Origin of the sequence: Streptomyces sp. H27-H5 (genome assembly GCF_026627505.1) — a bacterium.
GTDB lineage: Bacteria > Actinomycetota > Actinomycetes > Streptomycetales > Streptomycetaceae > Streptomyces.
In genome coordinates this window covers 1-114,570 of record NZ_JAPNLK010000013.1, presented here as the reverse complement: position 1 = coordinate 114,570, position 114,570 = coordinate 1, and the positions used below count along the sequence as shown (strand labels likewise).

At 72.1% G+C, this 114,570-nt stretch carries 107 protein-coding genes, 7 tRNA genes and 4 pseudogenes (1 of these 118 only partly in view); 86 read left to right on the top strand and 32 right to left on the bottom strand.

Going from position 1 to position 114,570, the window contains the following annotated elements:
* The 3 genes from OTB19_RS09000 to OTB19_RS08990 form a co-directional block, all read left to right on the top strand.
* Positions 1–475 carry the final stretch of a glycerophosphodiester phosphodiesterase gene (locus tag OTB19_RS09000; RefSeq protein ID WP_267797511.1) on the top strand. Its footprint begins 692 nt before the window's first position, so 475 of the gene's 1,167 nt are visible here — the last part of the coding sequence; its start codon lies off the left edge, out of view; the stop codon is at positions 473–475.
* Between the two features lie 123 nt (positions 476–598).
* On the top strand, positions 599–1,102 hold the full coding sequence (locus OTB19_RS08995; protein WP_267797510.1) for a sigma-70 family RNA polymerase sigma factor: 504 nt from the start codon (positions 599–601) through the stop codon (positions 1,100–1,102).
* 37 nt (positions 1,103–1,139) lie between these two features.
* Positions 1,140–1,646 (top strand): GNAT family N-acetyltransferase, encoded by a 507-nt coding sequence (locus tag OTB19_RS08990; protein ID WP_053681942.1) that lies wholly within the window; start codon positions 1,140–1,142, stop codon positions 1,644–1,646.
* A gap of 72 nt (positions 1,647–1,718) precedes the next feature.
* Here the strand turns inward: OTB19_RS08990 and OTB19_RS08985 are convergent, their stop codons facing one another.
* Positions 1,719–2,150, bottom strand: coding sequence for a hypothetical protein (locus OTB19_RS08985; protein ID WP_267797509.1), 432 nt, complete (start codon positions 2,148–2,150; stop codon positions 1,719–1,721).
* 1 nt (position 2,151) lies between these two features.
* Positions 2,152–2,520: a hypothetical protein gene (locus OTB19_RS08980; protein ID WP_267797508.1), complete on the bottom strand. Its 369-nt coding sequence runs from the start codon at positions 2,518–2,520 to the stop codon at positions 2,152–2,154.
* Between the two features lie 68 nt (positions 2,521–2,588).
* On the opposite strand from OTB19_RS08980, the pseudogene OTB19_RS08975 reads away from it, so the two are divergent.
* The 9 genes and pseudogenes from OTB19_RS08975 (at position 2,589) to OTB19_RS08935 (ending at position 14,284) form a co-directional block, all read left to right on the top strand.
* A pseudogene (locus OTB19_RS08975) lies at positions 2,589–3,054 on the top strand (HAD-IA family hydrolase).
* A 377-nt stretch (positions 3,055–3,431) separates the two neighbouring features.
* A complete protein-coding gene (locus OTB19_RS08970; protein ID WP_267797507.1) occupies positions 3,432–4,499 on the top strand; it encodes a methionine ABC transporter ATP-binding protein in 1,068 nt (355 codons plus the stop codon).
* Complete coding sequence (locus tag OTB19_RS08965; protein WP_267797506.1) at positions 4,496–5,164, top strand: methionine ABC transporter permease; 669 nt, start codon at positions 4,496–4,498, stop codon at positions 5,162–5,164. The genes OTB19_RS08970 and OTB19_RS08965 overlap by 4 nt, the downstream gene beginning before the upstream one ends.
* Before the next feature lie 117 nt (positions 5,165–5,281).
* A complete protein-coding gene (locus OTB19_RS08960) occupies positions 5,282–6,145 on the top strand; it encodes a MetQ/NlpA family ABC transporter substrate-binding protein (RefSeq protein WP_267797505.1) in 864 nt (287 codons plus the stop codon).
* Between the two features lie 207 nt (positions 6,146–6,352).
* On the top strand, positions 6,353–7,033 hold the full coding sequence (locus tag OTB19_RS08955; protein WP_267797504.1) for a GNAT family N-acetyltransferase: 681 nt from the start codon (positions 6,353–6,355) through the stop codon (positions 7,031–7,033).
* A gap of 61 nt (positions 7,034–7,094) precedes the next feature.
* On the top strand, positions 7,095–8,315 hold the full coding sequence (cbiE, locus tag OTB19_RS08950; RefSeq protein ID WP_267797503.1) for a precorrin-6y C5,15-methyltransferase (decarboxylating) subunit CbiE: 1,221 nt from the start codon (positions 7,095–7,097) through the stop codon (positions 8,313–8,315).
* A 236-nt stretch (positions 8,316–8,551) separates the two neighbouring features.
* Positions 8,552–11,914 (top strand): nicotinate-nucleotide--dimethylbenzimidazole phosphoribosyltransferase, encoded by a 3,363-nt coding sequence (cobT, locus tag OTB19_RS08945; RefSeq protein ID WP_267797502.1) that lies wholly within the window; start codon positions 8,552–8,554, stop codon positions 11,912–11,914.
* 278 nt (positions 11,915–12,192) lie between these two features.
* Positions 12,193–13,410 (top strand): uroporphyrinogen-III C-methyltransferase, encoded by a 1,218-nt coding sequence (gene cobA / locus OTB19_RS08940; protein ID WP_267797501.1) that lies wholly within the window; start codon positions 12,193–12,195, stop codon positions 13,408–13,410.
* A 43-nt stretch (positions 13,411–13,453) separates the two neighbouring features.
* Positions 13,454–14,284 (top strand): TrmH family RNA methyltransferase, encoded by an 831-nt coding sequence (locus OTB19_RS08935; protein WP_267797500.1) that lies wholly within the window; start codon positions 13,454–13,456, stop codon positions 14,282–14,284.
* 39 nt (positions 14,285–14,323) lie between these two features.
* Here the strand turns inward: OTB19_RS08935 and OTB19_RS08930 are convergent, their stop codons facing one another.
* Positions 14,324–15,478 carry a serine/threonine-protein kinase gene (locus OTB19_RS08930; protein ID WP_267797499.1) on the bottom strand — a complete coding sequence of 385 codons (1,155 nt, stop codon included), beginning with the start codon at positions 15,476–15,478 and terminating at the stop codon, positions 14,324–14,326.
* A 553-nt stretch (positions 15,479–16,031) separates the two neighbouring features.
* Here OTB19_RS08930 and OTB19_RS08925 point away from each other — a divergent pair.
* From OTB19_RS08925 to OTB19_RS08910, 4 genes are all read left to right on the top strand, one after another.
* On the top strand, positions 16,032–16,217 hold the full coding sequence (locus OTB19_RS08925) for a hypothetical protein (protein ID WP_053684373.1): 186 nt from the start codon (positions 16,032–16,034) through the stop codon (positions 16,215–16,217).
* A 336-nt stretch (positions 16,218–16,553) separates the two neighbouring features.
* Complete coding sequence (locus OTB19_RS08920; RefSeq protein WP_267797498.1) at positions 16,554–16,850, top strand: hypothetical protein; 297 nt, start codon at positions 16,554–16,556, stop codon at positions 16,848–16,850.
* The gene (locus OTB19_RS08915) at positions 16,838–17,764 is read left to right on the top strand and encodes a phosphotransferase (protein ID WP_267797497.1); all 927 of its coding nucleotides are present in this window, start codon (positions 16,838–16,840) and stop codon (positions 17,762–17,764) included. Before OTB19_RS08920 ends, OTB19_RS08915 begins: the two co-directional genes overlap by 13 nt.
* Before the next feature lie 66 nt (positions 17,765–17,830).
* On the top strand, positions 17,831–18,154 hold the full coding sequence (locus OTB19_RS08910; protein WP_267797496.1) for a zf-TFIIB domain-containing protein: 324 nt from the start codon (positions 17,831–17,833) through the stop codon (positions 18,152–18,154).
* 121 nt (positions 18,155–18,275) lie between these two features.
* Here OTB19_RS08910 and OTB19_RS08905 read toward each other — a convergent pair.
* The 5 genes from OTB19_RS08905 to OTB19_RS08885 form a co-directional block, all read right to left on the bottom strand.
* A tRNA-Val gene (locus tag OTB19_RS08905) sits at positions 18,276–18,350 on the bottom strand.
* A gap of 50 nt (positions 18,351–18,400) precedes the next feature.
* Positions 18,401–18,472 (bottom strand) — tRNA-Val (locus tag OTB19_RS08900).
* Positions 18,473–18,491: 19 nt separating this feature from the next.
* A tRNA-Val gene (locus OTB19_RS08895) sits at positions 18,492–18,563 on the bottom strand.
* A 1-nt stretch (position 18,564) separates the two neighbouring features.
* Positions 18,565–18,638, bottom strand: a tRNA-Cys gene (locus tag OTB19_RS08890).
* Positions 18,639–18,681: 43 nt separating this feature from the next.
* Positions 18,682–18,754 (bottom strand) — tRNA-Gly (locus OTB19_RS08885).
* 180 nt (positions 18,755–18,934) lie between these two features.
* On the opposite strand from OTB19_RS08885, the gene OTB19_RS08880 reads away from it, so the two are divergent.
* From OTB19_RS08880 to OTB19_RS08870, 3 genes are read left to right on the top strand one after another with little or no spacing between them, the layout of a single operon-like run.
* Positions 18,935–20,002 (top strand): chorismate-binding protein, encoded by a 1,068-nt coding sequence (locus OTB19_RS08880; protein ID WP_267797495.1) that lies wholly within the window; start codon positions 18,935–18,937, stop codon positions 20,000–20,002.
* Positions 19,999–20,817, top strand: coding sequence for an aminotransferase class IV (locus OTB19_RS08875; RefSeq protein ID WP_267797494.1), 819 nt, complete (start codon positions 19,999–20,001; stop codon positions 20,815–20,817). The genes OTB19_RS08880 and OTB19_RS08875 overlap by 4 nt, the downstream gene beginning before the upstream one ends.
* A gap of 55 nt (positions 20,818–20,872) precedes the next feature.
* Positions 20,873–21,697 carry a GNAT family N-acetyltransferase gene (locus OTB19_RS08870; protein ID WP_267797493.1) on the top strand — a complete coding sequence of 275 codons (825 nt, stop codon included), beginning with the start codon at positions 20,873–20,875 and terminating at the stop codon, positions 21,695–21,697.
* A gap of 12 nt (positions 21,698–21,709) precedes the next feature.
* Here the strand turns inward: OTB19_RS08870 and OTB19_RS08865 are convergent, their stop codons facing one another.
* Complete coding sequence (locus tag OTB19_RS08865) at positions 21,710–22,231, bottom strand: DsbA family protein (protein ID WP_267797492.1); 522 nt, start codon at positions 22,229–22,231, stop codon at positions 21,710–21,712.
* A 197-nt stretch (positions 22,232–22,428) separates the two neighbouring features.
* Between OTB19_RS08865 and OTB19_RS08860 the strand changes: the two genes are divergently transcribed.
* Positions 22,429–22,878 carry a hypothetical protein gene (locus OTB19_RS08860; RefSeq protein ID WP_267797491.1) on the top strand — a complete coding sequence of 150 codons (450 nt, stop codon included), beginning with the start codon at positions 22,429–22,431 and terminating at the stop codon, positions 22,876–22,878.
* A 256-nt stretch (positions 22,879–23,134) separates the two neighbouring features.
* On the opposite strand, the gene OTB19_RS08855 is transcribed toward OTB19_RS08860, so the two are convergent.
* Both OTB19_RS08855 and OTB19_RS08850 read right to left on the bottom strand, forming a co-directional pair.
* Positions 23,135–23,755: a CGNR zinc finger domain-containing protein gene (locus tag OTB19_RS08855; protein WP_267797490.1), complete on the bottom strand. Its 621-nt coding sequence runs from the start codon at positions 23,753–23,755 to the stop codon at positions 23,135–23,137.
* A 199-nt stretch (positions 23,756–23,954) separates the two neighbouring features.
* Positions 23,955–24,368, bottom strand: a complete 414-nt coding sequence (locus OTB19_RS08850) for an SsgA family sporulation/cell division regulator (protein WP_030011909.1) — start codon at positions 24,366–24,368, stop codon at positions 23,955–23,957.
* A 177-nt stretch (positions 24,369–24,545) separates the two neighbouring features.
* Between OTB19_RS08850 and OTB19_RS08845 the strand changes: the two genes are divergently transcribed.
* Positions 24,546–24,983, top strand: coding sequence for a TIGR02611 family protein (locus OTB19_RS08845; protein ID WP_267797489.1), 438 nt, complete (start codon positions 24,546–24,548; stop codon positions 24,981–24,983).
* 56 nt (positions 24,984–25,039) lie between these two features.
* A tRNA-Val gene (locus OTB19_RS08840) sits at positions 25,040–25,111 on the top strand.
* A gap of 59 nt (positions 25,112–25,170) precedes the next feature.
* Here the strand turns inward: OTB19_RS08840 and OTB19_RS08835 are convergent.
* A complete protein-coding gene (locus OTB19_RS08835) occupies positions 25,171–27,504 on the bottom strand; it encodes an SCO7613 C-terminal domain-containing membrane protein (protein ID WP_267797488.1) in 2,334 nt (777 codons plus the stop codon).
* Positions 27,505–27,678: 174 nt separating this feature from the next.
* Here OTB19_RS08835 and OTB19_RS08830 point away from each other — a divergent pair.
* Positions 27,679–27,750, top strand: a tRNA-Val gene (locus tag OTB19_RS08830).
* 52 nt (positions 27,751–27,802) lie between these two features.
* Here the strand turns inward: OTB19_RS08830 and OTB19_RS08825 are convergent.
* Positions 27,803–28,528, bottom strand: coding sequence for a 3'-5' exonuclease (locus tag OTB19_RS08825; protein ID WP_053684397.1), 726 nt, complete (start codon positions 28,526–28,528; stop codon positions 27,803–27,805).
* 207 nt (positions 28,529–28,735) lie between these two features.
* Here OTB19_RS08825 and OTB19_RS08820 point away from each other — a divergent pair, with 207 nt between their 5' ends.
* Complete coding sequence (locus tag OTB19_RS08820; RefSeq protein WP_267797487.1) at positions 28,736–29,326, top strand: DUF4365 domain-containing protein; 591 nt, start codon at positions 28,736–28,738, stop codon at positions 29,324–29,326.
* Positions 29,326–30,543, top strand: coding sequence for a hypothetical protein (locus tag OTB19_RS08815; protein ID WP_267797486.1), 1,218 nt, complete (start codon positions 29,326–29,328; stop codon positions 30,541–30,543). Before OTB19_RS08820 ends, OTB19_RS08815 begins: the two co-directional genes overlap by 1 nt.
* Positions 30,544–30,552: 9 nt before the next feature.
* Here the strand turns inward: OTB19_RS08815 and OTB19_RS08810 are convergent, their stop codons facing one another.
* The 4 genes from OTB19_RS08810 to OTB19_RS08795 all read right to left on the bottom strand — a co-directional run bounded on the left by OTB19_RS08810 (position 30,553) and on the right by OTB19_RS08795 (position 33,728).
* Entirely contained in the window at positions 30,553–31,965 is a 1,413-nt protein-coding gene (locus OTB19_RS08810) for a carotenoid oxygenase family protein (protein WP_267797485.1), read from the bottom strand.
* Between the two features lie 85 nt (positions 31,966–32,050).
* Positions 32,051–32,509, bottom strand: coding sequence for an SRPBCC family protein (locus OTB19_RS08805; protein ID WP_267797484.1), 459 nt, complete (start codon positions 32,507–32,509; stop codon positions 32,051–32,053).
* A 138-nt stretch (positions 32,510–32,647) separates the two neighbouring features.
* Positions 32,648–33,214, bottom strand: coding sequence for a TetR/AcrR family transcriptional regulator (locus OTB19_RS08800; RefSeq protein ID WP_267797483.1), 567 nt, complete (start codon positions 33,212–33,214; stop codon positions 32,648–32,650).
* A 31-nt stretch (positions 33,215–33,245) separates the two neighbouring features.
* On the bottom strand, positions 33,246–33,728 hold the full coding sequence (locus OTB19_RS08795; RefSeq protein ID WP_267797482.1) for a GNAT family N-acetyltransferase: 483 nt from the start codon (positions 33,726–33,728) through the stop codon (positions 33,246–33,248).
* A 169-nt stretch (positions 33,729–33,897) separates the two neighbouring features.
* Here OTB19_RS08795 and thrS point away from each other — a divergent pair, with 169 nt between their 5' ends.
* Positions 33,898–35,874, top strand: a complete 1,977-nt coding sequence (gene thrS, locus OTB19_RS08790; protein ID WP_267797481.1) for a threonine--tRNA ligase — start codon at positions 33,898–33,900, stop codon at positions 35,872–35,874.
* A gap of 13 nt (positions 35,875–35,887) precedes the next feature.
* Here the strand turns inward: thrS and OTB19_RS08785 are convergent, their stop codons facing one another.
* Complete coding sequence (locus OTB19_RS08785; protein ID WP_267797480.1) at positions 35,888–36,577, bottom strand: potassium channel family protein; 690 nt, start codon at positions 36,575–36,577, stop codon at positions 35,888–35,890.
* A 67-nt stretch (positions 36,578–36,644) separates the two neighbouring features.
* Between OTB19_RS08785 and OTB19_RS08780 the strand changes: the two genes are divergently transcribed.
* Entirely contained in the window at positions 36,645–37,205 is a 561-nt protein-coding gene (locus OTB19_RS08780) for an HIT family protein (RefSeq protein WP_053676661.1), read from the top strand.
* Positions 37,206–37,294: 89 nt separating this feature from the next.
* Here OTB19_RS08780 and OTB19_RS08775 read toward each other — a convergent pair whose 3' ends face one another.
* Positions 37,295–38,959, bottom strand: coding sequence for a hypothetical protein (locus OTB19_RS08775; RefSeq protein ID WP_267797479.1), 1,665 nt, complete (start codon positions 38,957–38,959; stop codon positions 37,295–37,297).
* Between the two features lie 158 nt (positions 38,960–39,117).
* Positions 39,118–41,313 carry an elongation factor G-like protein EF-G2 gene (locus OTB19_RS08770; RefSeq protein ID WP_267797478.1) on the bottom strand — a complete coding sequence of 732 codons (2,196 nt, stop codon included), beginning with the start codon at positions 41,311–41,313 and terminating at the stop codon, positions 39,118–39,120.
* Between the two features lie 264 nt (positions 41,314–41,577).
* Between OTB19_RS08770 and pgsA the strand changes: the two genes are divergently transcribed.
* From pgsA to OTB19_RS08695, 15 genes are all read left to right on the top strand, one after another.
* Positions 41,578–42,243, top strand: a complete 666-nt coding sequence (pgsA, locus tag OTB19_RS08765; protein WP_267797477.1) for a phosphatidylinositol phosphate synthase — start codon at positions 41,578–41,580, stop codon at positions 42,241–42,243.
* Complete coding sequence (locus OTB19_RS08760; protein WP_267797476.1) at positions 42,243–43,148, top strand: phosphatidylinositol mannoside acyltransferase; 906 nt, start codon at positions 42,243–42,245, stop codon at positions 43,146–43,148. The genes pgsA and OTB19_RS08760 overlap by 1 nt, the downstream gene beginning before the upstream one ends.
* Positions 43,145–44,305 (top strand): glycosyltransferase family 4 protein, encoded by a 1,161-nt coding sequence (locus tag OTB19_RS08755; RefSeq protein ID WP_267797475.1) that lies wholly within the window; start codon positions 43,145–43,147, stop codon positions 44,303–44,305. The genes OTB19_RS08760 and OTB19_RS08755 overlap by 4 nt, the downstream gene beginning before the upstream one ends.
* A gap of 88 nt (positions 44,306–44,393) precedes the next feature.
* Positions 44,394–44,933 carry a hypothetical protein gene (locus tag OTB19_RS08750; RefSeq protein ID WP_267797474.1) on the top strand — a complete coding sequence of 180 codons (540 nt, stop codon included), beginning with the start codon at positions 44,394–44,396 and terminating at the stop codon, positions 44,931–44,933.
* A 138-nt stretch (positions 44,934–45,071) separates the two neighbouring features.
* Positions 45,072–45,989 carry a pyridoxal 5'-phosphate synthase lyase subunit PdxS gene (gene pdxS, locus OTB19_RS08745; protein WP_053676654.1) on the top strand — a complete coding sequence of 306 codons (918 nt, stop codon included), beginning with the start codon at positions 45,072–45,074 and terminating at the stop codon, positions 45,987–45,989.
* A gap of 5 nt (positions 45,990–45,994) precedes the next feature.
* Complete coding sequence (gene pdxT / locus OTB19_RS08740; protein WP_053676653.1) at positions 45,995–46,588, top strand: pyridoxal 5'-phosphate synthase glutaminase subunit PdxT; 594 nt, start codon at positions 45,995–45,997, stop codon at positions 46,586–46,588.
* A 57-nt stretch (positions 46,589–46,645) separates the two neighbouring features.
* Positions 46,646–47,398, top strand: a complete 753-nt coding sequence (locus tag OTB19_RS08735) for a YebC/PmpR family DNA-binding transcriptional regulator (RefSeq protein WP_267797473.1) — start codon at positions 46,646–46,648, stop codon at positions 47,396–47,398.
* 228 nt (positions 47,399–47,626) lie between these two features.
* Positions 47,627–48,193 carry a crossover junction endodeoxyribonuclease RuvC gene (ruvC, locus tag OTB19_RS08730; protein WP_267797472.1) on the top strand — a complete coding sequence of 189 codons (567 nt, stop codon included), beginning with the start codon at positions 47,627–47,629 and terminating at the stop codon, positions 48,191–48,193.
* Entirely contained in the window at positions 48,190–48,822 is a 633-nt protein-coding gene (gene ruvA, locus OTB19_RS08725; protein WP_267797471.1) for a Holliday junction branch migration protein RuvA, read from the top strand. Before ruvC ends, ruvA begins: the two co-directional genes overlap by 4 nt.
* A gap of 285 nt (positions 48,823–49,107) precedes the next feature.
* Complete coding sequence (gene ruvB / locus OTB19_RS08720; RefSeq protein WP_267797470.1) at positions 49,108–50,181, top strand: Holliday junction branch migration DNA helicase RuvB; 1,074 nt, start codon at positions 49,108–49,110, stop codon at positions 50,179–50,181.
* Positions 50,182–50,345: 164 nt separating this feature from the next.
* The gene (yajC, locus tag OTB19_RS08715) at positions 50,346–50,828 is read left to right on the top strand and encodes a preprotein translocase subunit YajC (protein ID WP_267797469.1); all 483 of its coding nucleotides are present in this window, start codon (positions 50,346–50,348) and stop codon (positions 50,826–50,828) included.
* Between the two features lie 153 nt (positions 50,829–50,981).
* Positions 50,982–52,829 (top strand): protein translocase subunit SecD, encoded by a 1,848-nt coding sequence (gene secD / locus OTB19_RS08710; RefSeq protein WP_267797468.1) that lies wholly within the window; start codon positions 50,982–50,984, stop codon positions 52,827–52,829.
* Positions 52,830–52,832: 3 nt separating this feature from the next.
* Positions 52,833–53,888 carry a protein translocase subunit SecF gene (gene secF / locus OTB19_RS08705; RefSeq protein ID WP_267797467.1) on the top strand — a complete coding sequence of 352 codons (1,056 nt, stop codon included), beginning with the start codon at positions 52,833–52,835 and terminating at the stop codon, positions 53,886–53,888.
* Positions 53,885–54,436 carry an adenine phosphoribosyltransferase gene (locus OTB19_RS08700; protein WP_267797466.1) on the top strand — a complete coding sequence of 184 codons (552 nt, stop codon included), beginning with the start codon at positions 53,885–53,887 and terminating at the stop codon, positions 54,434–54,436. Before secF ends, OTB19_RS08700 begins: the two co-directional genes overlap by 4 nt.
* A 197-nt stretch (positions 54,437–54,633) precedes the next feature.
* Positions 54,634–57,057, top strand: coding sequence for a RelA/SpoT family protein (locus tag OTB19_RS08695; RefSeq protein WP_267797465.1), 2,424 nt, complete (start codon positions 54,634–54,636; stop codon positions 57,055–57,057).
* 81 nt (positions 57,058–57,138) lie between these two features.
* On the opposite strand, the gene OTB19_RS08690 is transcribed toward OTB19_RS08695, so the two are convergent.
* A complete protein-coding gene (locus OTB19_RS08690) occupies positions 57,139–58,368 on the bottom strand; it encodes a DUF349 domain-containing protein (protein WP_267797464.1) in 1,230 nt (409 codons plus the stop codon).
* Positions 58,369–58,569: 201 nt separating this feature from the next.
* Entirely contained in the window at positions 58,570–59,346 is a 777-nt protein-coding gene (locus OTB19_RS08685) for a peptidylprolyl isomerase (protein ID WP_267797463.1), read from the bottom strand.
* Between the two features lie 163 nt (positions 59,347–59,509).
* Between OTB19_RS08685 and OTB19_RS08680 the strand changes: the two genes are divergently transcribed.
* The 5 genes from OTB19_RS08680 to OTB19_RS08660 all read left to right on the top strand — a co-directional run bounded on the left by OTB19_RS08680 (position 59,510) and on the right by OTB19_RS08660 (position 64,476).
* A complete protein-coding gene (locus tag OTB19_RS08680) occupies positions 59,510–60,229 on the top strand; it encodes an MBL fold metallo-hydrolase (protein ID WP_267797462.1) in 720 nt (239 codons plus the stop codon).
* A 10-nt stretch (positions 60,230–60,239) separates the two neighbouring features.
* Positions 60,240–61,502: a histidine--tRNA ligase gene (gene hisS / locus OTB19_RS08675; protein WP_267797461.1), complete on the top strand. Its 1,263-nt coding sequence runs from the start codon at positions 60,240–60,242 to the stop codon at positions 61,500–61,502.
* 191 nt (positions 61,503–61,693) lie between these two features.
* On the top strand, positions 61,694–62,305 hold the full coding sequence (locus OTB19_RS08670; RefSeq protein ID WP_053676640.1) for a vitamin K epoxide reductase family protein: 612 nt from the start codon (positions 61,694–61,696) through the stop codon (positions 62,303–62,305).
* Positions 62,306–62,355: 50 nt separating this feature from the next.
* Positions 62,356–63,705 carry a replication-associated recombination protein A gene (locus tag OTB19_RS08665; protein ID WP_267797460.1) on the top strand — a complete coding sequence of 450 codons (1,350 nt, stop codon included), beginning with the start codon at positions 62,356–62,358 and terminating at the stop codon, positions 63,703–63,705.
* Positions 63,706–63,762: 57 nt separating this feature from the next.
* The gene (locus OTB19_RS08660) at positions 63,763–64,476 is read left to right on the top strand and encodes an HNH endonuclease family protein (RefSeq protein ID WP_267797459.1); all 714 of its coding nucleotides are present in this window, start codon (positions 63,763–63,765) and stop codon (positions 64,474–64,476) included.
* On the opposite strand, the gene OTB19_RS08655 is transcribed toward OTB19_RS08660, so the two are convergent.
* A complete protein-coding gene (locus tag OTB19_RS08655; protein ID WP_267797458.1) occupies positions 64,467–65,372 on the bottom strand; it encodes a DUF2470 domain-containing protein in 906 nt (301 codons plus the stop codon). The two genes, OTB19_RS08660 and OTB19_RS08655, sit on opposite strands and share 10 nt — an antisense overlap.
* Positions 65,373–65,427: 55 nt before the next feature.
* On the opposite strand from OTB19_RS08655, the gene rpsD reads away from it, so the two are divergent.
* The gene (gene rpsD / locus OTB19_RS08650; protein ID WP_030294564.1) at positions 65,428–66,039 is read left to right on the top strand and encodes a 30S ribosomal protein S4; all 612 of its coding nucleotides are present in this window, start codon (positions 65,428–65,430) and stop codon (positions 66,037–66,039) included.
* 27 nt (positions 66,040–66,066) lie between these two features.
* Here the strand turns inward: rpsD and OTB19_RS08645 are convergent, their stop codons facing one another.
* The gene (locus OTB19_RS08645; protein ID WP_267797457.1) at positions 66,067–68,280 is read right to left on the bottom strand and encodes an ATP-binding protein; all 2,214 of its coding nucleotides are present in this window, start codon (positions 68,278–68,280) and stop codon (positions 66,067–66,069) included.
* A gap of 126 nt (positions 68,281–68,406) precedes the next feature.
* Here OTB19_RS08645 and OTB19_RS08640 point away from each other — a divergent pair, with 126 nt between their 5' ends.
* From OTB19_RS08640 to nusB, 14 genes are all read left to right on the top strand, one after another.
* Positions 68,407–68,859: a DUF948 domain-containing protein gene (locus tag OTB19_RS08640; RefSeq protein WP_267797456.1), complete on the top strand. Its 453-nt coding sequence runs from the start codon at positions 68,407–68,409 to the stop codon at positions 68,857–68,859.
* An 8-nt stretch (positions 68,860–68,867) separates the two neighbouring features.
* Entirely contained in the window at positions 68,868–69,221 is a 354-nt protein-coding gene (locus OTB19_RS08635) for a DUF6167 family protein (protein WP_267797455.1), read from the top strand.
* Positions 69,221–71,908 carry an alanine--tRNA ligase gene (gene alaS / locus OTB19_RS08630; protein ID WP_267797454.1) on the top strand — a complete coding sequence of 896 codons (2,688 nt, stop codon included), beginning with the start codon at positions 69,221–69,223 and terminating at the stop codon, positions 71,906–71,908. The genes OTB19_RS08635 and alaS overlap by 1 nt, the downstream gene beginning before the upstream one ends.
* A complete protein-coding gene (ruvX, locus tag OTB19_RS08625; RefSeq protein WP_267797453.1) occupies positions 71,905–72,375 on the top strand; it encodes a Holliday junction resolvase RuvX in 471 nt (156 codons plus the stop codon). The genes alaS and ruvX overlap by 4 nt, the downstream gene beginning before the upstream one ends.
* A 126-nt stretch (positions 72,376–72,501) precedes the next feature.
* Positions 72,502–74,310, top strand: a complete 1,809-nt coding sequence (gene mltG / locus OTB19_RS08620; protein WP_267797452.1) for an endolytic transglycosylase MltG — start codon at positions 72,502–72,504, stop codon at positions 74,308–74,310.
* A 160-nt stretch (positions 74,311–74,470) separates the two neighbouring features.
* Positions 74,471–75,304 carry a shikimate dehydrogenase gene (locus OTB19_RS08615; RefSeq protein ID WP_267797451.1) on the top strand — a complete coding sequence of 278 codons (834 nt, stop codon included), beginning with the start codon at positions 74,471–74,473 and terminating at the stop codon, positions 75,302–75,304.
* A gap of 166 nt (positions 75,305–75,470) precedes the next feature.
* A complete protein-coding gene (gene aroC / locus OTB19_RS08610) occupies positions 75,471–76,655 on the top strand; it encodes a chorismate synthase (protein ID WP_267797450.1) in 1,185 nt (394 codons plus the stop codon).
* Entirely contained in the window at positions 76,652–77,170 is a 519-nt protein-coding gene (locus tag OTB19_RS08605; protein WP_267797449.1) for a shikimate kinase, read from the top strand. The genes aroC and OTB19_RS08605 overlap by 4 nt, the downstream gene beginning before the upstream one ends.
* Complete coding sequence (gene aroB, locus OTB19_RS08600) at positions 77,167–78,258, top strand: 3-dehydroquinate synthase (protein ID WP_267797448.1); 1,092 nt, start codon at positions 77,167–77,169, stop codon at positions 78,256–78,258. The genes OTB19_RS08605 and aroB overlap by 4 nt, the downstream gene beginning before the upstream one ends.
* Positions 78,255–78,695, top strand: a complete 441-nt coding sequence (aroQ, locus tag OTB19_RS08595) for a type II 3-dehydroquinate dehydratase (RefSeq protein ID WP_267797447.1) — start codon at positions 78,255–78,257, stop codon at positions 78,693–78,695. Before aroB ends, aroQ begins: the two co-directional genes overlap by 4 nt.
* Positions 78,696–78,775: 80 nt before the next feature.
* Entirely contained in the window at positions 78,776–79,525 is a 750-nt protein-coding gene (locus OTB19_RS08590; RefSeq protein ID WP_267797446.1) for an AAA family ATPase, read from the top strand.
* Between the two features lie 70 nt (positions 79,526–79,595).
* A complete protein-coding gene (locus OTB19_RS08585; RefSeq protein WP_267797445.1) occupies positions 79,596–80,702 on the top strand; it encodes an aminopeptidase P family protein in 1,107 nt (368 codons plus the stop codon).
* Between the two features lie 59 nt (positions 80,703–80,761).
* Positions 80,762–81,328 (top strand): elongation factor P, encoded by a 567-nt coding sequence (efp, locus tag OTB19_RS08580; RefSeq protein WP_267797444.1) that lies wholly within the window; start codon positions 80,762–80,764, stop codon positions 81,326–81,328.
* Positions 81,329–81,330: 2 nt separating this feature from the next.
* Positions 81,331–81,765, top strand: a complete 435-nt coding sequence (nusB, locus tag OTB19_RS08575; RefSeq protein ID WP_053676624.1) for a transcription antitermination factor NusB — start codon at positions 81,331–81,333, stop codon at positions 81,763–81,765.
* Positions 81,766–81,942: 177 nt separating this feature from the next.
* Here the strand turns inward: nusB and bldD are convergent, their stop codons facing one another.
* Positions 81,943–82,443 carry a transcriptional regulator BldD gene (gene bldD / locus OTB19_RS08570; RefSeq protein ID WP_007263032.1) on the bottom strand — a complete coding sequence of 167 codons (501 nt, stop codon included), beginning with the start codon at positions 82,441–82,443 and terminating at the stop codon, positions 81,943–81,945.
* A 249-nt stretch (positions 82,444–82,692) separates the two neighbouring features.
* Between bldD and pyrR the strand changes: the two genes are divergently transcribed.
* The 14 genes from pyrR (at position 82,693) to OTB19_RS08500 (ending at position 99,352) form a co-directional block, all read left to right on the top strand.
* Positions 82,693–83,289 (top strand): bifunctional pyr operon transcriptional regulator/uracil phosphoribosyltransferase PyrR, encoded by a 597-nt coding sequence (pyrR, locus tag OTB19_RS08565; protein WP_267797443.1) that lies wholly within the window; start codon positions 82,693–82,695, stop codon positions 83,287–83,289.
* Positions 83,290–83,392: 103 nt separating this feature from the next.
* On the top strand, positions 83,393–84,382 hold the full coding sequence (locus OTB19_RS08560; RefSeq protein WP_267797442.1) for an aspartate carbamoyltransferase catalytic subunit: 990 nt from the start codon (positions 83,393–83,395) through the stop codon (positions 84,380–84,382).
* Positions 84,382–85,668 (top strand): dihydroorotase, encoded by a 1,287-nt coding sequence (locus tag OTB19_RS08555; RefSeq protein ID WP_267797441.1) that lies wholly within the window; start codon positions 84,382–84,384, stop codon positions 85,666–85,668. The genes OTB19_RS08560 and OTB19_RS08555 overlap by 1 nt, the downstream gene beginning before the upstream one ends.
* Positions 85,665–86,246, top strand: coding sequence for a hypothetical protein (locus OTB19_RS08550; RefSeq protein WP_267797440.1), 582 nt, complete (start codon positions 85,665–85,667; stop codon positions 86,244–86,246). The genes OTB19_RS08555 and OTB19_RS08550 overlap by 4 nt, the downstream gene beginning before the upstream one ends.
* A complete protein-coding gene (gene carA / locus OTB19_RS08545) occupies positions 86,243–87,406 on the top strand; it encodes a glutamine-hydrolyzing carbamoyl-phosphate synthase small subunit (protein ID WP_267797439.1) in 1,164 nt (387 codons plus the stop codon). The genes OTB19_RS08550 and carA overlap by 4 nt, the downstream gene beginning before the upstream one ends.
* Positions 87,399–90,707: a carbamoyl-phosphate synthase large subunit gene (gene carB, locus OTB19_RS08540; protein WP_267797438.1), complete on the top strand. Its 3,309-nt coding sequence runs from the start codon at positions 87,399–87,401 to the stop codon at positions 90,705–90,707. The genes carA and carB overlap by 8 nt, the downstream gene beginning before the upstream one ends.
* Positions 90,708–90,785: 78 nt before the next feature.
* Positions 90,786–91,895, top strand: coding sequence for a quinone-dependent dihydroorotate dehydrogenase (locus OTB19_RS08535; RefSeq protein WP_267797437.1), 1,110 nt, complete (start codon positions 90,786–90,788; stop codon positions 91,893–91,895).
* The gene (pyrF, locus tag OTB19_RS08530) at positions 91,892–92,737 is read left to right on the top strand and encodes an orotidine-5'-phosphate decarboxylase (protein ID WP_267797436.1); all 846 of its coding nucleotides are present in this window, start codon (positions 91,892–91,894) and stop codon (positions 92,735–92,737) included. The genes OTB19_RS08535 and pyrF overlap by 4 nt, the downstream gene beginning before the upstream one ends.
* A gap of 371 nt (positions 92,738–93,108) precedes the next feature.
* Positions 93,109–93,432, top strand: a complete 324-nt coding sequence (locus OTB19_RS08525) for an integration host factor (RefSeq protein WP_053676615.1) — start codon at positions 93,109–93,111, stop codon at positions 93,430–93,432.
* 61 nt (positions 93,433–93,493) lie between these two features.
* Positions 93,494–94,057 (top strand): guanylate kinase, encoded by a 564-nt coding sequence (gene gmk / locus OTB19_RS08520; protein WP_053676614.1) that lies wholly within the window; start codon positions 93,494–93,496, stop codon positions 94,055–94,057.
* 61 nt (positions 94,058–94,118) lie between these two features.
* Positions 94,119–94,391 (top strand): DNA-directed RNA polymerase subunit omega, encoded by a 273-nt coding sequence (gene rpoZ / locus OTB19_RS08515; protein WP_030879741.1) that lies wholly within the window; start codon positions 94,119–94,121, stop codon positions 94,389–94,391.
* A gap of 97 nt (positions 94,392–94,488) precedes the next feature.
* Positions 94,489–95,718, top strand: a complete 1,230-nt coding sequence (coaBC, locus tag OTB19_RS08510) for a bifunctional phosphopantothenoylcysteine decarboxylase/phosphopantothenate--cysteine ligase CoaBC (protein WP_267797435.1) — start codon at positions 94,489–94,491, stop codon at positions 95,716–95,718.
* A 195-nt stretch (positions 95,719–95,913) separates the two neighbouring features.
* Positions 95,914–97,122 carry a methionine adenosyltransferase gene (gene metK, locus OTB19_RS08505; RefSeq protein WP_267797434.1) on the top strand — a complete coding sequence of 403 codons (1,209 nt, stop codon included), beginning with the start codon at positions 95,914–95,916 and terminating at the stop codon, positions 97,120–97,122.
* 94 nt (positions 97,123–97,216) lie between these two features.
* Positions 97,217–99,352 (top strand): primosomal protein N', encoded by a 2,136-nt coding sequence (locus OTB19_RS08500; protein ID WP_267797433.1) that lies wholly within the window; start codon positions 97,217–97,219, stop codon positions 99,350–99,352.
* 219 nt (positions 99,353–99,571) lie between these two features.
* On the opposite strand, the gene OTB19_RS08495 is transcribed toward OTB19_RS08500, so the two are convergent.
* On the bottom strand, positions 99,572–100,114 hold the full coding sequence (locus OTB19_RS08495) for a hypothetical protein (RefSeq protein ID WP_267797432.1): 543 nt from the start codon (positions 100,112–100,114) through the stop codon (positions 99,572–99,574).
* 285 nt (positions 100,115–100,399) lie between these two features.
* Here OTB19_RS08495 and fmt point away from each other — a divergent pair, with 285 nt between their 5' ends.
* The 7 genes from fmt to OTB19_RS08460 all read left to right on the top strand — a co-directional run bounded on the left by fmt (position 100,400) and on the right by OTB19_RS08460 (position 106,201).
* Positions 100,400–101,344, top strand: coding sequence for a methionyl-tRNA formyltransferase (fmt, locus tag OTB19_RS08490; protein WP_267797431.1), 945 nt, complete (start codon positions 100,400–100,402; stop codon positions 101,342–101,344).
* Between the two features lie 61 nt (positions 101,345–101,405).
* A complete protein-coding gene (locus tag OTB19_RS08485; RefSeq protein WP_420716811.1) occupies positions 101,406–102,902 on the top strand; it encodes an RsmB/NOP family class I SAM-dependent RNA methyltransferase in 1,497 nt (498 codons plus the stop codon).
* 210 nt (positions 102,903–103,112) lie between these two features.
* Positions 103,113–103,799 (top strand): ribulose-phosphate 3-epimerase, encoded by a 687-nt coding sequence (gene rpe / locus OTB19_RS08480; RefSeq protein ID WP_267797430.1) that lies wholly within the window; start codon positions 103,113–103,115, stop codon positions 103,797–103,799.
* 138 nt (positions 103,800–103,937) lie between these two features.
* A complete protein-coding gene (locus OTB19_RS08475) occupies positions 103,938–104,951 on the top strand; it encodes a sugar-binding transcriptional regulator (RefSeq protein WP_267797527.1) in 1,014 nt (337 codons plus the stop codon).
* Between the two features lie 95 nt (positions 104,952–105,046).
* The gene (locus OTB19_RS08470) at positions 105,047–105,268 is read left to right on the top strand and encodes a CarD family transcriptional regulator (protein WP_267797429.1); all 222 of its coding nucleotides are present in this window, start codon (positions 105,047–105,049) and stop codon (positions 105,266–105,268) included.
* 49 nt (positions 105,269–105,317) lie between these two features.
* The gene (locus OTB19_RS08465) at positions 105,318–105,776 is read left to right on the top strand and encodes a ribonuclease domain-containing protein (RefSeq protein ID WP_267797428.1); all 459 of its coding nucleotides are present in this window, start codon (positions 105,318–105,320) and stop codon (positions 105,774–105,776) included.
* Positions 105,773–106,201, top strand: coding sequence for a barstar family protein (locus tag OTB19_RS08460; RefSeq protein WP_267797427.1), 429 nt, complete (start codon positions 105,773–105,775; stop codon positions 106,199–106,201). The genes OTB19_RS08465 and OTB19_RS08460 overlap by 4 nt, the downstream gene beginning before the upstream one ends.
* A 39-nt stretch (positions 106,202–106,240) precedes the next feature.
* Here the strand turns inward: OTB19_RS08460 and OTB19_RS08455 are convergent, their stop codons facing one another.
* Complete coding sequence (locus tag OTB19_RS08455) at positions 106,241–106,489, bottom strand: hypothetical protein (RefSeq protein WP_267797426.1); 249 nt, start codon at positions 106,487–106,489, stop codon at positions 106,241–106,243.
* On the opposite strand from OTB19_RS08455, the pseudogene OTB19_RS08450 reads away from it, so the two are divergent.
* The 3 genes and pseudogenes from OTB19_RS08450 to hemC all read left to right on the top strand — a co-directional run.
* Positions 106,482–106,778 (top strand): annotated as a pseudogene (locus OTB19_RS08450) (XdhC family protein); the annotation flags it as partial. The gene OTB19_RS08455 and the pseudogene OTB19_RS08450 sit on opposite strands and share 8 nt — an antisense overlap.
* A gap of 236 nt (positions 106,779–107,014) precedes the next feature.
* Complete coding sequence (locus tag OTB19_RS08445) at positions 107,015–108,457, top strand: GuaB1 family IMP dehydrogenase-related protein (protein ID WP_267797425.1); 1,443 nt, start codon at positions 107,015–107,017, stop codon at positions 108,455–108,457.
* Positions 108,458–108,542: 85 nt separating this feature from the next.
* Positions 108,543–109,560 (top strand): annotated as a pseudogene (hemC, locus tag OTB19_RS43570) (hydroxymethylbilane synthase).
* 128 nt (positions 109,561–109,688) lie between these two features.
* On the opposite strand, the gene OTB19_RS08430 reads toward hemC, so the two are convergent.
* From OTB19_RS08430 to OTB19_RS08410, 5 genes and pseudogenes are all read right to left on the bottom strand, one after another.
* Entirely contained in the window at positions 109,689–110,951 is a 1,263-nt protein-coding gene (locus tag OTB19_RS08430) for a sensor histidine kinase (RefSeq protein ID WP_420716810.1), read from the bottom strand.
* Positions 110,948–112,678, bottom strand: coding sequence for a cation acetate symporter (locus OTB19_RS08425; protein WP_267797424.1), 1,731 nt, complete (start codon positions 112,676–112,678; stop codon positions 110,948–110,950). The genes OTB19_RS08430 and OTB19_RS08425 overlap by 4 nt, the downstream gene beginning before the upstream one ends.
* A 189-nt stretch (positions 112,679–112,867) precedes the next feature.
* Complete coding sequence (locus tag OTB19_RS08420; RefSeq protein WP_267797423.1) at positions 112,868–113,143, bottom strand: hypothetical protein; 276 nt, start codon at positions 113,141–113,143, stop codon at positions 112,868–112,870.
* 167 nt (positions 113,144–113,310) lie between these two features.
* On the bottom strand, positions 113,311–114,162 hold the full coding sequence (locus tag OTB19_RS08415) for a LytR/AlgR family response regulator transcription factor (protein ID WP_267797422.1): 852 nt from the start codon (positions 114,160–114,162) through the stop codon (positions 113,311–113,313).
* A gap of 53 nt (positions 114,163–114,215) precedes the next feature.
* Positions 114,216–114,570 (bottom strand): annotated as a pseudogene (locus OTB19_RS08410) (hypothetical protein); the annotation flags it as partial.

The following is a 114,570-nucleotide window of genomic DNA, read 5'->3' as shown; positions in this document are numbered from 1 at the left end:
CGAACCGTCCAGCATCCAGCGGCTCGCCCGGCTGGTCTCGGCGCCCCGCGTGGTGCTGCTGTCGGCCGCGAACACCCGCCCGTGGGACTTCGAGGTCGCCGGCGACCCGCGCACGGTCGCCGACCTGGTCACGCCCGGCGGCCTGAAGTGGATCGCCGGCTTCGCCCAGGGGATCGGGCCGACCCTCGACCTGATCGTGCCGCGCACCGCGGACGGCAGGCTCGGCACTCCGACCACGCTGGTGCGCGACGCCCACGCGCGCGGACTGGTGCTGCACCCCTACACCGCGCGGAACGAGAACACCTTCCTGCCGGCCGAATACCGCAAGGGCACCGACCCGGCCGACTACGGGGACGCCTTCGGCGCCTTCCGCCGGTACTTCGAACTGGGCATCGACGGCATCTTCACCGACAACCCGGACACGGGGCTGCTCGCGGCCGAGGACTTCCGCCCGGGCCGCGGCGGACGCCGCTGACGCGACCCCGCCCCCCGGGCGGAACACCGGCCGAACGCGTCAACGGGCACGCGGAGTTTCTCGTACGAGTGTTCCGGGCCCGGCGCGGAAACCACCGGGCGGGACCCCCGCGTCCCGCCCGGCATGGACCTGCTGAAGGAAATCGGACCGCTGCTCTCCGCCGAGGCGGCAGCGGAGGCCCCGGCCGCCGGAGTGGACGCGGCCGACCTGGAACAAGCCGTCTGGGTCAGGCTGCTGGAGGGCGGACCCGCCCCGGAGCCCGCCGACCGCGCGAGCTGGCTGCGCCGGGCCGTGCGCGCCGAGGCGCGCGGGGCGCGCCGCCGGGCGCGGCGCGAAGTCCCCTACGGCGCCCGCCCCGGCAGCGCCGGCGCCGAACCGGAGGACGCCGCCCTGCACGGGGAGGTCAACCGCGTCCTCCGATCGGCTGTCGCCCGGTTGCCCGGACGTTGTCCGGAACTCATAGGGGCACTTCTTTCGCCCAGGGACCTCACCTACCGTGAAATCGCAGGAGAGTTGGGTATCTCACAAGGAAGTTTGGGACCCGTACGTTCCCGTTGCCTGGGATGTCTGCGCAGAATGCTGGCTGCAGAGGTTGCGGCTCCTGACCTGCGGGGAAGGGAGCGATAGACCAACGGGCCACCAGGTGAGCGGGAGGCATGCGCACATGGGCATGAGTGTGACCATTTCGGCGGCGGCCGCCGAGGACGCGGAGCAGATCTTCAAGCTGCAGTACCTGGCGTTCCAGAGCGAGGCCGAGCTCTACGGCAACTACCTCATCCAACCGCTCACCCAGTCGCTCGACTCCCTCAAGGCGGAGCTGGAGACGGACACCGTGCTGGTGGCCCGACTCGGCGACGAGGTCGTCGGCACCGTCCGCGGCAACGTGGACGAGGACGGCACGGGCAGGATCGCCAAGCTCTGCGTCCACCCCCGACTCCAGGGCCACGGCCTCGGCGCCCGACTGCTGCGCGCGGTCGAGGCGGCGCTCACGGGCGACGGCGAGACCAGCCGCTTCCGGCTGCACACCGGCCACAAGAGCGAGGCCAACCTGCGGCTGTACCGCAAGGCGGGCTACACCCGGGTCGGCGACCGCACCGCCTCCGACGGCGTGCACCTGGTGATCCTGGAGAAGGAGGCGAAGGACGCCTCGGACTTCGCCGTCAGCGCCTGACCTCCCGTCACCTCGGGTCGGCCGCCCCTCGCCCGGGTCGGTCGACCGTCACCGCCGGCCGGGGCCTTGTCCTCAGCCCTGCCGGCGCCGGCGCAGCCAGAGCATCCCGGTGATCGGCAGGATCACCGGGATGAACAGGTAGCCCATCCCGAAGTCCGACCACACGGTCGCGTCCGGGAAGGCGTCGGGTTCCACCAGCGTCCAGGTGCCCACGACGAGTACGCCGGTCAGCTCGGCGGCGCAGCAGATCCGCGCCGCCTTGCGGGCCGTCTCCCCGCCGCGCACCAGCGAGTACGTGATGAAGGCGTAGACCAGCGCGGCCACCGCCGACAGGGCGTACGGCAGCGGGGCCCGGTCGAACTCGGTGGAGATCTGGTAGGCCGACCGCGAGACCGCGCCGACCGTGATCACCCCGTACAGCCAGACCAGCAGCAGGCCAGGCCCGGAGACCAGTCGCTCGCGCGCCGCGGCCGGCGGGGCCGCGGCGGAATCGGTGTCGGGCATGTCAGGCACCGGCGGTTCCCCAGATGTCGTAGAGGCGTACTTCGAGGACGGCCAGGACGACCGCACCCGCGGCCACCGTCACCGAACCCCACTTGGTCCGCTCGGTGAGCGAGAGCATCCCGGCCGCCGGGACCGCCGCGAAGGCGCCCAGCAGGTAGGCCACGAAGATCACCGTGCCCTCGTCGGCCTTCTCACCGCGACCCAGCTGCACCAGGCCGATCACCAGCTGGGCCAAGACCAGCACGGTCACCACGGCCATGCCGATGAAGTGCCAGTCCTTGGTCGGCTGGTCCCGCAGCGCGGCGTGACCGCACCAGGCGGCGAGAGCGAGTGCGGCCACACCGATGGCGACCGTCAGGGCGTCGAGCATGCAGCGAGGGTATTACGGGCCGAAAGACCCGATGCGCTCACCCCTCGGCGCGGGCCTTCCTGGAAGGCATGAAGCCTGAAGACGCGCACGACACACCCGCGGGCACCTGCGTCACGCAGGTCGACGCCCTGCTGTTCGACAACGACGGCACGCTGGTCTCGTCCACGGAGTCGGTGCGCCGCTGCTGAAACCGATGGGCCCGCGAGCACGGGATCACCGAGGAGGCCTTCGCGGCCGTCGAGCTGCACGGCCGGCCCGCCGCCGCCGCGGACGACATCACCCGCGGCAAGCCCGACCCGGAACCCTTCCTGCCGGCCGCCGCCCGGCTCGGGGTCGACCCGGCCCGCTGCGTGGTCTTCGAGGACGCCCCCGCCGGCCTGGACGCCGGTCGGGCGGCCGGCATGCGGACCGTGGCCTTGACCACAGCGCACACCGCCGCCGCTCGACGCGGACGTGGTCGTGCGGGACCTCCCGGCCGTGTCCGCGCAGGTCACGGCCGCCGGTGTGACGATCCGGACGGACGGCCGAGACTGATCGAAGTTGTCCGGAATGTGGTCGATATTCGTCCGCTATCCGGACTGTATTGATCGGTCACGTGACAGGTCTGCTTTACTGGGGCCATGACCACGACGAGCAGCCGCACCCTTGCGACCGAGGCGACCACGACGCCCGGTGCTCGTTGTATGTGTCGAATGTGCGCCTTCTGAGGGCCCCCTCCCAGCAGTCTCGCGCCCCGAAGCGAGACCGGCCGAGCCCCGTCCGGCACCACCGTGTGACACCCGGAACGCTCCTGCCCCGCGCACGCGCCGCCATCGCCGTTTCGTGATGGTTCGCCCCGTGACGCGTCCCCTGATGTTTGCCCCGTGCCCGGCACCCCGCACCGCCGTGCACTCGACAGCGACGGAATTCCTGTGATCACCACATCGGGCCTCACGAAGGTCTACCAGTCCCGTGGCCGCGAGGTCACCGCCCTGGACGGCGTCGATCTCCACGTCCGCGAGGGCGAGGTCTACGGAGTCATCGGCCAGAGCGGCGCCGGCAAGTCCTCCCTCATCCGCTGCGTGAACCTGCTGGAGCGCCCCACCACCGGCACCGTCACCGTCGACGGCGTGGACCTCACCGCGCTCGCCGGCCGCGGCCGCCGCGCCGGCAAGGAACTCCGCGAGGCCCGCAGCCGCATCGGCATGGTGTTCCAGCACTTCAACCTGCTGTCCTCGCGCACCGTGCAGGCCAACATCGAGCTGCCCCTGGAGATCCTCGGGATCTCCGGCCGCGAGCGCTCGCGCAAGGCCGTCGAACTCCTCGACCTCGTGGGCCTCGCCGACAAGGCCAAGGCCTACCCCGCCCAGCTCTCCGGCGGCCAGAAGCAGCGCGTCGGCATCGCCCGCGCCCTGGCCGGCGACCCCAAGGTGCTGCTCTCCGACGAGGCCACCAGCGCCCTGGACCCCGAGACCACCCGCTCGATCCTGCAACTGCTGCGCGACCTCAACCGACAGCTCGGCCTGACCGTCCTCCTGATCACCCACGAGATGGACGTGGTCAAGGCCGTCTGCGACTCCGCCGCGCTGATGAAGAACGGCCGGGTCATCGAGTCCGGCACCGTCTCGGAACTGCTGGCCACCCCCGGCTCCGAGCTGGCCGCCGAACTGTTCCCCGTCAGCGGCGTCGCCGGCGGCCCCGACCGCACGGTCGTCGACGTCACCTTCCACGGCGAAGCGGCGACCCGCCCGGTCATCTCCCAGCTCTCGCGGACCTACAACATCGACATATCGATCCTGGGTGCCGCGATGGACACCGTCGGCGGGAAACAGATCGGCCGCATGCGGATCGAGCTGCCCGGCCGCTACGAGGACAACGTGGTCCCCGTGGGCTTCCTCCGGGAGCAGGGCCTCCAGATCGACGTGGTCGACGAGGTCGAGGACGTACAGACCGCGGTCAACACGATCACCGACGCACTGGTCAAGGAAGGTGCCAAGTGACCTGGTCCGAGATGCAGCCCCTGCTCACCCAGGGCACGTACGACACCCTCTACATGGTCCTGTGGTCCACCCTGGTGACCGTGGTCGGCGGCCTGCCCATCGGCATCTTCCTCGTCCTCACCGACAAGGGCGGCCTGTTGCAGAACCAGCCGCTCAACAAGGTCCTCGGCGTGATCGTGAACATCGGCCGCTCGCTGCCGTTCATCATCCTGCTGATCTTCCTGATCCCGGTCACCACGGCGGTCGTCGGCACCTTCATCGGCCCCACCGCCATGATCGTCCCGCTCGCCATCGGCGCCATCCCCTTCTTCGCGCGGCTCGTCGAGACGGCCGTCCGCGAGGTGGACCACGGCCTCGTCGAAGCCGTCGAGTCCATGGGCGGCGGCGTACCGACCCTGGTCGGCAAGGTCCTGCTGCCCCAGGCCCTGCCCTCCCTGATCGCCGGCGTCACCACCACCGTGATCACCCTCGTCGGCTACTCCGCCATGGCGGGCGCCGTCGGCGGCGAGGGACTCGGCTCCAAGGCCATCACGTACGGCTTCCAGCGCTTCGAGACCGGCTTCATGGTCGCCACCGTCGTGGTCCTGATCGCCCTCGTCACCGTGATCCAGCTGATCGGCGACGGCGTGGTACGCGTCCTCGCCCGCCGCGGCCGGACGGCCTGAACCACCAGGCCCCCCGTACCCCCACCCCCAGAGAGCCCGCACTTGTCGTGCTTGGGCCACCACCCCGCAAGACCCGCGCGCGATCCGCGCCCTTGCAAGCAATGAAAGGCACTCTTCGTGCGTAAGAACATCAAGCTCACCGCTTTCGCCGCCGCGTCCGCCGCGCTCGCCCTCGGCCTCACCGCCTGCGGCAGCTCCTCGGACCCGTCCTCCGCCAAGACCGACGGCGGCAAGGCGGACGAGAGCAAGGCGCTGGTCATCGCCGCGTCCCCGAGCCCGCACGCCGACATCCTGAACTTCGTCAAGGACAAGCTGGCGGCCAAGAACGGCCTCAAGCTGGAGGTGAAGGAGTTCACGGACTACGTCCTGCCCAACACCGCCACCGAGCAGGGCCAGGTCGACGGCAACTACTTCCAGCACAAGCCGTACCTCGACGACTTCAACAAGAAGAACGGCACGCACATCGTGCCCGTCGTGAACGTGCACCTGGAGCCCCTCGGCCTCTACTCCAAGAAGATCAAGGCCATCGGTGACATCAAGCCCGGCCAGACGATCGCCGTCCCCAACGACACCACCAACGAAGGCCGCGCGCTCCAACTGCTGGCCACCAACAACCTGATCACCCTCAAGGAGGGTGTCGGCACCAGCGCCAAGCTGTCCGACATCACCGACAAGAAGGGCCTGGAGTTCAAGGAGCTGGAGGCCGCCACGGTCCCCCGCGCCCTGAACGACGTGGACGCCGCCATCATCAACGGCAACTACGCCATCGAGGCCAACCTCGCGCCCGCCAAGGACGCGCTGGTCCTGGAGAAGGCCGAGGGCAACCCCTACGCCAACTTCCTCGCCGTCAAGGACGGGAACCAGAACGACCCGCGCGTCCAGAAGCTCGCCAAGCTCCTGAACTCCGACGAGGTCAAGAAGTTCATCGAGGACAAGTACCAGGGCTCCGTCGTCCCCGCCTTCGGCGCCCCGAAGGCCTGACGCACGGCGGTACTTCGGCCCCGCACGCCCCCGCCGGCGTGCGGGGCCGCGCGCTGCCCGCTTCCGGGCAACCCGGCCCTGCACAACCCACGGCCGATGCTGCATGCTGTGGCCTACGACCCGCACAAACGATCCCGCAACACGGTCGCACTGCACCACGGCGCACTGCACCACGGTCGCACCACGGTCTCAGGCATGGAGCTGCGCATGACTACCACCTTCCCGGACGTCACCATCAGCACGGACCGGCTGGTGCTGCGCCCCTTCGAGGTGGAGGACGTCACCGCGCTCGCCGAGATGATGAACGACGAACACGTCACCGCCTGGACCACCGCCGCGCACCCGTACACCCACGCCGACGCGCACCGTTGGGCCGCCCGCGACTCCCACGCCGAACGCACCGAGGGCCGCGGGATCGTCCTGGCCGTCACCGAGTTCCTCACCCACCGCCTCGTCGGCGCCGTCCGCCTGATGAACACCGACTGGCGAACCCTCACCACCGAGGTCGGCTACGTCACCGCCCCCTGGGCCCGGGGCGAGGGCTACGCGAGCGAATCCGTGCTCGCCGTCGCCCAATGGCTCTTCCGCGACCGGGGGTTCGAGCGCCTCGAACTGCGCACCGCCGCCGACAACACCGCCTCCCAACAGGTCGCCCAGAAGATCGGCTGCATCAGCGAGGGCGTCTTGCGCAACGCCTGCATAGTGCGCACCCAGACCGGCGCCGGCGGCTGGACCGAGACCCGCAGCGACCTCATCGTCTGGGGCCTGGTCCCCGAGGACCTCGACGACGACGAAGGCTACGACGGCTACCCCGGCTACGGGGACCAGCACGCGTTCGGGCAGCGCGCCGACGCGAGCGGATACCCCGTCGGGGCCGACTGGAGCTGACCCGATGACCAGGTAGTCTCACCGTGCCCGCCCCCCGACGCATCCCAGGAGACTGACGACGATGGCCGACCGGGTCACGGTGATCGGCTGGGACGGTTCGCCCTTGACCGCGGCCGCCCGGTCCGCGCTCTCCGCCGCCACCCTCGTGGCCGGCGCGGCCCACCACCTCGCGCTCCCCGAGATCCCCCCCGGCGCGGAACGCATCCGCCTCGGCAGCCTCGGCCTCGCCGCCCGCCGGATCGCCGGCCACCGCGGCACCGCCGTGGTCCTGGCCGACGGCGACCCCGGCTTCTTCGGGGTCGTACGCACCCTGCGCGCCCCCGAACACGGCCTCGAAGTCGAGGTGGTCCCCGCCGTCTCGGCCGTGGCCGCCGCCTTCGCCCGCGCCGGCATGCCCTGGGACGACGCCCAGGTCGTCGTGGCCCACCCCCGCACCCTGCGCCGCGCCGTCAACGTCTGCCGTGCCCACGGCAAGGTCGCCGTCCTCACCTCACCCGGAGCGGGCCCCGCCGAACTGGCCCTGCTGCTCGGCGGAGTCCACCGGACCTTCGTCATCTGCGAGGAACTCGGCACCGAACGGGAACGGGTCACCGTCCTCACCTCCGACCGGGTCGCCGACCACACCTGGCGCGACCCCAACGTCGTCATCGTCATCGGCGGCGCCGCCCAGGCCGGCGGCGTCGCGGCCGACCCCGGCTGGCTGCTCGGCCAGGGCGTCGCGGCCGGCGGCGACCGGGGCTGGGCCCGACCGCAGGCCGACACCGGCGAGGGCGAGTCCGCCCTGCTGCGGGCCGCCCAGCTCGCCCGACTCGGCCCGCGCCCCGGCGACCTCGTCTGGGACATCGGCACCGGCTCCGGCACCCTCGCCCTGGACGCCGCCGCGTTCGGCGCCGCCGTCATCGCCGTCGACGCGGACCCGCACGCCTGCGCCCGCCTCGCCACCGCCGCCCGCGGTCGCGGCACACAGCTCCAGATCGTCAACGGTCGCGCGCCCCACGTCCTCGAAGACCTCCCCGAACCCGACGTCGTGCGGGTCGGCGGAGGCGGAGCCGAGGTCGTCGCCGCCGTCGCGGACCGGCGCCCCGAGCGGATCGTCAGCCACGCCTCGACCCGCGACGAGGCCGAGGCCATCGGCCGCACCCTCACCGAACACGGGTACGCCGTCGAGTGCGCGCTGCTCCAGTCCGTCGGCCTCGACACCCGTTCCTGGACCGAACGACAGCGTTCCGTCGTCTTCCTGCTGGCCGCCGAACGCCCTGCGAACCGCCCGGACAGGACCTGAGGAAGGGCCCGGGGTAGGCTGACCGATCGGCGTACCGCCCACAGACCACGCGACGTGGCGCAGTCCACAACGGACCGTGGTGATTTCCGGCCGACACGGTGGCCGGCGAGCGCGACAATGCTCAGTGGTTGTCGTGTGTACGGGCGTGACGCGAACGCGACGCACGGCGACCCCGCTCGTTGGTCACGTGGGCGTCGGGCGATCGAAGAGGCAACACCGATGGGCGAGGGGTACGCATGACTGACACCGGCCAGGTTCCGGGCGAGGGCCACCCGGACAACGCGGGCATGGTGGATCAGCAGAGCATCCCCGCCCCGGTCCCGCCGCAGATCCCGGCGGGCTACGCCTTCCAGGACCTCGTGGACAATCCGGCCGAGCCGGAGGACGAGGAACTGCTGCTGATGCCGAGCGGCCAGGGCGCGTGGAGCGACCCGCAGCTGGTCCCGCCGCCCGCGTTCCCGATCGAGTCGGCCCCCGCGTACGACGAGGCCCCCGCGTACGAGCAGTACGCGCAGCAGTCCGCGGCCCCGACCGGCCCGTACGCCGACGCCACGGCCGCCCCGGCGTACGCCGACCCGGCCGCCGCGCCCCGGTTCCCCGAGCCGGCGGCGCCCGCCTACACCGAGCCCGCGCCCGTCCACCCCGAGGCCGCCGCGCCCGGGCACGCCGAGCCCGCGCATCCGGGCTTCCCCGACGCCGGACAGCCGGAGCCGTTCTACAGTGCCGGTGCCCACGAGGCGGGCGGCCGGGACTCCGGTTCGCTCGACCTCGGCGGCCTGCTGATCCCGTCGCCCGCCGCGCCGCCGGTCCCGCCGGCTCCCGCGACCCCCTCCCGGCGCCCCCTGCACATGGGCCCGCCCGTCCCCGAGGCCGGCGGACTCGTACGCTCCCTCGCCGACCGGGGTCCGGCCGCCGCGCCGCAGACCCCCGTGACGCCGATGCCGATCCGCCAGGCCGGGCCGCCGACCACGGGCCCCGAGTACCTGGACATCCCGCGCGCCGAGGACGTCCCCGCCCCCGCCGCGCCGCAGGGTGAGATCCCGCCGCAGGCCGGCGCCCCCTGGGCCGCCGAGCCGATCCTCCCGGCCCCCGAGCCCGTGGCCGAGGCAGAGCCCGTAGCCGCCGCGGTGGAGCCCGAGTCCGAGACCCCGGTGGAGCCCGTGCGGGCCGCCGAGGCCGCGCCGGTCGAGGCCGCGCCGGTCCCGGCGAACGAGCCCGAGCCCGCCGTCGTCCCGGAGCCGGCGGCCGAGGCCGTCGAACCCGTCGAGACGGCCCCGCCCGCCGAGGTCCCCGCGCCCGCCGACGCCGTGGAGGCCCCGGCGCCCGCGGAGGCCGGCACGGCGCCCGCACCGCAGCCCGAGCCCGCCCCGGAACCGGTCGTCGCGGTCGAGCCCCCGCCCGCCGTGGTGGAGGCCGCGCCCGAGATCCCGCAGCCCGTCGTCGAGACCGCGCCGCCGGCCGCGCCCGAGGCCGTCGCGGCGCCGGTCGAGCCGCAGCCGCTGCCCGCCGAAGTCGTGGAGAGCGCCGAAGCCGTGGCTGCGCCGGTCGAGCCCCAGGCCGCGGAGCCGGCGCCGGTGGAAGCGGCCCCGCCCGCCGAGCCCGTCGTCGTACCCGAGGCAACGGCCGCGCCGGTCGCCCCCGTCGCCCCCGCCGAGGTGGAGGAAGCCGAGGTCGAGGCGGCCGCCGCCGAGTCCGCCGAGCCGCAGGAAGCCGCGCAGGCCGTCGAGCCCGCGCCGCAGCCCGTCGAGCCCGCGCACCCCGTCGCGGTCGTGCCCGAGGAGGCCCCGGAGACCCCCGAGGCCCCGGAGGCCGCCGAACCCGTCGAGGCCGAGGCGCCCGAGCCCCTCGCCGCCGCCCCCGTCGGCGAACCGGCCCCCGCCGGCTACGACGAGGCCGAGCGCGACGTCATCCAGCGCGTCATGCGCGAACGCCGCGACATCCGCAAGGGCTTCCGCTCCGACCCGATCCCGCACGAGGTGCTGCTGCGCGTCCTGGAGGCGGCCCACACCGCACCCAGCGTCGGCCACTCCCAGCCCTGGGACTTCGTCGTCATCCGGTCCGCCGAGACCCGCCGGACCATGCACGAACTCGCCCAGCGCCAGCGCGAGGCCTACGCCAAGTCCCTCCCCAAGGGCCGGGCGAAGCAGTTCAAGGAACTCAAGATCGAGGCCATCCTCGACACCCCGGTGAACATCGTCGTCACCGCCGACCCGACCCGCGGCGGCCGCCACACCCTCGGCCGGCACACGCAGCCGCAGATGGCGCCGTACTCCTCGGCCCTCGCCGTCGAGAACCTCTGGCTCGCCGCCCGCGCCGAAGGCATCGGCGTCGGCTGGGTCAGCTTCTTCGACGAGCGCGAGATGGTCCGCGAACTGGGCCTGCCCGAGCACTTGGAGGTCGTCGCCTACCTGTGCGTCGGGTACGTCGACGAGTTCCCCGAGGAGCCCGAGCTTGCGCAGGCCGGCTGGTCCCAGCGCCGGCCGCTGGCCTGGGTCGTCCACGAGGAGACGTACGGGCGCCGCGCGCTGCCCGGCGCCGAACCGCACGACCTGCTCTCCGAGACCGTCGCCGGCATCCGCCCGCTCGACGCGAAGGCGCTCGGCGAGGCCTGGGAGCGACAGAAGCGCATGACCAAGCCCGCCGGGGCCCTGGGCATGCTCGAAATCATCTCCGCGCAGCTCGCCGGCCTGTCGCGGGTCTGCCCGCCCCCGATCCCGGAGCCCGCGGCCGTCGCGATCTTCGCCGGCGACCACGGGGTGCACGCCCAGGGCGTGACCCCCTGGCCGCAGGAGGTCACCACCCAGATGGTGGCCAACTTCCTCGGCGGCGGAGCGGTCTGCAACGCCTTCGCCAACCAGGTGGGCGCCGAGGTCTGCGTCATCGACGTCGGTGTCGCCGGGGACCTCCCCGCCACTCCCGGACTCCTGCCGCGCAAGGTCCGACCGGGCACGGCCGACATGTCCGTCGGACCGGCGATGACCCGCGAAGAGGCCATCGCGGCCATCGAGGTCGGCATCGAGACCGCCCGCGACCTGGTCGCCGCCGGCAACAAGGCGCTGCTCACCGGCGAGATGGGCATCGCGAACACCACGGTGTCGGCGGCCCTGATCTCGGTCTTCACCGGGGTCGACCCGGGCGAGGTCACCGGACGCGGCACCGGCATCAACGACGAGACGCACGCCCGCAAGGTCGAGGTCGTACGGCGCGCCCTGGAACTCCACCAGCCCGACCCGGCCGACCCGATCGGCGTCCTGGCGGCCATCGGCGGCCTGGAACACGCGGCGATCGTCGGACTCCTGCTCGGCGGGGCCTCGCTCCGTACGCCGGTCATCCTGGACGGCGTGAGTGCCGGCGCGGCCGCCCTGGTCGCCCGGGCGATCGCCCCGGAGGCCCTGTCGGCGTGCATCGCCGGCCACCGCAGCGCGGAGCCGGGCCACGTGGCCGCCCTGAACAAGCTCGGCCTGCGCCCCCTGGTCGACTTGGACCTGCGCCTCGGCGAGGGCACGGGCGCCCTGCTGGCCCTGCCCCTGGTACAGAGCGCCGCCCGCGCGATGCACGAGGTCGCCACGTTCGACTCGGCGGGCGTCACCGAGAAGTAGCCGGCCCCGGCCGGGGGAGCGACCCGTCCCGGCACCGACGCCCCGCCCGGGGCGCCGGGGCCGGTCCTCCGGGCTCCGCCCCCCGGCCCGGTCGGCCCCCGCCGGGCCCGACCGCACGGTCTCGACGCGGTCCCGTCGCGCCGGACCGGGCACCGGCCCCCGGAAGGACCGGTCGGCTGCCGGGTCGTATCGTGGACCCGGGCACACCACACCCCGCCCCACCAGCCGCTTCAGCGCCGCAGCGGCCCCCACCCCGCCGCATCAGGAGCCGCACCGCCATGGCACATCCCGCCTACCCCGTAGGACTCCGCCTGGCCGGCCGCCGCGTCGTCGTCATCGGCGGTGGCCAAGTCGCCCAGCGACGCCTCCCCGCGCTCATCGCCGCCGGGGCCGACGTCCTGCTCGTCTCCCCGTCCGCCACGCCCTCCGTGGACGCCATGGCGGAGACCGGCGAGATCCGCTGGGAGCGCCGCCGCTACCGGGACGGCGACCTCGCCGGCGCCTGGTACGCCCTGATCGCCACCCAGAACCGCGAGGACAACGAGCGGGCCTCCGCCGAGGCCGAGCGCGAGCGCGTCTGGTGCGTGCGCGCCGACGACGCCTCCGCAGCCACCGCCTGGACCCCGGCCACCGGCCGCGTCGAGGGCGTCACCGTCGCCGTGCTGACCGGCAACGACCCCCGCCGCTCCGCCTCCGTCCGCGACGCGATCCTGGAGGGCCTGCGCGAGGGCACCCTCGCCGCCCCCGGCCACCGACACCGGTCCGCCCCCGGCGTGGCCCTCGTCGGCGGCGGCCCCGGCGACCCCGACCTGATCACCGTGCGCGGCCGCCGGCTGCTCGCCGAGGCCGACGTGGTCATCGCGGACCGGCTCGGCCCCCGTGACCTGCTCGACGAACTGCCGCCGCACGTCGAGGTCATCGACGCCGCGAAGATCCCGTACGGCCGGTTCATGGCCCAGGAGGCCATCAACAACGCCCTCGTCGAGCACGCCAAGGCCGGCAAGGCCGTGGTCCGACTCAAGGGCGGGGACCCGTACGTCTTCGGCCGCGGCATGGAGGAACTCCAGGCCCTCGCGGAGGCCGGCATCCCCTGCACCGTCGTGCCGGGCATCTCCAGTTCCATCTCCGTCCCGGGCGCGGCCGGCATCCCGGTCACCCACCGCGGCGTGGCACACGAGTTCACCGTCGTCAGCGGCCACGTCGGCCCCGACGACCCGCGCTCGCTCGTGGACTGGGCTTCCCTGGCCAAGCTCACCGGCACCCTGGTGATCCTCATGGGCGTCGACAAGATCGGCCTGATCGCCGAGGCCCTGATCCGCCACGGCCGCCCCGCCGACACCCCCGTCGCGGTCGTCCAGGAGGGCACCACCGCCGCCCAACGCCGGGTCGACGCCACCCTCGCCACGGTCGGGGAGACGGTGCGCGCCGAGGAGATCCGCCCGCCCGCGGTCATCGTGATCGGCGCGGTCGTCGCGGTTCACACCCCCAGCGCCTGACCGGGCCGTTGGCACCACACCCAGGACAAGGCAGTATCACCCTGTGGCAGATCTCATCATCGTCGAAGACCCCGACGACCCCCGCCTGCGCGACTACACGGGCCTGACCGACGTCGAACTGAGACGTCGGCGCGAGCCCGCCGAAGGCCTCTTCATCGCCGAGGGCGAGAAGGTCATCAGACGGGCCAAGGACGCCGGGTACGAGATGCGTTCGATGCTGTTGTCCGCCAAGTGGGTCGACGTCATGCGCGACGTCATCGACGAACTCCCGGCCCCCGTCTACGCGGTCACGCCCGAGCTCGCCGAACGCGTCACCGGCTACCACGTGCACCGCGGCGCCCTCGCCTCGATGCAGCGCAAGCCGCTGCCCACCGCCGAGGAACTGCTCGCGCAGGAGTCGACGGGGCAGCGGATCGGCGTGTTCGAGGGATTCGTCGACCACGCCAACCTGGGCGCCGCGTTCCGCAGCGCCGCCGCCCTCGGGATCAGCGCCATAGTGCTCTCCCCGGACTGCGCGGACCCGCTGTACCGGCGTGCCATCAAGGTCTCGATGGGCTCGGTCTTCTCGGTGCCGTACGCCCGCCTGGACCAGTGGCCCGCCGACCTGGAGAAGGTCCGCGAAGCGGGCTACCGGATCCTCGCCATGACGCCGAGCGAGAAGGCCACCCCGTTGGACCAGGTGCCGCCGGAGCGGTTCGCGCGCTCCGCGATCATGCTCGGTTCGGAGGGGCACGGCCTGTCCACGTACGCCCTGCGGGCCGCCGACGAATGGGTGCGCATCCCCATGGCCGAGGGCATCGACTCGCTCAATGTGGCGGCGGCCTCCGCCGTCGCCTTCTACGCGACCCGCCCGCCCGCGTCCCCACAGGCGTAGCGCCCGGGGTCCCGCCGGGCCAGGCCCCGCGGGACCCCGCTACAGCTTCTGCGCGGCGGCGATCCCCAGCGCCACGACCAGCGTCACCACGATGAACACGATCAGCCGCTGCCGCATCAGCTTCGGGTCCGGCCGCGACGGCCGCCGCCCCGTCCCGGTCGTCCGCGGCGTTGGCCGCCCGCCCGTACGGCCCGCCGTGGAGCCGGGGTTGCGGGGGGACGAGGGCCGCGAGTGCGGTCCGCTGTGCGGCCCCGTCGCCCGGGGGATCGTGTTGCCGCCCGTACGCCGCTCCGTCCGCTGGTCCACGTACTCCTCGGCGGGCGACCGATCGGTACGTCCGCGCTGCGCCGGCGGCCGGGCCTCGCCCAGCCCCTGCGCCTCGCGCGCCGCGATCTCCTTCAGCCGCATCGACAGCTGGAGGGTGCTCGGCCGCTCCTCAGGATCCTTGGCGAGGCAGGCCCGCACGAGCGGCGCGAGCGCGTCCGGAACCCCCTGGAGGTGGGGCTCCTCGTGCACCACCCGGTACAACATGACCTCGGAACTGCCGTGCCCGAAGGGCGAGTCGGCGGTCGCCGCGTAGGCGAGGGTGGCGCCGAGGGAGAACACGTCGGTCGCGGGGGTGACGGCCGCCCCGCGCACCTGCTCGGGCGCGAGGAAGCCGGGGGAGCCGACGGCGGTGCCCACATGGGTGAGGGTGCTCGCCCCGGTGGCCCACGCGATCCCGAAGTCGATGATCCGCGGACCCTTGGGGGAGAGAAGAATGTTCGAGGGCTTGAGGTCGCGGTGGACGACACCCGCCTCGTGCACGGCGACGAGGCCCTCCGACAGCGCGGCGCCGATCGCGGCGATCTGCGCGGCCGTGAGCGGGCCCTCTTCGGCCACCTTGTCGTGCAGGGAGGGGCCCGGGACGTACTGGGTCGCGAACCAGGGCCGCTCGGCCTCCAGGTCGGCGGCCACCAGCCGCGCCGTACACCCGCCCCGGATCCGCCGCGCGGCGGACACCTCGCGGGCGAAACGGGAGCGGAACTCCTGGTCCTCCGCCAGATCCGGCCGGATGACCTTGAGCGCGACACGCTGTCCGCGCCGGTCGGAGCCCAGGTAGACCACGCCCATGCCGCCGGCGCCGAGCCGCCGGTGCAGCCTGAACGAACCGACGACACGCGGGTCCTCGCGCCGGAGCCGCATCATCGCCATGTCCACCCCGCCGCCCGGTCGTCCTGCTGACGTGCCACAGCTTACGGACCATCCGCCATCGGCGCTCAGAGGCCGCGCCCTCGCCGGGAGATTCGATTGTCAGTGCGGAGCAAGCCACTTGAGGGTTGTTCAGACGAATCCGCGGTGCTTCGCCCCACCGGCCGGCGGAAGCCCAAACGGCCGTACGAGCAAGGGGATTGGCCCCGTTCCGGGCGGATCCGGCGGCCCTGCCGGAGTGGATCTCGCGCGGAGTCGCCGCCGGCTTGATCCACATCACGCGGGAGGACGCGCGTGTGCGGGGAGTGACGGAAGTGAGCGAAGTCACTACCCTCCGGTCATCCCCTCCGGGATGACCCTCACGGCGGGGGGTCGGTCTCCACCCAGGGGAGTAGGCGGGGGGTGACCCCGTCATCCTCCTGGAGGCCTGCCAATGGGTACGGAGGCATGAGGCCAGGCGCCCGCCGGCCGCCTAGTGTTGAAGACAAGCGGCGGGTGGCGCACTCGTCCCCCGAGGTCACAAGCCCGCCGCTGCCAAACGACAGGGAGAAGGGCCATGGCGGACATCGCACGGCAGGGACGCAAGGCATTCGCGTTCAACGGCCATGAGTCCGGCAAGCGGCACCCGCTGGTGGCCGCCGCCATGGTCCTCCCCCTGGCCGCCGTCCTGCTCTTCGTCTTCGGAGGATTCGACCAGGTGGCGGCGCAGGCGTCGTCCGTGGGCGCGATGCTGGGGCGCTGAGCGGCGCCCCGGGTCCGGGAGAGCGGCCCGGACCGGGACATCGGCCTGTCGAACCCCGTGGGGACGGGGGCGCGACGGACGGCAGGTGAAGGGTGCTGCCCGTACGACTGGGGAGTCGGACGGGCAGCACCCTTTTTCATGCGACCCCCGTCCTCATCCGCCCCGCGCTTTCCCCGCGAGGTCCGTGCGACGTTCCTGCGACGCCCGTGCGACCGCCCCCCGACGAGCGGGACACGGCCGCGCTCCGGACACCCCAACCCGCACCCGAGTCCGTAACCTCCTCCTGGGACCGCGGCCGCGCCCGGCGGCGGCGGGGCGACACCGGAGCCGGCCACCATGACCCAGGACGACGCCACCTGGCGCCTGATGCGCGAGGACGTGCTGCTCGGCACGATCACCGTGGAGGAGACCGACTTCCCCTGGATGTACGGCCGCTTCACCGCCGAGCCCGCCTTCGCCGAGGTGAAGCCGTGGTTCGACGCCGTCCGGGAGACGATGGCCGCCGAGGTCTACGACGAACGGTTCGACGCCGCCTACGCCCCCATCGCGCGGACGCTGACGCTCGTCTCCCCCTCGGGGCCGCTGGCCGACTTCCTGCTCCACATCGACGGGACGACCGCATGGTTCCGCTGAACGACCGGCCGGCGGGCCTGCCCGCCGCCCTCGCCGCGTACGCCTCCACCGTGTGGCCCGACACCGCGCCCCACCCGTACGTCCTCCTCGCCGACCGGGACGACGGCACCGTCGTGCGCTGCGGCGCCGCCGTGGTCAAGGCGCACGCCGAGGACACCGACCGGGGCGGTCTCGCCGTACGGATGCGGATCGCGGGGGAGCGGGCGCTGGCCGAGGTGTTGCTGCCGCCGCTGACCGTGGAGGCCGGCCACGTCCTGCGACGCCCCGTCTCGCTGTGGCCGTACGGAGCCCCGGTGGATCCCGCGCGCCCCGAGGACGCCCCGTGGGAGGAGGTCGCCCGACTCCTGGCGGCCCTCCACCGCGTCCCCGTGCACACGCTCCCCGGACCGGTTCCGCCGATGCGCGGCCCGGCCAAGGTCGCCCGCGCCCTGCACCGCCTCGCCAGGGCCCTGCCCGACGCCGCGCCCCCGGTTCCCGGGGGCGTCCCGGGCCCCGCCGACGCCCGGGCCGTGTGGAACGCCGCGCGGACCCTGCCCGGGTGGGCGCGCGGGGTGGGTGAGCCGCCCCGCGGCGGGGTCCTGTGCCACGGGGACCTGCACCTCGGGCAACTGGTGCGCTGCCCGGCCCCGGACGGCGCCTGGCGGCTCATCGACGTCGACGACCTCGGACTCGGCGTCCCCGCCTGGGACCTGGCCCGCCCCGCCGCCTGGTACGCCGCCGGCCTGCTCGCCCCCGAGGACTGGCTGTGCTTCCTCGACGCCTACCGGGCCCTGACCGTACAGACCGCCGCCCTCGCCTTGGCCAAGGCGGCGGCCGGGAACCGGGACCTCGACGAGGGGGAGCGGCTGATGGTGGACTCCTGTGCCCGAATTTCCGCCCTCCCGCCCGAGTTGGAGCCGCAGCCTCCGTCGTAGGGTGAGCCCCACGCCACCGGGGCACCCCTCCGGTGGTGACGTACACGGCGAGGAGTTGATCCGGTCATGCAGTGTCCGAAGTGTCACGCGATGATGCACACCTACAACCGCAACGGCGTCCAGATCGAGCAGTGCAGCGGCTGCCGCGGCATCTTCCTCGACTACGGCGAGCTGGAGGCGCTGACCCGCCTGGAGTCGCAGTACACCTCCCAGCAGTACGGCCAGGTCCCGCCGCCCGCCGCGCCGCCCGCACCCTACCCGGCCCAGCATGGAGCCCCCGCACCCGCGCCGGCCTGGGGCGCCCCGCAGCAGCACGGCGGCTACGGCCACGGCCACGGTCACGGCAAGAACCACCGCGGCGGCTTCGGCCGGATGCTGTTCTCCTCCTGACGCCGCGCGCCGAGTCCGGGGCCCGGTACGCACACGGGCCCCGACCGGCCGGCGAACCTGCGGGCACACCCGCCGGGACAACGCGGAAGCCCCGACCGTCGAGACGGCCGGGGCTTCCGGATGGTGCGCGATACTGGGATTGAACCAGTGACCTCTTCCGTGTCAGGGAAGCGCTCTCCCGCTGAGCTAATCGCGCGGGAACGGCTTGACGGCCGCAAGTAAAGCACGCTTTACGATGATACTGCGTGCGCGATACTGGGATTGAACCAGTGACCTCTTCCGTGTCAGGGAAGCGCTCTCCCGCTGAGCTAATCGCGCGGGGATCCTTGCGGACCAGTGGACGATACTGGGATTGAACCAGTGACCTCTTCCGTGTCAGGGAAGCGCTCTCCCGCTGAGCTAATCGTCCTTGGAGGTGGAGACGGGATTTGAACCCGTGTAGACGGCTTTGCAGGCCGTTGCCTCGCCTCTCGGCCACTCCACCATGGAGCCGTGGGGGGTTCTCGGGAAGATGATCCCCCACTTCGAGCGGACGACGAGACTCGAACTCGCGACATCCACCTTGGCAAGGTGGTGCTCTACCAACTGAGCTACGTCCGCAGGTCACCGTGTTTGCTCCGGGGGGTTGCCCCTTCGCTCCCTGGCGACGTGTTGAACTCTAGCGGATTCCCGGGCCAGCTCAAAAACGCGTTTCCGCAGCGTGCTGCCGGTCGATCACCGCCGGTCACCCGGCCGTCACCTCACCGGCGGGATCCCGTCACCGGTCATAGACTCGCAGCCGTGCACGACCTGCCCCCCTTGGCCCGCTTCGGCGGCCGCCTCGCGACCGATCTCCGCGATGTCACCAGCGACCCCTCCGCCCTCGACTCCACCGGCTTCTGGGCCGTGGCCGCCGACTTCGAGGGTCGACTGGTCTGCGCGCGGTTCGGCGACGTACGCCCCGACCCCGTTCCCGCGCCGGTGCCCGGCGCCTGGCGCGGTCCCGCCGCCGACGGCTGGGTCTCCTCGCTCGACCGCGCCGCGTACGTGGCCGGCGTCCGGCGCGTGCGCGAGTACATCGCGAAGGGCGAGGTCTACCAGGCGAACCTGTGCCGGGTGATGTCCGCGCCGCTGCCCGACGCGGCCACCGCCGACGTGGACGCCCTCACCGCACTGCTCGCGCGCGGCAACCCGGCGCCCTACGCAGGAACGATTCGGCTGCCGGCGCGCGGCGTCGAGATCGCGACCGCCTCGCCCGAGCTGTACCTGCGCCGCAGCGGCCGTCACGTGGAGTCGGGCCCCATCAAGGGAACCGGCCGGACGGTGGCCGACCTGCTCCCCAAGGACCACGCCGAGAACGTGATGATCGCCGACCTGGTACGCAACGACCTCGGCCGCGTCTGCGCCACCGGCTCCGTCGCCGTCCCCGCCCTGTGCGAGGTCGAGGAGCACCCCGGGCTGGTCCACCTCGTGTCCACCGTCAGCGGCGAACTCGCCGAGGGCGCGGGCTGGGCGGAGCTGCTCGGCGCGACCTTCCCGCCCGGTTCGGTGACCGGCGCCCCCAAATCCTCCGCGCTGCGGATCATCGAAGAGCTGGAGACCGCCCCGCGCGGCCCCTACTGTGGCGGCATCGGGTGGGTCGACGCCGATCAGGGCACCGCCGAGCTCGCCGTCGGCATCCGGACCTTCTGGATCGACCGCGCGGCAGCGGGCGGACCCCGCCTGTGCTTCGGCACCGGCGCGGGGATCACCTGGGGGTCCGACCCGGACCGCGAATGGGCGGAAACGGAATTGAAGGCCGCCCGGCTGCTCGGCGTCGCCTCCGGCACGCCCGAGACGCACGGGCTGAGCGCGGGGAGCGTGCGGTGAAGATCTGGCTCGGCGGCACATTGCGGGACGTGGACGACGCGAAGGTGTCGGTGCTGGACCACGGGCTGACCGTGGGGGACGGCGTCTTCGAGACGCTCCGGGCGAGCGACGGGCACGCCTTCGCGCTCACCCGCCACCTGGACCGGCTGACCCGCTCGGCGCGCGGCCTCGGCCTGCCCGACCCCGACCTCGACGAGGTGCGCCGGGCCTGCGCCGAGGTGCTGAAGTCCAACCCGATGCCGCTCGGTCGGCTGCGGATCACCTACACCGGCGGGGTGTCCCCGCTCGGATCCGATCGCGGGGAGGCCGGTCCCACCCTGGTCGTCGCGGTCGGTCCGACGGTTCGCCGCCCGGACACCACCGCCGTGATCACCGTCCCGTGGGTGCGCAACGAGCGCTCGGCCGTGACCGGGCTGAAGACCACCTCGTACGCCGAGAACGTGGTGGCGCTCGCCCGCGCGCACGCGGGCGGGGCCAGCGAGGCCCTGTTCGGCAACACCGTCGGACGGCTCTGTGAGGGCACCGGCTCCAACGTCTTCGTGGTTCTCGACGGACAGGCGCACACCCCGCCGGTCTCCTCGGGTTGCCTCGCGGGCATCACCCGGGCCCTGACCGCGCGGTGGATCGGTGCCAAGGAGACCGATCTGCCGCTCGACGCCCTGGAGCACGCCGAGGAGGTCTTCCTCACCTCGACCCTGCGCGACGTCCAGGCCGTCCACCGGATCGACGGGCGAGAACTCGCCGGCCCCGGGCCGGTCACCGCCCGCGCGATGCGGATCTTCGACGAGCAGGCGGGCGCGGACCTCGATCCGTAGCCGCCGTCGGGGGCGGGCACTGTCGCGGCGGCCGCCCGGCGGGTAGAACTCGACGATGACCACCACCCTGCGGCCGAGCGGGCCGCTTCAGCAGAGCGACGGGGGCGCGCGCTCGCGCCCGTACGAGATCCGCGTCAACAGCAGGCGCGTCGGCGCGCTGACGATCGCCACGGACACCCCCTTCGGGCCCGCCGTCGGCGAGATCCGCGACCTCGCCGTCGACGAGCCCGACCGCCGGCGGGGCCGGGCCACCGTCGCGGCGCTCGCCGCGGAGGAGGTGCTGCGGGGCTGGGGCTGCCGTCGGGTCCGCGTCTCGGTGCCGGCCGACTCGGCGGGCGGCCGGCGGTTGGTCGAGACCCTCGGGTACGTCGAGCACGGCCGGAACATGGCCAAGAAACTCCCCGCCGAGCCGCCCGCCGCGCGCGAGGGGGTGACCGGCCGGCCCATGACGCCGGCCGAGTACGAGGAGTGGGAGGCCCTCGCCCGCGCGAGCTACGCCGCGCTCTGGGTCGAGCGGGGCATGTCCCCCCAGGCCGCGGCCGCCAAGTCGGAGGCCGACCACGACACCAACCTGCCCCGGGGACTGGCCAGTCCGGGCGTCTCGCTGTCCGTCCTGGAGGCGGGCGGCGCCACCGTCGGGACCCTGTGGATCGCGCGGCTCGACGAGGGCGCGTACGTCTTCGACGTCGAGGTGGCCGAGGAGCACCGCGGGCGCGGCCACGGCCGGGACCTGATGCTGCTCGCCGAACGCGTGGCCCTCGCCGACGGCCAACGGACCCTGGCGCTCCACGTCTTCACCACCAACACCCCGGCCCGACGGCTCTACGAGTCCCTCGGCTACCGCACGACCCGCCTGAACCTCGCCAAGGACCTGCTCTGAGCGAGAACCCGGTCAGAGGGCCAGCAGGCGGTCGGCGATCTCCTCGATGCGGGCGCGCAGGCCGTCCTGGCTCTTGCCGCCGTCGAGGCGTTCGCCGCCGATCACGTACGTCGGGGTGCCGGTCACGCCGATCGCCTTGCCCTCGGCCTGGTCGGCGTCGACGATCAGGATGTGCCGCCCGTCGACCAGCGCGGTGTCGAACTCCTCGACATCCAGGCCGAGTTCGCGTGCCACGTCCAGCAGGACGGGCTCGCCGACCCGGGTGAGCTCCGCGGTGCGGGCCAGCACGGCCTCCGCGTACGGCCAGCCCTGGCCCTGCTCCACGGCCTCCTCGGCGGCCTGCGCGGCGGCGAAGGAGTGCTTGTGCTTCTCCAGCGGGAAATGGCGCAGCACGATGTCCAGCCGGTCGCCGTAACGGGCCCGCAGGGCGCGCACGTCCTCCAGGGCGGCGTGACAGTCGGGGCACTGGAGCTCGCACCACACCTCCAGGACGACGGGGGCGGGGGAGGCGGCGGGGGCGTGGGAATCGGTCATGGGAACAGTCTCCCAGCAGTGTCCGGACCTCCGAGCACCCCCACCCACCGGTACCCGGGGAGGAGGCGCGACCCGGAGATGACCCGGAGATCGCCGCGGGATCGGTTCCGGACGTGGCCGCGGCGGCATCGCCCGGTGCAGGATGGATAGGGACAGAACGCCCAAGCCTGACTCACAGCCCTGCCCTGGAGGACAGCATGCTTGCCGAGACCACATGTTCCGCGGTGTCCGCGGCGGGCCTGGGCTTGGCCGCGGTGACGGCTTACCGCAAGCGCTTCCTGGCCGCCACCCGGATCGCCGCCTACTCGCTCATCCCCGTGGCCCTGGTGCTGACGGGCGTCGTGGAGTGGGTGTCCGGGATGGTCTTCAAGCCGTCCGTCTGGATCGGCTTCGGGCTCCTCGGTCTGTCCTGGCTGCTCTTCATGACCACCCGCGCCGTCGAACGCCGGGCGCTCGCCAAGGGCGGGAAGCCTGCGGAGGAGCCCAGGGCCGCCAAGGGCCGTCAGGCACCCGAGGCCGTCGCCCCGAACGCCTCCGCGCCCTCCCTCGGCGCCGGCGTGCCCCGGCCCGCCGCGGGCCAGGCCCCGGCGGCCCCCGCGGACGACTTCTCCGACATCGAGGCCATCCTCAAGAAGCACGGCATCTGATCCGGTCGGGCCCCCGCCGGGGCCGGGCCCCGAGGCGCGGGCGGGGCGTGTACGAACGGACGGGAACTGACGAACTCCCGCGTGTTCGTTGGCGTGTTGAGTGCCGGATCGGGGCGCGCTGCGCGATCATCGCCCCGACATGCTCGACACATCGCAGGGTGAGCCGCAGGCTCCCGCCCCCGTCGCCGAGGCCCCCGTCGCCCCAGAAGGACGCGGTTGTCTCTTCGCGCTCTCCCAGCCGCCCTTGATGATCTTCCTAGGGGTGATCGGAACCCTGCTGCTGCTCGCCGCCGTGCACGACCTCTTCCTGCTCTGACCCGTGCGCGTCCGCTTCCTTGCGACGCGCCCGGTAGGCCGCCACGTGCAACCGGTTCCCGCAGGTCCGGCTGTCGCAGTAGCGACGCGACCGGTTCCGGGACAGGTCCACGAAGGCGCGCCGGCAGTCCGGTGCCTCGCAGCGGCGCAGCCGCTCCTCCTCGCCGGAGACCACGATGAAGGCCAGCGCCATGCCGCCGTCCGCGGCCAGGTGGTCACCCAGCGAGGCGCCGGGCGCGAAGTAGTGCACGTGCCAGTCGTAGCCGTCGTGGTCGGTCAGGCGGGGCGTCGTGCCCGCCGTGGCCACCAGTTCGTTGATCTGCGTGGCGGCCGCGCGCGAGTTCGGCGCCGCGAACACCTTGGCGAACTTGCCGCGCACCGTGCGCACCCCGGACAGGTCGCGGGCGCCGAGCTCGCCGACGTCGCTGATCGCGTACTCGCGGACGAATCCGCGCAGTGCGCCCAGGTCCGGCAGCCCGTCCGTGCGGCCGGGCTCGGCCGCGGTGTTCACCAGCGCGACGACGACGTCGAGCGCGCGACGGGTGTCGTGGGGGATCTGCACGAGGTCTCCCTGAAGGGCGGGCCTGCGACGACGGGCCTGCCGTCACTTGGGGGCCGACTCTAGCGGGTCCTCCGCGAAGCGCACCGGCGCCGCCCTCGCGGTTGGCTCCCGCGAGAACAGCGCCGGTACGGCCGTATGTGGTTGTCCGACGCGCACCGTCGCCCCGAGTCGGACGGTGTCGCGCCGGTGTAGGCCTGGCTCAGCTTTCGGCCAGGATGTGGGAGAGCTCCTTGTCGAGGTCGAAGTGCCGGTGTTCGGTCCCGGGTGGGACCGCGGCGTCCGTCCGCTTGAGGAACGACTCGAGTGCTCGGGCGGGTGCTTCGAGCAGTGCTTCTCCCTCCGGTGAGCTCAGGGCGATGCAGACGACGCCCTGACCGTGGCTGCGGGACGGCCAGACGCGGACGTCGCCGGTACCGGTGGGCCGGTGGAGGCCCTCGGCGAGGAGGTCGCGGGCGAATACCCATTCGACCGTCTCCTCGGCGCCGGTGTGGAAGGTGGCGTGCACGGCGTAGGGGTCGGCCGTGTCATACCGCAGGCCCGCGGGAACAGGCAGTGAGGACTCGCTCGACACAACGAGGCGCAGGTGCAGCTCGCAGCTGACCGTGGTGTTCATAAGCGCCAGGGCCTTTCGCTCAGTGTGCGCTCGGGGATTCGCACGTCGGCGAAATCGACATGCCACCTACGGTGCCGTTGTAAACCCCTCTGACCGTTTTGCGGACCTCTGGGTCCCTCGAACGGCGGATCCAAACCACCGTTCACGCGTGTATCCGGCTCGGGTAGATTCGGTGGCATGAATACGGGGAGTGACCGCGAGACCCACGAGTCCGCGACCAGTGAGACGGAACCGGACGAGAAGCCGCACGTGTCGAGGGCGCCCGCCTTCGTCAAGGCCCGGCGCAGTCTGCACCTGAGCTGGCAGGTCGGCGTCTTCGTCGTCGGCCTGGCCATCATCGCCGCCGGTGTGGCGATGCTCGTCCTGCCGGGCCCGGGATGGGTCGCGATCTTCGCCGGCCTGTTCATCTGGGGCACCGAGTTCGCCTGGGCGCAGGTCGTGCTGCGCTGGACGAAGCGCAAGGTGGCCGAGGCGGCCCAGAAGGCGCTCGACCCGAAGGTGCGCCGCCGCAACATCATCCTGACCAGCGTCGGCCTCGTGATCGCCGGCGTGCTGGTCGGCTTCTACCTGTGGAAGTACGGCCTGATGCTGCCGTGGAACATCAAGGACCAGTGATCCGTCCCTGATGGCGGGGAGCACCGCTGACATGCGGTAATGTTTGCGGTGCGTCCGGGCGATTAGCTCAGTGGGAGAGCACTTCGTTCACACCGAAGGGGTCACTGGTTCGAACCCAGTATCGCCCACCCGGACCAGAGGCCCGGAGACTTCACCGTCTCCGGGCCTCCGGCGTTTCCCGGGCGTGTCACCCCAGCCGGCCGAACGCGGCCCGCAGTCGGCGGGCGTCGCGCAACCGCCGTTCGTACGTCGCCCCCACCGCCAGCAGCAACAGGCCGGCCAGCGCCGGCGGCAGCCACCTGGGCAGCGCGCCAACGACCTGGACCACGTACGGGGCCAGCTCGTGCAGGGCCACGGCCGCGAGGGTCGCCCCGCCCAGCAGCAGCGGTGCCTGGAGCCGCTGCCGGGCGCCGACCAGCGTGAGGGCCAGTGACGCCAGACCCAGCAGCAGCGGCCGCTGCCAGTGCGGGTCGCCCCAGGCCGCGATCAGGGTGGGCAGCCCGGTCGCCGCCAGTCCGGGCCCGTACGCCGTCCAAGACGAGGCGGCCGGGTCCCGGCGCCGCCGTACGAAGCCCACCACCAGCGCCGGGACCGTCACGGGCAACGTGTACGCCTCCGGCCAGGCCACCCCCGACGCGCTCAGCCGGACCCAGGTCGCGGCCACGAACAGCGCCCAGGCCGCCCAGCCCAGCCGGCGCCGGTCCGCACGGACCGCCGCGGCCGCGCACACCACCCCGGCCAGGGCCAGCGCCAGGGCCAGCGCCGGCCGGTCGGGGGCCGCCAAGCCCAGGGCGAGTACCCCCGACGCGATCGACGCGGCCTCGGCGGGAACCCGTACCGCGCCCCACCGGGGGCCGAACGCGACCACCGCTGCCGGCGCCGCCAGCACCGGCGGCGCCCACCACACCACCGCGAGATCCGACAGCGCGCACAGGGCCACCACCAGCGCCGTGGCCCAACCCACGGCGAGCACCGCGGCCCCGGCCCGCGCCCACCCGGGTGCGGGCCGGTACGCCGCTCCCACCGCTCCGGCGGCCGTCAGGGCCCCCAGCACCAGGACCGTGGCCAGTCGGCCGTCCAGCGCCCCCACAGCCACGTTCCCGGCCCCGAGGAGCGCGCACGCGGCGGCCGCGATCCCGGGACCGGAACCGCCGGGCCGGGCCCGCAGCGCGAGCGCCCCCGCGGCCACCGTCACCGACAGTTGCGCCACGAGCACGGCCGCCACCGGGAAGCCGAGCAGCACCGGGGCCGCGAACAGCCCGGCCCAGCCCAGGGCCACCGCGAGCACCCCGGGCTCGGGCCGGGCCGGGAGCAGTCGGGCAGCCAGGGCGGCCGCACCCGCGGTCACCAGCAGCGTCACCGCCACCGCCGCGCCCGTACCGGGTCGATCCACCTCCGGGGTCGTCGCCGCCCACACCTCGCCGAGCACCCGCAGCCGGGCCGACAGCGCCGGGACCACCGACGCCAGCGCCCAGAGCGCCGCCACCGCGGCCACGCCCAGCCCCGCGCGGACCAGGCCGCGGCGCACCGCCGCCGGGACCGAGGCCGCCCCCGACGCCGCCGGCAGGGTCAGGACCAGGGCCGCCGCCAGGTGCGCCGGCACCGCCCAGCCCGTGTCCCAGCGCGGGGAGAGCGGGCCGCCCACCGCCACCACCGCGGCCAGACCGCCCGCGAGCGCGGCGGCGGAGGCCCGGGGCACCCGCCAGGCCACGGCCACGCCGAGCGCCGCACCCGCCGCGAGCAGCAGCGCCGGAGCCGGCGCGCCCGGGTCGGCCGCCGACTCCACGCACCCGACTGCCAGAGCGGCCACGCCCAGCACGGCCCCCGCCGGCCACGCGGCCCGTGCCCGGGGCACCGTCATCGCCGCGACCACGTCGAGCGCGGCCGTCGCCAGGAGCGCCCAGCCGAGCCCCATCGGGTCCGCCGCGGAGGCGAGCGCCGCCAGCGGCAGCGGGAGCTGCGCCGCCGCCACGGCGACGGGCAGCGGCAGCCGCAGCCGGGGCAACGCGAACCCGTACCCGGCCCAGAGCGCCGCCAGGACGCCGGCCGCACCCGCCGCGTACGCGGTGCCGTCGACGGTCGACATCCCGACGGCGTGCACCGCGTACGCGTCCAACACCGTCAGCAACAACCCCAGCGCGGCGACCGACTCGGCCGTGGACCGCAGCCCGCGACGCAATAGCGACAGCGGCGCGACGAGCGCCCCCGCCGTCACCGCGGCCAGCACCGCGGCGCGCCCGGCGATGCCCAGGGAACCCCAGCTGACGAGCGTGAAGGCGAGCGCGGCCACCGAGAGCAGCACCGCGCCCAACGTCAGCAGCACGTTCTGAGCGCCCCGCCCCGAGGCGTCCTTGACGGGGAGCGAGGGCGGCGCGGGCGCGGGCGCCGCCGGCCACGGGGTCGGGGGCAGGCGCAGCAACCAGTCGCGGCGTGCCGTCAGATGGGCCCGACGGGCGTCGAGTCGGGCGAGTTCGCCGGCGATGAGCGCCAGTTCCTCGGCGGGCGACAGGGGCGTGTTCATGTATCGGAGTGTGGTGCCCGACACGCGGCCGGGACATGGGCGGGCGTACTCAGATCCGCCTGAGTACCCCGGTGCGCGGAACAGGGGGCCGGGCGCCGGGAGCGGCCGGCCAGGGGCCCGATCGGAAGCGGTTTGAACAGACCCCGAGGCTCTTGTATTGTTCAGTCCGTTCCCGGGCGATTAGCTCAGCGGGAGAGCACTTCGTTCACACCGAAGGGGTCACTGGTTCGATCCCAGTATCGCCCACCGGGACAGGCCGGTCCGTCACAGACGGACCGGCCTTCCGCATTCCCGGCCGTCAGGCCGCGGCCCCCAGTTCCGGCCGCAACGGCCAGTGCGGATCCACCGACTCCGGAGTGCCCTGGCGGGCGAACCAGGCCTGGAGCCCCCGCGCCTGCGCCGCGTGCCACACCGCCTGGAGCGTGTGCAGCTCGGCCGGCGTCAGCCGCTCCAGCCGGCCCGCGAACCGGCGCCCGACCGCCCGGACGACCTCCAGCGAGGCCAGGGCGTCCGCCGACGCGTCGTGGGCCCCCTCCAGCTCTATTCCGTAGTGCTCGCACAGGTCCGTGAGCGTCCGACGACCCTTGCGGTAGCGGTCCAGGTGCTTGTCCAACACCCGCGGATCCAGCACGGTCAGCGGTCGGTTGTCCAGATAGCGCCCCAGCGACGACGCCCGGTGCCGGCGCAACTCCCGGTCCAACAGCGTCAGATCGAAGGGCGCGTTCATCACCACCACCGGCCGGCCCGCCACCTGCTGCTCCGCCAGCGCGCGGGCTATCTCCTCCACCACCGGCGCCGGCCACCGGCCGTGGCGCTGGAGGTGCTCGTCGGTCAGACCGTGCACTTCCGTGGCGCCCGGGGGTACCGGGACGCCGGGATTGACCAGCCAGCGCGTGGAGCGGACACGACCGCCCGCACACTCCTGCACGACGAGCGCGGCGGACACGATCCGGTCCTGCTCGACGTCCACTCCGGTGGTCTCCGTGTCGAATGCGGCCAGCGGGCCCTCATACCAGCGTGTCATGGCGAACTCCTCGTCCCCGGTCGGCAGGTGGGGCGCACCCGGTTCACGCCGCCCTTGCCCGAATCGGTGATACCCGGGCTGTTTGCCCCGTACGCCGTTTGCGACTCGTCTGCTACGGAGACAACTTCCCTGGGGGAACGCACGCATGACCGGTCGTCACCCCGACACCCTCACTCTGCGGAGCCCGGAAGGCATGGGGAGCCGGCCATGGCGCTCACACAGCCCGAACCGCTCGGGGTGCCGCCGGCGCGGATCGGTCCTCGGCCGGACGCGGGGACCGGACCGCTGCGCGGCACACTCGCCACCACCGCCTGCATGGAGACCCTCCAGGTGGGATACCTGCACGCCGTCGCGGCCGCCGCCGGCTGCTCGTTGTCCCAGCCCTTCCCGGACAACGGCATCGACTGGCACGTCAGCCACGGCGCGCCCGAGCACGTCGTCGACGACGAGGTCACCATCAAGGTGCAGTTGAAGGCGACCTACCAGACACCGCCGCGGCCGGCCGGGGCCACCTTCGGCTTCACCCTCGACAACGACCACCTCGTGAAGCTGGCGCGCACTCCCGTCGCCGTCCACAAGATCCTCGTGGTGATGCTCGTACCGAGGGAGCGTGAACAGTGGCTGGCCGCCGGACACGACCGGCTCGACCTGCGGCACTGCTGCTACTGGACCAACCTCGCCGGACAGCCCGTGACCGGCCGGCGCCGGACCACCGTGCGGATCCCGACCACGCGGATCTTCGACGATCGGGCGCTGTGCGAGATCATGACCCGGGTCGGGTCGGGAGGGACACCTTGATGGAACGGTACTCACCGCGCCCGGAGCCGCTGACGCCCCCGGATCCCACCGCGTACGCGGTCGCCGCCACGCCCGATCCCGCGAAGGTCGACCCCGCCGTGCTCGGCGCGCTGCTGCACCGGCACGGCTGGCTGCGGCGCGGCGGGGCCGCCGGTCGGTACGGGAGGTGGACGCCGCCCGGGCACCCGGGCACCAGCCTGCTCGTCCCCGAGAGCCGGACCTTCCCCGACTGCGCGGACCTGCTGGACGAGGCGTTGACCGCGTTGGCGTGCAGCGGGCTGCCCTCGGCCCGGGAGGTGCTGTTCGGGTTGAGCATGCCGAGCGACGAGATCCGCTGGGAACGCGAGTTCCCCGAGGGGACGTACCCGGCGCAGGGCGCGGAGGCCTGGCCCGTACAGGAGCAACTCCGCTCGGCGGCCCGTCAACTCCTGCTCGCCGGCGCCTTGGCGGCGCACGCCCGCGCCGGCTACTACGGGGCGCGGCACCGGGCGCAGGTCGAACGGGCCCTGGACGGGGTGCTGGTGGGACCCTCGCCCGGCGGCCGGCGACTCGCCGCGTACGTCCCGGTGGACGGCGGGAGGGGCATCACGACCCGGCTGCACCACGCGCTGCACGCGGCCCGCGAGGCGGTGGACTACCGGCGCGCCACCGGCGGCATGGAGGCCTTCGACGCGGCGGTGGAGGCCGGCGTCAGCCGGGAACTCGCCGACGCCCTGATCACCCTCGTACGCGGCTCGGAGGGGGCCCGGATCGCGCTGGCCTGGGCTCCGGCGGCGGGAGTCCCGGCGGGGTGCGCGACCCGGCCGGAGGCGGTGGAGTTCTCCCCGGGCGACCTGCCCGTGCTGCGCGAGGCGGCCGCCCGGTACACCCGGGAGGAACCGGCGATCCCCGTCCGGTTGGCCGGGGCCGTGGTCCGGATGCGGCGCTCGGCGGCGGGCGGCGGCGGGACGGTGCGGCTGCGGGTGCTGTCGGGGGCGGAGGTGCCGTACGTACGGGCCGCCCTGGACGAGGAGTCGTACCGGGTCGCCGGGCACGCTCACCTGGTGGGACTGCCGGTCCGGGTCAGCGGGCGGCTCCAGCGGCGGGGCGGGTTCCGCAGGCTGACGGACGCGGTGGACGTGCGGCCGGTCCCGCTCGACGAGGTCGAACGGGACCGGCTGATGAAGTCGCTCGACGAGGCCTTCGACCCGTCGGAGGTGCTCCCCTGCGACGACTAGGCCCTGTCGTCAAAGTCTCGCCTGGCCCCACTTTGACGACAGGACCCAGGACGCCGCCGGCGCTTCGGCGTCGGGGATCCAGGACCCGTGGATCATGGCGGGGACCCGGCGGGGGAGGTGGACGGTGGCGACCGGCGGGAGGGCGAGGTCGGTCGCGTCCAGGACGAGCAACTGCGAGGCGTCGGCGTTCAGATCGCTGACCACGGTCAGCAGGTAACCCGCGTCCTCGTCGCCGGGGCCCGCCTCGGCGGCCGGCACGAACACGGCCTCGCCGGGCAGCCGGCCGGTACCGAAGGGCAGGACCTGGCGGCCGCCGGTGCTGCGGTCGTACTTGACCAGACCGTGGTTGCCGACGCCGAGGTCGTCCGGGAAGGACAGAGCGTACTGGTAGCGGTGTTCCCGGCCCAGGTAGGCGTCGTTGATGGTGGGGAACTCCACGGTCAGGTCGTCCGTCTGCTCCTCGGTGACCCTCCCGGCGGCCAGGTCGACGGTCCAGCGGCGGTTGCGGGAGCCGGAGTTGGGCTCGGCGCCGCGATCGGGGGCGCCCACCCACCAGTTCCAGGAGCGCTGCCAGCCCGCACGGCCGACGGTCGGGCCCTCCACCACGATCCGGCCGTGCGCGTCCTCGTACGCGTTGGCGAAGTGCATGCCGTAGCCGGGGGCGATCTCGAACCAGCGGATCCGGGCCGCGCCGCCCGCGCCCCGGGGCATCACCCCGATCCGGGAGACCTGGTCCTCGCTCCAGCCGTACGGGATGCCGGAGTGCTCGGAGGGATCGAAGGTCACCGATCCCTCCAGGAAGACGACGTGGTGCGCGGTCAGCGCGAAGTCGTGCTTCAGCGCCGCGCTCGCCCCCGGCACTTCCCGACTGTCGAGGACCTTCCCGTCGGCCGAGGCCACGTGGTGGATCAGGAACGGCGGGAAGGGGGAGGAGGCGAAGAAGTGGAGCTCCCCGGTGACGGGGTCCTCCTTGGGGTGGGCGGTCATCGCCGACGTCAGCTTGCCGCCGAAGTCGTAGGCACCCACGGTCTCCAGGTCGGCGGTGAGCTCGAAGGGCAGTGCGGCCTCGCTGAGGGCCAGCAGTCGTCCGGCGTGCTCGATCACGTGGGCGCCCGCGGTGCTCGCGGTCAGGTCGGGGCCGTGCTCGGTCATGCAGGGGGCGCCGTCCAGGGCGGGGGTGTGCACCCAGCGGTTGCGGTACCACTCGGCGCGGCCGTCGCGCAGCCGGATGCCGTGGACCATGCCGCTGCCCTTGAACCAGTGGGTGGGGGTGATGCCGGGCTTGGGGTTGTGGCTGTTGCGGAGCAGCCGGCCGGTCAGCTCGGGCGGGAGGGTCCCCTCCACCGTCAGGTCTGTCGCGGTGATCTCGTCGACCACGGGGGCGTAGTGGCCCGTCAGGTAGGGCTTCTTCGTGGTGGTCATCGTCTTCACTTCCTGGCTGGTCCGCACGGTGGGCCTCGGCTTTCGGAGGGTGGGGCGGGGCGGTGGCGGGGGTGTTCGGTCGGCTTCAGCGGGCTTCGGCGGTGGTCTTGAGGAGGTGGAGCCACTCCTCCAGCGACTGGCGCAGAGCCGCGCCCAGTTCGGCGGGGCGTGCCTCGACGGGGGCGCCGGCCCAGGACTCCTCGGTGCGGACGGTGACTCCCTCGGCGCTCTCGTGGAAGGTCCAGACGTGCACTCCGTCGATCCCGTGGGCGGGGCCGCCCCAGGCGATCCGCTCACCGGGCGTCACGTCGAGGACGGTCGAGGTGATGTCGAGCCCGTGGGTGAGCCAGCGGAAACGGGTGCCCGCGACCAGGGGGCCCACGAACTCGACGCGGTCGATGCCGGTGTGCCAGTCGGACCAGCCGGCGATGTCGCTGTGCAGGGCCCACACCGTGGCGAGGGGGGCCGCGACGGTGGTCTCCAGTTGGACGACGGCGGGGGCGTGCTCGTCGGTCGTGGTGGGGCGGGTGTGGTTCGTGGTCATGACGGGTGCTCCTGAGTTCGGTCGGGAGGGGATCGTGAATAGTGTGTGTGGTTGACCACTCACTCTTTGGGCCGGAAGAAGGGCGGGCTCCGGGGCCCGCCCTGTTCCGTCGTTCGTCCTCGTGTCCGCCCCGCGTCGTCAGTAGTGTCGGACGCCGGCCGAGAGGGTTCGTGTCCACGGCGCGTCCACGGCCTGCGTGTCCATCGAGACCAGCAGGTGGCAGAGCATGCCGATCGCGAAGAACTGCTGCACTTCCGGTTCGCTGCCGCCCGAGGCGCCGCGCACGTACTCCACGAGACGGGCGTAGCCGGCCCGGACGGCGTCGCGGACCGCGTCCTCCGACACCGCCGCCGCCTGGGCGTGGGTGAGGACGAGCAGTAGGTCCTTGTCCGCGATCAGGTGGGCGTAGGCGTCGCCCATGGCGCTCAGCACCGCCTCGGGCGCACTGCCCCCGGCGTTCGCCGCACCCTCCTCCAGGCTGGCCCGCACCCGGGTGAAGCAGTGGTCGACGACCGCCGTGAACAGCGCCTCCTTGTTGGGGAAGAGCCGGTAGACGTACGACTGCGAGATGCCGGCGGCCTTGGCCACCTCCGTGGTCGTGGTGCCGAAGTAGCCGCGCGAGGCGAAGGCCCCGATGGCCGTGCGCAGCACCGTGTCCCGGCGTTCCTCCGCGGAGGAGAGCTGTCGACGTCGTTCCGTGTTCATGTGAGTAATAAACCACTCACACTTTTGGATGTCAACGGTTCGGAGGAGCGCAGGGAGCGGGATTCCGGGAGAACGAGGCCATCCGCAGCCCCGGGACGGGCTCGAAGTCCTCGCCGCGCAGGAAGCCGAGGCGTTCGTACAGGGCCACGGCGGGCGCGTTCGCGGCGCCGGTGGTGACGGTGACGGGCCGGTCGGCCGGGGTCCGCGCGCACAGCAGCGAGGCGATGCCCCGGCGGAACCAGGCCGGATCCACGCACAACCGGTCGACGCACACGCCGCCGTCCTCCGCGTCCTCCCACGCGAGGAACCCGGCGATCGCGCCGTCCGGCGCGACGGCGCCGATCCAGTGCAGGGGCCGCTCCCGCATCTCGTCGAGGCTCTCCCGTAGGGCGGGGATGCCGTCGAAGCCGATGAGCGCGGCCTCCACGGCGTACGCCGCCCGACCCACGCGGTGGACGGCGGCGGCGGTGGGGTCGTCGGTGAGGTCCAGCGGGCGGACGAGCACGTGCGGCATGGCGGTTCGCTCCAGGGGGTCGGGACGCGGCGAAACGGTACCCCGGCCGGTCATCGCCGAGGTGGGCGTCCGGCTCCGGCGAACAACCGTTTAACGGTGGCGCCCCCCGGCTCGGTACGATTCAGGCGCGCAGTGTTCGCTCGCGCACCCCCTGAGTCAGGAGAGACCGGTGTCAGACGTCCGTGTGATCATCCAACGCGATTCCGAGCGGGACGAGCGCGTGGTGGCCACGGGCACTACGGCGGCGGAGCTCTTCGCCGGCGAGCGCACCATCGTCGCCGCGCGCATCGCGGGGGAGCTGAAGGACCTCGCGTACGAGGTGCAGGACGGCGAGACCGTCGAACCGGTGGAGATCTCCTCCGAGGACGGCCTGAACATCCTGCGCCACTCGACCGCGCACGTCATGGCGCAGGCCGTGCAAGAGCTCTTCCCCGAGGCCAAGCTCGGCATCGGCCCGCCGGTCCGCGACGGCTTCTACTACGACTTCGACGTCGCCCGCCCCTTCACCCCCGATGACCTCAAGGCCATCGAAAAGAAGATGCAGGAGATCCAGAAGCGCGGGCAGAAGTTCGCCCGCCGCGTGGTCACCGACGAGGCGGCCCGCGAGGAGCTCGCGGACGAGCCGTACAAGCTGGAACTCATCGGCATCAAGGGTTCGGCCTCGACCGACGACGGTGCGAACGTCGAGGTGGGCGGCGGCGAGCTGACCATCTACGACAACCTCGACGGCAAGACCGGCGAGCTGTGCTGGAAGGACCTCTGTCGCGGTCCCCACCTGCCCACCACCCGCAACATCCCCGCCTTCAAGCTCATGCGCAACGCGGCCGCCTACTGGCGCGGCAGCGAGAAGAACCCGATGCTCCAGCGCATCTACGGCACCGCGTGGCCGTCGAAGGACGAGCTGAAGGCCCACCTCGACTTCCTCGCCGAGGCCGAGAAGCGCGACCACCGCCGCCTCGGCACCGAGCTCGACCTGTTCTCCGTACAGGACGAGATCGGCTCCGGCCTGGCCGTCTTCCACCCGCGGGGCGGCGTCATCCGCCGCACCATGGAGGACTACTCGCGCAAGCGCCACGAGGAAGAGGGCTACGAGTTCGTCTACACCCCGCACGCCACCAAGGGTGCCCTCTTCGAGAAGAGCGGTCACCTGGACTGGTACGCGGAGGGCATGTACCCCCCCATGCAGCTCGACGGTGGTACCGACTACTACCTCAAGCCCATGAACTGCCCGATGCACAACCTGATCTTCGACGCGCGCGGCCGCTCCTACCGCGAACTGCCGTTGCGCCTCTTCGAGTTCGGCACCGTGTACCGGTACGAGAAGTCCGGCGTGGTGCACGGCCTGACCCGTTCGCGCGGCTTCACCCAGGACGACGCGCACATCTACTGCACCAAGGAGCAGATGGCGGAGGAGCTCGACCGCACCCTCACCTTCGTGCTGAACCTGCTCCGCGACTACGGTCTGACCGACTTCTACCTGGAGCTGTCGACCAAGGACCCGGAGAAGTTCGTCGGCTCGGACGAGGTCTGGGAAGAGGCCACCGCCGTTCTGCAGTCGGTCGCCGAGAAGCAGGGCCTGCCCCTGGTCCCGGACCCGGGCGGCGCCGCGTTCTACGGTCCGAAGATCTCCGTCCAGTGCCGTGACGCGATCGGCCGTACCTGGCAGATGTCAACCGTGCAGCTCGACTTCAACCTGCCGGAGCGCTTCAACCTGGAGTACACCGGCCCCGACGGCTCCCGTCAGCGCCCGGTCATGATCCACCGAGCGCTCTTCGGTTCCATCGAGCGCTTCTTCGCCGTGCTGCTGGAGCACTACGCGGGCGCCATGCCGCCGTGGCTGGCCCCCGTCCAGGCCGTCGGCATCCCGATCGGCGACGGGCACGTGGAGTACCTGCAGGAGTTCGCCGCCGAGGCGAAGAAGCAGGGGCTGCGCGTCGAGGTCGACGCCTCCTCGGACCGGATGCAGAAGAAGATCCGCAACCACCAGAAGCTCAAGGTCCCGTTCATGATCATCGTCGGTGACGAGGACATGGCCGCCGGCACCGTCTCCTTCCGCTACCGCGACGGTTCTCAGGAGAACGGCGTGGCCAAGGACGAGGCCTTGGCCAAGCTGGCCAAGGTCGTCGCGGACCGCGTCCAGGTCTGACCGACCGAGCACGTCAGGAAGGGGTCTCCCGGGAACTCTCGTTCCCGGGGGGCCCCTTCTCGTCCTCCCGGCGGAAGACCTGGATCAGCCAGGACGAGAACGAACCGGTCACCGCGCCCAGCAGGGCCACGCCGAAGACCATCATCACGACCGCGATCAGCCGCCCCACCGGGGACACCGGGGTGATGTCCCCGTAGCCCACCGTCGTCAGCGTCTGGCTCACCCACCACAGCGAGTCCCCGAAGGTGCGGATCGTGGAGCCGGGGATCAGCCGCTCCTCGTGGTAGACGCACAGCGCCCCCGAGAAGCCGAGCAGGACCGCCGAGAGCCCGGCGTACGTGATCACCCGCTCGTACAGCCCGCGGCGCGGGCGGTTCTGCCTGGCCTGGACGGCGTCGTGGACCTTGACCATCCGCAGGGGCCGCAGCAGCGGCAGGATGACCACCAGGGTGTCCAGCCAGTGGAGCCGGACGAAGCGGTGCGGCTTCTGGCGGCTGAGCACCAGCCGGACCACGTAGTCGACGATGAAGCAGACCCACATCAGCAGGACCAGCAGCCCGGCGATGTCCCGCCAGATGTGGTCCGCCTTGTGGGCGAGGACGCGGACCGCGTATCCCGCGATGAAGATCAGGGAGGCGTAGAACAGCGGCAGCTCGGTCCGGCGTTCCCAGGCCTTGTCGCGGGGCTCGACATCGGGGTGCATGTGCCCAGCATCGTGGCGGAGGTGCCCGTCTTCGCCCCGGCGACACGCCCCGCGGGGGCAAGGTCATATGCTGCATCCCATGACGATTGAGCCGGAGCAGCAGATCGGTGTGGGCACGCAGGACGCGTTCCAGCGTCTGTGGACGCCCCACCGGATGGCCTACATCCAGGGGGAGAACAAGCCGACTGGTCCGGAGGCCGGGGACGGGTGTCCCTTCTGCGGGATTCCGGACATGTCGGATGAGGATGGGCTCGTGGTCGCCCGGGGCAGGCACGTCTACGCCGTGCTCAACCTGTACCCGTACAACGGTGGCCACCTGATGGTCGTCCCGTACCGGCACGTCGCCGACTACACGGAACTCGACGCCGCCGAGACCGCCGAGCTCGCCGACCTGACCAAGCGGGCCATGACCGCCCTGCGCAAGGCGTCCGGGGCGCACGGATTCAACATCGGCATGAACCAGGGCGCGGCGGCCGGCGCCGGCATCGCCGCGCACCTGCACCAACACATCGTGCCGCGCTGGGGCGGGGACACGAACTTCATGCCGGTCGTCGGCCACACCAAGGTGCTCCCGCAACTGCTCGCGGACACCCGCCAGATGCTCGCGGACGCCTGGCCCACCGACTGAGACGCAGCCGACGGCCGGGCCGGACGGCCCGCGCCGCCCGGCCCACGCCTCGTGGACCCGCCCGGGCCGACGCTTCGCGGCCCCCGGCCCTACGCGTCGTAGACGTCGGCCTTGCGCGGCGAAGGCTCCTGGATCAGGCCGCTCATGATCGAGGAGCGGTTGGTGAAGCGGTCGGTGTCCACGCCGTTCTCCTCCAGGACCTTGAACGCGGCGGTGTGCACCGACCGCAGGACCGGGGCCACCGTGCGCAGGGCGTCGTCCGCCATGAAGCGGTGGCGCCACATCGAGCCGGCCCACACGTGCCGCAACCCGAACGGCTCGGGCAGGATCAGCTTGCCGCCGAAGTACTCCAGGACCGGCGGGTACCAGGTCAGCGAGGCGCGCACGGCCAGGCGGACCACCTCCGTCGCGTCCACCAGCGGGAGCTGTTGCTCCACCGTCTCCCAGAAGCGGACGGACTTGGCCACCTCGACCGTCTTGGGCGCGGACTTCGTGGTGAACAGACCGTGCACGGGGCCCAGGGAGTGGGCGGTGACGTCCACCCGCAGGGTCTTGTAGAGCACCGTGACGGTGACCAGCATGGTGATGACGAGCTGCCCGTCCCAGAGCGGGTACTGGATGCCCAGGTAGTGCCGGTTGCCGGCACTGAACTGCTGCTCGTTGCAGATCCGGGTGATCTCGTGCGGCTTCACCAGGAAGGTGTCCACGTCCTCGCCGGTGGGCCGGGCCACCTCGGCCGCGCCCTCGCCGATCGGGGTGACGATCCAGTGCTGGATCGACGCGGTCGGGAAGCCCCCGGTGTGCAGCGGGCCGCGCTCCAGCTTGCGGAGCTGAGTGTCGATCGCGCGTATGACGTCCCAACTGCGGAACGGGTGGATGTCGGCGCCCTCGGTCCTCGGGGTCAGCTCCTCGGCCATCTGCCAACTGCCCCAGCGGGTGCCCATGCCGAGGATCCCCTTGGGGCCGGCGTAGAAGGCGGAGTTGCTGCGGTCCTCGGCGGTGAGCTTCGCCAACTGGCGGCGCAGGTCCTCGCGGGCCTTCTCGTCGGGGTTGCCCGGCACCGCCTCGGGGATCTTGGCGGCCACGCCCCCGCCGCCCAGCAGCCCGTCCCAGCGGGACCGCATGTCGACGGCGGTGGCCTCGCAGATCCGGCGGGCCAGGAACCAGCCCAGCGCCGGAGCGATGATCATCGCGCGCAGGTATATCCCGAGGAACCCGGTGAAGGGCAGCCGGAACATCAACACCGCCACCACGACGGCGACACCCACGAGCAGGGCGGTGACCAGCCACGACCGCTTGCCCTCGCCCTTGCCCAGGGACTTGCGGAGCTGGAACAGGCCCAGCCACAGCAGCAGCCCGGGCAGGAAGAGCACCCCGCACACCAGCACGATCATGCGCAGCTTGCGGTCGCGCTCCTTGCGGATGCGGGACGCGGCCAGGCAGTGCTCGACGACGGTCTGCGGGTCGGCGCCGAAGGACTGGATGAGCGGCTTGCGGCCGGCGCCGAGGGTGCGCGCCTCGACCGCGCGGCAGAAGGCCTCGCCCAGGTTGGGTTCGAAGAGGGAGATCCTGGGGGCCTTGACCTTCGACTCGTGGAGGTCGTTGTTGGCCTTGAGGATCTCCTCCAGTTTGCCGTCGCGGTACGCGGCGGAGGCCAACGCGTTGGTCGCGGCGGTCTGCCCACCGCCTCCCTGGAGCGGAACCTGCGCCCCGGGCCTGAAGTCGAAACCGTCGTCCGCCACCGTTGCCCCCATCACCGTGCGCCTGTGCCCACTGCCGGCTCGCGCCGGCCGTCGTCCTGCCCCGCGCCGCCGAAAAGCCTATCGGCGCAGCCTGCCCCATGGTCATGGGACAGGGAAATACCGCCCACCGCAAGCGGGTTGGGTGGGCGGTCGCCACGGCGCTATGTCAACTACGTTCCCTTCTCGGCCTGTTCGCGAATCTTTTCCGCCAATTGTGGTGGCATGGGTTCGTGGCGGGCGTACGTGCGACGGAACCCGCCCGTGCCGTGCGACACGGACCGCAACTCCACCGCGTACCGGCCGATCTCGATCTCCGGGATCTCCGCGCGCACCCGGGTCCGGCCCGGCCCGGCCTGGTCGGAGCCGACGACGCGGCCCCGACGCCCCGCGAGGTCGCTCATGACCGGGCCCACGTACTCGTCGGGCACCAGTACGTCGAGTTCCGCGAACGGCTCCAGGAGGTGCATGGTCGCCTCGGCGGCGGCCTCGCGCAGGGCGAGCGCGCCCGCGGTCTGGAAGGCGGCGTCGGAGGAGTCCACCGAGTGCGCCTTGCCGTCGAGCAGGGTGATCCGTACGTCCACCAGTGGGTACCCGGCCGCGACCCCGCGCGCGGCCTGGGCGCGGACGCCCTTCTCCACGGACGGGATGAACTGGCGGGGCACCGAGCCCCCGACCACCTTGTCGACGAACTCCACGCCGCTGCCGGCCGGGAGCGGCTCGACCCGGATCTCGCAGATGGCGAACTGGCCGTGGCCCCCGGACTGCTTGACGTGGCGGCCGCGGCCGGTGGCCTCGGCGCCGAAGGTCTCGCGCAGGCTGACCTTGTGGGGGACCGGGTCCACCTGGACCCCGTAGCGGGTCCGCAGGCGTTCGAGCACGACGTCCTGGTGGGCCTCGCCCAGACACCACAGGACGAGCTGGTGCGTGTGCGGGTTCTGCTCCAGCCGCAGCGTCGGGTCCTCGGCCACGAGACGGGCCAGCGCCTGCGAGAGCTTGTCCTCGTCGGCCTTGCCGTGGGCCTCGACGGCGAGGGGCAGCAACGGCTCGGGCATCGACCAGGGCTCCATCAGGAGGGGCCGGTCCTTGGCGGAGAGCGTGTCGCCCGTCTCGGCGCGGGTGAGCTTCGCCACGCAGGCGAGGTCGCCGGCGATGCACCGGCCGAGGGGCCGCTGGTGCTTGCCGAACGGGGAGGACAGGGCCCCGGTCCGCTCGTCCACGTCGTGGTCCTCGTGCCCGCGGTCCGCGAGCCCGTGGCCGGACACGTGCACCGTCGCCTCGGGGAGCAGGGTGCCGGAGAAGACGCGGACGAGGGAGACGCGGCCGACGTAGGGGTCGGAGGAGGTCTTGACGACCTCGGCCACGAGGGGCCCGTCGGGATCGCAGGTGACGGCGGGGCGCGCGGAACCGTCCGGGGCGGTGACGGCGAGCGGCGCGCGTTCCGCGGGGGTCGGGAAGCCGCCGGTGATCAGTTCGAGGAGCTCCACCGTCCCGAGGCCCTGGCGGGCACCCTCGGCCGCCGGCGCCGCCATCAGCACGGGGTGGAAGGTGCCCCGGGCGACGGCCCGCTCCAGGTCGTCCACGAGGGTCTTGACGTCGATGTCCTCGCCGCCGAGATAGCGGTCCATGAGGCTCTCGTCCTCGCTCTCCGCGATGATCCCCTCGATCAGGCGGGAGCGGGCGTCGGCGATGAGGGCGAGTTCCGCGGGATCCGGGTCGCGTTCGACGCGTTCCCCGGAGCCGTAGTCGTGCACGCGCCGGGAGAGCAGGCCGAGCAGCCCGGTGACGGGGGCGTGCCCGTCCGCGCCCGCGGGCCCGTGCAGGGGCAGGTAGAGCGGTACGACGGCGTCCGGGTCCTCGGCGCCGAAGATCTCCCCGCAGACACCGGCCATCTGGGCGTAGTCGGACCGGGCCGCCTCCAGGTGGGTGACGACGATGGCCCGGGGCATGCCGACGGCCTCGCACTCGTCCCAGACCATGCGGGTGGCGCCGTCGATCCCGTCGGCGGCCGAGACGACGAAAAGGGCCGCGTCCGCTGCCCGCAGACCGGCCCTGAGTTCCCCGACGAAGTCGGCGTATCCCGGAGTGTCCAGGACGTTGATCTTGATCCCGCCCCATTCGACGGGGACGAGGGAGAGCTGGACGGACCGGTGGCGACGATGTTCGAGCTCGTCGTGGTCGGAGACGGTCGAGCCGTCCTCGACCCGCCCGGCGCGATTGACGGCCCCGGCGGTCAGCGCCAGGGCCTCGACCAGGGTGGTCTTGCCGGCGCCGCTGTGGCCGACCAGCACGACGTTCCGTACGGAAGTGGGCCGGTCGGCCGTCAGTGCCCTGCCGGCGGCCCCGGCTTGGTGTGATGTGGCTCCCATGATGCTCGTGCCTCCCGGTGTCGCGGTGAGGAGGGTGATCGGGGTCCTTCGAGCTTTGCACCGGTGTCACACCACGTCCATACGTCGTACCCGGAGCCGTCCGGAGCACGACAAGCGGCCGGCTCGGGGCCGCGGTGGGGGCGGCGCGGGGATTGTCCGGGGCGAACCGGTGGGTGCGCGGCACCCGGGGCGCGAGGCGCCGGCTACGATGGGCCAGCCGGCGGCCGCTGTGGCCGCACGGCCCAGCGACCCCCCGGGAAGGCCATGCTGAACAAGTACGCGCGTGCATTCTTCACGCGTGTTCTCACGCCGTTCGCCGCATTTCTCCTCCGTCGGGGGGTGAGCCCGGACGCCGTCACCCTGATCGGCACCGCCGGAGTGGTGGCCGGAGCGCTGGTCTTCTTCCCCCGGGGCGAGTTCTTCTGGGGCACGATCACCATCACCCTCTTCGTCTTCTCCGACCTGGTCGACGGGAACATGGCCCGCCAGGCCGGCGTCTCCAGCCGGTGGGGGGCGTTCCTCGACTCGACGCTCGACCGGGTGGCCGACGCGGCCATCTTCGGCGGACTCGCGCTCTGGTACGCGGGCTTCGGGAACCACAACGCGCTCTGCGCCGTGTCGATCTTCTGCCTGGCCAGCGGCCAGGTCGTCTCCTACACCAAGGCCCGCGGCGAATCGATCGGCCTGCCGGTGGCCGTCAACGGGCTCATCGAACGCGCCGAACGCCTGGTGATCACCCTCGTCGCGGCCGGCCTGTCCGGGCTGCAGACCTTCGGCGTCCCCTCCTGGATCGGGGTGCTCCTGCCGATCGCCCTGTGGGTGGTCGCGGCGGGCTCCCTCGTCACCCTGATCCAGCGGGTGGTCACCGTACGCCGCGAGGCGGCGGAGGCCGACGCGGCCGAGGCCGCGGCCGAAGGCGGTGCCGCCTGATGGGCGCCGCACAGGACAAGCTCGTCGACGGGCTCTACGGGCTCGGCTGGGCGGGCGTGAAGAAGCTCCCCGAGCCCGCCGCGGTGGCCCTCGGCCGCCGCATCGCGGACTACGCCTGGAAGCGGCGCGGCAAGAGCGTGCTGCGCCTGGAGTCGAACCTGGCCCGGGTGGTCCCGGACGCGACCCCCGCGGCCCTGCGCGAACTCTCGCGGGCCGGCATGCGCTCGTACATGCGGTACTGGATGGAGTCCTTCCGACTGCCGACCATGGACCCGAAGCGGTTCGGCACCGACGTCGAGATGAAGGACGACCACGTCCTGCGCGAGGCGCTGGCCACCGGACGCGGCGTCGTGGTCGCCCTGCCGCACCTCGCGAACTGGGACCTCGCCGGCGCCTGGGCCACCGGCCACATCGGCGTGCCGTTCACCACGGTCGCCGAGCGACTCAAGCCCGAAAGCCTGTACGACCGCTTCGTGGCCTACCGGGAGAGCCTCGGCATGGAGGTGCTGCCGCACAGCGGCGGCGCCGCCTTCGGCACCCTGGCCCGACGGCTCCGCTCCGGGGGACTGGTCTGCCTGGTCGCCGACCGGGACCTGTCGGCCTCCGGCGTCGAGGTGGACTTCTTCGGCTCCACCGCGCGCATGCCGGCGGGACCGGCGCTGCTGGCCCAGCAGACGGGCGCGGCGCTCCTCCCGGCCACCCTGTACTACGGGGACACCCCGAAGTTGTACGGCCGGATCCACCCCGAGGTGGCCGTGCCGAAGAACGGCACCCGCGTCGAGAAGACGGCCGTCATGACCCAGGCCCTCGCCGACGTGTTCGCCGGGGGAATCGCAGAGCACCCCGAGGACTGGCACATGCTGCAGCGGCTGTGGCTGGACGACCTGGAGGAACGCGCGCAGTGAAGATCGGCATCGTGTGCCCGTACTCGTGGGACGTACCGGGCGGCGTCCAGTTCCACATCCGTGACCTCGCGGAACACCTGATCCGCAGCGGCCACGAGGTGTCGGTGCTCGCCCCCGCGGACGACGAGACCCCGCTGCCGCCCTACGTGGTCTCGGCGGGACGCGCGGTCCCGGTGCCGTACAACGGGTCGGTGGCCCGGCTGAACTTCGGCTTCCTGTCCGCGGCCCGCGTACGACGCTGGCTGCACGACGGGGTCTTCGACGTGATCCACATCCACGAACCGGCCTCACCGTCCCTCGGCCTGCTGTCCTGCTGGGCGGCCCAGGGACCCATCGTGGCCACGTTCCACACCTCCAACCCCCGCTCGCGCGCGATGATCGCCGCGTACCCGATCCTCCAGCCGGCACTGGAGAAGATCAGCGCCCGCATCGCGGTGAGCGAGTACGCCCGACGGACCCTCGTGGAACACCTGGGCGGGGACGCCGTCGTGATCCCCAACGGGGTCGACGTGGACTTCTTCGCCAAGGCCGAACCCAAGGCGGAGTGGGGCGGCCAGACCCTCGGCTTCATCGGCCGGATCGACGAGCCCCGCAAGGGCCTGCCCGTGCTCATGGCGGCCTTCCCCAAGATCGTGGAGGCCTGCCCGGACGTACGGCTCCTCGTGGCCGGCCGCGGCGACGAGGAGGAGGCCGTGGCCTCGCTCCCGGCCGACCTCCGCTCCCGGGTCGAGTTCCTCGGCATGGTCTCGGACGAGGACAAGGCACGACTGCTGCGCAGCGTCGACGTGTACGTCGCCCCCAACACCGGCGGCGAGAGCTTCGGCATCATCCTCGTCGAGGCCCTCTCGGCCGGTGCCGCGGTGCTGGCCTCGGACCTGGACGCCTTCGCGCAGGTACTGGACCAGGGAGGCGCGGGCGACCTCTTCACCAACGAGGACGCCGACTCCCTCGCGGCGGGCGCCATCGCCCTCCTGCGGGACCCGGAACGCCGGGCGGAACTGAGCACCCGCGGCTCCGCGCACGTGCGGCGCTTCGACTGGTCGACCGTGGGAGCGGACATCCTGGCCGTCTACGAAACGGTCACCGACGGCGCGGCGGCGGTCGCGGAGGACGAACGGGTCGGCCTGCGCGCCCGACTGGGCTTCTCGCGGGACTAGGCCTACTCTTCGGCGTCTCCCGGCCGCCCGGGGGGCGCCGACGGGCCGGGCCCGGGCCGGGGGGCCGCGAAAGGTAGAGTCGCGGCCCGTGATCGAAACCCTTGTCTGGATTGCCCTGGGCCTCGGCGTCATCGGGGTCTACCTCAGTTGGACCGCCGGCCGGCTCGACCGACTGCACTCGCGCATGGACGCCGCCCGGGCCGCCCTCGACGCGCAGCTCGTGCGGCGGGCGTCGGTGGTGCTGGAGGTGGCCACCTCGGGCGTGCTCGACCCGGCCTCGTCGCTGGTGCTGTACGAGGCCGCGCACGGGGCCCGCCAGGCCGAGGAGGAGCACCGCGAGGTGGCCGAGAGCGAGCTGAGCCAGGCGTTGCGCGCGGTGTTCTCCGACGTGGACCCGGTCGAGGTGCTGAAGGCCGCGCCCGGTGGTGCGGAGGCCACCGAGGAGTTGGCGGCGGCCGTCCGCCGGGTGCCGATGGCCCGCCGCTTCCACAACGACGCCGTCCGGGCGGCCCGCGCGCTGCGCAGGCACCGCAAGGTCCGCTGGTTCCGATTGGCCGGACACGCCCCCTTCCCGCTCGCCTTCGAGATGGACGACGAGCCCCCGGTGGATCTTGCGGAACGGCCGTAGACGGCCCCACTTGTACCCAATGGCCAAATCGGAAGGAGCCACCGGCTCCTCATTGGCCCTTGCAGTGGACTGGTCGTGGGGGGTTTGCTCAGCGCAGTACCACCGCAGCACCCGTCTTCCTTCGAGTGAGGTCAATCCGTGAGCACGCTTCCCTCCACCCCGCAGTCCGCTGAGTCCGCGATCGGCACGTCCCGCGTCAAGCGCGGCATGGCCGAGCAGCTCAAGGGCGGCGTGATCATGGACGTGGTCAACGCCGAGCAGGCGAAGATCGCCGAAGACGCCGGCGCCGTGGCCGTCATGGCCCTGGAGCGGGTCCCCGCCGACATCCGCAAGGACGGCGGAGTGGCCCGGATGTCCGACCCCAACATGATCGAAGAGATCATCGAGGCCGTCTCCATCCCCGTCATGGCCAAGTCCCGCATCGGCCACTTCGTCGAGGCGCAGGTGCTCCAGTCCCTCGGCGTCGACTACATCGACGAGTCCGAGGTCCTGACCCCGGCCGACGAGGTCAACCACTCCGACAAGTGGGCCTTCACCACCCCCTTCGTCTGTGGCGCCACCAACCTGGGCGAGGCCCTGCGCCGCATCGCCGAGGGCGCGGCCATGATCCGTTCCAAGGGTGAGGCCGGCACCGGCAACGTCGTCGAGGCCGTTCGCCACCTGCGCCAGATCAAGAACGAGATCGCCCGCCTGCGCGGCTTCGACAACAACGAGCTGTTCGCCGCCGCCAAGGACCTGCGCGCCCCGTACGAGCTGGTCAAGGAGGTCGCCGAGCTCGGCAAGCTCCCGGTCGTGCTGTTCTCCGCCGGTGGCGTCGCCACCCCGGCCGACGCCGCGCTGATGCGCCAGCTCGGCGCCGAGGGCGTCTTCGTCGGTTCCGGCATCTTCAAGTCCGGCGACCCGGCCAAGCGCGCCGCCGCCATCGTGAAGGCCACCACCTTCTACGACGACCCGAAGATCATCGCCGACGCCTCCCGCAACCTGGGCGAGGCCATGGTCGGCATCAACTGCGACACCCTCCCCGAGTCCGAGCGCTACGCCAACCGGGGCTGGTAACAAGCATGAGCAGCACCCCCGTCATTGGTGTCCTGGCTCTTCAGGGCGATGTACGGGAGCACCTGATCGCCCTGGCCGCGGCGGACGCCGTGGCCAGGCCGGTCCGGCGTCCCGAGGAACTCGCCGACGTCGACGCCCTGGTGATCCCCGGCGGCGAGTCCACGACCATGTCGAAGCTCGCCGTGCTGTTCGGCATGCTGGAGCCGCTGCGCGAGCGCGTGCGGGCCGGGATGCCGGTCTACGGCACCTGCGCCGGCATGATCATGCTCGCGGACAAGCTCCTGGACGGCCGCGAGGACCAGGAGACGCTGGGCGGCATCGACATGATCGTCCGCCGCAACGCCTTCGGGCGGCAGAACGAGTCCTTCGAGGCGCAGATCGACTTCGCCGGCATAGCGGGCGACCCGGTCGAGGGTGTCTTCATCCGCGCCCCGTGGGTAGAGTCGGTCGGCGCCTCGGTCGAGGTGCTCGCCACCTACGACGGTCACACGGTCGCGGTACGGCAGGGGAACGTGCTCGCCACGTCCTTCCACCCGGAACTGACCGGCGACGACCGTGTTCACGCGTACTTCGTCGACATGGTGCGCGCGGGGCTGTAACGGCGTCCCGGTAGGATCTGAGGCGAACACTGTTGGTGACGCGAAGGAGACAGGCAGATGTCCGGCCACTCTAAATGGGCTACGACGAAGCACAAGAAGGCCGTGGTTGACGCCAAGCGCGGCAAGCTCTTCGCGAAGCTGATCAAGAACATCGAGGTCGCGGCCCGCATGGGCGGCGCCGACATCGATGGCAACCCGACCCTCTTCGACGCCATCCAGAAGGCCAAGAAGAGCTCGGTCCCGAACAAGAACATCGACTCCGCGGTCAAGCGCGGCGGCGGCCTGGAGGCCGGCGGCGCCGACTACGAGACGATCATGTACGAGGGCTACGGTCCGAACGGCGTCGCGGTGCTCATCGAGTGCCTCACCGACAACCGCAACCGTGCCGCGTCCGACGTGCGTGTCGCGATGACCCGCAACGGCGGCTCGATGGCCGACCCGGGCTCGGTCTCGTACCTGTTCAACCGCAAGGGTGTCGTCCTCCTGCCCAAGGGCGAGCTCTCCGAGGACGACGTCCTGGAGACGGTGCTGGAGGCCGGGGCCGAAGAGGTCAACGACCTCGGCGACAGCTTCGAGATCATCAGCGAGGCCACCGACATGGTCGCGGTCCGCACCGCGCTCCAGCAGGCCGGCATCGACTACGACTCGGCCGACTCCAACTTCCTGCCGACCATGCAGGTCGAGCTGGACGAAGAGGGCGCCCGCAAGATCTTCAAGCTGATCGACGCGCTGGAGGACAGCGACGACGTGCAGAACGTCTTCGCCAACTTCGACGTTCCGGACGAGGTCATGGAGAAGGTCGACGCCTGAGCCGCAGGCTCTCGCCGCAACAGACGTGAACGGCCCGCCGGATCGATCCGGCGGGCCGCTTCGTTGGCCGACGGCTTCCTCGGCCCTCGGCGGCTCGTCTCACCGGCCGCTCGTCTCACCGGCGGCTCGTCTCACCGGCCGCCGAACACGGCGGGCCCGTCCCGAGCGGTCACCGCCGCTGTCGGTGCCGGCCGGTAGCCTGCACACCTGCGTGAAGGAGGAGGGGACGTGCGAGTGCTCGGTGTGGACCCGGGGCTGACCCGGTGCGGTATCGGGGTGGTCGAGGGCGTCGCGGGTCGCCCGCTGAAGATGCTGGGCGTGGGGGTCGTACGGACGCCCGCCGACGCCGACATCGGCCTGCGCCTCGTTGCCATCGAGCAGGGCATCGAAAGCTGGCTCGACGAACACCGCCCCGAACTCGTCGCGGTGGAAAGGGTGTTCAGCCAGCACAACGTCAGCACCGTCATGGGGACCGCGCAGGCCAGTGCGGTCGCCATGCTCTGCGCCGCCCGCCGCGGACTGCCCGTCGCCCTGCACACCCCCAGCGAGGTCAAGGCCGCCGTCACCGGCAGCGGCCGCGCCGACAAGGCACAGGTGGGAGCCATGGTCACCCGCCTGCTGCGGCTCGACGCGCCGCCGAAACCGGCCGACGCCGCCGACGCCCTGGCCCTCGCCATCTGCCACATCTGGCGGGCCCCCGCCCAGAACCGTCTCCAACAGGCGGTCGCCCTGCACAGCGCGACCGCCGCGCGCGGCACCGCACCCGTCTCAGCCCGGAAAGGCCGTACCCGATGATCGCCTTCGTCAGTGGCCAGGTCGCCGCCCTCGCCCCCACCCTCGCCGTGATCGAGGTCGGGGGCGTGGGCATGGCCGTGCACTGCACGCCGAACACCGTCTCCGGGCTCCGGCTGGGTGAACCCGCACGGCTGGCGACCTCCCTGGTCGTACGCGAGGACTCGCTGACCCTGTACGGCTTCGCCGACGACGACGAGCGACAGGTCTTCGAGCTGCTCCAGACCGCCAGCGGGGTCGGGCCGAGGCTGGCCCAGGCCATGCTGGGCGTGCACAGCCCGGACGCGCTCCGGCTGGCCGTCTCCACGGGCGACGAGAAGTCCCTGATGGCGGTGCCCGGCATCGGCAAGAAGGGGGCGCAGAAGCTGCTGTTGGAGCTCAAGGACAAGCTGGGCGCACCGCTGGGCACGAGCGGCCTGGTCGGGGCCCAGCGGGCCGCCGCGACCGGACCCGCGCCGTGGACGGAGCAGCTCGCCGCGGCGCTGATCGGGCTGGGGTACGCCTCCCGGGAGGCGGAGGAGGCGGTCTCGGCCGTCACCCCGCAGGCCGAGGAGGCCATCGCCACCGGCGGCTCGGCCCCCGTGCCGCAGCTCCTGCGCGCCGCCCTCCAGTCCCTGAACCGGGCCCGCTGACCCCACGACGCGACGGCGCGCGAGGCCGCCTCGCACCCGCCGACCCGCATCGCCGACCCGCACCGGAGTCCCCGTACGCGCCGACGGACCGGCGGCGACCGACCGGGACGGTCGCCGCGATCCGACCGGGGCCGCCGCGCCCCGCCGGTCCGGCCGACCGCGCGAGGCCGTACGGCGGGCGCGCACGCGCGGTACCGGCCCGGGCGGCGTTCCCGTACCGGGCCGCCGGGCCGCCCCGCAGGGCCACGCACATCACCGCACCGACCGAGAAGGCAGACTGACACCGTGAACTGGGACGACGAGACCGACGCAGCCGAGACCGATCGTCTTGTCGCGGCGGCGGCCGGCGGGGAGGACACCGCCGTCGAGGCGGCCCTGAGGCCCAAGGACCTCGGCGAGTTCGTCGGCCAGGAGAAGGTCCGCCGGCAGCTCGACCTCGTCCTCAAGGCCGCCCGCCAGCGCGGAGCCACCGCCGATCACGTCCTGCTCTCGGGCGCGCCCGGCCTGGGCAAGACCACCCTCTCCATGATCATCGCCGCCGAGATGGAGGCGCCCATCCGGATCACGTCCGGTCCCGCCATCCAGCACGCCGGCGACCTCGCCGCGATCCTGTCCTCCCTCCAGGAGGGCGAGGTCCTCTTCCTCGACGAGATCCACCGCATGTCCCGGCCCGCCGAGGAGATGCTGTACATGGCCATGGAGGACTTCCGCGTCGACGTGATCGTGGGCAAGGGCCCGGGCGCGACCGCCATCCCGCTGGAGCTGCCGCCCTTCACCCTCGTCGGTGCCACCACCCGGGCCGGACTGCTGCCCCCGCCGCTGCGCGACCGCTTCGGCTTCACCGGGCACATGGAGTTCTACGTACCGGAGGAACTCGAACGGGTCATTCACCGCTCGGCCCGCCTCCTCGACGTGGAGATCGACACCGCGGGCGCCGCGGAGATCGCCGGCCGCTCCCGGGGCACGCCGCGCATCGCCAACCGGCTCCTGCGCCGGGTCCGGGACTACGCCCAGGTCAGGGCCGACGGGGTGATCAACCGCGAGGTGGCCGGCACCGCCCTCCAGCTGTACGAGGTGGACGCGCGCGGTCTCGACCGGCTCGACCGGGCCGTGCTGGAGGCCCTGCTCAAGCTGTTCGGCGGCGGACCCGTGGGTCTGTCCACCCTGGCCGTGGCCGTCGGGGAGGAGCGGGAGACCGTCGAGGAGGTGGCCGAGCCCTTCCTGGTACGCGAGGGGCTGCTGGCGCGCACGCCCAGGGGCCGGGTCGCGACCCCCGCCGCCTGGGCCCACCTGGGGCTCGTACCGCCCCAGCAGGGCGGTAGTGGATCAAGCGGACAACAGGGGTTGTTCAGGGCCTGACGGCGCGGAGGTTCGACCGCTCAGGAACTGCGGTGCCATGCTGGGCGTTGTTCCATCGGTGCGGACTCGCCTAGACTCCGCCGATGCCGACCCTTCGGGTCGGCATGCCCACCCCCGTAGAAGAAGGCCGTCTCCCGTACGGTCGTGCGAAGGATCTCCGTCCCGTGAATCTCGTGACACTCCTCCCGTTCATCGTGCTCATCGGGGCGATGTTCCTGATGACCCGCTCCGCCAAGAAGAAGCAGCAGGCGGCCGCGCAGATGCGCAACGAAATGACGCCCGGCACCGGGGTCCGCACCATCGGTGGCATGTACGCCACCGTGAAGGAGATCGGTGAGGACACCGTGACCCTCGAGGTGGCCCCCGGCGTCCACGCCATCTACGCGAAGAACTCCATCGGTGCCGTGCTGGAGGACGCTGAGTACAACCGCATCGTCCACGGCGCCACCGATGATCTGACCATCGACACGCCGGTCGTCCCGGACGACGCCTCCTCGCTGACCGCGGGCGAGACGCCGAAGACGGACCTGTCGAAGGACGAGGACGAGGCTCCCAAGCTCGACCTGGGCAAGAAGGACGAGCCCGGCAACGGGCCCGCCGACGAGCCGAAGGACGGCAAGACCGACGGCGAGGCCGGCGCGAAGTAGCGCTCGGCCGGGAACCGCGGAGGCGCCTGATCGGCGGCCGCCGCGGTTCCCGTGAGTGACACTTCTGCGGGGGGCAGGGGTCCCCACCACACATTTCGTGGCCGTCCGCGTGCTGACCCGGCGCGGGACGGTTGGACAGGGAGATACGACAAGGTGGCAGCACCGAAGAAGGGCCGGCGGCCCACGGGGGCTCAGGGGAGGCCGGGGCGTGCCCTGGCGATCATCCTGATCGCGATGGTGGCGCTCACCGCGGGGATGTTCATCTCCAAGCAGACGACTCCCCGACTGGGCATCGACCTCGCCGGCGGTACGAGCATCACGCTCAAGGCGAAGAGCGAGCCCGGCAAGCCGGACGCGATCAACGAGACCAACATGAACACCGCGGTCGGCATCATCGACCGCCGTGTCAACGGTCTCGGCGTCTCGGAGGCCGAGGTCCAGACGCAGGGCCGCGACCACATCATCGTGAACATCCCCAAGGGAGTGAACGAGCAGCAGGCGCGCGAGCAGGTCGGTACCACCGCCCAGCTGTACTTCCGCCCGGTCCTGGCATTCACCGGCGGTGAGCCGGTCGCGCCCGACGCCACGCCGAACCCGTCCGGCAGCCCGTCCGCGAAGCCCTCCGGCAGTCCGTCCGCGAAGCCCTCCGCGAGCGGCTCCGGCGCCCCCAAGGCCCAAGACGGCAAGCCGTCGGCCACCCCGTCGTCCAGCGCCACTTCCCAGGGCCGCGCGCTCAGCGAGGGCCTCAAGGCCCCGAGCGCCCCCTCTCCCACGCCGTCGGCGAGCGGGTCGAAGAAGGCAGACGACAACAAGGCCACCACCCCGGCCACGACCCCGGCACCGGTCCCGTCGGGCGCCGACGCCGCCGTGGCCGACCTGCAGGCCAAGTTCGCGGCGCTGAACTGCGCCGACCCGGCGCAGCGCGCCGAGGCCGGCAAGGGCGCCAAGCCCGAGGACCCGATGCTCGCCTGTGGCAAGCGCGGCGACACCTGGGGCAAGTGGGTGCTCGGCCCCGCCGGCGTCAACGGTCAGGACGTCGACAAGGCGAAGGGCGAGATCAACCCGCAGACCGGTGAGTGGATCGTCACGATGCAGTTCACCGACAAGGGCGCGGACAAGTTCGCCAAGATCACCGGTGAGCTCGCCACCAAGCAGATGCCGCAGAACCAGTTCGCGATCGTGCTCGACGGCTCGGTGATCTCCGACCCGTCCGTGAGTCAGGCGCTGACCGGCGGCAACGCCGAGATCTCCGGTGGTGGCTTCACCCAGGAGTCCGCCACGGACCTGGGCAACATGCTCTCGTACGGCGCGCTGCCGCTCTCCTTCCAGGAGGACAGCGTCACCACCGTCACCCCCGCGCTCGGCAGTGAGCAGCTGAAGGCCGGTCTGATCGCCGGCGCCATCGGCCTGCTCCTCGTGGTGATCTACCTGCTGGTCTACTACCGGGGCCTGGCGTTCATCGCGATCGTCAGCCTCCTGGTGTCGGCGATCCTCACCTACACGATCATGGCGCTGCTCGGAAAGGGCATCGGGTTCGCGCTGAACCTGCCCGCCGTGTGCGGTGCCATCGTCGCGATCGGCATCACGGCGGACTCGTTCATCGTGTACTTCGAACGCATCCGTGACGAGATCCGCGAGGGCCGCACCCTGCGTCCGGCCGTGGAGCGCGCCTGGCCGCGGGCCCGGCGCACCATCCTGGTCTCCGACTTCGTGTCGTTCCTCGCCGCGGCCGTGCTGTTCATCGTCACCGTCGGCAAGGTCCAGGGCTTCGCCTTCACGCTGGGTCTGACCACCCTGCTCGACGTGGTCGTGGTGTTCCTCTTCACCAAGCCGATCATGACGCTGATGGCCCGTACGACGTTCTTCTCCAGCGGCCACCCGTGGTCCGGGCTGGACCCGAAGCGGCTCGGCGCCAAGCCGCCGCTGCGCCGGTCCCGCAGCACCGGTACCGGTGCGAGTGCCGCCACCGTGTCCGCCCCCGTCGACTCGAAGGAGGCGTGAGAGATGTCGAAGCTGGGAGATCTCGGCGCCAGGCTGTACCGCGGTGAGGTCGGCTACGACTTCGTCGGCAAGCGTTTCCTCTGGTACGGCGTTTCCATCCTGATCACCATCACGGCGATCGTGGCCCTGGCCGTTCAGGGCCTCAACATGGGCATCGAATTCAAGGGCGGTGCCGTCTTCACCACCCCGAAGCCGGCCGCCTCCGTCGCCCAGACGACGGAGATCGCGGAGAAGGCCTCCGGGCACGACGCGATCGTCCAGGAGCTCGGCACCGGCGGCATGCGCATCCAGATCTCCGGTCTGGACACCGACGCCGCGGCCGACGTGAAGAAGGACCTGGCGGCCGAGCTGAAGGTGCCGGCCGGCGACATCAACGCGGACCTGGTCGGCCCGAGCTGGGGCGAGCAGATCGCGAACAAGGCCTGGACCGGCCTCGCCATCTTCATGGTCCTCGTGGTGATCTACCTCGCCATCGCCTTCGAGTGGCGGATGGCGGTCGCCGCGCTGGTCGCGCTGATCCACGACCTCACCATCACCGTCGGCGTGTACGCGCTCGTCGGCTTCGAGGTCACCCCGGGCACCGTGATCGGTCTGCTCACGATCCTCGGTTACTCCCTCTACGACACCGTCGTCGTCTTCGACGGTCTCAAGGAGGGGTCGAAGGACATCACGAAGCAGACCCGCTACACCTTCAGCGAGATCGCCAACCGCAGCATCAACGGCACGCTGGTCCGCTCGATCAACACCACCGTCGTGGCGCTGCTCCCGGTCGGGGCCCTGCTGTTCATCGGCGGCGGCTTCCTGGGCGCGGGCATGCTCAACGACATCTCGCTGTCGCTGTTCGTCGGTCTCGCGGCCGGCGCGTACTCCTCGATCTTCATCGCGACCCCGCTGGTCGTCGACCTGAAGGAGCGCGAGCCCGCCATGAAGGCCCTCAAGAAGCGGGTGCTCGCGAAGCGGGCGGCCGCCGCGGCCAAGGGCGAGTCCGTCGACGGGGGCGAGTCCTCCGAGGACTCCCCGCAGGTCGTGGCCGAGGGCCACGGACGGCGGCGCCGATGACCGCGTGTGCTCCCGAGGTCCGCGAGCTGCTGCTCAGCCGGATCAAGGACGTCCCGGACTACCCGAAGCCGGGCGTGATGTTCAAGGACATCACCCCGCTGCTGGCCGACCCGAAGGCCTTCGCGGCCCTGACGGACGCGCTGGTGGACCTCGCGACCCGGTACGGCGCGACGAAGATCGTCGGGCTGGAGGCGCGCGGGTTCATCCTGGCGGCCCCGGTGGCCGTCCAGGCCGGGATCGGCTTCGTGCCCGTCCGCAAGGCCGGGAAGCTGCCCGGAGCGACGCTCGCGCAGTCGTACGAGCTGGAGTACGGGACCGCGGAGATCGAGGTCCACGCCGAGGACCTGTCGGCCGGTGACCGGGTCATGGTCATCGACGACGTCCTGGCGACCGGCGGCACGGCCGACGCCTCGCTCTCGCTGATCCGGCGCGCCGGCGCCGAGGTCGCCGGCGTGGCGGTCCTGATGGAACTGTCGTTCCTGCCGGGCCGCGCCCGGCTGGAGCCGGGCCTCGACGGCGCTCCGCTGGACGCGCTGATCGTGGTCTGACCCTTCCGCCCGCTCCGGCATTGCGGGGGCGCGCGGCGCACTCCGCCGGGGACCCGGTGCGTGCGAACGCCGGCGGATCGGGGCGTGCCCGGGCGGCGGCGGGGGAGCCGGGGCCGAGGGGAACGAGCCGGCGCAACCCTCGCTACCATGGGTTATCCGGACCTGACCGGGGCACCGGATCCGCTTGAGGAGCGCTCTTGCCAGACGAGGTCCAGCCAATCTCCGCCGCGCAGCCCGACCCGCAGCCCGAGGAGGCCGCGGCGGCCGCAGCCACGCCCCCGCCGACTCCGCCGGTCAAGCCCGCTCCGGTGAAGCCGGCCGGGTCCTCCAACCGGGTGCGCGCCCGGCTCGCGCGCCTCGGCGTACAGCGTTCCAACCCGTACAACCCGGTGCTGGAACCCCTGCTCCGCATAGTCCGCGGCAACGACCCGAAGATCGAGTCGGCGACGCTGCGCCAGATCGAGCAGGCGTACCAGGTCGCGGAGCGCTGGCACCGAGGCCAGAAGCGCAAGAGCGGCGACCCGTACATCACGCACCCGCTCGCGGTGACCACGATCCTCGCCGAACTCGGCATGGACCCCGCGACGCTCATGGCGGGCCTGCTGCACGACACCGTCGAGGACACCGAGTACGGGCTGGACCAGCTCAGACGCGACTTCGGCGACGCCGTCGCGCTGCTCGTCGACGGGGTCACCAAGCTCGACCGGGTCAAGTTCGGCGAGGCCGCGCAGGCCGAGACCGTGCGCAAGATGGTCGTCGCCATGGCCAAGGACCCCCGGGTCCTGGTCATCAAGCTCGCCGACCGCCTGCACAACATGCGCACCATGCGTTACCTCAAGCGGGAGAAGCAGGAGAAGAAGGCCCGCGAGACGCTGGAGATCTACGCGCCCCTGGCCCACCGGCTGGGCATGAACACGATCAAGTGGGAGCTGGAGGACCTCGCCTTCGCGATCCTCTACCCCAAGATGTACGACGAGATCGTGCGTCTGGTCGCGGAGCGGGCGCCCAAGCGCGACGAGTACCTCACCGTCGTCACGGACGAGGTGCAGACCGACCTCAGGGCGGCTCGCATCAAGGCCACCGTCACCGGCCGGCCCAAGCACTACTACAGCGTCTACCAGAAGATGATCGTGCGCGGTCGCGACTTCGCGGAGATCTACGACCTGGTCGGCATCCGGGTCCTGGTGGACACCGTCCGGGACTGCTACGCGGCCCTCGGCACCGTGCACGCGCGATGGAACCCGGTCCCCGGCCGGTTCAAGGACTACATCGCGATGCCCAAGTTCAACATGTACCAGTCGCTGCACACGACGGTCATCGGGCCCAGCGGCAAGCCGGTCGAACTCCAGATCCGCACGTTCGACATGCACCGCCGCGCCGAGTACGGCATCGCCGCCCACTGGAAGTACAAGCAGCAGACCGTCGCCGGCACCTCCAAGGTGCGCACCGACGTGCCGCAGGCGGCCAAGGGCAGCGCCGGCCAGGACACCGTCAACGACATGGCGTGGCTGCGGCAGCTGCTGGACTGGCAGAAGGAGACCGAGGACCCGGGCGAGTTCCTGGACTCGCTGCGCTTCGACCTCTCCCGCAACGAGGTCTTCGTCTTCACGCCCAAGGGCGACGTCATAGCGCTGCCGGCGGGAGCCACCTCGGTGGACTTCGCGTACGCCGTGCACACCGAAGTGGGTCACCGCACGATAGGAGCGCGGGTCAACGGGCGGCTGGTACCGCTCGAATCGACCCTCGACAACGGCGACCTGGTCGAGGTGTTCACCTCCAAGGCCGAGGGCGCCGGACCGTCCCGGGACTGGCTGGGCTTCGTCAAGTCCCCGCGGGCCCGCAACAAGATCCGTGCCTGGTTCTCCAAGGAGCGCCGTGACGAGGCGATCGAGCACGGCAAGGACGCCATCGCGCGGGCCATGCGCAAGCAGAACCTGCCGATCCAGCGCATCCTGACGGGAGACTCGCTCGTCACCCTCGCGCACGAGATGCGCTACCCCGACATCTCGTCCCTGTACGCGGCGATCGGCGAGGGCCACGTGGCCGCGCAGGGCGTCGTCCAGAAGCTGGTGCAGGCCCTCGGCGGCGAGGAGGCCGCCAACGAGGACATCGAGGAGAGCATCCCGCCGGCGCGCGGCAAGTCCAAGCGCCGCGCCAACGCCGATCCGGGCGTGGTCGTCAAGGGCGTGGACGACGTCTGGGTCAAGCTGGCCCGCTGCTGCACCCCGGTGCCGGGCGACCCGATCATCGGGTTCGTCACGCGGGGCAGCGGCGTGTCCGTGCACCGCGCGGACTGCGTCAACGTGGACTCCCTCTCCCAGCAGCCCGAGCGGATGCTGGAAGTCGAGTGGGCGCCGACCCAGTCGTCCGTCTTCCTCGTCGCCATCCAGGTCGAGGCGCTGGACCGGTCCCGACTCCTGTCCGACGTCACCCGGGTCCTGTCGGACCAGCACGTGAACATCCTGTCGGCGGCCGTGCAGACCTCGCGGGACCGGGTGGCCACCTCCCGGTTCACCTTCGAGATGGGCGACCCGAAGCACCTGGGGCACGTCCTGAAGGCCGTACGCGGCGTCGAGGGCGTCTACGACGTCTACCGCGTCACCTCCGCCCGCAGGCCTTAGCCCGCGGGCCCCGGGGCCGAACACCGAACGGGCACCACCGGAGGAATCCGGTGGTGCCCGTTCGCAGGTGTCGAGCCGGCGTCAGCCGCCGAACTCCTCCAGGCCCTTGAGCGCCTGGTCCAGCAGCGCCTGGCGGCCCTCCAGCTCGCGGGAGAGCTTGTCGGCCCGCGCGTTGTTGCCCGAGGCCCGCGCCGCGTCGATCTGCCCGCGCAGCTTGTCGACCGCCGCCTGCAGCTGACCCGTCAGACCGGCCGCACGCGCCCGGGCCTCCGGGTTCGTACGTCGCCACTCGCCTTCCTCGGCCTCCTGGATGGCCCGCTCCACGGCGTGCATCCGCCCCTCGACCTTGGGACGGGCGTCGCGCGGTACGTGGCCGATGGCCTCCCAGCGCTCGTTCAGGGAGCGGAAGCCGGCACGGGCCGCCTTCAGGTCCGTGATCGGGACGAGCTTCTCGGCCTCGTCGGCCAGCTCCTCCTTGAGCTTGAGGTTCTCCGTCTGCTCGGCGTCGCGCTCGGCGAAGACCTCGCTGCGAGCGGCGAAGAAGACGTCCTGCGCACCGCGGAAACGGTTCCACAGGTCGTCCTCGGACTCGCGCTGCGCCCGACCCGCCGCCTTCCAGCTCTCCATCAGCTCGCGGTAACGGGCCGCCGTCGGACCCCAGTCCGTCGACTTCGACAGCGACTCGGCCTCCGAGACCAGCTTTTCCTTGGCCTTGCGGGCGTCCTCGCGCTGCGCGTCGAGCGAGGCGAAGTGCGCCTTGCGACGCTTGGAGAAGGCGGAACGGGCGTGCGAGAAGCGGTGCCACAGCTCGTCGTCCGACTTGCGGTCGAGGCGGGGCAGGCCCTTCCAGATGTCCACCAGGGCGCGCAGCCGCTCACCGGCACTGCGCCACTGCTCGCTCTGCGCCAGTTCCTCGGCCTCGACGACCAGGGCGTCCTTGGCCGCACGGGCCTCGTCCGCCTGCCGGGCCTTCTGGACCTTGCGCTCCTCGCGCCGCGACTCCACGGTCGCGACCAGCTTGTCCAGCCGGACGCGCAGGGCGTCGAGGTCACCCACGACGTGGTGCTCGTCCAACTGCGTCCGCAGATGGTCGATGGCCGTCTGGGCGTCCTTGGCGGACAGATCGGTGGTCCGCACCCGCCGTTCGAGGAGGCCGATCTCGACCACCAGGCCCTCGTACTTGCGCTCGAAGTAGGCCAGGGCCTCCTCAGGGGTGCCCGCCTGCCACGAGCCGACGACCTGCTCGCCCTCGGCAGTACGCACGTACACGGTGCCGGTCTCGTCGACACGGCCCCACGGGTCGCTGCTCACAGCGCCTCCTCCACCTGATGCCTTGCGAGGGGTTCACCCCCCCTGGGCATCGTCCACAGTTTCCTGGGGCGGGCCGCGCCCGCCCTGCACAACGCCAACATAGGCGACCGCCGGGCCGGCTGTCCGCATCCCGCACGACGCAATGTCGACGCACGGGCGGGAGGCCGGCCGGGTTCGGGCCGCCGGTCACTCGGTCCCCGGTCAGTTCTTGGTGACGACGCCCTTCTCGATGGTCACACCGTTCTTCGGGGCCCCGTCCTGGGCCCCGTCGGCGGTCCCCGCCTTGGCGATCTCCGTCAGGACCTTCAGTCCGGCCGCGTCGATCCTGCCGAACGGCGTGTACGAGGGAGCCAGCGGGCTGTCCTTGTACACGAGGAAGAACTGGCTGCCGCCGCTGCCCGGCTGACCCGTGTTCGCCATCGCCACCGTGCCGGCCGGGTAGACGACCTGACCCTGGTCGTTCGGCTTGCCGAGGGAGTCGAGGTTCTCGTCGGGGATCGTGTAGCCGGGGCCGCCGGTGCCGGTGCCCTCGGGGTCGCCGCACTGGAGCACGAAGATCCCGCCGGTCACCAGACGGTGGCACTTGGTCTTGTCGAAGAAGCCCTTGTCGGCGAGCGACTTGAACGAGTTGACGGTCTGCGGGGTCTTCGCCGCGTCCATCTCGAACTTGATCGGGCCCGCGTTCGTCTTCAGGTCGAAGGTGTACTTCGCCTTCTGGTCGATCGCCATCGCCGGCGGCGACTGCTTGGGCGAGGGCGAGGACGACGGGGTGTCCGTCGGGTCGGTCGCCTTCGTCTCCTTCGAATCGAAGACGCCTCCCACCACCAGGCCGATCAGCGTGGCGACGACCACGGCCACCGCCGCACCGATCACCGCCATGTTGCGGCGCGCCTTGCGCCGGGCCGCGGCCCGGTTCGCCTGCTGGCGCTCGTACTTCTCCCTGGCGAGCTGTCGCCGACGCTGATCGCTCGTGACCACCGGTCGTCTCCTTGTACGTCTCTGGTACCGCTGTCCGGGCTGGGCTAGGCCGTACCGTATATGGGTTCGCTGTGTAATGAGCGGCGCCGGTAGGCTCTGAGCAGCGGTATTTCCATCCGCGGCCGCTTGTGTGGCTCCCATCGGACGACGATTGAGGACGAACGTGCTGATTGCCGGGTTCCCCGCCGGGGCCTGGGGGACCAATTGCTATGTGGTCGCCCCCGCCGCCGGTGAGGAGTGCGTGATCATCGACCCGGGCCACCAGGCCACCCAGGGCGTCGAGGACACGCTGAGGAAGCATCGGCTCAAGCCCGTCGCGGTCGTCCTCACCCACGGCCACATCGATCATGTGGCCTCGGTGGTCCCGGTGTGCGGAGCGCACGACGTGCCGGCCTGGATCCACCCCGCCGACCGCTACATGATGAGCGACCCGGAGAAGGCCCTCGGCCGGTCCATCGGGATGCCCCTCATGGGCGAGTTGACCATCGGCGAGCCGGACGACGTCCGGGAACTGGCCGACGGCGCCGCCCTGAGATTGGCCGGGATGGACTTCTCGGTGGCCCACGCGCCCGGGCATACCGAGGGGTCGGTGACGTTCAGGATGCCCGAGGCGGCCGACATCCCGCCGGTCTTCTTCTCGGGCGACCTGCTCTTCGCCGGCTCCGTCGGACGCACCGACCTGCCCGGCGGCTCCCACGCCGAGATGCTCCGGTCGCTGGCCCGCGTGTGCCTGCCGCTGGACGACTCGACGGTGGTGCTGTCCGGCCACGGTCCCCAGACCACCATCGGGCGCGAACGCGCGACCAACCCGTACCTGCGGGAAGTCGCCGCCGGCGGCCCGGACCGCGGAGACGGCAACGCCACTCCACGACGAGGAATGTGACGAGAGTTTCGTGAGTACTTTTCAGGCCCCCAAGGGCACGTACGACCTGCTGCCCCCCCGCTCCGCGACCTTCCTGGCGGTGCGCGAGGCGATCTCGGGCCCGCTGAGGAACTCGGGCTACGGGTACGTCGAGACCCCCGGCTTCGAGAACGTCGAGCTCTTCTCGCGCGGCGTCGGCGAGTCCACCGACATCGTCAGCAAGGAGATGTACACCCTCACGACCAAGGGCGGCGACCAGCTCGCCCTGCGCCCCGAGGGAACCGCGTCGGTGCTCCGCGCGGCGCTCCAGGGCAACCTGCACAAGGCCGGCCTGCTGCCCGTCAAGCTCTGGTACTCCGGTTCGTACTACCGCTACGAGCGCCAGCAGGCGGGCCGCTACCGCCACTTCTCGCAGGTCGGCGCCGAGGCCATCGGCTCCGAGGACCCGGCCCTGGACGCCGAGCTGATCATCCTGGCCGACCAGGCGTACCGCACGCTGGGCCTGCGCAACTTCCGCGTCCTGCTCAACTCGCTGGGCGACAAGGAGTGCCGCCCGGTCTACCGGGAGGCCCTCCAGACCTTCCTGCGCGGGCTCGACCTGGACGCGGAGACCGTGCGCCGCGCCGAGATCAACCCGCTGCGGGTGCTCGACGACAAGCGCGAGGACGTGCAGAAGCAGCTCGTCGGGGCGCCGATGCTGCGCGACTACCTCTGCGACGCGTGCAAGGCGTACCACGAGGAGGTGCGGGCCCTGGTGACGGCGGCCGGCGTCGCCTTCGAGGACGACGAGAAGCTGGTGCGCGGCCTCGACTACTACACCCGGACCACCTTCGAGTTCGTCCACGACGGCCTGGGCTCGCAGTCGGCGGTCGGCGGCGGCGGTCGCTACGACGGCCTGTCCGAGATGATCGGCGGCCCGTCGCTGCCGTCGGTGGGCTGGGCGCTGGGCGTCGACCGGACGGTCCTCGCGCTGGAGGCCGAGGGCGTGACGCTGGACATCCCCGCCGCGACCTCCGTCTTTGGCGTGGCCCTCGGCGAGGAGGCCCGCCGGGTGCTCTTCGGCAAGGTCACGGAGCTGCGGCGGGCCGGCATCGCCGCCGACTTCGCGTTCGGCGGCAAGGGCCTCAAGGGCGCGATGAAGGACGCGAACCGCTCGGGGGCGCGCTTCGCGGCCGTCCTTGGCGAGCGCGACCTCGCCGAAGGCGTCGTCCAGCTCAAGGACATGCAGTCCGGCGAGCAGGGCCCGGTGGCCCTGACGGACCTGGTGGACGTGCTCCGCTCCAGGCTGGCCTGACCGAGACCGCCCGGGAGGGGCGGGGCCGGGGACCGCTCCCGGACCCCGCCCCTCCCGTGCGTTTCCGGGGGGCGAGCACCGCCCGGCGCCCCTCGGGCCGGCCTCCTTATGCCCATCGAACGGTGCGCGCACAGCCCCGTACGGCACAATGGCCGGTGCTTGATGACCTTGCAGATGCGGAGCGGGCGGGTATGACGACAACAGGTGCTGACGCGGACGCCGCCCGGACCCACGGCGGCAGCCGGGCCCTGGCGCTCCTTCTGGTGATCACGGGAGCGGCCGGACTGCTCGCCGCCTGGGTGATCACCATCGACAAGTTCAAGCTGCTGGAGGACCCGAACTTCACGCCGGGGTGCAGCCTCAACCCGATCGTCTCCTGCGGCAACATCATGAAGAGCGACCAGGCCTCCGTCTTCGGGTTCCCCAACCCGATGCTGGGTCTGGTCACCTACGCGATCGTGATCTGCGTCGGCATGAGCCTGCTCGCCGGGGCCCGCTTCCGGCCCTGGTACTGGCTCACCCTGAACGCCGGCACCCTCTTCGGCGTCGTCTTCTGCACCTGGCTGATGTACCAGTCGCTGTACAACATCAACTCGCTGTGCCTGTGGTGCTGCCTGGCCTGGGTCGCCACCATCGTCATGTTCTGGTACGTCACCTCGCACAACGTCCGCCAGGGGCTGCTGCCCGCCCCGGGATGGCTGAAGGCCTTCTTCGACGAGTTCACGTGGGTCGTGCCCGTGCTGCACGTCGGCATCATCGGCATGCTGATCCTGACCCGCTGGTGGGACTTCTGGACCTCCTGAGCCCGGCGCAGCCCGACGGCGGTGTCGGTGGGCTCGCATAGGCTTCCCGTGTGGAACCAGATCTCTTCACCGCCGCAGCCGAGGACCGCCAGGAGAAGGACCCGTCGAGTTCTCCGCTCGCCGTCCGGATGCGTCCGCGCACCCTGGACGAGGTCGTCGGCCAGCAGCACCTGTTGAAGCCCGGCTCGCCACTGCGCCGACTCGTCGGCGAGGGTGCCGGGGGACCGGCCGGAGCCTCGTCGGTGATCCTCTGGGGACCGCCCGGCATCGGGAAGACCACCCTCGCGTACGTGGTCAGCCAGGCGACGCAGAAGCGGTTCGTGGAACTGTCCGCGATCACGGCGGGCGTGAAGGAGGTCCGGGCCGTCATCGAGGGCGCCCGACGCGCGGCCGGCGGGTACGGCAAGGAGACCGTCCTCTTCCTCGACGAGATCCACCGCTTCAGCAAGGCCCAGCAGGACTCCCTGCTCCCGGCCGTGGAGAACCGCTGGGTGACCCTCATCGCGGCCACCACGGAGAACCCGTACTTCTCGATCATCTCCCCGCTGCTGTCGCGCTCCCTGCTGCTGACGCTGGAACCGCTGACGGACGACGACCTGAGCGCCCTGATGAAGCGGGCGTTGGAGGAGGAGCGGGGCCTGGGCGGAGCCGTCACCCTGCCGGCCGACGCGGAGGCCCACCTGCTGCGCATCGCCGGCGGCGACGCCCGGCGGGCCCTGACGGCTCTGGAGGCGGGGGCCGGATCGGCCATCGCCAAGGGCGAGGAGGAGATCACCCTCGAAACCGTCGAGGAGGCGGTCGACCGGGCGGCCGTGCGCTACGACCGGGACGGCGACCAGCACTACGACGTGGCGAGCGCCCTCATCAAGTCCATCCGCGGCTCCGACGTGGACGCGGCGCTGCACTACCTGGCGCGGATGATCGACGCGGGGGAGGACCCCCGGTTCATCGCGCGACGCCTGATGATCTCCGCGAGCGAGGACATCGGTCTGGCGGACCCCACGGCCCTGCCGCTGGCCGTGGCCGCCGCCCAGGCCGTGGCCATGATCGGCTTCCCGGAGGCGGCGCTGACGCTGTCGCACGCCACGATCGCGCTGGCCCTGGCACCCAAGTCGAACACCGCCACGACCGCGATCGGCGCCGCCCTGGCCGACGTACGGGCCGGGCTGGCGGGCTCCGTCCCGACGCACCTGCGCGACGGCCACTACAAGGGGGCGGCGAAGCTGGGTCACGCCGTCGGGTACGTCTACCCGCACGACGTCCCCGGCGCCATTGCCGCGCAGCAGTACGCGCCGGACGAGATCCACGGCAAGCGGTACTACGAGCCGACGCGGTACGGCGCCGAGGCGCGGTACGCGGACGTGGTGGAGAAGGTCCGCGAGCGCCTGCGCGGGTCGTAGCGGCCCGGGGCGGCGTGGGTCGGGCGAGATCCGGAGGAGACGGCCTAGGCTCCGGGCATGGGACGTCGGGCTCCGCTCATCGCCGTCGCGGCCGTGCTGCTGGCCGCCGGATGCCATCACGGGGACGGGGAGAAGAGCCCCGCCGGCATCGCGGCGCTCGTCTCGGGGGCGCCGCTCACGAGCCCCGGCTTCCCGCCGACCGCGCGGGAGGCGGCCGCCCGGCTGGCCGCGCTCAAGGTCGAGTGGGGCAGGAACTGGCAGACCTACAAGCGGGAGAACTTCGGCCGCTACTGGTCGGACGAGACCGACGCCCTCGGCGGCCGCAACGGCTGCGACACCCGGGACGACGTGCTCCGCAGGGACCTCCGGCAGCTCCGGGAGGGGGACCGCAACCCCTGCGTGGTGCTCTCCGGAGTGCTGCACGACCCGTACACCGGCAAGGAGATCCCCTACACCTACCGCCGCGCCTCCGGGATCGAGACGGACCACGTCGTCGCGCTGGGCGCCGCCTGGCGGGGCGGGGCCCACGCCTGGACGCCGCAGCGCAGGCTGGAGTACGCCAACGACCTGAACGTCCTGCTCGCCGTGGACAAGCAGACCAACCAGGACAAGGGCAGCAGGACCGCCGACAAGTGGAAGCCCCCGCGGCGGGCGTACTGGTGCGAGTACGCCCGGCGCTACACCGGCATCAAGGCGACGTACGGGTTGTCCGTGACGCCACCGGAGAAGACCGCCCTCGTCGAGATGCTGGGGACCTGCCCTCAGGGGTGACCGGCCGCCGAGAAGAGCGTGTGCATCGCCCGGCGCAGGCCGCAGATGTCCGAGACCGGCTCCGGGAAGTCGAAGCGGGCGTCGAAGGCGGCGGAGGGGTCGCCGCCCGTGAAGCGCACGCGCAGCCCCAGCCGGTCGAGGGCCAGCGGGACGCCCTTCATGCCCTGCGCCTCGCGTGCGCCGAGCAGCCCGCACAGGTCCGCGATCCGGTCGCCGTGGGCGGCGGAGAGGTGCTGGAGGAGTTCCGTCTCGTGGGCGACCATCGGGTCCGGCTCCGCCGACGCCAGGTCGTCCGGGTCCACCTGCTCCGCGCCCCACAGGTCGTCCACCGAGATCTCGCCGACCTCCAGGCGGAGCATCATCCAGGCCGGGCGGCCCGAGTACGGGGCGTCCAACGACTCGGACATGCCCAGCAGCTCGCCCACCGGACGGCGCTCCGCGAGCAGCGCCGCACAGGCCGGTCGGTCGTCCCCGCGCACCGGCGTCAGCCACCCGGCGAGCCACGCGCGGCCTCGGATACGATGGGGCACGGACACCGGCGCCACATCCGTGATCTCGATCACGGCGGTGAGGTCGTCGTCCTGGGCGTGAGCGGCTGCCCTGGCAGCCGCGGATTCCCCGGAAACAAGGAGAATCACGTCCCCGTCCGGGGTGACGGTCCGAGCGGCCGGCAGCCCTGTCCCGAACTCTTCCTGGTCGAAAGCACCCGGGAGCGTGAGGGATACTGAGGCGTTGGACTCTACGAGGGTTCGTACGCGTTCGGCTCCGGTGAGCTGCCGAACGCCTTCCCTGGGACGCGGCTGACCTTGCTTATCGTCGTCGAAAGCAGATTCCGTTTCGTTGGAATCTGAACTTCGACGCGCACTGGGCAGGGGGATCCCATGTGGTCGAGACATTACGTCCTCCTCGCTAAGGTAAGCCTCACCTAACTTACATGGAGGTAGGTTCCACGTGAACCAGAAGCGACCCAAGGTCAAGAAGTCGCGTGCCCTCGGCATTGCGCTGACCCCGAAGGCCGTCAAGTACTTCGAGGCCCGCCCCTACCCGCCGGGCGAGCACGGCCGTGGCCGCAAGCAGAACTCGGACTACAAGGTTCGTCTGCTGGAGAAGCAGCGTCTGCGCGCTCAGTACGACATCTCTGAGCGTCAGATGGCCCGCGCGTACGACCGCGCCAAGAAGGCCGAAGGCAAGACGGGCGAGGCGCTGGTCGTCGAGCTCGAGCGTCGCCTCGACGCGCTGGTCCTGCGTTCGGGCATCGCCCGCACCATCTACCAGGCTCGCCAGATGGTCGTTCACGGCCACATCGAGGTCAACGGTGGCAAGGTCGACAAGCCGTCGTTCCGTGTCCGCCCGGACGACGTCATCACGGTGCGCGAGCGCAGCCGCGAGAAGGTTCCGTTCCAGGTTGCCCGTGAGGGTGGCTACGCAGGCGAGGGCGAGACCCCCCGTTACCTGCAGGTCAACCTGAAGGCCCTGGCCTTCCGCCTGGACCGCGACCCGAACCGCAAGGAAATCCCGGTCATCTGCGACGAGCAGCTCGTCGTCGAGTACTACGCCCGCTGATTCGGCGGACGTAGCCTCACAGGCTGGTCAGCCCGCCGGTTCCCCCTTGGGGGAGCCGGCGGGCTTCCTGTTTCCCGCGCCCGACCCGGCGCGGCCCGCCGTCCGGGTCGGCATCGTACGGGGCCTCGGCAGCGCGACCGCGGGCGCCGGCTCCGGCCCCCGCAACGCCCGCTCCACCAGCGCGTCCGGCGACAGGGCGCGCCCGTGTCGGGCGGCGGCGGCGCAGCGCTCCGCGCCGATCAGCTCGCCCGCGCGCTCCAGGCACATCAGCCGGGGCGCGTTGAAGTACCCCGAGCCGAAGAGCCGCAGCCCGACCCCGTCCCACATCGGCTCGGCCGCGCCCTGGAGCACCACCGCCTCCGTCGGATGCCCCTCCGTCACCGTGACCAGGGCCAGCAGCTCGACCGCGAGGACCAACCCCACCAGGTCCCGGAACGCGTGGTTGATCTCCACGCACTCGGTCAGCAGCGACCTGGCCCGTCCCGTGTCCCCGGCGTCCAGCGCCGCGTACGCCAGCACGTACAGCGCGTACGCCTTCGTCCACAGCTCCCCGCGCTCCTCGCAGATCTCCCGGACCTCCTCGCACAGCGAGAGCGCGCCGGCCGGCTCCCCCAGGAACGCCAGCGACATCGCCAGCTCCACCTGGCACATCAACACATTGCTGTTCAGCTCACCGGCCTCGCGGTAGCGCTCCAGCGCCGTGCCCAACAGCTCCCGGGCCCGTGCCATGTCGTCCGAGACCAGGGCCAGGCAGCCCAGGCGGTGCACCGCGTACGCAGCGGCCACCGGGTTCCCGGTGCGGGCCGCGCCGTCCCGGCACTCGTACAGTGCGCTCATCGAGGCCACCGCGTCGCCCTGGAGGGCGGCCACGTACCCCAGCACCCAGAGCGCCTTCAGCCGCGAACTCTCGTACTCCGGGCCCGGAGCGTGCTCCAGCGTGCGGTCAAGCCAGTGCCGGCCCTCGGTGAGCCGGCCGCAGCCCGCCCAGTAGAACCAGAGGGTGCCCGCCAGGTACTGGCCCAGATGCAGGTCCTCCGGTTCTTCGAGGCAGCACTCCAGGGCCAGCCGCAGGTTCGGCAGCTCCGCCTCCACCAGCGCGGCCACCTCCCGCTGACGCGGACTGAACCAGTCCAGCTCGCACCAGGTCGCCAGCCCCATGTACCAGTCCCGGTGCCGGCGCCGCAGCTGCCCGGCGTCGCCCAGCGACTCCAGCCAGCCCGCGCCGTACAGCCGCACGGTCTCCAGCATCCGGTAGCGCACCCCGGCCGGGGTCTCCTCCTTCACCAGCAGCGACTGGGCCAGCAACTCCCCGATCAGGTCCAGCACGGACTCCACCGGCAGGTCCCGACCGGCGCACACGTATTCGGCGGCGTCGAGGTCGAACTGCCCTGCGAAGACCGAGAGTCGCGCCCACAGCAGGCGCTCCGGCGGCGTGCACAGCTCGTGGCTCCAGCCGATCGCCGTGCGCAGCGTCCGGTGCCGCGGCAACGCCCCGCGCGCCCCGCCCGTCAGCAGGGCGAACCGGTCCGCCAGCCGGGCCGACAGCTGCTCCGGGGCCAGTGCGCGCAGCCGGCCCGCCGCCAGCTCCAGCGCCAGCGGGATCCCGTCGAGCCGCTCGCACAGCCCGATCAGCGCCGCCCGGTTGGCGTCCGTCACCTCGAAGGCCGGATCGAGGGCCGCCGCCCGGCTCGCCAGCAGGGCCAGGGCCTCCCCGGGAGCCGGCGGGGCCAGCGGGAAGACCAGCTCCCCCTCCACCTCCAGCGGACGCCGGCCCGCGGCCAGCACCCGCAGCCCGGGGGAGCGGCGCAGCAGCTCCCGGACCAGGACCGCGCACTCGTCGACCAGCTGCTCGAACCCGTCCAGGACCAACAGCACCCGTCGCACCGCCAGGTGCTCGGTCAGCACGGTCCGCAGCGGCCGGGTGGTGTGGTCGGTCAGCCCGAGCGCCTCCGCCACGGTGAGCTCCAGGAACGCCGGATCCCGCACGCAGGACAGCTCCGCCCACCACACGCCGTCGCAGTAGCGTTCCTGCTCCGCCGGGGTCCCGGACGCCTCCATCTCCCGGGCGGCCGCCAGCACCAGCCGGGACTTGCCCACGCCCCCGACCCCGGTCACCGTCACGAGCCGCGAGGTCCCGAGGAGCCGTTCCAACCCGTCGAGTTCGTCACCCCGGCCGACGAACTCGCTCAGCTCCGAGGGAAGATTGCCCCAGGTCCTGTTTCGAAGGGGTCTCTGTCGCATGGGACACGGAGAGTACTGGTCCGGATGCGCCCCGTACAAGGCGGACCCCGAGCCTCCGGAATTCCGGTACGGGCGGGGATCTCCGGCGCGATAGGGTCGGACGACGACCTTTATACGTGGCGATCGATGTGCAGAGAGTGGTGCGACGTGTCCGGTGGAGAGGTGGCCGGGATCCTCGTGGCCGTCTTCTGGGCCATCCTGGTCTCCTTCCTCGCCGTGGTGTTGGTGAGGCTGGCCCAGGTCCTGAAGGCGACCACCAAGATGGTGGCCGACGTGACCGAACAGGCGGTCCCGCTGTTGGCCGACGCCTCCACGACCGTCCGCTCCGCGCGCACCCAGCTCGACCGGGTCGACGCCATCGCGAGCGACGTCCAGGAAGTCACCTCCAACGCCTCCGCGCTGTCCTCGACCGTGGCCTCCACCTTCGGCGGCCCCCTGGTCAAGGTCGCGGCCTTCGGCTACGGGGTCCGCAAGGCGCTGGGCAAGAACACGGACGCCGCGCCGAAGAAGACATCCCGACGTACCGTGATCGTCGGCCGTACGGTGCCGACGCCCCGGCGCCGGAAGCAGAAGGGCTGAGACCTCCGATGTTCCGCCGAGCCTTCTGGTTCACCGCCGGCGCAGCCGCCGGCGTGTGGGCCACCACCAAGGTCAACCGACAGCTGAAGAAGCTGACACCGGAGAGCCTCGCCGCGCAGGCCGCCGACAAGGCGGTGGAGGCGGGTCACCGCCTCAAGGACTTCGCCCTCGACGTCAAGGCGGGAATGACGCAGCGCGAAGACGAGCTGAACGATGCACTGGGGCTCCACCAGGACCCCGACCGGCCCGACAACGTCACCGCCCTCCCCGGGCCGCGACGGCTGCGGGCCCTGGAGAACGACCAGACCACCCCCCGCACGAACCACTCGGCGGTCGGGTACAACCGGAATGAGGACCACTGATGGAGTCGGCTGAAATCCGCCGCCGCTGGCTGAGCTTCTTCGAGGAGCGCGGTCACACCGTTGTCCCTTCGGCGTCGCTCATCGCGGACGACCCGACTCTGCTGCTGGTCAACGCGGGCATGGTCCCGTTCAAGCCGTACTTCCTCGGCGAGACCAAGCCCCCGGCCCCGCGGGCCACGAGCGTGCAGAAGTGCGTCCGTACCCCGGACATCGAAGAGGTCGGCAAGACCACCCGCCACGGCACGTTCTTCCAGATGTGCGGCAACTTCTCCTTCGGGGACTACTTCAAGGAAGGCGCCATCAAGTACGCCTGGGAGCTGCTCACCAGCTCCGTGGCGGACGGCGGCTACGGCCTCGAACCCGAGAAGCTCTGGATCACCGTCTACCTCGACGACGACGAGGCCGAGACGATCTGGCGCGACGTGGTCGGCGTCCCCGCCGAGCGCATCCAGCGCCTGGGCAAGAAGGACAACTTCTGGTCCATGGGCGTCCCCGGCCCCTGCGGCCCGTGCTCGGAGATCAACTACGACCGCGGCCCGGAGTTCGGCGTCGAGGGCGGCCCCGCCGTCAACGACGAGCGCTACGTGGAGATCTGGAACCTGGTCTTCATGCAGTTCGAGCGCGGCGCCGGCGACGGGAAGGAAGACTTCCCGATCCTGGGCGACCTGCCGTCGAAGAACATCGACACCGGTCTCGGCCTCGAACGTCTCGCCATGATCCTGCAGGGCGTACAGAACATGTACGAGACCGACACCCTGCGCGTGGTCATGGACAAGGCCACCGAGCTCACCGGCGTCCAGTACGGGGCCGCCCACGGCACCGACGTCTCGATGCGCGTGGTCGCCGACCACATCCGCACCTCGGTGATGCTCATCGGTGACGGCGTGACCCCCGGCAACGAAGGCCGCGGCTACGTGCTGCGCCGCATCATGCGCCGCGCCATCCGCAACATGCGCCTCATGGGCGCCACCGGTCCCGTCGTCCAGGAACTCGTGGACGTCGTGATCGACACGATGGGGCAGCAGTACCCGGAGCTGGTCACCGACCGCAAGCGCATCGAGACCGTCGCCCTCGCCGAGGAAGCCGCCTTCCTGAAGGCCGTCAAGGGCGGCACGAACATCCTCGACACCGCCGTGAGCGAGACCAAGGCCACCGGCGGCACCGTCCTCTCCGGCGACAAGGCGTTCCTGCTCCACGACACCTGGGGCTTCCCGATCGACCTCACCCTGGAGATGGCCGCCGAACAGGGCCTCTCCGTGGACGAGCCCGGTTTCCGCCGCCTGATGCAGGAGCAGCGCGACCGCGCCAAGGCCGACGCCAAGGCCAAGAAGACCGGCCACGCGGACATGTCCGCCTACCGGGAGATCGCCGACGGCGCCGGAGCCACCGAGTTCACCGGCTACGCCACCAACCAGGGCGAATCCACGATCGTCGGCCTGCTGGTCAACGGCGTCTCCGCGCCCGCCGCCTCCGAGGGCGACGAGGTCGAGATCGTCCTCGACCGCACCCCCTTCTACGCCGAGGGCGGCGGCCAGCTCGCCGACCAGGGACGGATCAGGCTCGACTCCGGCGCCGTCGTCGTCGTGCGCGACGTGCAGCAGCCCGTCCCGGGCGTCTCCGTGCACAAGGGTTCCGTCCAGGTCGGCGAGGTGACGGTGGGCGCCTCGGCGTACGCCGCCATCGACGTCAACCGTCGCCGGGCCATCGCCCGCGCCCACTCGGCCACGCACCTGACGCACCAGGCGCTGCGCGACGCCCTCGGCCCGACGGCCGCCCAGGCCGGTTCCGAGAACTCGCCCGGCCGCTTCCGTTTCGACTTCGGCTCCCCGAACGCCGTCCCCGGCACGGTCCTCACCGACGTCGAGCAGAAGATCAACGACGTGCTCTCGCGCGAGCTGGACGTCACCGCCGAGATCATGAGCATCGACGAGGCGAAGAAGCAGGGCGCCATCGCCGAGTTCGGCGAGAAGTACGGCGAGCGGGTGCGCGTCGTGACCATCGGCGACTTCTCCAAGGAACTGTGCGGCGGCACGCACGTCGGCAACACCGCCCAGCTGGGTCTGGTGAAGCTGCTCGGCGAGTCCTCCATCGGCTCCGGCGTGCGCCGCGTCGAGGCCCTGGTGGGCGTGGACGCGTACAACTTCCTCGCCAAGGAGCACACGGTCGTCGCCCAGCTCCAGGAGCTGGTCAAGGGCCGTCCGGAGGAGCTGCCGGAGAAGATCGCCTCCATGCTCGGCAAGCTGAAGGACGCCGAGAAGGAGATCGAGAAGTTCCGCGCGGAGAAGGTTCTCCAGGCCGCCGCCGGTCTCGCCGCCGGCGCCCAGGACGTACGGGGCGTCGCGCTCGTCACCGGCCAGGTGCCGGACGGCACCGGCGCCGACGACCTGCGCAAGCTCGTCCTCGACGTGCGCGGCCGGCTCGCCCAGGCGCCGGGGCAGGGCGACCGCCCGGCCGTCGTGGCCCTGTTCACCGTGGCCAACGACCGCCCGCTGACGGTCATCGCCACCAACGAGGCGGCCCGCGAGCGCGGCCTCAAGGCCGGTGACCTGGTGCGCACCGCCGCCAAGACCCTCGGTGGTGGCGGCGGCGGCAAGCCCGACGTCGCCCAGGGCGGCGGCCAGAACCCGGCCGCCATCGGCGACGCCGTCGCGGCCGTCGAGCGGCTCGTGGGCGAGACCGCCCGATGACACTGCGCAGCGGCCGCCGGTTGGCCATCGATGTCGGTGACGCCCGGATCGGGGTCGCCTCGTGCGACCCCGACGGGGTGCTGGCCACACCGGTGGAAACCGTCCCGGGACGGGACATTCCCTTCGCCCACCGGCGGCTGCGGCAGCTCGTCGCGGAGTACGAGCCCCTCGAAGTCGTGGTCGGCCTTCCCCGCTCGCTCAGCGGGCGGGAGGGGCCGGCCGCGGTCAAGGTGCGCGCCTTCGCGAACGAGCTGGCCAAGGGCATCAAGCCGGTGACGGTACGGCTCGTGGACGAACGGATGACCACGGTCACCGCCGCCCAGGGGCTGCGGGCCTCCGGGAAGAACGCGAAGAAGGGACGCTCGGTCATCGACCAGGCGGCCGCCGTCGTGATCCTCCAGACCGCTCTTGAGACCGAACGGGTATCGGGTAATCCGCCCGGTGAGTGCGTCGAAGTGGTTGTCTGATCGCGATACGGTAACGTTCCGCGCGATGTGGCGGCATTCGAACAGCCGTCGCCCACCACTTCAGAGGCGGAACCGGGTGCCGCGGCAACGAAGCCGCTGCCTCCGTCTCGCGGCTCTAGGGGATCGATGACTGAGTATGGCCGGGGCCGCACCCCCGAACCGTGGCACCCCGAGGACCCCCTGTACGGGGACCAGGGGTGGACCGGACATCCGGTCCAACAGGGTCAGACGCCTTACGACACCGGCGCTCAGGAGCAGTACCAGCAGCAGCCGCAGCATCCGGACCCCCAGACCGGCGGGCCCTCGTACGTGGATCCGCAGTACCAGCAGCAGTACGCGCAGCAGCAGTACCCCCAGGCGCAGTACCCGGACCCGCAGTACCAGGACCCGCAGCAGTACCCGAACCAGCAGCAGTACCCGCAGCAGGGCTACCCCCAGCAGCAGCCCGCCCCCCGGCAGCAGGGCGGGCAGCAGCACCCTCAACAACAGCAGCCCCAGCAGCCCCAGCAGCCTCAACAGCAGTACGGCGACCAGGTCTGGGACACCGGCCAGGGCCAGTACGTCACCGGGCCCGCGCCGGTCGACCCGTTCGCGGGCGTGGACCCGTACACCCAGCAGAACGCGGGCGCCTACCCCGGTGAGGCCCCCGACCTGTACAGCACCCCCGACGCCTACCCGCCGCCGCGGCCCCCGGGCCTGCGCCACCTGGACCCCGAGCCCGGGGCTCGGGAACAGGACGGCGACCTCCTGACGGAGGAGCGCGAGGAGGAGAACGAATCCCTCGCCGGCGGCGGCGACCCCGACGGGTCGGGCGGCGGGCGCAGGTCCGGCCGTTCGAAGGACACGACGAAGCGCAGCGGCGCCGCGTGCCTGATCGCCGCCCTCGTGATCGTGGGCGTCGTCGGCGGAGGCGGCTACTACGGCTACACCTACCTCAAGGGCAAGTTCAGCTCGGCCGCGGACTTCGCCGGCACGGGCACCGACGAGACCGTCGACGTGGAGATCCCCAAGAACGCCGGCCTGATGCTCATGGGTCAGCTCCTCAAGAAGGCGGGCGTCGTGGCCAGCGCGGAGGCCTTCGCGGCCGCCGCCGAGGCCAACCCCAAGGGCAAGTCCATCCAACCGGGCGTCTACTCCCTCAAGAAGGAGATGTCCGCCAGGTCCGCGGTCGAGATCATGCTCGACCCCTCGGCCCTGAACGTGCTCACGATCCCCGAGGGCAAGCGCAACTTCGAGATCTACACCCTGATCGACAAGAAGCTCTCCCTCAAGCCCGGCACCACGAAGGACGTCGCGACCAAGGAGTCCAAGAACCTCGGCCTCCCGGACTGGGCCAACTCCAACAAGGACATCAAGGACCCGCTGGAAGGCTTCCTCTACCCGGCCCGCTACGACCTGGGCAAGGACATGAAGCCGGAGGCCCTGCTCAAGCAGATGGTCGCCAAGGCGAGCCAGGAGTACGCGAACGCCGACGTCAAGGGCCAGGCCACGAAGATGGGCCTGAAGAACCCCCTCGAACTCGTCACCGTCGCGAGCCTCGTCCAGGCCGAGGGCAAGTACCAGCACGACTTCGACAAGATCTCGCGCGTGGTCTACAACCGCCTCAAGCCGGGCAACACGGAGACCAACGGCCTGCTCGACTTCGACTCCACGATCAACTACATCAAGGGCCAGAGCACCCTCGACGTCGGTTCGGTCAAGGAACTGCGCCAGATCGCCGACCCCTACAACACGTACAAGATCGTGGGTCTGCCCGCGGGTCCCATCAGCAACCCGGGCGCCGACGCGCTCAAGGCGGCGACGAACCCGGAACCGGGCCCCTGGTACTACTTCGTGTCCGTCAACGAGAACAAGACGCTGTTCGCCGTCACCAACGACGAGCACAACGTCAACGTCGAGGAGTACGAGAGGGAGCGCAAGAAGTCGGGCCAGTAGTCCGACCGTTCGGGACGCCTTCGCACCCGGTCCCCGTCGTCCGCGGACGACGGGGACCGGGTGTCCTCGTCGCCGCACCGGCTGCTGTACTGTCTCTCGCGCCCGGGCACCGGCCCGGTCGCCCGCGCGCGCGGACGGGAACTGGTGAGGGGCGAGGGACATGCAGCCGACCGTACGGCGGGCCGCGGTACTGGGGTCGCCGATCGAGCACTCCCTCTCCCCGGTCCTGCACCGCACCGCGTACCGGGAACTGGGTCTCCTCGACTGGACGTACGACCGCTTCGAGATCGACGAGGCCACGCTCGCGGGCTTCGTCGCCGACCTCGGCCCCGAGTGGGCCGGGCTGTCCCTCACCATGCCGCTGAAGCGGGCGATCATTCCGCTGCTCGACGGGATCAGCGACACCGCCGCGTCGGTGGAGGCCGTCAACACGGTCGTCCTCACCCCGGACGGCCGGCGCCTCGGCGACAACACCGACATCCCCGGCATCGTCGCCGCACTGCACGAACGCGGCGTCGAGAAGGTGCCCGCCGCCGCCGTCCTCGGCGCCGGGGCCACCGCCTCCTCGGCGCTCGCGGCGCTCTCCCGCGTCTGCACCGGCGAGGTCACCGCGTACGTGCGCTCGCGCGAGCGCGCCGACGAGATGCGGCAGTGGGGCGAACGGCTCGGCGTCGACGTCCGCACGGCCGACTGGTCGCGGGCGGCCGAGGCGCTCGGCGCACCCCTGGTGATCGCCACCACCCCGGCGGGCGCGACCGACGCACTGGCCCGGGAGGTGCCCGCCGGCGCGGGGACCCTGTTCGACGTCCTGTACGACCCGTGGCCCACCGCGCTCGCGGCGGCCTGGACGGAGCGCGGAGGCACGCTCCTCGGCGGGCTGGACCTCCTGGTCCACCAGGCCGTCCTCCAGGTCGAGCAGATGACCGGCCGCGCCCCCGGACCGTTGGCGGCCATGCGCGCGGCGGGCGAAGAGGCGCTCCGGGACCGCCCGTGAGGGCGTGACACCCCCTCGAAGGGCGGGGACCTGACGGATCCCCCGTCCGATACCTGGACCTGGCACCGGGATACCCCCGCGGACATGGGAGGATCGGGTGAGGCGGGTCCGGGCCGCGCACCCGATCGCGCCGTCGCTGTGCCAGGCGCGAGCATGAGGAGCATCGTTGAGCAGGTTGCGTTGGCTGACCGCTGGAGAGTCGCACGGACCGGCCCTGGTGGCGACGCTGGAGGGCCTCCCCGCCGGCGTCCCGGTCACCACCGAGCTGGTGGCCGACCACCTGGCCCGGCGCCGGCTCGGCTATGGCCGCGGTGCCCGGATGAAGTTCGAGCAGGACGAGATCACCTTCCTCGGCGGCGTCCGCCACGGACTGTCCCAGGGTTCCCCGGTCGCCGTCATGATCGGCAACACCGAGTGGCCCAAGTGGGAGACGGTCATGTCGGCCGACCCCGTCGACCCCTCGCTGCTCAAGGAGACCGGCCGCAACGCGCCGCTCACCCGCCCGCGCCCCGGCCACGCCGACCTGGCGGGCATGCAGAAGTACGGGTTCTCCGAGGCCCGCCCGATCCTGGAGCGCGCCAGCGCCCGTGAGACGGCCGCCCGCGTGGCACTCGGCGCCATCGCCCGCTCCTTCATCAAGGAGGTCGCGGGCATCGAGATCGTCTCGCACGTGGTGGAACTGGCGGCGGCCAAGGCCCCGTACGGCGTCTACCCGACCCCCGCCGACGTCGACAAGCTCGACGCCGACCCGGTGCGCTGCCTCGACGCCGACGCGTCGAAGGCGATGGTCGCCGAGATCGACCAGGCCCACAAGGACGGCGACACCCTCGGCGGCGTCGTCGAGGTCCTCGCGTACGGGGTGCCCGTCGGCCTCGGCTCGCACGTCCACTGGGACCGCCGCCTCGACGCCCGCCTCGCGGCCGCGCTCATGGGCATCCAGGCCATCAAGGGCGTCGAGGTCGGCGACGGCTTCGAGCTGGCCCGCGTGCCCGGCTCCCAGGCGCACGACGAGATCGTGTCCACCGACGAGGGCCTGCGCCGCACCTCGGGCCGTTCCGGCGGCACCGAGGGCGGCCTGACCACCGGTGAGCTGCTGCGCGTACGGGCCGCGATGAAGCCCATCGCGACCGTGCCGCGCGCGCTCGCCACCGTGGACGTGGCCACCGGGGAGGCGACGGTGGCCCACCACCAGCGCTCCGACGTGTGTGCCGTCCCGGCCGCCGGCATCGTCGCCGAGGCGATGGTCGCACTCGTGCTGGCCGACGCCGTCGTCGAGAAGTTCGGCGGCGACTCGGTCCCCGAGACCCGCCGCAACGTCCGCTCGTACCTCGACAACCTGCAGATCCGGTGACCGCCGGACCACTGGTCGTCCTCGTCGGACCCATGGGGTCCGGCAAGTCCACGGTGGGGGAACTCCTCGCCGCACGCCTCGGCGTCCCCTACCGGGACACCGATGCCGACATCGTCGCGGCCACCGGCCGGGAGATCTCCGACCTCTTCGTCGACGAGGGCGAGCCGTACTTCCGCGGGCTGGAACGGCAGGCCGTCGCGGCCGCCGTCGCCGAGCACACCGGGGTCCTCTCCCTGGGCGGCGGAGCCGTCCTGGACGAGGGCACCCGCGGGCTGCTGGCCGGCCTGCCCGTCGCCTACCTGTCGATGGACGTCGAGGAGGCGGTCCGGCGCGTCGGCCTGGGCGCCGCGCGCCCGCTGCTCGCCGTCAACCCGCGCCGCCAGTGGCGCGAGTTGATGGAGGCCAGGCGCCCCCTGTACACCGAAGTCGCGCGCGTCGTCGTGGCCACCGACGACCGCACCCCCGAAGAGGTCGCGCAGGCGGTCCTCGACGCTCTGGAGTTGAAGGACGTATGACAGACCAGGTGACGCGTATCCAGGTCGGCGCGAGCGCCGGACACGACGCGTACGACGTGCTGGTCGGCCGGCAGCTGCTCGGCGAGCTCGGCTCCCTGATCGGCACGAAGGCCAAGCGGGTCGCGGTGATCCACCCCGAGGCGCTCGCCTCGACCGGTGAGGCGCTGCGGGACGACCTGGCCGCGCAGGGCTACGAGGCGGTCGCCATCCAGGTGCCGAACGCCGAGGAGGCCAAGACGATCGAGGTCGCGGCGTACTGCTGGAAGGCCCTCGGGCAGTCCGGCTTCACCCGGACCGACGTGATCGTCGGCGTGGGCGGCGGAGCCACCACCGACCTCGCGGGCTTCGTCGCCGCCTCCTGGCTGCGCGGCGTGCGCTGGATCGCCGTACCCACCACCGTGCTCGCCATGGTGGACGCGGCCGTCGGCGGCAAGACCGGCATCAACACCGCCGAGGGCAAGAACCTCGTCGGCGCCTTCCACCCGCCCGCCGGCGTGCTCTGCGACCTCGCGGCGCTGGACTCGCTGCCGGTCAACGACTACGTCAGCGGTCTCGCCGAGATCATCAAGGCCGGTTTCATCTCCGACCCGGTGATCCTCGACCTGATCGAGGCGGACCCGCAGGCGGCCCGCACGCCCGCCGGCCCGCACACCGCCGAGCTGATCACGCGCTCGATCCAGGTCAAGGCGGACGTGGTCTCCAGCGACCTCAAGGAGGCCGGGCTGCGGGAGATCCTCAACTACGGCCACACCCTCGCGCACGCCATCGAGAAGAACGAGCGCTACAAGTGGCGCCACGGCGCGGCCGTGTCCGTCGGCATGGTCTTCGCCGCCGAACTCGGCCGGCTCGCGGGCCGGCTGGACGACGCGACGGCCGACCGGCACAAGGCGGTCCTCGCCTCCGTCGGCCTGCCGCTGACCTACCGCGGCGACCAGTGGCCCAAGCTGCTGGAGACCATGAAGGTCGACAAGAAGTCCCGCGGCGACCTGCTGCGCTTCATCGTCCTCGACGGGCTGGCCAAGCCGACCGTCCTGGAAGGGCCGGACCCCGCCGTGCTGTTCGCGGCGTACGGCGAGGTCGGGGCGTGAGCCGGCGGGTGTTCGTCCTGAACGGCCCGAACCTGGGCCGGCTCGGGTCGCGCGAGCCCGACGTGTACGGGGCCACCTCCTACACCGGGCTCGTCGAGAGCTGCCGCGCGGTCGGCGCGGAACTCGGCTTCGACGTCGAGGTCCGCGAGACCAACGACGAGGGCGAGCTGGTGCGCTGGCTGCACGAGGCGGCGGACGGCGGGATCCCCGTCGTCATCAACCCGGGCGCCTTCACGCACTACTCGTACGCCATGCGGGACGCGGCGGCGCAGCGGACCGCGCCGCTGATCGAGGTGCACATCTCGAACCCGTACGCCCGCGAGGAGTTCCGGCACACCTCGGTGATCGCCGCGGTGGCGACCGGCACCGTGGCGGGATTCGGCATCGGTTCTTACCGCCTGGCGTTGCGCGCGCTGGCGGACGAAGTGACCGCCTGACGGCAGGGGTGCGACGCCGGCGCTCCGGGGTCATATAACGTTCTCGCATCAGTCGCCGGAACGAGACGGAGTGGCAGCGGATGCAGCAAGGAGTGGAAGGCGGCGCCTGGGGCGGGTCGGGACAACACCCGGCGACGCCCTCGCAGCCGCCCATACCCCCCGGGCAGGGCTGGTCGGGTTCCGTACCGCCGCCCCCGCCGGTCCCGCCCCAGCAGGCGGTCCCGGAGACGACGGGCCACATCCCGCTGCCGCCGGCCGTGGCCCCCGGCACCGGCGGCGCCACCCTCGCCGTCCTGCTGATCGGCCCGGCGGGCGCGGGGAAGACCACCGTCGCCCGCCACTGGGCGGCCACCCGGCCCGTGCCCACCGCGCACATCAGCCTGGACGACGTCCGCGAATGGGTCTGCTCGGGCTTCGCCGACCCGCAGGCGGGCTGGAACGAGCACTCCGAGGCCCAGTACCGCCTCGCCCGCCGCACCTGCGGTTTCGCCGCGCGCAACTACCTGGCGAACGGCATCTCCTGCATCCTCGACGACGCCGTCTTCCCGGACCGGCCCGTGGTCGGCCTGGGCGGTTGGAAACGGCACGTCGGCCCGGCCCTGCTGCCCATCGTCCTGCTGCCCGGACTGGAGATCGTCCTGGAGCGCAACGCGGCCCGCTCCGGCAACCGGCGGCTCTCCGACGAGGAAGTCGCCCGCATCCACGGGCGGATGGCGGGCTGGTACGGGTCCGGGCTGTCGATCATCGACAACTCGCACCTGGACGTCGAGGGCACCGCCCGCGCGCTCGACGAGACCCTGGCCCGCGTCATCGGGGCCCCGCAGGCCTGAACCGGGGCCGCGGGCCCGTACGGACCCGCTCGCCGGGCCGGATGGGCGGGGCGCTCGTAGGCTCGAAGACATGTCAGACGCCTACGCGGCCCGCAGGGGCCGGCTTCGCGACCGCTGTGCCGCCGCGGGCAACGCCGCCGCGTTGATCACGCGTCCGGCCAATGTCCGCTACCTCGCCGGGGCGTCCCCGCGCGGCGCCGTCCTCCTGGTCGGATCCGTCGAGGACGTGCTGTTCTGCGGCACCTCGCCCACCGGGGAGGCCGACGAGGGCCGCCTGGACGACCAACTCCGGCTGAACGTGCTCTCCGCCCCCGGCGGGGACCCCGCCGTGGCCGCCGCCGACATGGCCGCGTCCGCGCGGGCCGACTCGCTCGCCGTCGAGGAGCACCACCTCACCGTCGGCCGTCACCGGGCCCTGCGCTCGGTCGCGCCCGGACTGCGCCTCGCGGACCTGGGGACGTCCGTGGAACAGCAGCGCCTCGTCAAGGACGAGGAGGAGATCGCCTGTCTGCGGATCGCCGCCGAGATCGCCGACCAGGCGCTCGGCGAACTGCTGGAGTCCATCCTGGTCGGACGGACCGAACGCCACCTCGCCCTGGAGCTGGAACGGCGCCTGGTGGACCACGGAGCCGACGGGCCCGCCTTCCCCACCTCGGTCGGCACCGGTCCGCACTCCGGCCGTTCCCGGCACCGGCCGTCGGACCGCCGGGTGGAGGAGGGCGACTTCCTCTCCGTCTGCCTGGGCGCCAACTACCGCGGATACCGCTGCGAGATCGGCCGCACGTTCGTCATCGGCACCACCCCGGCCGACTGGCAGATCGAGCTCTACGACCTGGTCTTCGCGGCCCAGCGGGCCGGCCGGGAGGCGCTCCTGCCGGGCGCCGCCTACCGGGACGTCGACCGCGCGGCGCGCTCCGTACTGGGCTCGGCCGGCCACGGTGAGGCCCTCGAGGCGTCCACCGGACACGGCGTCGGTCTCGAAATCGACGAGGACCCGCAGCTTGCACCTACGGCAATGGGTAAACTGGACGCTTGCGTGCCGGTCACCGTCGAACCGGGGGTTCACCTCCCGGGCCGGGGAGGTGTCCGGATCGATGACACGCTCGTCGTACGCCCCGAGGCGGACGGCGGTCCAGAGCTACTCACCATTACGACCAAGGAGCTGCTCGCGCTGTAGTCCGCCCAACCGGACGGTGCGCGCCTCCGCGGTCTTCCAGTGCAGGAGATTCCGCAACCGTGGCTTCCACGAACGACCTCAAGAACGGCATGGTGCTGAAGCTCGACGGGGGCCAGCTCTGGTCCGTCGTCGAGTTCCAGCACGTCAAGCCCGGCAAGGGCCCGGCCTTCGTGCGCACCAAGCTGAAGAGCGTGATGTCCGGCAAGGTCGTCGACAAGACGTTCAACGCCGGCACCAAGGTCGAGACGGCCACCATCGACCGCCGCGACATGCAGTTCTCGTACATGGACGGCGAGTACTTCGTCTTCATGGACATGGAGACCTACGACCAGCTGATGGTCGACCGCAAGGTCGTCGGCGACGCCGCCAACTTCCTGATCGAGGGCTTCACCGCCTCCGTGGCCCGCCACGAGGGCGAGGTGCTCTACGTCGAGCTCCCGGCCGCCGTCGAGCTGGTCATCCAGCACACCGACCCGGGCGTCCAGGGCGACCGCTCCACCGGTGGCACCAAGCCGGCGACGCTGGAGACCGGTCACGAGATCCAGGTCCCGCTCTTCGTCAGCACCGGTGAGAAGATCAAGGTCGACACCCGCACGAGCGACTACCTCGGCCGGGTGAACAGCTAACCGTGGCTGCCCGGAGCAACGCGCGAAAGCGCGCTTTCCAGATCCTCTTCGAGGCCGACCAGCGCGGCGTGCCCGTGCGCGAGGTCCTCGCGGACTGGATCCGCCACGCGCGGTCGGACGACCGCCAGTCGCCGGTCAACGCCTACACGATGGATCTTGTCGAGGGTTACGCCGACAAGGTGGACCGCATCGACGATCTGATCGCCACCTACGCCGTGGACTGGGACCTCGACCGCATGCCGGTCGCGGACCGGAACATCGTGCGGCTCGGCGCCTACGAGCTGATCTGGGTGGACGACACCCCGGACGCCGTGGCGATCGACGAAGCGGTCCAGCTGGCCAAGGAGTTCTCGACGGACGAGTCGCCCTCGTTCGTGAACGGACTCCTGAGCCGGTTCAAGGACCTGAAGCCGAACCTGCGCCGCAGCGAGAGCTGACGCACAGGCCACGCACACACGGAAGGGCCCGCAGCGCACGCGCTGCGGGCCCTTCCGTCTGTCCTCGTCGAATCCCGGAGCCGGGGGAGGGGCGGGACACACGGAAACGGCGGCCGCCGGGACCCCCGTGGGATCCCGGCAGCCGCCGGTACGTTTCTGCTGGGACAGGGCCCGGGACTAGATGTCCTCGTGGGCCACCGCGCGACGCGCGTCCGCGTCCAGCACGCCCCAGCTGATCAGCTGTTCGGTCAGGACCGAGGGGGACTGGTCGTAGATGACGGCGAGGGTGCGCAGGTCGTCCTGGCGGATCGACAGCACCTTGCCGTTGTAGTCCCCGCGCTGGCTCTGGATCGTCGCCGCGTAGCGCTGCAGCGGACCGGCCTTCTCGGCGGGCACGCCCGCGAGGCGCTCCAGGTCCAGACGGAGCTTCGGCGGCGGCTCGGCGGCCCCGCCGGGAGTCGTGCCCGGCAGCAGCTCCTGCACCGGCACCCCGTAGAAGTCCGCCAGCTCGGCAAGGCGCTGGACGGTCACGGCGCGGTCCCCGCGCTCGTAGGAACCGACCACCACGGCCTTCCATCGGCCCTGGGACTTCTCCTCGACACCGTGGAGGGAAAGGCCCTGCTGGGTGCGGATGGCACGGAGCTTGGCCCCGAGCTGTTTGGCGTATTCGCTGGACATAACGCTCCCGGACGCTGTGACGCTGTGACGACATGGACAACGTGCGGCTCCGCCGCGCGGCTGGTAACTCACTGTGAGGTTACGCAGCGTTACTTGGATGCGTCAAGCCGAATGGTCTTCGTCGCCCCCTCGGGAGGGCCCCCGGACGGGCCCGGTGCGAGGCGCGCGGAATCCCCCTGGTACCGTGGAACACGTAGATCAGACGTCCTTTAAGGTCCGTCCCGTGAGGCGGAGAAGGAGGTCCTTTTCATGGACACTCAGCACAGCCCGGACACCCGGCACAGCCCCGATGACATGCGCCCCGTACTGGACGCGCAAGACATCGCTCGGGTCCTGACCCGTATCGCCCACGAGATCGTCGAACGCGCCAAGGGCGCCGACGACGTGGTGCTCCTCGGCATCCCCACCCGCGGTGTGTACCTCGCCCGCCGGCTGGCCGCCAAGCTCGAAGAGATCACCGGCACCAGGATTCCGGTCGGCTCCCTCGACATCACCATGTACCGGGACGACCTGCGCCTGAAGCCCGCCCGGGCCATCGGCCGCACCGAGATCCCCGGCGACGACATCGACGGCCGCCTCGTGGTCCTCGTCGACGACGTGCTCTTCTCCGGCCGCACCATCCGCGCCGCCCTCGACGCGCTCGGCGCCATCGGCCGTCCGCGCGCCGTGCAGCTCGCCGTCCTCGTCGACCGGGGCCACCGCGAACTGCCGATCCGCGCCGACTACGTCGGCAAGAACCTCCCCACGTCGCTGCGGGAGACCGTCAAGGTCCAGCTCCAGGAGGAGGACGGCCGTGACGCCGTGCTGCTCGGCCAGCGGACCGCCCCGGCAGCCGGGCAGCAGTAGCCCCCACCGGCGCGGGACCCTCCACGGGGTCCGTGCCGCGGTGCGCCCTGCCCGCACGTCAGCCAGTCCACCTGTCTGCCCTCCTGACCTACGGAGCACCCGGATGAAGCGCCACCTCATCTCGGCCGCCGATCTCACGCGCGACGACGCCGTCCTGATCCTCGACACCGCCGAGGAGATGGCCCGTGTCGCGGACCGGCCGATCAAGAAGCTGCCCACCCTGCGCGGCCTGACCGTCGTCAACCTCTTCTTCGAGGACTCGACGCGCACCCGGATCTCGTTCGAGGCGGCCGCCAAGCGACTGTCCGCCGACGTCATCAACTTCTCCGCCAAGGGGTCCTCGGTTTCCAAGGGCGAATCCCTGAAGGACACCGCCCTGACCCTGGAGGCCATGGGCGCGGACGCGGTCGTCATCCGCCACCACGCCTCCGGCGCCCCCTACCGGCTGGCGACCTCCGGCTGGATCGACTCCGCCGTGGTCAACGCCGGCGACGGCACCCACGAGCACCCCACCCAGGCCCTGCTGGACGCCTTCACCATGCGCCGCCGACTGGTCGGCCGCGACGCCGGGCTCGGCAAGGACCTGAACGGCCGCCGGATCACCATCGTCGGCGACGTGCTGCACAGCCGCGTGGCCCGCTCCAACGTCCAGCTGCTCCACACGCTGGGCGCCGAGGTCACCGTGGTGGCCCCGCCCACCCTCGTCCCGATCGGCGTCGAGAGCTGGCCCTGCGAGGTCTCGTACAGCCTCGACGAGGTGCTGCCTAAGTCCGACGCGGTCATGATGCTGCGTGTGCAGCGCGAACGCATGAACGCCGCCTTCTTCCCGACCGAGCGCGAGTACTCCCGCCGGTACGGGCTCAACGGCGACCGCATGGCCAAGATGCCCGAGCACGCCATCGTGATGCACCCCGGCCCGATGAACCGCGGCATGGAGATCACCGCCGAGGTCGCCGACTCCGACCGGTGCACGGCCGTCGAGCAGGTCGCCAACGGCGTGTCCACCCGGATGGCCGTCCTGTACCTGCTGCTCGGTGGTTCCGAGCCCGCCGTCACCACCCCCGCCGCCGCCCGTACCGAGGAGAGCAAGTAATGAGCAAGATCCTGATCCGTGGCGCGAAGGTACTCGGTGGCGAGGCGCAGGACGTCCTGATCGACGGCGAGACCATCGCCGAGGTCGGCACCGGGCTGTCCGCCGAGGGTGCGACCGTCATCGAGGCCGAGGGGCAGGTCCTCCTCCCCGGCCTCGTCGACCTGCACACCCACCTGCGCGAGCCCGGCCGCGAGGACTCCGAGACGGTCCTGACCGGCACCCGCGCCGCCGCGAGCGGCGGCTACACCGCCGTCTTCGCCATGGCGAACACCTTCCCGGTCGCCGACACCGCCGGCGTCGTCGAGCAGGTCTGGCGGCTCGGCAAGGAGTCCGGCTACTGCGACGTGCAGCCCATCGGCGCCGTCACGGTCGGCCTGGAGGGCAAGCAGCTCGCCGAGCTCGGCGCGATGCACGACTCCGCCGCCCGCGTCACCGTCTTCTCCGACGACGGCAAGTGCGTGGACGACGCCGTGATCATGCGCCGCGCCCTGGAGTACGTGAAGGCCTTCGGCGGCGTCGTCGCCCAGCACGCCCAGGAGCCCCGCCTGACCGAGGGCGCCCAGATGAACGAGGGCGTCGTCTCCGCCGAGCTGGGCCTCGGCGGCTGGCCCGCGGTCGCCGAGGAGTCGATCATCGCCCGCGACGTCCTCCTCGCCGAGCACGTCGGCTCCCGCGTGCACATCTGCCACCTCTCCACCGCTGGCTCCGTCGAGATCGTCCGCTGGGCCAAGTCCCGCGGCATCGACGTCACCGCCGAGGTCACCCCGCACCACCTGCTCCTCACCGACGACCTCGTCCGCTCGTACAACGCGGTCTACAAGGTCAACCCGCCGCTGCGCACCGAGCGCGACGTGCTGGCCCTGCGCGAGGCGCTCGCCGACGGCACGATCGACATCGTCGCCACCGACCACGCCCCGCACCCGCACGAGGACAAGGACTGCGAGTGGGCCGCCGCCGCCATGGGCATGGTGGGCCTGGAGACCGCGCTCTCCGTCGTCCAGCAGACGATGGTGGAGACCGGACTCCTCGACTGGGCGGGCGTCGCCCAGAGGATGTCCTTCGCCCCGGCGCGCATCGGAGGCCTGGAAAACCACGGCCGGCCCGTCTCGGCAGGTGAACCCGCGAACCTGACCTTGGTCGATACCTCGTACCGTGGTGTCGTGGACCCCGCACACTTCGCCTCCCGCAGCCGCAACACGCCCTACGAGGGCCGCGAGCTGCCGGGGCGCGTCACTCACACATTCCTGCGGGGCCGGGCAACGGTCGTGGACGGGACGCTGGCGTGACACCTGCAGTAATCCAACTGGCCGCCGAGGCCGCCGAACGACAGTCGGCGGAGGTGACGGACTGGGGCGCGCGCATCGCGTGGGTCGTCGGTCTGCTCGTCTTCATCGCGTTCGTGTACTGGCTGATGCGGCAGGGCTGGAAATGGCGCGGCGCCCTGCAGAGCGATCTGCCGGAACTCCCCGCCGCCCCGAGCGGTCTCCCCGAGCACCGGCTGGCACTGACCGGCCGGTACCACGGGTCGACCACCGCCGGGCAGTGGCTCGACCGGATCGTCGCCCACGGTCTGGGTGTCCGCAGCCGGGTGGAGCTCACGCTCACCGACGCGGGCCTCGACGTGGTCCGACCGGGTGCCACCGACTTCTTCGTACCGGCCGCGCGGCTGCGCGGCGCCCGCCTCGACAAGGGAATCGCGGGCAAGGTACTCACCGAGGGCGGTCTGCTCGTCGTCACATGGGCGCATGGCGACAAGCTGATCGACTCCGGATTCCGCTCCGACCGCGCGGCCGAACACGCCGCCTGGGTCGAAGCGATCAACCACATGAACTCATCCATCACGACGGAAGGCGCCGAACGATGACGACCTCCACCAGGGGAGCAGCCAAAGCTCCCGCCGTACTCGTCCTGGAGGACGGTCGGATCTTCCGCGGCCGCGCCTACGGCGCTGTGGGGGAGACCTTCGGCGAGGCCGTGTTCTCCACCGGCATGACCGGCTACCAGGAGACCCTCACCGACCCGTCGTACCACCGACAGGTCGTCGTGATGACCGCCCCGCACGTGGGCAACACCGGCGTGAACGACGAGGACCCCGAGTCCTCCCGCATCTGGGTCGCCGGCTACGTCGTGCGCGACCCCGCCCGCGTCCCCTCCAACTGGCGCTCGCGGCGCTCGCTGGACGAGGAGCTGGTCAAGCAGGGCGTCGTCGGGATCTCCGGCATCGACACCCGTGCCCTGACCCGCCACCTGCGCGAGCGCGGCGCCATGCGCGTCGGCATCTTCTCCGGCGAGGCCTGGGAGGGCGTCCGCGACGAGGCGCTGCTGGCCAAGGTGCAGGCCGCCCCGCAGATGAAGGGCGCGAACCTCTCCGCCGAGGTCGCCACCAAGGAGGCGTACGTCGTCCCCGCGATCGGCGAGAAGAAGTTCACCGTCGCCGCCGTGGACCTCGGCATCAAGGGCATGACCCCGCACCGGATGGCCGAGCGCGGCATCGAGGTCCACGTGCTGCCCGCCACCGCCACCGTCGAGGACGTCTACGCGGTCTCCCCGGACGGCGTGTTCTTCTCCAACGGCCCGGGCGACCCGGCCACCGCCGACGGCCCCGTCGCCGTCATGCAGGCCGTGCTGGAGCGCAAGACCCCGCTCTTCGGCATCTGCTTCGGCAACCAGATCCTGGGCCGCGCGCTCGGCTTCGGCACCTACAAGCTGAAGTACGGCCACCGCGGCATCAACCAGCCGGTCCAGGACCGCAGCACCGGCAAGGTCGAGATCACCGCGCACAACCACGGCTTCGCCGTGGACGCGCCCCTCGACAAGGTCTCCCAGACCCCCTACGGCCGCGCCGAGGTCTCCCACGTCTGCCTGAACGACCAGGTCGTCGAAGGCCTCCAGCTGCTCGACCAGCCGGCCTTCTCCGTCCAGTACCACCCCGAGGCGGCCGCGGGCCCGCACGACGCCGCGTACCTCTTCGACCGCTTCACGTCTTTGATGGAAACCGCCCAGATGGAGGCCGAGCGTGCCTAAGCGCACCGATATCCAGTCCGTCCTGGTCATCGGCTCCGGCCCGATCGTCATCGGCCAGGCCGCCGAATTCGACTACTCCGGCACCCAGGCCTGCCGCATCCTCAAGGCCGAGGGCCTGCGGGTCATCCTGGTGAACTCCAATCCGGCGACGATCATGACCGACCCGGAGATCGCCGACGCCACGTACGTCGAGCCGATCACCCCCGAGTTCGTCGAGAAGATCATCGCGAAGGAGCGCCCCGACGCGCTGCTCCCGACCCTCGGCGGCCAGACCGCGCTCAACACCGCGATCTCCATGCACGAGCAGGGTGTGCTGGAGAAGTACGGCGTCGAGCTCATCGGCGCCAACGTCGAGGCGATCAACAAGGGCGAGGACCGCGAGCTCTTCAAGGGCGTCGTCGAGGCCGTCAAGGCCAAGATCGGTTACGGCGAGTCCGCCCGTTCGGTCATCTGCCACTCGATGGACGACGTCATCCAGGGCGTCGAGACCCTCGGCGGCTACCCCGTCGTCGTGCGCCCCTCCTTCACCATGGGCGGCGCCGGCTCCGGCTTCGCCCACGACGAGGAGGAGCTGCGCCGCATCGCCGGCCAGGGCCTGACGCTCTCCCCGACCACCGAGGTGCTCCTGGAGGAGTCCATCCTCGGCTGGAAGGAGTACGAGCTGGAGCTGATGCGCGACACCAAGGACAACGTGGTCGTCGTCTGCTCCATCGAGAACTTCGACCCGATGGGCGTCCACACCGGTGACTCGATCACCGTCGCCCCGGCCATGACGCTGACCGACCGCGAGTACCAGCGGCTGCGCGACGTCGGCATCGCGATCATCCGCGAGGTCGGCGTCGACACCGGCGGCTGCAACATCCAGTTCGCGATCGACCCGGTCGACGGCCGCGTCATCGTCATCGAGATGAACCCGCGCGTCTCGCGCTCCTCGGCGCTCGCCTCGAAGGCCACCGGCTTCCCGATCGCGAAGATCGCCGCCAAGCTGGCCATCGGGTACACGCTCGACGAGGTCCCCAACGACATCACCGAGAAGACCCCGGCCTCCTTCGAGCCGTCCCTCGACTACGTCGTCGTCAAGGCTCCGCGCTTCGCCTTCGAGAAGTTCCCGCTCGCCGACGCCACCCTCACCACCACCATGAAGTCGGTGGGCGAGGCCATGGCCATCGGCCGCAACTTCACCGAGGCCCTCCAGAAGGCCCTGCGCTCCCTGGAGAAGAAGGGCTCGCAGTTCACCTTCGTCGGCCCGGTCGGCGACAAGGAAGAACTGCTGGCCACCGCGGTCCGCCCGACCGACGGCCGCATCAACACCGTCATGCAGGCGATCCGCGCCGGCGCCACCCAGGAGGAGGTCTTCGAGTCCACGAAGATCGACCCCTGGTTCGTCGACCAGCTGTTCCTGATCAAGGAGATCGCCGACGACCTGGCGGCCGCCGACAAGCTCCGGCCCGAGCTGCTCGCCGAAGCCAAGCGGCACGGCTTCTCCGACCACCAGATCGCCGAGATCCGCGGCCTGCGCGAGGACGTCGTCCGCGAGGTCCGGCACGCCCTCGGTGTCCGCCCGGTCTACAAGACGGTCGACACCTGCGCCGCCGAGTTCGCGGCCAAGACCCCGTACTTCTACTCCTCGTACGACGAGGAGTCCGAGGTCGCGACCCGCACCAAGCCCGCGGTGATCATCCTGGGCTCCGGCCCGAACCGCATCGGCCAGGGCATCGAGTTCGACTACTCCTGCGTCCACGCCTCCTTCGCGCTCAGCGACGCCGGCTACGAGACCGTGATGGTCAACTGCAACCCCGAGACCGTCTCGACGGACTACGACACCTCCGACCGCCTGTACTTCGAGCCGCTGACGCTGGAAGACGTGCTGGAGATCGTCCACGCCGAGTCCCTCGCCGGCCCCATCGCCGGCGTCGTCGTCCAGCTCGGCGGCCAGACCCCCCTCGGTCTCGCCCAGGCACTCAAGGACAACGGCGTCCCGGTCGTCGGCACCCCGCCGGAGGCCATCCACGCCGCCGAGGACCGCGGCGCCTTCGGCCAGGTCCTCGCGGAGGCCGGGCTGCCCGCCCCCAAGCACGGCACCGCCACCACCTTCGCGGGTGCCAAGGCGATCGCCGACGAGATCGGCTACCCGGTCCTGGTCCGCCCGTCCTACGTGCTCGGCGGCCGCGGCATGGAGATCGTCTACGACGAGACCCGCCTGGAGTCGTACATCGCGGAGTCCACCGAGATCTCCCCGACCCGCCCCGTGCTGGTCGACCGCTTCCTCGACGACGCGATCGAGATCGACGTCGACGCGCTCTACGACGGCCACGAGCTCTACCTCGGCGGCGTCATGGAGCACATCGAGGAAGCCGGCATCCACTCCGGCGACTCGGCCTGCGCCCTGCCCCCGATCACCCTCGGCGGGCACGACATCAAGCGCCTGCGCACCTCCACGGAGGCCATCGCCAAGGGCGTCGGCGTCCGCGGCCTGATCAACATCCAGTTCGCGATGGCGGGTGACATCCTCTACGTCCTGGAGGCCAACCCGCGCGCGTCCCGGACCGTGCCCTTCACCTCGAAGGCGATCGCGGTCCCGCTGGCCAAGGCCGCCGCCCGCATCTCGCTCGGCACCACCATCGCCGAGCTGCGCGAGGAGGGCATGCTGCCCAAGACCGGGGACGGCGGCACCCTGCCGCTCGACGCGCCGATCTCCGTCAAGGAGGCCGTGATGCCGTGGTCGCGCTTCCGCGACATCCAGGGCCGCGGCGTCGACACGGTCCTCGGCCCGGAGATGCGCTCCACCGGCGAGGTCATGGGCATCGACTCCGTCTTCGGCACGGCCTACGCCAAGTCGCAGGCCGGCGCCTACGGCCCGCTGCCCACCAAGGGCCGCGCCTTCATCTCCGTCGCCAACCGCGACAAGCGTTCGATGATCTTCCCGGCGCGCGAGCTCGTCGCCCACGGCTTCGAGCTGATGGCGACCTCGGGCACGGCGGAGGTGCTGCGCCGCAACGGCATCAACGCCACCATCGTGCGCAAGCTCAGCGAGGGCGAGGGCCCCGACGGGGAGAAGACCGTCGTCCAGCTCATCCACGACGGCCAGGTCGACCTGATCGTCAACACCCCGTACGGCACGGGTGGCCGCCTCGACGGCTACGAGATTCGTACGGCGGCCGTGGCGCGCGGCGTCCCGTGCCTGACCACGGTCCAGGCGCTCGCCGCCGCCGTCCAGGGCATCGACGCGCTCAACCGCGGCGACGTCGGCGTGCGCTCGCTCCAGGAGCACGCGGAACACCTGATCGCGGCCCGCGACTAGCAGCCCGTACGAAAGGGGGGCACCGGCACAGCGACCGGTGTCCCCCCTTTCATGAGCGCACAAGGGATATTTCGGACGATGTACAAACTGTTCTTCAACCTCGTCTTCAAGCGCATGGACCCGGAGCAGGCGCACTACCTGGCCTTCCGCTGGATCCGCCTCGCGGCCCGCACCCCGGTGCTGCGGACCTTCGTCGCCGGCTGGCTGGCGCCCCGCCACAAGGAGCTGCGCACCGAGGCCCTGGGCCTGCGCATGCACGGCCCCTTCGGTCTCGCGGCGGGCTTCGACAAGAACGCGGTCGCCATCGACGGCATGGCGATGCTCGGCTTCGACCACGTCGAGATCGGCACGGTCACCGCGCAGGCCCAGCCCGGCAACCCCAGGAAGAGGCTCTTCCGGCTCGTCCCGGACCGCGCCCTGATCAACCGCATGGGCTTCAACAACGAGGGCTCGGAGGCCGTCGCCGCCCGACTGGCCGCCCGCAACCCCGTCTTCAAGACCGTGGTCGGCGTGAACATCGGCAAGACGAAGGTCGTCCCGGAGGCGGAGGCCGCGGCGGACTACGTCGCCTCCACCGAGCGGCTCGCCCGCCACGCCGACTACCTCGTCGTCAACGTCTCCTCCCCGAACACCCCGGGCCTGCGCAACCTCCAGGCCACCGAGTCCCTGCGCCCGCTGCTGACGGCCGTGCGCGAGGCCGCGGACCGGGTGGTCACCGACCGCCGGGTCCCGCTGCTGGTCAAGATCGCCCCCGACCTCGCCGACGAGGACGTGGACGCGGTCGCCGACCTGGCCCTGGAACTCGGCCTCGACGGCATCATCGCCACCAACACGACCATCGCGCGCGAGGGCCTGGGCCTGAAGTCCGCCCCCGCCCTGGTGAAGGAGACCGGCGGCCTGTCCGGCGCGCCCGTCAAGGAACGCTCCCTGGAGGTCCTCAGGCGGCTGTACGCCCGCGTGGGCGACCGTCTGGTGCTCGTGGGCGTCGGCGGCATCGAGAACGCCGAGGACGCCTGGCAGCGGATCCTGGCCGGCGCGACGCTGATCCAGGGTTACAGCGCCTTCGTCTACGAGGGTCCGCTCTACGCCCGCGCCATTCACCGCGGCCTGGCCGCCCGCCTCGCGGACAGCCCGTACGACTCGCTCGCCGACGCGGTGGGCGCCGAGACCCGGAAGGCCTCGCTGTGACCTCTGTGACCCCCTTCGGCGCCCGCCTGCGTGCGGCGATGGACTCCCGGGGCCCGCTGTGCGTCGGCATCGACCCGCACGCCGCCCTGCTGGCCTCCTGGGGCCTGGACGACGACATCGCGGGGCTGGAGAAGTTCTCCCGCACGGTCGTCGAGGCGCTGGCGCGGGAGGTCGCGGTCTTCAAGCCGCAGGCCGCCTTCTTCGAGCGGTTCGGGTCGCGGGGCATCGCCGTGCTGGAGCGGACCGTCGCGGACGCCCGGGCGGCGGGCACGCTGGTCGTCATGGACGCCAAGCGCGGGGACATCGGCTCGACGATGGCCGCGTACGCGGAGACCTTCCTGTCGCCGTCCTCGCCGCTGTTCTCCGACGCGCTGACGGTCTCCCCGTACCTGGGCTACGGCTCGCTGGCCCCGGCGGTGGAACTGGCGCGCGCGTCGGGCTCCGGCCTGTTCGTGCTGGCCCTGACCTCGAACCCGGAGGGCGCGGAGGTCCAGCGCGCCGTGCGCGAGGACGGCCGCACGATCGGCGCGACCATGCTGGGACACCTGGCGGCCGAGAACGCGGGCGCCACCCCCATGGGCTCCTTCGGTGCGGTGGTGGGCGCCACCCTGGGGGACCTGTCCTCCTTCGACCTGGACATCAACGGGCCGCTGCTGGCCCCGGGCATCGGCGCGCAGGGCGCGACCGCGGCCGACCTCCCGGGCGTGTTCGGGGCGGCCGTGCGCAACGTCGTGCCGAACGTGTCCCGCGGCGTGCTGAAGCACGGTCCCGACGCCGCCGCGCTGCGCGCGTCGGCGGCCCGGTTCGCGGACGAGGTCCGCACCGCGGTGGCCTCGGCCTGAGCCCCGACGGGGCGCCGGACGGGGCCGACGTGACGCGGATCACGTCGGCCCCGTCCGCGGGGCGGCCTCGGGGTGCGGAACGGGGCCGTTCGGGGAGTCCCGGACCGGACACGTCGCACTGCTTGACGAAATTCGAACGTCCTTCACCGGACAAAACCGAGGTAGTTTGTCCGTGATGTACGGTTCAGTCAAGGCTGACCAGGACTTTTCGTCCGTTCTCGCTGACGGGAGCGGCCGTGGCCGCTAGTCTCCGACCAGAGTGAACGAGCAGCGATCGAGCACCACCGCTGTTCGGGGGCTCGCCTGGTGTGATGCCTTCCGGCATCCCGCCGGTCCGTATCCGACAGTTCGACATCCGAGGTGACGTAGGCGTGGCTCTTCCGCCCCTTACCCCTGAACAGCGCGCAGCAGCGCTCGAAAAGGCCGCCGCGGCTCGCCGGGAGCGGGCCGAGGTGAAGAATCGACTCAAGCATTCCGGCGCCTCCCTCCATGACGTCATCAAGCTGGGCCAGGAGAACGACGTCATCGGCAAGATGAAGGTCTCCGCTCTTCTGGAGTCCCTCCCCGGCGTGGGCAAGGTCCGCGCCAAGCAGATCATGGAGCGCCTCGGCATCTCCGAGTCTCGACGTGTTCGAGGTCTCGGCTCCAACCAGATCGCCTCTCTGGAGCGTGAGTTCGGCGGCAAGCCCGCCTGAGGCTTCGCACGAAGTTCTCCCGGCGTTCTCAGGCAGTCCCGAGAACCTGGATAATCGCTCTATGGCAGCAGAGGTTCGTCCGCGGCTGACCGTGCTCTCCGGCCCCTCGGGGGTCGGCAAGAGCACGGTCGTCGCGCATATGCGCAAGGTTCACCCCGAGGTATGGCTCTCGGTGTCGGCCACCACCCGCAAGCCGCGGCCCGGTGAGCGACACGGAGTCCACTACTTCTTCGTCAACGACGACGAGTTCGACAAGCTGATCGCCAACGGCGAGCTGCTGGAGTGGGCCGAGTTCGCGGGCAACCGCTACGGCACACCGCGCGGCGCGGTACTGGAACGCCTGGAGAACGGCGAGCCGGTCCTGCTGGAGATCGATCTCCAGGGCGCCCGACTCGTCCGCGAGTCCATGCCCGAGGCTCAGCTGGTCTTCCTCGCCCCGCCGAGCTGGGAGGAGCTGGTCCGCCGGCTCACCGGCCGCGGGACCGAGTCGGCCGAGGTCATCGAGCGTCGGCTCGGCGCGGCGCGGGTCGAACTCGCTGCCGAATCGGAGTTCGACACCACCCTTGTCAACACCTCCGTCGAGGACGTGGCGCGCGAGCTGCTAGCCTTGATGGAAGTTGTCTGATCGTTGATCGATGTTCTTTCGATCGATGTTTGATTCTTCACCCATCTTCGGAAGGTAGAGCGTGTCCTCTTCCATGACTGCGCCCGAGGGCATCATCAACCCGCCGATCGACGAGCTGCTCGAGGCCACCGACTCGAAGTACAGCCTCGTGATCTACGCGGCCAAGCGTGCCCGTCAGATCAACGCGTACTACTCGCAGCTCGGCGAGGGCCTGCTTGAGTACGTCGGCCCGCTGGTGGACACTCACGTCCACGAGAAGCCGCTTTCGATCGCGCTGCGCGAGATCAACGCGGGTCTGCTGACGTCCGAGGCCATCGAGGCCCCGGCTCAGTAAGCACCGAGAATTCCTTTCACCACAGGCCCGGCAGAACATCTGTCGGGCCTGTGGTGTGTCATAGGTGTCAGTGACGTTCCGCGAAGGGGAGTGTGTGGTGGGCAAGCCGAAGGTCGTGCTGGGGGTCAGTGGCGGAATCGCCGCCTACAAGGCCTGTGAGCTGCTGCGTCGGCTGACCGAGTCCGGGCACGACGTACGGGTGGTGCCCACCGCGGCCTCTCTCAACTTCGTCGGCGAGGCCACCTGGGCCGCGCTCTCCGGAAACCCGGCCTCCCAGCAGGTCTGGGAGTCCGTGCACGAGGTGCCGCACGTCCGCATCGGCCAGACAGCCGACCTGGTGGTCGTCGCCCCCGCCACCGCCGACATGCTCGCCAAGGCCGCCCACGGGCTCGCGGACGACCTCCTGACGAACACCCTGCTCACCGCGCGCTGTCCGGTCGTCTTCGCACCCGCGATGCACACCGAGATGTGGGAGCACCCCGCCACCCAGGAGAACGTTGCCACGCTGCGCCGGCGGGGCGCCGTCGTCATCGAGCCCGCCGTCGGCCGGCTCACCGGCAAGGACACCGGCAAGGGGCGACTGCCCGACCCCGAGGAGATCTACGAGGTCTGCCGGCACGTCCTGCGGGGCGCCGGCCGCGCGGACGGCGCCGCCGGCCCCGATCTGGCCGGCCGGCACGTGGTGGTCAGCGCCGGCGGCACCCGGGAGCCGCTCGACCCGGTCCGGTTCCTGGGCAACCGTTCCTCCGGCAAGCAGGGCTACGCCCTCGCCCGCACCGCCGTCGCCCGTGGCGCCCGCGTCACGCTGGTCGCGGCCAACACCGCGCTGCCCGACCCGGCCGGGGTGGACGTCGTACGGGTGGGCACGGCCCTCCAGCTCCGCGAGGCGGTCCTCAAGGCCGCCGCCGACGCCGACGCGGTGGTGATGGCCGCCGCCGTCGCCGACTTCCGGCCGGCCCATTACGCGGACGGCAAGATCAAGAAGAAGGACGGCCAGGAGCCCGAGCCGGTGGCGCTGGTCCGCAACCCCGACGTCCTCGCGGAGGTCTCCGCCGACCGGGCCCGGGAGGGACAGGTCGTGGTGGGGTTCGCCGCCGAGACGGACGACGTCCTCGCGAACGGTCGTTCGAAACTCCGCCGCAAGGGATGTGACCTTCTCGTCGTCAACGAAGTGGGTGAGAGCAAGACCTTCGGTTCGGAGGAGAACGAGGCGGTTGTCCTCGCTTCCGATGGGACGGAGGCGGCAGTGCCGTATGGTCCGAAGGACGTACTGGCCGAGGTGATTTGGGATCACGTCGCGGTCCGATTCGCGCCACGACGCGCCTGAACGGGACGCTTCCGGGAGGCAGACTCCTGGGTCAGAATGGAGTGCCGCAGGTCACACGGCTCCCACAAGGCGAGACGGGTGGTCCGACAGACGGCGGCGACCGATAAACTGCAACTCGGAACGTGATCGGGCGCAGCCCCCGGTGTGGTTCCGCCAAATGATCAGCCAGCAGCCGCTGCAACCCCAGGGAGCGTTGTGTCCCGTCGCCTGTTCACCTCGGAGTCCGTGACCGAGGGCCACCCCGACAAGATCGCTGACCAGATCAGCGACACGATCCTCGACGCGCTTCTCGCCGAGGACCCGACTTCGCGCGTGGCCGTGGAAACCCTCATCACCACCGGTCTCGTGCACATCGCGGGAGAGGTGACGACGAAGGCCTACGCCCCGATCGCGCAGCTCGTCCGCGACAAGATCCTCGAAATCGGCTACGACTCCTCGAAGAAGGGCTTCGACGGCGCCTCCTGCGGCGTGTCGGTGTCCATCGGCGCGCAGTCCCCCGACATCGCGCAGGGCGTCGACACCGCGTACGAGAAGCGGGTCGAGGGCGACGAGGACGAGCTGGACAAGCAGGGCGCCGGCGACCAGGGCCTGATGTTCGGGTACGCCTGCGACGAGACGCCCGAGCTGATGCCGCTCCCGATCCACATCGCGCACAAGCTCTCGCGCCGACTGTCCGAGGTCCGCAAGAACGGCACCATCCCGTACCTGCGCCCCGACGGCAAGACCCAGGTCACCATCGAGTACGACGGCGACAAGGCCGTGCGCCTGGACACGGTCGTCGTGTCCTCGCAGCACGCCGCCGACATCGACCTGGACTCGCTGCTCGCCCCGGACATCCGCGAGTTCGTCGTCGAGCACGTGCTGGCCCAGCTCATCGAGGACGGCATCAAGCTCGACACCGAGGGCTACCGCCTCCTGGTGAACCCGACCGGTCGCTTCGAGATCGGCGGCCCCATGGGCGACGCCGGCCTCACCGGCCGCAAGATCATCATCGACACCTACGGCGGCATGGCCCGTCACGGTGGTGGCGCGTTCTCCGGCAAGGACCCGTCCAAGGTCGACCGCTCGGCCGCCTACGCCATGCGCTGGGTCGCCAAGAACGTCGTCGCCGCCGGGCTGGCCTCGCGCTGCGAGGTGCAGGTCGCGTACGCCATCGGCAAGGCCGAGCCGGTCGGTCTCTTCGTGGAGACCTTCGGCACCGCCAAGGTCGACGTCCAGAAGATCGAGGAGGCGATCGGCCAGGTCTTCGACCTCCGCCCGGCCGCCATCATCCGCGACCTGGACCTGCTGCGCCCGATCTACGCGCAGACCGCCGCCTACGGCCACTTCGGCCGCGAGCTGCCGGACTTCACCTGGGAGCGCACCGACCGCGTCGACGCCCTGCGCGCCGCCGCCGGTCTGTAGGACCCCCGGCGCGGACGCGCCCGTACGTACGGCCCCGGACCCCTCGGTCCGGGGCCGTACGTCGTTGTCACCGGCATTTGGTAAGAATTCGGGTGTGAGCAGCGAGAGCGATTCCGAAGAGCGGCCCGAGGACGGGAGTCCCGGTGGTCCGCCGGAGCAGCTCGCGCTGATCCGGGGGATGGTGGCCGAGGCCAAGGCGACGGCCGAGGAGAAGGCCAAGCCCCGCACCTGGCGGGGAGCGCCGCTGGCCAAGGACCTGCCGATCGCCAGGATCCTCGTCAACAAGGGTGTCCTGCACCTCGACCAGACCTGGGACTACGCCGTCCCCGAGCACCTGGCCGAGGACGCCCAGCCGGGCGTCCGGGTCCGGGTCCGCTTCGGCGCGGGAGAGGGCCGCGTCCGCGACGGACGCCGCGAGGGCGGCGGCCTGATCGACGGTTTCGTGATCGAGCGGATCGCGGAGACGGACTACGACGGGCCGCTCGCCGCACTGGCCCAGGTGGTGTCGCCCGAGCGGGTGCTGAGCCCGCGGATGGAGAAGCTCGCCCGGGCCGTGGCCCAGCGCTACGCGGGCAGCCTCGCCGACGTCCTCCAACTGGCGATCCCGCCGCGCCACGGACAGGCCGAGAGCCGGCCGTCCCCGGAGCCGAGGCCCGCCCCCGGGGTGCCCGAACCGGGCGGCTGGGAGCGGTACCCGGCCGGACCGGGCCTCCTGCGCGAGCTGGCGTCCGGCGCGAGCCCCCGCACCGTGTGGACGGCGTTGCCCGGTCCGCACTGGCCGGACGAGCTGGCGCGCGCGATGGCGACCACCCTGGCCTCCGGCCGCGGCGCGCTGGCCGTCCTCCCCGACGGCCGCGCCGCCGCCCGCGTGGACGAGGCGCTGACCGCGCTGGTGGGCAAGGGGCTGCACACCCTGCTGACCGCCGAATCGGGCCCCCAGAAGCGCTACACGCAGTGGCTCTCGGTGCACCGTGGCTCGGTGCGGGCCGTGATCGGGACCCGCGCGGCCATGTTCGCGCCCGTCCGGGACCTGGGGCTGGTCGCCGTCTGGGACGACGGGGACTCCAGCCACAGCGACGACAACGCCCCCTTCCCGCACGTGCGGGAGGTGCTGCAACTGCGCTCGATGACGGAGGGCTGCGCCTTCCTCCTGGGCGGTACGAGCTGCACGGTCGAGGCGGCCCAACTCGTCGAGTCCGGCTGGGCCCGGCCGCTGGTGGCCGACCGGACGACGGTACGCGCGCACGCGCCCCGCATCCGCACCGTCGGGGACGAACTCCTCGCGCGGGACGAGGCGGCCCGCGCGGCCCGCCTGCCCAGCCTGGCCTGGGAGACCGTACGGGAGGGCCTGAAGACCGGGCCCGTGCTCGTCCAGGTGCCCCGGCGCGGTTACGTGCCCCGGCTGGCCTGCGAGCGGTGCCGGACCCCCGCGCGGTGCGGGGCCTGCGCGGGCCCGTTGGAGGCGCCCGACGCGCGGGAGCTGCACTGCGGATGGTGCGGCCGACAGGAGAGCGCCTGGCACTGCGAGGAGTGCGGATCCTTCCGCCTGCGGGCCCAGGTGGTCGGGGCGCGCCGCACCGCCGAGGAACTGGGGCGGGCCTTCCCCGCCGTGTCCGTGCGCACCTCCGGACGCGACCACGTGCTGGACCGGGTGCCCGACGCCCCGGCCCTGGTGGTCTCCACACCGGGCGCGGAGCCCGTGGCGGAGGGCGACGGCTACGCGGCCGCGCTGCTCCTGGACGGCTGGGCGATGCTCGGCTTCCCCGACCTGCGCGCGAGTGAGGAGGCGCTCCGACGCTGGATCGCCGCGTCGTCCCTGGTGCGCGGCAGCGGCCAGGTCGTCATCGTGGCCGAGCCCACGCTGCGCCCGGTACAGGCGCTGGTCAGGTGGGACCCCGTGGGACACGCGCTGCGCGAGCTGGCCGAGCGCGCCGAGCTGCGCTTCCCGCCGGTGTCGCGCATGGCGTCCGTCATCGGCCGCAAGGAGGCGGTGGAGGGCTTCCTGGCCGCCGCGGACCTGCCGTCGGACGCGGAGATCCTGGGCCCGGTACCGCTGCCGGGGCGCCGCCGGGAGGCTTCCCCGGGCGAGCGGGCGCTGGTTCGGGTCCGGCCCGGCAACGGCGCGGCCCTGGCGGCGGCGCTCAAGTCGGCGCAGGCCGCTCGGCTGGCCCGGGGCGTGTCGGCGGCGGAGTCGGTGCGGGTCAGGATCGACCCGCCGGACATCGGCTGACGCCCGCGCGGGGGCGGCCGGGTCGTTCTCGGCGGAGAGCCGGAGAGCCGGAGAGCCGGAGAGCTGGAGAGCCGGGGGCGTTGGCGGCGCCGGCCGGCCGGGACGTGGAACGCCCCCGGCGGGGCGACCGTTCGGATCGCTCTGCCGGGGGCGGGAACCGCTGTACTGCGGCCGGATCGGCCCGGCCGTCGGGTGTCGGCGTCCCGGCGGCGGGGGCGATCAGCTGTTCCGCGGTCCCGGGAAGGCCGGTGAGCGGGGGACCGACCCCGCCGCGGCTGCGGCCTGGGCCCCCGCCTGCGACTCCTCGCGCACGGGCTGCGGCGGTACCGAGCGGGCTGCGGGGATCGTGGGGAGCGGCCCCAGGGTGCGGGTGGTGGTCGCCTCGGGCTGCGGCTCGGTCGCCTCGACGGGCTGCGCGCGCCGGGCCCCGTAACGCCGGTGCACGGCCTGCTTGGTGACGCCGAGAGCCGAGCCGACCGCGTCCCACGAGAAGCCGAGCGAGCGGTCGAAGTCCACTGCCGCGGTGACCAGCGTCTCGACGCTGTCCCGCAGTTCCTGCGCGAGGCGGACGGTGGGCGCGGGCGCCCTTCCGTAGACGACGAAGCCCGTGGAGGGACCTGAGCGGCGCGGGCGGTACACGTTGCCGAGCTGGGCGGTGAGCGTACGCAGAGCATCCACCTGCCGGCGAACCCGCTCGATGTCCCGCACCAGGAGGTGCAGGCTGGCCCGTGCTTGGGCGTCGTGGGTGGCGTGGTCGGCCATGAAGAAGCCTCTCGAACCGGTGCTGAAGAGCGGAGGAGCCGCAGACACCGGTAGTGATGCGCGGCCCGTTTCGGTCAATCTCTCTTGACCAACGCTCCACCCGGTGCCCAGGTCACGCTGTGGGGGCGTGTCGGCATATGCGAGGGGCGCGCGCGTGTGCGTACGCCCCCTGGGCCCGACCGGCGCCACTCGCCGACAGGACCCGGGGGCCGCAGGTGAGCCGCCTCGCGCGCACCCCCATAGACTGGTGTGCTGCTGACAGCCGAGAGAGCGAGGTAGTAACCGGTGAAGCTCGTCTTCGCAGGCACCCCCGAGGTCGCCGTGCCCGCCCTGGACGCCCTGATCGCCTCCGGGCGCCACGAGGTCGCCGCCGTCGTCACCCGGCCCGACGCACCGGCGGGTCGTGGCCGACGCCTCGCCGCGAGCCCCGTCGCCGAGCGCGCCGAGGAGGCCGGGATCGAGGTCCTCAAGCCCACCCGGCCCCGCGACCCCGAGTTCCAGGCCCGGCTGCGCGAGATCGACCCCGACTGCTGCCCGGTCGTCGCCTACGGGGCGCTGCTGCCCAAGAGCGCCCTGGAGATCCCCCGGCGGGGATGGGTCAACCTGCACTTCTCGCTGCTTCCGGCCTGGCGCGGCGCGGCCCCCGTACAGCAGTCGATCATGGCCGGGGACCAGGTCACCGGCGCGTCCACCTTCCAGATCGAGGAGGGCCTCGACTCCGGCCCGGTCTACGGGATCCTCACCGAGGAGGTCCGGCCGACCGACACCAGCGGCGACCTGCTGACCCGACTCGCCTTCGCCGGGGCCGGTCTGCTGGCGGCCACCATGGACGGGATCGAGGACGGGACGCTGCGCGCCGTCGAGCAGCCTGCCGACGGGATCTCGCTCGCGCCGAAGATCACCGTGGAGGACGCCCGGATCGACTGGAAGGCCCCCGCGCTGCGCGCCGACCGGGTGGTGCGCGGCTGCACGCCCGCCCCCGGGGCGTGGACCGTCTTCCGCGGCGAGCGGCTCAAGCTGATCTCGGTCGGCCTGGTGCCCGACCGCACGGACCTGGAGCCCGGGGTGCTCGCCCCGGCCAAGAACAACGTGTACGTCGGCACCGGTTCGCACGCCGTGGAGCTGCTCTGGGTGCAGCCGCAGGGCAAGAAGCCGATGAAGGGCGCCGACTGGGCGCGCGGGGTGCGGATCGCGCCCGGCGAGCGCCTCGGAGGAGTCGACGTAGGCTGACCTCCGTCGTTCCCCACCCCTGCAGACCCGTAGCACCTCGTACATCCGGAGCACCTTTCACGTGAGCGAACAGCCTCGCCAGCCTCGTCGTCGACCCGCCGCCGCCGGGGGAGGCAAGCCGTCCGGAGGCCAGGGCGGCAAGCCGGGCAAGCCGTACCGCCGGCCGCAGAAGGACCCCGTGCGGATGCTGGCCTTCGAGGCGCTGCGGGCGGTGGGGGAGCGGGACGCGTACGCCAACCTCGTGCTGCCGCCGCTGCTGCGCAAGGCCCGCCAGGACGAGAACTTCCAGGCCCGCGACGCGGCGCTGGCCACCGAGCTGGTGTACGGGACGCTGCGCCGCCAGGGCACGTACGACGCGGTCATCAAGGCCTGCATCGACCGACCGCTGCGGGAGGTGGACCCGCCGGTGCTGGACGTGCTCTCGCTCGGTGCCCACCAACTGCTGGGGACGCGGATCCCGACGCACGCGGCGGTGTCCGCGAGCGTGGAACTGGCGCGGGTGGTGCTCGGCGACGGGCGCGCCAAGTTCGTGAACGCCGTCCTGCGCAAGATCGCCGCGCACGACCTGGACGGCTGGCTGGAGAAGGTCGCCCCGCCGTACGAGGACGACGCGGAACAGCACCTGGCGGTGTACCACTCGCACCCGCGCTGGGTCGTCAGCGCGCTGTGGGACGCCCTCGGCGGGGGCCGCGCGGGCATCGAGGACCTCCTGGAGGCCGACAACGAGCGGCCTGAGGTCACCCTGGTGGCGCGGCCCGGACGGTCCACCACCGAAGAACTGTTGGAGGCGGTCGGCGAGGACTCGGCCCTGCCCGGCCGCTGGTCCCCGTACGCCGTGCGGATGGCCGAGGGCGGCGAGCCGGGCGCGCTGGAGGCGGTGCGCGACGGGCGCGCCGGCGTGCAGGACGAGGGCAGCCAACTGGTGGCGATGGCCCTGGCGGCGGCCCCGATCGAGGGCCGTGACGCCCGGTGGCTGGACGGCTGCGCCGGCCCGGGCGGCAAGGCGGCCCTGCTGGCGGCGCTCGCCGCACGCCGGGGCGCCTTCCTGCTGGCCTCCGAGAAGCAGCCGCACCGGGCGCGCCTGGTGGAGAACGCGCTCGCCGGCAACCCCGGCCCGTACCAGGTCATCGCCGCCGACGGCACCCGCCCGCCGTGGCTGCCGGGTTCCTTCGACCGGGTCCTGATGGACGTCCCGTGCTCCGGCCTCGGCGCCCTGCGGCGACGCCCCGAGGCCCGCTGGCGGCGGCGCCCCGAGGACCTGGACCGCTTCGCGCCGCTCCAGCGCGGCCTGCTCCGGGAGGCGCTCTCGGCCGTCCGCGTCGGCGGGATCGTCGGCTACGCGACCTGCTCCCCGCACCTGGCGGAGACCCGGGTGGTGGTCGACGACGTCCTGAAGGGGCGCGGCGCCGGCGCGTCGCCCGTCTCGGCCGAACTGATCGACGCCAGGCCCTACATGGCCGGCGTACCGGCCCTGGGAGACGGCCCGGACGTCCAGCTCTGGCCGCACCTGCACGGTACGGACGCCATGTACCTGGCACTGCTGCGCCGCACGGCCTGAGGCCGGCCCGCCGCCCCCGGTCGAGGGGGCGGCGTGCGGTGGGGCGGTGGCGGGATACCTCGGCGGCCGCGGGGCGCGCGGCGCGGCCGTGCCAGGGGTGGTGACGAGGGGCGAGTGGGGCGAGACCCATGATCACTCGCACGTCCCGCACCCTACGGAGACTTCCGGGGTCATGGCCGGAACCGGGCGGGGGCATGGCAACCTTGGGGCATGGCCGTTCAGATCAACCCCAGCATCCTGTCCGCCGACTTCTCCCGGCTCGCCGAAGAGGCCAGGGCCGTCGAGGGCGCCGACTGGCTGCACGTCGACGTCATGGACAACCATTTCGTCCCGAACCTCACCCTCGGCATGCCGATCGTGGAGTCCCTGAGCCGGGCCACGGACATCCCGCTCGACCTGCACCTCATGATCGAGGACCCCGACCGCTGGGCGCCGCAGTACGTGGAGGCCGGTGCCGGGTCGGTCACCTTCCACGCCGAGGCCGCCGCCGCGCCGGTGCGCCTCGCGCGGGAGATCCGGGCCAAGGGGGCGCGGGCGTCGATGGCGCTCAAGCCGGCCACGCCGATCGAACAGTACGAGGACCTGCTCCCCGAGCTGGACATGGTGCTGATCATGACGGTCGAGCCCGGCTTCGGCGGGCAGTCCTTCCTCGACATCATGCTGCCCAAGATCCGGCGTACCCGGGAGCTGATCGCCAAGCACGGGCTGGAGCTCTGGCTCCAGGTCGACGGCGGGGTGTCGGCCTCGACGATCGAGCGGGTCGCCGAGGCGGGCGCGGACGTGTTCGTCGCCGGGAGCGCGGTCTACGGCGCGGTCGACCCGGCCGCCGCGGTGCGGACGCTGCGTGAGCAGGCGAGTGCGGCCATCGCCGCCGCGCCCTGGGGTTGCGACCACTGAGACGAGGCTTGGTGAACAGCTCGGTGAACGGGAGCTGTCCAGGCTGATCAACGGCCGTCGGATCTGACAGGATGAACGGCGAGTCGAGAGTGTGAACACGAGAGTGTGAACAGCAGTGAGGAGAACGCGGTGTCTGCAATGTCGGCGGGACGGTCAGCCCTGCGGATGGGACCCGCGGAGCTGGTGCAGGCGGCGGCCATGGCGCGCCGCTTCTACCTGGAGGGGAAGTCCAAGATCCAGATCGCCGAGGAGTTCGGCGTGAGCCGCTTCAAGGTGGCCCGGGTCCTGGAGACGGCGCTGGAACGCGATCTCGTGCGCATCGAGATCCGGGTCCCGGCCGAGCTGGACGCGGAGCGGTCGGACGCGCTCCGGGCGCGGTACGGGCTGCGCCACGCGGTCGTCGTGGAGTCGCCGGCCGACGCGACCGAGGACGCTCCCGACCCGGAGAACCTCGGCGCGGTCGCGGCCGACCTCCTCGGCGAACTCGTCAACGAGGGCGACGTGCTGGGCCTGGCGTGGGGCAGGTCGACCATTCACATGGCCGCCTCCCTGCACCGGCTGCCTCCCTGCACGGTGGTCCAGCTGACCGGCGTGTACGACGCTGGGACCGCCGAGCGCGGCTCCGTGGAGGCCGTACGCAGGGCCGCACAGGTCTCCGGCGGCGACGCGCACCCCATCTACGCCCCCATGCTGCTGCCCGACCCGGCGACGGCCGCCGCGCTGCGCGGCCAGACGGGCATCGCGCGGGCCTTCGAGTACTTCGACAAGGTGACCGTCGCCGCCGTCTCCATCGGGTCCTGGGAGACGGGCATCTCCACGGTCCACGACATGCTCACGGACGAGGAACGGGCGCACTACGCCTCCCTGGGCGTCGCGGCCGAGATGTCCGCGCATCTGTTCGACGCCGAGGGGCGTCGGGTCGGACGGGACCTCGGCGAGCGGTGCATCACCGTCGAGGCCGACCGACTGCGTCGGATCCCCGAGGTCGTGGCGATCGCCGGTGGGCTGCGCAAGGCCTCCGCGATCGGGGCGGTGCTCCGGTCGGGCCTGGTGACCAGCCTCGTCACGGACACGGCGGTGGCCGACTACCTGCTCACCGAATCCGCGCCGGGGCTCCGGCCGGCGCTGGAACGGGCCGACCCGGACGACTGACCGGGCCCCGTCGGGGGTCGGTGGTGCGGATGGTGCCGGAATTGAGATCCGAACGGCGGACCGTGGGGCGGCCTGTGGGGCGCATACTGGGTTCAATGACAAAGTCAGCAGTACCTCGCCGCCATTTGCCGTCCAGCCCGTTCAAGGCCCCTGTGGAAGCGCCCTTGCGGCACTTCAGCGTGGGCGACCGGGTTACTCACGACGAACACGGTCTCGGCCGTGTCGTCGGTATCGAGGAGGGGATCGCCGTTCTCGTCGACTTCGGCTCGGTCCAGAAACGAATCCTGAGTCCCTACACCAAGATGGCCGCGCTCTGAGGCCACCGGGCGATTCGCGAGCGAATCGGATATTTGGCACGATCGGTGCATGATCTTTCGGAACGTGCCCCGATCGTTGCTGCGTGTGCTGGGGGCGCTGTTCCTCTGTGTCGCGCTGGTCGGTGCGGCGGGCTGCGGTGCGAAGAATCCCGCGCCCACCGCCGCCAGCCCGCCCGCCACGGCCTCCGCCCCCACCGGGGGCGACGCCGCCGTGCCGAAGTGGGCGAAGGGGATGGCCACGGTACGCGCGGACGCGCTGCCGCGGCAGGCGCGTGAGGTACTGGCGCTGATCGACAAGGGCGGGCCGTACCCCTACCGGCAGGACGGGACCGTCTTCGGGAACTTCGAGAAGGCACTGCCCCGCCAGAAGCGCGGCCACTACCACGAGTTCACCGTGACGACACCGGGGGCGCGCGACCGCGGGGCCCGGCGGACCGTGACGGGCGAGGGCGGGGAGTTCTTCTACACGGACGACCACTACGAGACCTTCAAGGCGGTTCTCCGATGACCCTCGAAGCGCAGCCGCTCGAACCGGCCCTCGCCGCCGCCCGGGAGGCGGGGTGGACGACCCTGCGGCTGGACCTGGACGGGGTACGGAGCAAGGCCGAGCTGATGCGGCGCGTCGGCGAGGCGCTGCGGGTCCCGGAGTGGTTCGGCGGCAACTGGGACGCGCTAGCGGACGCGCTGATCGACCTGTCGTGGCTGCCGGCGGCGCCGGGGCGACTGGTCGCGGTGACCTCCTGGCGCGGGTACGAGCGGGCCCGACCGGGCGACTGGGAGACCCTGCGGGAGATCCTGGAGGAGGCCGTGGACTTCTGGGCGCGCGGCGACGACGGACCGCCGTCCCCGCTGACCGTGCTGTTGGCGGACGGGGCGGCGACGGATCGCGGGGAATCGCCCCGGCCTCCGCGCCGCGGACCCCGGCGGGACTGACCCGACGGGCGGGAAGGTGGGGGCCGGGGCCCCACCGGGTCACGGGGTCTTGGGTGGCTTGGGGAGCCACGGCGGGGTCTGGCCCCAGGACCAGACCGGGATGTCGGCCGCGTCGACCGGCGGGGGATTGGCGCCCGAGTAGATCAGCGCCATCCGGGTCCCCCATTCGATGTAGTAGACGAAGACCGCCCGGAACTCGGGGTCCGTCGGGAGCTTGACCTCGTCGGCGGTGTCCAGCAGCAGGTCCACCCAGCGGCGGCGCTGCTTCTCGGTGATGCCCCGGCCCACCGTCTGCGACGCCCGGCCCGTCTTCACCACACCGGCCCGCTTCCCGGACGCCGACGAGGTGATCGTCGACTGGCCGCACCGGCACCTCGCCGCGGAATGGGAGGCCGGGCGCCTGGACGCCCGTACGGCGGTCTGCGTCCTGACCCACGACGCCAAGTTCGACGTCCCGCTGCTCGCCCTGGCCCTCGGGCTGCCCCTGGCCTACGTGGGGGCCATGGGTTTCCGGCGCACCCACACCGAGCGGGCCGGACGACGGCGGGAGGAGGGGGTGACGGAGGCCGCCCTGGCCATCGCCGCCGAGTAGGCTGCCACCGACCGGAACCCCCGATTCCCGCGCCCGACCGCACCGGCCCGCCCGGTTCGGGACCAACGTCCCGTAGGAAAGAACCACCCGGCCCGGCATGTCCTGGACGATCGACCCGGGCGGCACGAACACCAGGACATGGGAGAATGAAGTACGTGCGTTTCCTCGGCTGCCCCGCCTGGGCATGACGGGCTCCTCCGAACGACTGGGATGTTCAGCACGTGCGTTTCCTCAATGACCTGAAGCCGCCGTACGACCTGACGTACGACGATGTGTTCATGGTGCCGAGCCGCTCCGCGGTCGGCTCCCGCCAGGCCGTGGACCTGTCCTCGCCCGACGGCACCGGCACCACCATTCCGCTCGTCGTGGCGAACATGACCGCCATCGCGGGGCGCCGGATGGCCGAGACCGTCGCCCGCCGCGGCGGCATCGTCGTCATCCCGCAGGACATCCCCATCGACGTCGTCACCGACGTCATCTCCTGGGTGAAGACCCGCCACCACGTGCTCGACACCCCGATCACCCTGGCGCCCACCCAGACCGTCGCCGACGCGCTGTCCCTGCTGCCCAAGCGGGCCCACGGCGCCGGCATCGTCGTCGACGCCGACAACCGCCCCATCGGCGTCGTCACCGACCACGACCTGACCGGCGTGGACCGCTTCACCCAGCTCTCCGAGGTCATGTCGAAGGAGCTGCTGCTCATCGACGCCGACATCGACCCCCGCGAGGCCTTCAACAAGCTCGACGCCGGCCACCGCAAGCTGGCCCCGGCCGTCGACAAGGACGGCAGGCTCGTCGGGATCCTGACCCGCAAGGGCGCCCTGCGCGCGACCCTGTACACCCCCGCCACCGACGCTCAGGGCAAGCTGCGCATCGCGGCCGCCGTCGGCATCAACGGCGACTTCGCGGCCAAGGCCAAGCAGCTCCTCGACGCGGGCGTCGACACGATCGTGATCGACACGGCCCACGGCCACCAGGAGTCGATGATCAACGCGATCAAGGCCGTCCGCGCGCTGGACCCGCAGGTCCCGATCGTGGCGGGCAACATCGTCGCCGCCGAGGGCGTCAAGGACCTCATCGAGGCCGGCGCCGACATCATCAAGGTCGGTGTGGGCCCCGGCGCCATGTGCACCACCCGCATGATGACCGGCGTGGGCCGCCCGCAGTTCTCCGCGGTGATGGAGTGCGCGGCCGAGGCCAAGAAGTACGGCAAGCACGTCTGGGCCGACGGCGGCGTCCGCCACCCGCGCGACGTGGCGATGGCGCTGGCCGCCGGCGCCTCGAACGTCATGATCGGTTCCTGGTTCGCCGGGACGTACGAGTCCCCGGGCGACCTCCAGCAGTCCGCCGACGGTCGCTTCTACAAGGAGTCCTTCGGCATGGCCTCGGCCCGCGCGGTGCGCAACCGAACCTCCGAGGAGTCGGCCTACGACCGGGCCCGCAAGGCCCTCTTCGAAGAGGGCATCTCCACCTCGCGGATGTTCCTCGACCCGACCCGTCCGGGCGTCGAGGACCTGATCGACTCGATCATCGCGGGCGTGCGCTCCTCGTGCACCTACGCGGGCGCGGGCTCCCTCGCGGAGTTCGAGGAGAAGGCCGTGGTCGGCATCCAGTCCGCCGCCGGCTACGCCGAGGGCAAGCCGCTGCACGCCAGCTGGAGCTAGGCCTTGCAGCCACCCGCCTGACCGGCGCGTTCTTTCCGCGGCCCCGGGCCCGCCCCCTCCGGGCGGTCCGGGGCCGCGGGCGTTCGTGGCGGGCTTCCCGACCCGCTGTCTGCATCACCACCATCCCGCCCCTCGTAGCCTGGTGACAACTCGTCAGGATCCGAGAGGCTCTTCTGTGACCACGTATCTCGTCGGCTCGCGCGCGAGCAATCTGGCCAGGACCCAGGTCCGCGAGTTCCTCGCGCCGCTGCGCGAACGGTTCCCCGACGTGACGTTCACCCACCGGGTGATCCTCGAAGGCGGGGACCGGGACCGCCGCTCGCTCCTGGCCGACGTCTCCGCCGTCAGCGGCGGCTCGGCGTTCAGCAGCGAACAGGAGGCGGCGCTGGTCCGCGGCGACGTGGACGTCGTCGTGCACTCGCTCAAGGACCTGCCCACCGAGAGCCCGGCCGGCCTGACCCTGCTTCCCCCGCCGGTCCGCGAGGACGTGCGCGACGCTCTGCGGATCCACGCTCGCCGCACTGCGCGAGGGAGCCCGCGTCGGCACCGGGTCCGCCCGGCGCAAGGCCCAACTCCTCGCCGTCCGACCCGACCTCGACGTGGTGCCGATCCGAGGCAACGTGCCGCCGAGGCTCCGCAAGATCCAGACGGAGGGTCTCGACGCGGTCGTCCTCGCGGCCGCCGGTCTGCACCGGCTCGGACTGGGGGACGCCGTCGGGGAGTTCCTCCCGCTCGGGGACTTCCCCCCGTCACCCGGACAGGGCGCGCTCGGCATCCAGGTCCGCGAGGAGTCCGCCGCGCTGCGCGAGATCCTCTCCACGGTCGGCGACCTCGACACCGATGCCCGGGTGCGCGCGGAGCGCGCCCTGCTCGCCGAACTGCACGGCGGGTGCAGCGTCCCCGTGGGAGCCCACGCCCGCACCGCGCCCGACGGCACCCTCACCCTCCACGCCCAGGTCACCTCCCTCGACGGCCGCCGCAGGGTGTCGGGAACCCTCACCGGGCCCGCGGACGCGCCCGAGAAGATCGGCGCCGCCCTGGCCGGTGAACTGATCGACGAGGGCGCCCGCGAGATCCTCGACGCGGTACGCGCCGCCCTCTGACGGCCGCGCGGGCCCGCCCGTCGCGGCCCGGAGCGGCCCGCCCGAGCCGGACCCGGCGCGCCCCGCGCCCGAACCGCGGGCGTCGCCGGCCGCGCCAGGCCCGGACCGGAGACCCCGCCCGAGTCCGGTCAGTGCCGGTGCCGGCCCGGCGGGGGGCCCGGTTCACCGGGCGTGGACGTGTGCACGCCCGCGCGGTACTTGGGGATCCGCACGGTGATCTTCATGCCGGCGCCCACGCCCGTCTCGATGACGAGCCCGTACTCGTCCCCGTACACCTGCCGCATCCGCTCGTCGACGTTCGGCAGGCCGACGCCCGAGGAGGAGCCGGACCGCTCCCCGGCCAGGATCCGCCGCAGCAGCGCCGGATCCATGCCCACCCCGTTGTCCTCGATCGTCAACACGGCCTCCGAGCCCTCGTCCCGGGCCGCGATGGTGATCCGACACTCCTCGGTGGAGTCCTCCAGCCCGTGCTTGACCGCGTTCTCCACCAGCGGTTGCAGACACAGGAAGGGCAGCGCCACCGGCAGCACCTCCGGGGCCACCCGCAGCGTCACCTTCAACCGGTCGCCGAACCGGGCCCCCGCCAGGGCCAGGTACTGCTCGATGGAACGCAACTCCTCGGCCAGCGTGGTGAAGTCGCCGTGCCGACGGAACGAGTAGCGGGTGAAGTCCGCGAACTCCAGCAGCAGGTCCCGCGCGCGCTCCGGATCGGTCCGGACGAACGAGGCGATCGCGGCCAGAGAGTTGAAGATGAAGTGCGGGGAGATCTGCGCCCGCAACGCCTTGATCTCCGCCTCCATCAGCCGGGTGCGCGACCGGTCCAGCTCCGACAGCTCCAGTTGGACCGAAACCCAGCGCGCGACCTCCGTCGCGGCCCGCACCAGCACCGCGGACTCCCGCGAGCCGTACGCGACGAGCGTGCCCAACATCCCGTCCTCACCGGTCAGCGGAGCGAACACCGCCCACTTCAGCGGACAACCCGGCTGCCGGCAGTCGGTGCGCAGGCTCACGCTCCGCCCCGACTCCAGCATCGCCGTCACCCGGGCCATCGCCCGCCGCTCGTGGTGGTCGGCGCCCGGACCGTCCCAGGCCAACACCGCCTCCCGGTCGGTCAGACACAGCGCCTCCGTGCCGAGCAGCGACCGCAGCCGCCTGGCGGCCTTGCGTGCGGCGTCCTCGGTCAGGCCGGCCCGCAGCGGGGGAGCGGCCAACGAAGCCGTGTGCAAGGTGTGGAAGGTGGCCCGCTCGACGGGAGTACCGAGGTCCGGCCCCGACGCCCGGTCGCCGCGCCCCGCCTGCCACCGCCCCCCGGCCCACCCCAGGCCCAACAGCAGCGCCGCGCCCGCCAGGGCCGGCGCCGCGCCCACCACCGCGCCCAGGACGCCCGTCACCGCGCGTCCCCCGCCCGGTGCCCGGCGACGTCCTCCGGCAGGTGCAGTCGCGCCAGCGTCGCCGCGGTCCCCGCCGGGATCCGGGACCTCGTGCCCAGCGACACCACCACCATCGTCAGGAAGCCCAGCGGCACCGACCACACCGCCGGCCAGGCCAGCAGGGTGTGCGCCCAGCCCGGCGACGCCAGCCCGCAGCGGGTCGCCACCACCGCGCCCAACGCCGCCCCGCCTCCGGTGACCAGCCCGGCGACCGCCCCCGGCGGGGTCAGCCCGCGCCACCAGATGCCCAGCACCAACAGCGGGCAGAACGAGGACGCGGACACCGCGAAGGCCAGGCCCACCGCGTCCGCCACCGGTACCGCCGTCGCCGCCACCGCGCCCACCAGCGGCACCAGCATCGCGACCACCACCGCCAACCGGAAGCTGAGCACCCCGCGACGGGGCAGCACGTCCTGGTGCAGCACCCCGGCCACCGCCATCGTCAACCCCGAGGCCGTCGACAGGAACGCCGCGAACGCGCCCCCGGCCAACAGCGCCCCCAGCAGCTCGCCGGGCAACCCGCCCACCATCCGAGCCGGCAGCACCAGCACGGCGGCGTCCGCGTCGCCGGTCAGCGCCAGCTCGGGCGTGTAGATCCGGCCCAGCGTCCCGTAGACCGGCGGCAGCAGGTAGAAGATCCCGACCAGCCCCAACACCACCAGGGTGGTGCGCCGGGCGGTCCGGCCGTCCGGGCTCGTGTAGAACCGCACCGCGACGTGCGGCAGGCCCATCGTGCCCAGGAAGGTCGCCAGGATCAGTCCGTACGTGGCGTACAGCTGATGCCCCCGCCGCTCCCCGGACAGCGGCTCCGACCAGCCGGCCGGGCCCGGGCCGGACTCCGCGCGGGCGTCGGGCACCCGGCTGTCCGGCGCGAACTCCAGCCGGGTGCCCGCCCGTACCGAGTGCTGCCCGGTGGCCAGGACCAGCGACTCGCCCTCGACGGCGCGCCCGTCCACCCGCCCGGTCACCGTCACGGCCAACGGCTCGTCCAGCGCGATCCGCAGGTCCTCGCCCACCGTCACGGCGGTGTGCTCACGGAAGACCGCCGGTGCGTCGAAGCCCGCACGCGGGGCCCCGTCCCCGGCCCAGGCCGCGATCAGGAAGAAGGCCGGCACCAGCAGGGCGGTGAGTTTGAGCCAGTACTGGAAGGCCTGGACGAAGGTGATGCTGCGCATCCCGCCGGCCCCCACGGCCGTCGTCACCACACCGGCCACGACCAGCCCGCCGGCCCAGGTCGGGGCCCCGGTGAGGATCTCCAACGTCAGCCCGGCGCCCTGCAACTGGGGCAGCAGGTAGAGCCAGCCGACCCCGACGACGAACAGCACGGCGATCCGGCGCACCGCCTGCGACTCCAACCGGGCCTCGGCGAAGTCCGGCAGGGTGTAGGCCCCCGAGCGCCGCAACGGGGCCGCCACCAGCACGAGCAACACCAGGTACCCGGCCGTGTAGCCGACCGGATACCAGAGCATCTGCGGCCCCTGGAGCAACACCAGCCCCGCGATGCCGAGGAACGAGGCGGCGGAGAGGTACTCCCCGCTGATGGCCGCCGCGTTCAGGCGGGGACCCACGGTGCGCGAGGCGACGTAGAAATCGGAGGTGGTCCGGGATATCCGCAGGCCCAACGCGCCGACGAGCACCGTGACCAGGACGACGACGGTGACCGCGGTCAGCGCGTACGTCTGGTTCACCGGGCGGTCCTTCGACGGGGAGAGGCTGTGGGGAGAGGGGAGGGGCGACGGGCTGCGGGGACTTTCGGAGTCTATGCAGCGCCCCGCACCGGCGAACAGGCGCGTTCCGGCACCTCCGCGAAAGCCGCGCACCGCCGCGTCGGCGCCCTCCCCGTGCGGCGCGGGCCGGGGTGCCCCGGGCGGGGTGCTTCAGCGGGCCGGATCGCGGTGGTCCGCGCAGTCGCGCAGGGCGATCTCCAGCTCCACGTACGACTCCTCCGCGCGACGGAAGGCCTGCATGAGGGCCGCCTCGGCGCGCGGCGGCAACTGCCGGCGGGTGCCGTCGTGGGCCTCGTACAACAGGTCGGCCCAGCGGGCGGCCGCGCTGCGCAGCCGGGCCAGCAGGGCCTCGGCCTCGGCGGGTCCGGCGGGCCGGGTCCGGGGCAGTCCGCTCAGCGCGTCCAACAGCGCCTCGATCTCGGACAACCGCTGCTCCTCCCACGCCGGAAGATCCACGATACGCGCGGCCGGCCGGCGCGGGTGCCGCCGAGGCGACCGGTGCGACCGACGGGCCCCGGGCATCGCCGTACGCCCGCCCCGGCGCGATGAACGGCGCGTCGGACGGCGCGTCGGACGGTCGGCGGTCCCGGAGGTCAGCCGGTGGCCTGGCGCATCAGGAGTTCGCGGAGTTCGCGTGCGTGGCGGCGGCTGACCTGGAGTTCCGCCGAGCCGACCCGAACGGTCGTGACGCCGCCGTCCAGGCGCAGTTCGTCGATCCGGCGCAGCGCCACCAGGTGCCTGCGGTGGATCCGGACGAACCCGCGGGCCGCCCAGCGTTCCTCCAGCGTGGACAACGGGATCCGGACCAGGTGGCTGCCCTCGTCGGTGTGCAGCCGGGCGTAGTCGCCCTGGGCCTCCACGTGGGCGATGTCGGCGATGGCCACGAAGCGGGTGACCCCGCCCAGTTCGACGGCGATCTGGTCCGGCGCGCGGTCGGCCACGGCGACCTCCGGCTGCGAGCGGCCGGGCCCCGCTGCCGCCGCGACGGGCGGCGCGGCGCCGTCCGTCCCGGTCGAGGGGGTCGGGAGGTCCGCGGCGGGCGGCTCCTGTACCCGGCCGAGTTGGGCGCCGACCCGGCGGACGGCCTCGGCCAGCCGCTCGGGACGGACCGGCTTCAGCACGTAGTCGACCGCCTTGAGGTCGAAGGCCTGGACGGCGAACCCCTCGTGGGCGGTGACGAACACGATCAGCGGGGGACGCGCGAACCCGGCCAGCAGCCGGGCGATGTCCAGGCCGGTCAGCCCGGCCATGTGGATGTCGAGGAAGACCACGTCGATGCCGTCGGGGCCGTCCGGGCCGCTCTCCAGCGCCCGCGTGATCCGGCGCAGTGCCTCGGTGGCGTCCGAGGCCCCCTCGGCGCTGCGGACTCTCGGGTCGGAACGCAGCAGGTAGAGGAGTTCCTCCAGCAGGGGTCTCTCGTCGTCGACGGCCAGTGCGCGCAGCATGGGGGCGAGTCTAGTGCTGCACCGCGAAAGTTCGTGGAGGGGGGTTGGGCCGGTCAGGCCGGGCTGCCGAGGTAGAGGGTGCCGGCGCAGGTAAGGCAGTCCTCGGGACTGCCGATGGGGAGGCCGGTGGGGAGGAAGTTGTCCTCGTACTTGCCGCTACTGGCGAGATAGAGAGCGAAGCCCCAGGTGTGCAGCGTCCCGGCGAAACGCGGACGGCACAGAGGGACGGGTTCGTCCTCGTCATTCGACTCGGCGGCCACGTAGGCGAATCCGGCACGGAATCGGACCTGCACGGACTCGACCTGGGGCCAGAGGGCGCGGGCGTGGACGGTCAGCCGGTGTCGCAGGTGGTGCTGCGTGGAGTCGGGCGGGTTCTTGGGCACGACCCCATCGTGCCGCCCCGGGCCA

Coding starts and splice junctions, on each gene's coding strand:
- OTB19_RS08995 (WP_267797510.1), top strand. CDS start 599: ATGGACCTGCTGAAGGAAATCGGACCGCTGCTCTCCGCCGAGGCGGCA.
- OTB19_RS08990 (WP_053681942.1), top strand. CDS start 1,140: ATGGGCATGAGTGTGACCATTTCGGCGGCGGCCGCCGAGGACGCGGAG.
- OTB19_RS08985 (WP_267797509.1), bottom strand. CDS start 2,150: ATGCCCGACACCGATTCCGCCGCGGCCCCGCCGGCCGCGGCGCGCGAG.
- OTB19_RS08980 (WP_267797508.1), bottom strand. CDS start 2,520: ATGCTCGACGCCCTGACGGTCGCCATCGGTGTGGCCGCACTCGCTCTC.
- OTB19_RS08955 (WP_267797504.1), top strand. CDS start 6,353: ATGACTACCACCTTCCCGGACGTCACCATCAGCACGGACCGGCTGGTG.
- cbiE (WP_267797503.1), top strand. CDS start 7,095: ATGGCCGACCGGGTCACGGTGATCGGCTGGGACGGTTCGCCCTTGACC.
- cobT (WP_267797502.1), top strand. CDS start 8,552: ATGACTGACACCGGCCAGGTTCCGGGCGAGGGCCACCCGGACAACGCG.
- cobA (WP_267797501.1), top strand. CDS start 12,193: ATGGCACATCCCGCCTACCCCGTAGGACTCCGCCTGGCCGGCCGCCGC.
- OTB19_RS08930 (WP_267797499.1), bottom strand. CDS start 15,478: ATGGCGATGATGCGGCTCCGGCGCGAGGACCCGCGTGTCGTCGGTTCG.
- OTB19_RS08925 (WP_053684373.1), top strand. CDS start 16,032: ATGGCGGACATCGCACGGCAGGGACGCAAGGCATTCGCGTTCAACGGC.
- OTB19_RS08920 (WP_267797498.1), top strand. CDS start 16,554: ATGACCCAGGACGACGCCACCTGGCGCCTGATGCGCGAGGACGTGCTG.
- OTB19_RS08915 (WP_267797497.1), top strand. CDS start 16,838: ATGGTTCCGCTGAACGACCGGCCGGCGGGCCTGCCCGCCGCCCTCGCC.
- OTB19_RS08910 (WP_267797496.1), top strand. CDS start 17,831: ATGCAGTGTCCGAAGTGTCACGCGATGATGCACACCTACAACCGCAAC.
- OTB19_RS08870 (WP_267797493.1), top strand. CDS start 20,873: ATGACCACCACCCTGCGGCCGAGCGGGCCGCTTCAGCAGAGCGACGGG.
- OTB19_RS08865 (WP_267797492.1), bottom strand. CDS start 22,231: ATGACCGATTCCCACGCCCCCGCCGCCTCCCCCGCCCCCGTCGTCCTG.
- OTB19_RS08860 (WP_267797491.1), top strand. CDS start 22,429: ATGCTTGCCGAGACCACATGTTCCGCGGTGTCCGCGGCGGGCCTGGGC.
- OTB19_RS08850 (WP_030011909.1), bottom strand. CDS start 24,368: ATGAACACCACGGTCAGCTGCGAGCTGCACCTGCGCCTCGTTGTGTCG.
- OTB19_RS08845 (WP_267797489.1), top strand. CDS start 24,546: ATGAATACGGGGAGTGACCGCGAGACCCACGAGTCCGCGACCAGTGAG.
- OTB19_RS08835 (WP_267797488.1), bottom strand. CDS start 27,504: ATGAACACGCCCCTGTCGCCCGCCGAGGAACTGGCGCTCATCGCCGGC.
- OTB19_RS08825 (WP_053684397.1), bottom strand. CDS start 28,528: ATGACACGCTGGTATGAGGGCCCGCTGGCCGCATTCGACACGGAGACC.
- OTB19_RS08820 (WP_267797487.1), top strand. CDS start 28,736: ATGGCGCTCACACAGCCCGAACCGCTCGGGGTGCCGCCGGCGCGGATC.
- OTB19_RS08815 (WP_267797486.1), top strand. CDS start 29,326: ATGGAACGGTACTCACCGCGCCCGGAGCCGCTGACGCCCCCGGATCCC.
- OTB19_RS08810 (WP_267797485.1), bottom strand. CDS start 31,965: ATGACCACCACGAAGAAGCCCTACCTGACGGGCCACTACGCCCCCGTG.
- OTB19_RS08805 (WP_267797484.1), bottom strand. CDS start 32,509: ATGACCACGAACCACACCCGCCCCACCACGACCGACGAGCACGCCCCC.
- OTB19_RS08800 (WP_267797483.1), bottom strand. CDS start 33,214: ATGAACACGGAACGACGTCGACAGCTCTCCTCCGCGGAGGAACGCCGG.
- OTB19_RS08795 (WP_267797482.1), bottom strand. CDS start 33,728: ATGCCGCACGTGCTCGTCCGCCCGCTGGACCTCACCGACGACCCCACC.
- OTB19_RS08785 (WP_267797480.1), bottom strand. CDS start 36,577: ATGCACCCCGATGTCGAGCCCCGCGACAAGGCCTGGGAACGCCGGACC.
- OTB19_RS08780 (WP_053676661.1), top strand. CDS start 36,645: ATGCTGCATCCCATGACGATTGAGCCGGAGCAGCAGATCGGTGTGGGC.
- OTB19_RS08775 (WP_267797479.1), bottom strand. CDS start 38,959: ATGGGGGCAACGGTGGCGGACGACGGTTTCGACTTCAGGCCCGGGGCG.
- OTB19_RS08770 (WP_267797478.1), bottom strand. CDS start 41,313: ATGGGAGCCACATCACACCAAGCCGGGGCCGCCGGCAGGGCACTGACG.
- pgsA (WP_267797477.1), top strand. CDS start 41,578: ATGCTGAACAAGTACGCGCGTGCATTCTTCACGCGTGTTCTCACGCCG.
- OTB19_RS08760 (WP_267797476.1), top strand. CDS start 42,243: ATGGGCGCCGCACAGGACAAGCTCGTCGACGGGCTCTACGGGCTCGGC.
- pdxT (WP_053676653.1), top strand. CDS start 45,995: ATGAGCAGCACCCCCGTCATTGGTGTCCTGGCTCTTCAGGGCGATGTA.
- OTB19_RS08735 (WP_267797473.1), top strand. CDS start 46,646: ATGTCCGGCCACTCTAAATGGGCTACGACGAAGCACAAGAAGGCCGTG.
- ruvA (WP_267797471.1), top strand. CDS start 48,190: ATGATCGCCTTCGTCAGTGGCCAGGTCGCCGCCCTCGCCCCCACCCTC.
- secF (WP_267797467.1), top strand. CDS start 52,833: ATGTCGAAGCTGGGAGATCTCGGCGCCAGGCTGTACCGCGGTGAGGTC.
- OTB19_RS08700 (WP_267797466.1), top strand. CDS start 53,885: ATGACCGCGTGTGCTCCCGAGGTCCGCGAGCTGCTGCTCAGCCGGATC.
- OTB19_RS08670 (WP_053676640.1), top strand. CDS start 61,694: ATGACGACAACAGGTGCTGACGCGGACGCCGCCCGGACCCACGGCGGC.
- OTB19_RS08660 (WP_267797459.1), top strand. CDS start 63,763: ATGGGACGTCGGGCTCCGCTCATCGCCGTCGCGGCCGTGCTGCTGGCC.
- OTB19_RS08655 (WP_267797458.1), bottom strand. CDS start 65,372: ATGTCTCGACCACATGGGATCCCCCTGCCCAGTGCGCGTCGAAGTTCA.
- OTB19_RS08645 (WP_267797457.1), bottom strand. CDS start 68,280: ATGCGACAGAGACCCCTTCGAAACAGGACCTGGGGCAATCTTCCCTCG.
- OTB19_RS08640 (WP_267797456.1), top strand. CDS start 68,407: ATGTGCAGAGAGTGGTGCGACGTGTCCGGTGGAGAGGTGGCCGGGATC.
- OTB19_RS08635 (WP_267797455.1), top strand. CDS start 68,868: ATGTTCCGCCGAGCCTTCTGGTTCACCGCCGGCGCAGCCGCCGGCGTG.
- alaS (WP_267797454.1), top strand. CDS start 69,221: ATGGAGTCGGCTGAAATCCGCCGCCGCTGGCTGAGCTTCTTCGAGGAG.
- ruvX (WP_267797453.1), top strand. CDS start 71,905: ATGACACTGCGCAGCGGCCGCCGGTTGGCCATCGATGTCGGTGACGCC.
- mltG (WP_267797452.1), top strand. CDS start 72,502: ATGACTGAGTATGGCCGGGGCCGCACCCCCGAACCGTGGCACCCCGAG.
- OTB19_RS08615 (WP_267797451.1), top strand. CDS start 74,471: ATGCAGCCGACCGTACGGCGGGCCGCGGTACTGGGGTCGCCGATCGAG.
- aroB (WP_267797448.1), top strand. CDS start 77,167: ATGACAGACCAGGTGACGCGTATCCAGGTCGGCGCGAGCGCCGGACAC.
- OTB19_RS08590 (WP_267797446.1), top strand. CDS start 78,776: ATGCAGCAAGGAGTGGAAGGCGGCGCCTGGGGCGGGTCGGGACAACAC.
- OTB19_RS08585 (WP_267797445.1), top strand. CDS start 79,596: ATGTCAGACGCCTACGCGGCCCGCAGGGGCCGGCTTCGCGACCGCTGT.
- bldD (WP_007263032.1), bottom strand. CDS start 82,443: ATGTCCAGCGAATACGCCAAACAGCTCGGGGCCAAGCTCCGTGCCATC.
- pyrR (WP_267797443.1), top strand. CDS start 82,693: ATGGACACTCAGCACAGCCCGGACACCCGGCACAGCCCCGATGACATG.
- OTB19_RS08560 (WP_267797442.1), top strand. CDS start 83,393: ATGAAGCGCCACCTCATCTCGGCCGCCGATCTCACGCGCGACGACGCC.
- OTB19_RS08555 (WP_267797441.1), top strand. CDS start 84,382: ATGAGCAAGATCCTGATCCGTGGCGCGAAGGTACTCGGTGGCGAGGCG.
- carA (WP_267797439.1), top strand. CDS start 86,243: ATGACGACCTCCACCAGGGGAGCAGCCAAAGCTCCCGCCGTACTCGTC.
- OTB19_RS08535 (WP_267797437.1), top strand. CDS start 90,786: ATGTACAAACTGTTCTTCAACCTCGTCTTCAAGCGCATGGACCCGGAG.
- gmk (WP_053676614.1), top strand. CDS start 93,494: ATGGCAGCAGAGGTTCGTCCGCGGCTGACCGTGCTCTCCGGCCCCTCG.
- OTB19_RS08495 (WP_267797432.1), bottom strand. CDS start 100,114: ATGGCCGACCACGCCACCCACGACGCCCAAGCACGGGCCAGCCTGCAC.
- rpe (WP_267797430.1), top strand. CDS start 103,113: ATGGCCGTTCAGATCAACCCCAGCATCCTGTCCGCCGACTTCTCCCGG.
- OTB19_RS08475 (WP_267797527.1), top strand. CDS start 103,938: ATGTCGGCGGGACGGTCAGCCCTGCGGATGGGACCCGCGGAGCTGGTG.
- OTB19_RS08470 (WP_267797429.1), top strand. CDS start 105,047: ATGACAAAGTCAGCAGTACCTCGCCGCCATTTGCCGTCCAGCCCGTTC.
- OTB19_RS08465 (WP_267797428.1), top strand. CDS start 105,318: ATGATCTTTCGGAACGTGCCCCGATCGTTGCTGCGTGTGCTGGGGGCG.
- OTB19_RS08460 (WP_267797427.1), top strand. CDS start 105,773: ATGACCCTCGAAGCGCAGCCGCTCGAACCGGCCCTCGCCGCCGCCCGG.
- OTB19_RS08415 (WP_267797422.1), bottom strand. CDS start 114,162: ATGCTGCGCGCACTGGCCGTCGACGACGAGAGACCCCTGCTGGAGGAA.